Raw genomic sequence first — 110,462 nt, 5'->3', positions numbered from 1 at the left:
ATCGAACATGCCGCTCACGCGGGAGGGGTCCTTGCCGAGGTCGGCGCGGTTGTCATCGTTCGGGGTCACGCGTCCAGTCTAGGTGCGGGGCCTGGGCGCGAGCCCCAGAGCCTCCAGCCGATCCAGCCAGGCGTCGGCCGTCGCGTCGTCGAACGGAGCGACCTGCGCGCGCACCCGGTGCTCGAGGTCGAGGGCGAGGTCTTCGAGCTGCGCCCGTACATCGGCGGGATAGCCGAACCGCACGCTGTGCTCCGCCCACTCGTCGCGATCATCGACCCAGGTGCCGCGCTCCCCCACGACCCGCACGACGTCGAGATCCATGTCGATCCCCGTCGCGAGCAGCGGGTCGTCGGACCACCGCACATCCCAGCCGAGATCGATGTACACGCGCATTCCCCGGGGATGCTCGCGGTTCACCGTGAGCGCGAAGTCCGTGCGCCGCGGGACCAGGGTCACGTTCGGCGTCTCGGCGATGAACGACGCGCCGGGACGGGCACTCGGCCAGCCCGTGGGCTGACCGATCCAGTCGCCCCAGTCGTCGGCGCCCAGGTACACGCACTCGTGACGCCAGTGCGGAGAGCCGTCCCACTTGCGCCACTGGAAGATCATCTCGGCGCCGGGGGACGGACGGGCATCGCTCATGTGCTCAGCGTAAGCCGAGGGGCGGGGCTCCGGGGCGACGGGCGGAACTAGGCTGGGAGGGTGAGCAGCAGGCTTGTCGTGCGGACCCGAGAGATCGACCCGATCGAAGACCCCCTCGCCTACGCCGACCCCGCCCGACCGCTCGCCTGGCTGCGACGCGGTGACGGCATCGTCGCCGTCGGCGACGACATCGTGCAGACCATCACGGTCAGCGCGGGCACGGGCCGCCCTCGCGCGGCCGCGATCGCCGACGCCTGGCGCGAGCTCAGCGCCGAGGCCGACATCGACGACCCGCTCTCCCTCCCCGGCACCGGGCTCGTGGCGTTCGGGGCGCTCGCCTTCGACGAGGACTCCGTCGCCGACAGCGTGCTCGCCATCCCGGCCCTCGTGGTCGGACGCCACCGGGGCCGCACGTGGCTCACCAGCATCCGCTCCTCCGACGACGATCGGCCACGGGATGCCGCGACCCGGCCGTACGGCCCGCACTGGGCGGGCACCGTCGGGCCCGGAGCGCAGACTCCGCAGGGCTACCAGGACTCGGTGCGGCGCGCGCTCACACGCATCGCCGACGGCGAGCTGAGCAAGGTCGTGCTCGCCCGTGACCTCACCGGCAGCATCCCGGCCGGCTCCGATCTGCGCCGTCTCGTACGGGCCCTGTCGACCGGCTACCCCGATACCTGGGCGTTCGCGGTCGACGGTCTGATCGGCGCGAGCCCCGAGACGCTCGTCACCGTGCAGCAGCGCACCGTGACCGCGCGGGTGCTGGCCGGAACGATCGGACGCGGGGCGGATGCCGACGCCGACACCGCGGCATCCGCTCATCTGGCGTCCAGCACGAAGGATCTCGACGAACATCAGTACGCGGTCCAGAGCGTGCTCGCGTCGCTGCGCCCGCACACGCGGGCGCTCGCGGCGAGCGAGCAGCCGTTCCTGCTGAAGCTGCCGAACCTCTTCCACCTCGCGACCGACGTCGAGGGGGAACTGGCCGAGGGCGGGTCGTCGCTCGATCTCGTCGGCGCTCTGCATCCGACGGCGGCCGTCGCCGGCACTCCCACTCCCGTCGCCATCGAGGCGATCCGCGAGCTGGAGCCCTTCGACCGCGGACGCTACGCGGGTCCGGTCGGCTGGGTCGACGCCCACGGCAACGGCGAGTGGGCGATCGCGCTGCGCTGCGCGCAGTTCACGACCCGTGACGAGGGCATCGCCGTCACGGCGTACGCCGGCGCCGGGATCGTCGCGGGCTCGGATCCGGAGTCCGAGCTGCTGGAGACCCGGGTGAAGTTCCGCCCGCTGGTCGACGCACTGGCCTGAGCGGCGCGTTTCGTCTCGTCGCTGCGCTCCTCGCTCAACGACCCGGACAGGGTTGCGGCGCTCCTCGCTCGACGACCCGGACAGGGGCGCTGCGCTCCTCGCTCGACGACCCGGACAGGGGCGCTGCGCTCCTCACTCGACGACCCGGACAGGGGCGCGGCGAGGGATCAGCTGGCGGCGAGGCGCTTCTTCTCGGCCTCGACGTCGAAATCGGCGGCCGGCCACTGCGGATCGATCTGCTGCAGCGCGTCGAGCAGCAGCTCCTGCACGGCGAGGCGCGCGTACCACTTGTGATCCGCCGGGATCACGTGCCAGGGCGCAGCCTCGGTGGAGGTGCGGTCGAACACCGCCTGGTACGCCTCCATGTACTGCGGCCACAGCATCCGTTCGTCCACGTCGCCGGGGTTGTACTTCCAGTGCTTGTCCGGACGCTCGAGGCGCTCCATGAGGCGCGCCTTCTGCTCGTCCGGCGAGATGTGCAGCATGACCTTCACGATGCGGGTTCCCGATGCGGCGACCCGCGCCTCGAACTCGTTGATGGCGCCGTAGCGCCGCTCGATCTCGTCGGCCGGCGCGAGCTGCCGCACGCGACCGATCAGCACGTCCTCGTAGTGCGACCGGTCGAACACCCCGATGAAACCCGGCTCAGGCAGTCGACGCTCGACGCGCCACAGGAAGTCGTGGGAGAGTTCCTCGGGCGTCGGCGCCTTGAACGCCGTCAGCGCGACGCCCTGCGGGTCGACCCCGCCGACGACGTGGCGCACGATGCCACCCTTGCCCGCGGAGTCCATGGCCTGCAGGATCAGCAGCACCGAATCGCTCGCGACCCCGACGCGACTCTCGGCGAACAGGCGCTCCTGCAGACCGTTCAGCTCGTCGAGCCCCGCCGCGAGGTCGCGCGTGCCGTCGGACTTGCGACCGTGGTACCCCGGCGTGCTCGACGGGTCGACGTCGGCGAGGCGGAAGCCGTCGCCCACCTGCAGGGTGCGGGACCAGGAGTGCGCGTTCATGTGCTCATCCTGCCACCGCCCGTCGACACCGCGCGGGACACGGGCCTCGACTCCGGGCGGGATCGCCGGTCGGGACTCAGGCCGACGGGGCCCGGTCACCGGCTCAGAGGCACCTCGATCAGCTGGCGCCCTCCCGCGGGCGTCGTGAGCGCCTGGTCGAGCGCGGCGCGCGTCGTGATGCGCTGATACTCCCAGCCGTAGGCGCGCGCGAGGTGCTCGAGGCGCACGGTGTGCGGCGTGTAGAACGCCCGGTCGAGCGCAGCGCGACCCGCCGTACCGGCGACCTCGAGGCCGTCGAAGATCGTGCCGCCCCCGTCGTTCCCGACGATGACCTGCAGCCGCGGCTCGCTCTCGTCGGGCGGGAGGAGGAGGGAGCCGACGTCGTGCAGGAAGGCGAGGTCGCCGAGCAGCACCCGCGTGACGCCCGGCGCTCCCCCGGCCTGACTCGCGAGCGCGACGCCCACCGCGGTCGCGATCGTGCCGTCGATGCCGGCCAGGCCGCGGTTCGCGTGCACGGGCACCTTCTTGCCCCCGAGCACCGCGTCAGCCACGCGCACCAGGCGGGAGGAGCCGAAGACCAGCCGGTCGTGCGGCCAGGTCGCGCGCCACACGGCGTCGACGAGCAGCTCGCGGTCGAGCGGTCGGCGGACGGCGGCCAGCTCGGCCTGCATCGCCTCACGACGGGCCGACGGATCGGCCGAGGAAAGCCCGCTCTGGTCGGGTGCGCTCTCGCTGAGGTCGACGACGTGCGAGGCGGAGGCCGTGAGCCATGCGCCGAGCCACTCGCGGTCGCTCTCTCCCGCGGCCACGGACACCGCTGCGACCGAGGTCGTACGGCCGTTGAGGTCGAGCTCCTCGCCGCCGCGGCGCACCGCGACGACCTCGACCTCGGGGCGCGACAGCAGTCGGGCGACCTCGCGGCTGAGCGTCGGATGCCCGAGCACGACCACGCGTTCGACCCTGCCGCCGAGCTCGGGATCGCCGAGGAGGGTGCGGTAGCCGTGCACGAGGTGGCGGCCGAAGCGCGCTCCGCTGACGATCTCGGCGATGAGCGGCCAGGATCCGGCGTGGGCGATCTCCTCGGCATCCGGCCCGGCGTCCGCGCCGGCGATCACGACCGTGCGCGGACCGCGCTCGACGACGAACGCGTCGCCCACGGCGCGCGGCGGCGCGTCGCCCTGCACCAGCGGAAGCACGGGGAGCTCGCCGGACAGCGGCTCGCGCGAGGGGAGGTTGAGGTGCACGGGGCCGGCGACTCCGGGAAGACCGCGCGGGGCGTCGCCGCCCATCGCCGCAGAGATGGCGCGCGCCCCGAGACCCGTCCAATCGCCGTCACCCGGCACGGGCGCGTCGATCTCGCCGCGCACCCACGGGGAGAACATGCCGGGCTGGATCGTCGCCTGGTTCGCGCCGACTCCGCGCAGCTCGGGCGGACGATCGGCGGTCAGCAGCAGCAGCGGGACTCCGGAGTGGAACGCCTCGAGAGCCGAGGGGAGCAGGTTCGCGACAGCCGTGCCCGACGTGCAGATCACCGCGGCGGGGACGCCGGCCTCCCTCGCCAGTCCCAGTGCCGTGAACCCGGCGACGCGCTCGTCGATCCGCACGTGCACGCGCAGCGCGCCCTCGTCAGCCGCTCGCACCGCGGCGAGCGCCAGCGCCTGCGATCGGGAACCGGGCGAGAGCACGACCTCGCGGACGCCGTGGCCGACGAGTTCCGCGATGAGGGATGCCGCGGCATCCATCGCCGGCGATGACGTCACGGACGCGGGTCCGGGGCGGCGCCGTCGTCGGTCTCGTCCTCGAGGCGCGCGAGCTCCTCTTCCAGACGGCGGATGCGCGCATCCTGCTCGCTCTTGCTGATGCTGCGGAGGAACTGCGGGTCGTCGTCGGGCGCGACCGTGCGGATGGTGCCCTTGTCGTTCGCGCGGCGACGGCCGATCGTGAACCAGAGGATGCCGCCGATGACCGGGATGAGCACGACGATCGCGATCCAGGCGGCCTTGGGCACGCCCCGGTGCCGCGTCGACGGCTGCACGGCGCAGTCGACGATGCTGTACACCCAGAACACGGCGGCCAGGAAGCCGCCTACGATCAACAGTCTCGCCACGTCTCCAGTCTAGGCGCGCGGGAAGCCGACGGCTCTGGGCGCAGGGTCTCGGACAGCACCGAGGCCGGATCGTTAGACGATGAGAGGCCGCGGTCAGCGCTGGGCGAGCACCTCGGCCATCCGGTCGACGGCCTGCTCGATGATCGGGCGGGACGTCGCGAAGACGAACCGCAGGAAACCGACTCCGGCTGCCCCGGTCGCCGACCCGTCGGTGAGGGCCACGCCCGCCTGCTCGCGGAAGAAGTCGGCCGGGGTCGGCCCCAGGTCGAGGGCCCTGGCGTCGAGCCAGCCGATGTAGGTGCCCTCGGGAGCGCGATACGCGATCTCGGGGATGCGCGCGGCGAGCGCCTCGCCGAGGAAGCGGCGGTTGTCGTCGAGATACTGCACGACGTCGGCGAGCCAGGCCCGGTCGTCGCGGTAGGCGGCGGTGTTCGCGATCACTCCGAGGTTGCTCGCGCCGTGGGACTCCATGGGTCCGATCGGCTCCCAGATCGCACGATCGGCGTCGTTGGTGAGGATCAGCTGGGCGGTCTTCAGGCCGGGGAGGTTCCAGGCCTTCGACGCCGAGGTCGCGGTCACGGTGTGCCCTGCGGTGACCGGCGAGACCGAAGCGTACGGCGTGTGCGCTCCCGGCGCGTACACGAGCGGCGCATGGATCTCGTCGGAGAACACGCGCCCGCCGTGGCGCGCGACGACGTCGCCGACCGCCACGAGCTCGTCGCGGTCGAACACGCGGCCCACCGGGTTGTACGGGTTGCAGAGCACCAGCAGATCGGCGCCGGCACGGAACGCCGCGTCGATGCCGTCGAGGTCGAGCGTGTACCGCCCCTCGGTCACGATCATCGGCACCTGGATGACCTCGCGCCCCGCGGCGATCGGCACCGTGAGGAAGGGCATGTAGGCGGGCGTGGGCACGATGACGGGAGCGCCGGGGCGCGAGAAGTGCTCCATCGCCAGCTTCAGACCCTGGATCACGTCGGCGATCGGATGGATGTCGGATGCCGGGACGACCCAGCCGTAGACGTCGCGCATCCATTCGGCTGCCGCCTGCGACATCTCGTCGGACACCGACGACGGCAGGTACCCGAAGAGGCCCTGGTCGACCGCGGCGTGCACGGCCCGGGAGATGCCGGGGGCGACCCCGAAGTCCATCTCCGCGACGAAGGCGCCCACCGCGTCGGGGAACGTCGACCACTTGAGGCCGCCGATCCGTCGGAGGTGCTCGACGTCGATGGCGTCGAAGGATGCGGCGAGGGTCATACGGGCTCCTTGTCAGGGATCGGAGGGGTGCCTCCATCTTCCCGCGTGCCGCGGACACCGGGCGCGGGGAGATCGTCAGCCGAGGTCGATCCGCACGATCCGGTCGTCGCCGTCGCGGGGACTCCCCCGGCCGTCGGTGTTGTTCGTGACGACCCAGACGCCGCCGTCCGGCGCCGCGACGACGTCCCTCAGCCGGCCCAGCTCCCCCTGCAGCAGCTCCGTGCTCGTGCCGAGATCGTCGAGCGGCACGACCCGCAGCCGCTCCCCGCGGAGGTTCGCGACGACCAGGTCGGCGCCGATGACGGCGATGCCGCTCGGACTCGCGGCATCCGGCTCCCACTGCTGCACCGGGTCGATGAAGTCGTCGTTCCCGGCGATGCCCTCGGCCTCGGGCCACCCGTAGTTGCCGCCCGGTTCGATGACGTTCAGCTCATCCCACGTGTCCTGCCCGAACTCGCTCGCGTACATCGTGCCGTCGGCATCCCACGCGATGCCCTGCGGATTGCGGTGGCCGAGGCTCCATACCGGCGAGCCGTCGACCGGATTGTCGTCCGGCACGTCGCCCTCGGGTGTGAGCCGGAGGATCTTCCCCGACAGGGCGTCCGGATCCTGCGCGCTGTCGCGGTCGCCGGCGTCGCCGGCGGTGACGTACAGCATCCCGTCCGGTCCGAAGGCGATGCGCCCGCCGTTGTGGGTGCGCGCGGCGGGGATGCCGTCGATCACCGTCGTCGCCGGTCCGAGCGCGAGGGCGCCGGCGTCGCCGCGGATCTCGCGCCGCTCCACGCGGTTCTCACCCTCCGCGGTGAAGAAGGTGAACAGCTCGCCCTCGTGCACGGCCAGTCCGAGGAGGCCGCCCTCGCCGCCCGGCACCACTCCCTCGATCGTGCCGACCTCGCGGGGTCCCTCGTCGCCGAGCTCCAGGACCCGTGCACTGTCGCGCTCGCTCACCAGCGCGACGCCCTCGTGGAACGCGACGGACCAGGGAGCGTCGAGCCCCTCGGCGACGGAGCCGGCGGCGGCCGGCGACGCCGGACGAGGGGCTGCCGAGCATGCGGCCAACAGGAGAGCGGATGCCGTCGCCACCCCGGCGAGCGCACGACGTCGCGCGGGGCCGAGCGCGAGGCGAGGCGTGCGGGCTCCGGGGGTCATGCCTCCATCCAACGCGGCGGCGGCTCCGGGGACAAGGGCCGGGGTCACGGGACCGGCATCGCCCTCCCGTGACCGCTCCCCCGTCGCTACGCTGAGCGCATGACCGAGGCGCGCAGCACCCCGCATCCCGTTCTGTCCGTCGTGCGCCGCATCCCCGCGACGCTGACGATGGTGGTGCTGATCCTCGCGGTGGGGGTCGTGTCGCAGGGGCTGTGGCGCCCGTTCGAGGACTCCCCGCTGTTCGGAACCGTCGCCTACGGCCTGCCCCACCTCGCCGAGGGCAAGTGGTGGACGCCGCTCACCGGCACGTTCTTCGTCAATGAGCCGTGGGTGTACGTGTTCACGATCGCCGGCTTCTGGGGCATGGCGTACCTGGAGTACGTGCGCGGCAGTCGAGTCGCGCTCGCCTACTACTGGATCGGCCAGCTCTTCGCGATCCTCGCCACCGCCCTGCTGCTGTTCGTGCTCGCGCAGTTCCCGTGGGCGTGGGCGAGCACGCAGGCGCAGGCCCTCGACGTCGGCGCGTCCGGCGGCACGATGGCCTGCATCGCCGCGGCGGTGGGCCGGTTCCGCCCGCCGTGGCGAGTGCGCGGCTGGCTCATCCTGCTCGGCTTCGTGTTCATCGCGATGCTGTTCTGGGGCAAGGTCGCCGACCTCGAGCATCTGCTGGCCGTGCTGCTCATCCTCGCGGTCGACCGTTCGCTGCGGGTGGCTCGGACGACGGTGCGCGAACAGCGGCTCATCGCGGTCGTCGCGATCCTCGTGCTCGGCGCGGTCGAGATCATCACGACGCTCATCGCGACCGACGGCCCGTTCGGGCCCACCGAGCCGGTGTCCGGAGGGTTCATCGACCTCGCGATCGACCTCGTCGTGATCCTCGTGCTCGTGAACGGGCTGCGTCGCGGGCGCCGCTACGCGTGGGTGCTCGCGATCCTGCTCGGGCTCTTCAACGTGCTGATCGCCGCGCTCGTGCTCACCCTCATCACGGTGTTCAGCCAGGCCCAGGTGGACTTCCGGTGGGACGGCGAGACCGAGCTCGCGCTCGCGAACGGCTTCCTGTGGATCATCATGCTCGCCTACCTCGTCGGCGTCCGTCGGGCGTTCCGGGCCAAGCGGCGCTCGCTGCTCGGCATCCAGCCCGCGCCCACCGTCGACGACGTCAAGACCGCCCTGCGTGCGCACGGCGGCGGCACGCTGTCGTGGATGACGACATGGGAGGGCAACAGCTACGCCCGCCTCTCGGGCGGCGGCATCGTCGCGTATCAGCGACGGGCCGGAGTGGCGCTCGCCCTCGCCGACCCGATCGGCCCCGCCGAGGGCCGCGGCGAGGCGGTCGCCGACTTCGTCCGCACGGCCGAGCAGGCCGGACTCGTGCCCTGCTTCTTCAGCGCCGACGAAGCCACGCGCGACGCGGTCCCGGAGGGGTGGCGCAGCCTCGTCGTCGCCGACGACACGATCGTCGACCTGCCGGGGCTCGAGTTCACCGGCAAGCGCTGGAACGCGGTGCGCACCTCGCTGAACAGGGCGGGCCGCGAGGAGATGACCTTCCGGATGACGCGCCTCAAGTCGGAGTCGTGGGGCGTGCAGCAGCAGTTGCGCGCGATCTCCGAGGCCTGGGTCGGCGACAAGGACCTGCCGGAGATGCGCTTCACCCTCGGCACCCTGGAGGAGGCGGAGGATCCCGAGGTGCGGCTCGCCCTCGCCCTCGCGCCGAACGGCGACGTCGACGGATTCCTGTCGTGGCTGCCGGTCTACGGCGAAGGGGGCGTCGTGCGCGGCTGGACTCTCGATCTCATGCGGCGACGCGACGGCGGGTTCGGACCGGTCATGGAGTTCCTCATCGGCTCGTCGGCCAGGCAGTTCTCCGACGAGGGAGCGCAGATCATGTCGCTCTCCGGGGCACCGCTCGCCCACGACTACCCGCCGGACGCCGGCATGATCGCTGCGCTGAGCGACCGCCTCGCCGACGCGCTCGAACCCGTGTACGGCTTCGGGTCGCTGCACCGCTTCAAGCAGAAGTTCCACCCGCGCTACGAGACCATGTACCTGCTGTTCCGCGATGAGAGCGACCTCGCCGCGATCGGGCCAGCGCTCACCCGCGCGTTCCTCCCCGACGCCACCCTGCGGCAGTTCGCCGGTGCCGGGCTCGAGCTCGTGCGCGGAGGCGGGAAGGACTGACGGTGGGGGTGGACCCCCGTCGCAGATGTACGCGCGCGTCGCAGGTTCTCGGGGGCATCCTGCGACGCGGGTGCACAAGTGCGACGCGCGTCAGACGTCGCGCGGCCGACGTCGCATCTGCTTGACGTCCGTGCGGCGGTGCTTCGCGGTCAGGCGACGCTCCTTCGACCCCCGGCTGGGTTTCGTGGGGCGCCGCGGCGGAGCCGGAGGTCGGAGCGCGGAGGCGACGAGGGCCGCGAGACGCTCGCGCGCGGCATCCCTGTTGCGCAGCTGCGCGCGGTGCTCGGATGCCGCGATCGTCACGACTCCGCTGACGAGCCGCGATGCGAGCCGGTCGAGGAGACGTGCGCGCTGCTCGGGAGTGAGCACGGGGCTGCCCGCGACGTCCCAGCTGAGCTCGACCCGCGAGTCCGCCGTGTTCACGCCCTGACCCCCAGGCCCGGAGGAGCGGGAGAAGCGCCACGACAGCTCCGTCTCGGGGATCGTGAGCCCCGGCGAGACGCGGAGGCCGGGGCGGAGGGGTGCGGCCATGTCATCCATCTTCCCGCTCGCGGCTCGCTAGCGCCGCATCCGTCCGTCGTCAACCCGCTCGGCCGCCGAGGCGGGGCTCTCGTACCGTCGACCGCAACGACGACGAGTGAGGAGCAGGATGATGAGCACGGGCATCGAGGCGGAGGCACGACGGGCGATCGTGACGGCGGCGGACTCCGGGATCGGACGGGCGACGGCGGTCGCCCTGGCCGCGGCGGCGATCGACGTCGGCATCACCTGGCACTCCGACCAGGCGGGAGCCGAGGAGACGGCCGCCGAGGTTCGGGCTCACGGGGCGCGCGCGGTCGTGACGCAGCTGGACGTCTCCGACATCCCCGCGTGCGGCGATGTGATCGACGGACTGATCGCCGAGCTCGGGGGCGTCGACGTGTTCGTCAACAACGCCGGCACCGGTGCGAGCACGCGCTTCCTCGACCTGTCGCTCGAGGACTGGAACCGCGTCATCGACACCGACCTCACCGGCGCGTTCGTGTGCCTGCAGCGTGCGGCGAGGGCCATGGTCGCGGCCGGACACGGCGGGCGCCTGATCTCGGTGACGAGCGTGCACGAGCACCAGCCCATGGTCGGCGCCAGCGCGTACGACGCCGCCAAGCACGGACTCGGCGGACTCATGAAGAACCTCGCCCTGGAGCTGGGCTCCTCCGGCATCAGCGCGGTCAGCGTCGCGCCGGGCGAGATCGCGACGCCGATGACCGGGAACGAGGACGTGGATCCGCACACGGTCGACCGCCCTGGCATCCCGCTCGGGCGTCCGGGCGACGCGCGCGAGGTCGCCGCTCTCATCGCGTTCCTCGCCTCGCCGGAGGCCGCGTACATCTCGGGAGCGTCGATCGCGATCGACGGCGGGATGCTGCAGATGGGCCCGCAGGCGGGGGCGGCGATCACGGACCACAGCTGGCGGACCGTCTGACGCCTCCCCCGACCCGGCTGTTCAGCGCGCGGCGGGGCTGGGCTGCTCGACCGCCGCATCGACCGCCGCCTCGTCGGCCGGCTCGCCGCCGTCGCCGGGGGCGTGTTCCCGCTTCGCGGTGTTCGCGATGTGCGCACGGCCGACGACGATCGCCGCGACGATCATGAGGACGACGCCGAGCCAGTAGGGCGCGGCGTGGCTGACGGTCGTGTAGAGCGCGGCAGCGATGAGCGGCGCGACCGTGCTCATGGCGGCGTTGAGCGACTGGGTCGCTCCGCCGAGCCACCCCTGCTCGTCGTCGCCGACCGCGTTCGACATGGCGCCGTCCATCGCGGCCTGCGATGCCCCCTGGCCCGCCGCCAGCAGGAGGGCGCCGACGATGAACACCCAGGGCTGGGCGAGGACCGACGCGACGATCGCGAGTCCGGCGAGACCGATCATCTGCGCGACGATGCCGCTCACGATCACGCCCCTCTCGCCGATGCGCGGGAGCAGGATGCCGAGCAGCACGCCCTGGATCAGGATGTCGATGATGCCGACGCCTGCGGTGAGCAGACCGATCTGCGTCGGTCCCCACTGGATCGAGTCGAGTGCGAGGACGCTGAAGTTGTTCACGAAGAACCCGAACGGCAGGGCCAGCAGGCCGAAGCCGATCATGAGGGCGCGCAGCTCCTTCCGACCGAAGGCCTCTGCGAAGACCGCGAAGGGCTGCACGTCACGCGCGCGGATCGCGGGGATGCGGTTCTCGGGCTTCAGGCTCTCCGGAAGGAGGAACAGGCTGAGGATCGCGATCACGAGCGACACCGCCGCCGTGAGGAACACGGGCAGCTGCAGGCTCACCGCGGCGAGGAGCCCGCCGATGGCCGGGCCGAGCATCATGCCGATGCCCGAGAGCGCGCCGAGCAGTCCGAACCGCTGCGCCCTCTTCTCGGGCGGCGTGATGTCGGCGAGGTAGGCGAAGAGCGCCGGCATGTCGCCGGCCGTGAGGCCCTGGATGACGCGGGCGAGCACGAGCACCCAGATCGCGCCGCCGATACCGAACAGCGCCATCGAGAAGGCGGCTCCGAACGCGGCGGCGATGATGATCGGGCGGCGGCCGAACCGGTCGGAGAGGCGGCCGAGGAACGGGGCGACGAGGAACGCGCACAGGCCGTTGATGGCCTCGAGCACTCCGACCCAGAGGGCGAGGTCGTGCTCGTGGGTGACGTACTGCAGCACGACGAACGGCAGCACGGGGAGGACGACGGTCATGCCGATCACGGTGAGCATCGTCAGCACGACGAGCATGATCCAGGCGCGCGTTCCGCCGCGCGCAGACGAGTTGGGTGAAGTCACTCCGTAACTGTATCAATACCAGTTTTGGTGTCAAGCCAGTTTTGTATCGTCTTCGCGATAGGCTGTCGACATGACGACTGCCGAGCCGGTGGGCCGCCGCGAACGCAAGAAGGCCGCCACCCGCAAGAACATCTCCGACGTGGCGACGATGATGTTCCTGGAGCGCGGATTCGACAACGTCAGCATCCGGGAGGTGGCCGACGCGGCCGACGTCTCCCCCACGACCGTCTTCGCGCACTTCCCGCAGAAGGAGGCGCTCGTCTTCGACGAGGACGACGAGCAGCGCGATCGCCTCGTCGCTGCCGTGCGCGACCGGACGGACGGTGTGACTATCAGCCGAGCCATCCATGACTTCTACCGGGGCGAGATCGGCGTGAACCTCGACGAGCACGGCGAGGACGTCGCGCGCACCTTCATGCGCTTCCTCAACGAGACCCCCGCGCTGCGCGACTACGCGGCGAAGATGTGGCTGCGCCACGAGGATGCTCTCGCCGAGGCCATCGCCGACGAGCTCAGCCTCGACGCACCCACCGCCGAGCTGCGCGTCTTCGCCCGTTTCGTGCTGCAGATGCAACTGCTCGTCACCGACAGCGACGACCAGCTCGCGACACTCGAAGCCGGCTTCGCCGTGCTCGAGGGCGGGTGGGATCCGATCGAGCAACGGCTCGCGCAGCGGTCCTGAGGAAGTGGACGCGACGGCGGGAGTCGAACCCGCAACGCCGTCAGATATGAGCTGAGGCCCGGGACCGCCCGGATCGCCGCGATGGGGTCGACGTTACCCGGCGGTGGCGGGGCGCACCAGGATCATTCCCCGGATTTACCCCTCGTGTCGCCCCGTGACGGCACGCGACGTTCTGCGACGCCGCGCGACCTCCGACGACGTCGGCGGGTTCGGTGTACCGTCACGACCATGGCCGCCTCTCCCGCTCCTCCGACGACCGGCCAGAAGACGCACAGGTACCTGCGGCTGTCGCTCGTGCTCGTCGTCGCCGCACTGCTGATCGCCGTGTCGCTGCAGAGCGTCGTCGCGATCTGGCATCCGTTCCAGTTCGGCTGGCACCCGCTCCCGTCGATCAGTCACGCGTTCTACACGCCGATGCGCGACGTCTTCGCAGGATCGCTGATCGCGGTCTCCGTGGCCCTGCTCGCACTGTCCGGGCGGAACCGCGCGACGACCCTGCTCGACGTGTGCGCGGTGTTCGCGCCGCTCATCGCGATCGTGCCCACGGGGATCGGATACTCCGGCGCACCGGGCCAGACGCCCTGCGGTGGCTCGGCCGACTGCATCCCGGCCGAGGCCTTGGAGTCGGCGAAGGCGGGGATCGCGGTGTATGCGATCGTCGTCGTCGTGACGGTGATCGTGATGGCGGTGGTCCGGGCGCGCACGCGCACGCCGAACGGTTCGGCGGTGCTCGTCTCGGTGATCGCGGCGGCGACGGCATCCGTCGTCTGGGCTCTCGCGTTCGTCCCGTCGGTGAACGAGCTCTTCCCGTTCAACTTCTGGCCGGTGCACAGCATCCACTTCGTCGTCACGCTCGTGTTCTTCGGCGTGTTCACCGCTGTGCCCCTGCTCTACGCGGGTGGGCCGCTGGAACCGGGCGAGACCCCGCCCACGCCGCGACAGCGCTCGATCTACCGCTGGATCGCCGGGCTCCTGATCGTCGACCTGCTGTTCCTCGCCGCGGCCGTGCTGTTCCGGCAGGTGTTCGGCGAGACGCCGGCCGTGCTGATCGGCGAGGTCGTGGCGCTGCTGCTGTTCGCGTGGTTCTGGCTCATGCAGACGATCCAGCGGTGGAACGACGCGAACCCGCCGTCGATCGTCGCACCGCGTCGCTGACTCCCGGGCGGCGCCGGGTCAGCGCCGGATCGAGTCGTGGAAGGGATTCGGTTCGAGGGTGAAGTCGGTCGTCGCGTCGGCCCAGGTGCCGCCGTCCGATGTCACTCGTCCGCGGCGCACCCGACCGAGAGCCGCCGTCGCGGGCACCCCGATCGCCAACGCGGCAGCACCGCTGAGTGTGCGGTCGTGCCGCCCGAGCACGCTCGCGCGATGCCATGCTTCGTGCAGCGCTCCCCCGCGCGGCGCCGGCACGGTGCGGGCCGGCAGGCGGCCCGCACGCCGCCTCGCGACGAGCTCCTCGACCCGGCTCCACCAGGTCGACTCTGCCGGGGGGTGGAAGTAGTTGTCGCGCAACCACGCGGGGAGCGGATGCCGGAACCTGCCCGCGACGACCTCGCCGCGTCCGCCGAGCAGACCGCTGCCGACGAACACCGTGTTGAGGAGGGTCTTGCTCACCCCGAACGAGTCGAGGGCGATGACGGGGATGCCGAGCGCGACCGCCTCGACGGCCGCGGTCGAGCTCACGGTCACGAGACCGGCTGCGGTCGACAGGGCTGCGCCCATCGAGTCGTACGACACCACGAGGTTGTCGGGCCTGCGGTCGGGCAGCAGGTCGAGATAGGGGTCGCGTTCGACGTGCGTCTCGGACTCGCCGGGCCGCGAGCGCAGCTTCACGACCACGCGACGGTCGGGGTCGGCTTCGGCGGCTCGCACGAGGGTCGCGGTGATCTCGGCGCGCTCCTCGCGGGCGGTCGGCACGAGCGCCTGCGCCGCGAAGACGATGTCGGTGGCCGGCTCGCGCTTGGCGCGGGGTTCGTGTGCACTCGGCCGCTCCGCGAGCAGGGTGGTCCCCGGCCGCGCCGTGCCGGCGGCGAGCGCCCGTGCCCGGTCGAGCGCCAGCATCCGAGATCGGGGCTGTGCGAAGGGCAGCGTCGCGAGCGCCGTCGGCACGTCGACTCCGATGAGCCGCCCGAGCTCGGCGAACGCGCGCTCCTCGCGGTGGGAGTGCACGACGAGCAGGTCGGCGTGACGGCGGTAGTCGAGCGCACCGCGCTGCGCCGGGATCGCCATCCCGGGAAGCCCTGCCACCACCACGGGCCGGCGGGTGAGCCGATCGATCACGCGGCCGAGGAGCCGGACGAACGGCCCGCGGCCCGCCAGCAGCACCACGTCGGGGCGCTGCCCCTCGAGCCACGCCTGCACGGCGGCGAAACCGAGGCGTGTGACGTCGCGCTCCTGCATCCCGGTGCCCGCCAGGGCCGTGCGCTGCTGCGCGACGCTGGCGGTGAGCGGTGTGCGCACGATGAGGAGATGGCGACGGATGCCGTCCACACCGCCGAGCAGCGACGCCGCCCACTTCACGAAGGAGTCGGCGTCGGCGATCGCGACGACGCGGAGAGAGTCCCCGCCCCTACCCGCGGCTGCGCTCATGCCGGGATGCGGCGGAGCTTGGCCATGGGAGCGCGCTCGCTGTCGAACACGCGCTTGACGCCGTCGCCGAGGGCCTTCTCGATCACGCGGATGTCGCGCACGAGGTGCTCCAGCCCGGTGGGCTCGAGGGATGCCGCGTGGTCGGAGCCCCACATCGTGCGGTCGAGCGTGATGTGCCTCTCGACGGCGACGGCGCCGAGCGCGACGGCGGCGAGCGAGATCTGCAGCCCGCGCTCGTGGCCCGAATAGCCCACCGGCACGCCGGCGTAGCGATCGCGCAGCGTCGAGATCATGCGGAGGTTGGCCTCTTCGGGCTCCAGCGGGTACGTCGACGTGGCGTGCAGCAGAACGACCCGGTCGGTGCCGAGGGTGTCGAGCGCGCGGTCGATCTGCTCCATGGTCGACATGCCCGTGGAGAGGATGATCGGCTTGCCGGTCTCGCGCAGCGCGACGAGCAGCTCGGTGTCGGTGAGGCTCGCTGACGCGACCTTGTGGGCGACCACGTTCAGGTCTTCGAGGAACTCCACGCTCGGCACGTCCCACGGCGAGGCGAACCAGTCGAGACCGAGCATCGTCGCGTGGTCGCCGATCTCGACGTACTCGGCACGACCGAACTCGATGCGGTGCCGGTACTCGAAGTAGGTCATGGTGCCCCACGGCGTCTCGCGCATCACGTCGCGCATGTGCTCGGGCGTCGAGATCTCGGGGGTGCGCTTCTGGAACTTCACCGCGTCGGCACCCGCCTTCGCCGCCACGTCGATCAGCCGCTTCGCGATGTCGACGTCGCCGTTGTGGTTGAGGCCGATCTCGGCGATGACGTAGGCGGGACGACCGCCTCCGATGACGTGCGATCCGATGCTGACAGTCATGGTTCCTCCGGTCGTCGAATGGCCTTCCCTCCTGAGTACGCGCCGGGGGTGAACACCGCGCGACAGGAGGGTTACCGGCTCCCGTCAGGCGGGCAACACCCGTTCGACGAGCTCGCGCACGGCGCCGCGACCGCCCCGCCGCGTCAGCACGACCCGCGCCTCGGCCCGCACGCGCGGGTGCGCGTCGGCGACCGCGATGGGCCACCCGACGATGCGCATCGCCGGCAGGTCGTTGACGTCGTTCCCGAGGTAGGCGATCTCGTCGAGGTCGATCGCGTTCTCCTCCGCCCACCCGCGCAGCGCCGACTCCTTGTCGTCGATGCCGTGCAGCACGGGCACCCTGAGCTTCTCGGCCCTGGCACGCACGACCGCATTGACCTCGGTGGAGAGGATGAGCATCGGGACGCCGGCCGCGCGCAGCAGCGACACCCCCATCCCGTCCTCGCGGCTCACGCGTACCCGCTCGACCCCGTCGGCGTCGACGCTCGCGGTGTCGTCGGTGTGCACGCCGTCGAAGTCGGTGACGACTGCGCGCACGGGGATGCGCTCCGGCGTCCCGTGCAGTGGGGCGAGCGCCCTGGCGATCTCGAGCTGATGCCGGTCGTCGATCTCGATCGCCGACCACTCGGGCACCTCGGCGATGCGGATGCGTCCGAAGAACCGGTGCTGCGCTTCGCGGAATCCGTCCGCGCGGAAGACGTAGAACGCGCCCGTCTCGAGGTAGTGGGGGTCGCGGTCCTGCCTCCGCGGACGGTGGCCCGCCTCGTGGTTGAGCGCGACCGCGGCGTCGTCACCCGTGCGTCCCCAGAGGAAGCCGTAGGTCTCGAAGGCCGAGAACACGCTGTCGGCACGGTCCTCGCGCACCTCGCGCACGGCCTCGGCGAGCGCCGCCGAGGGGATGAAGGGCGATGTCGCCTGCAGGAAGGCGACGACGTCGACCGGCTCCCCGACGGCCTCGATCTCGTCGAGTGCGTGCAGGATCGCGCTCTCGGATGAGGCGGTGTCGCCCGAGAGCTCGTCGGGTCTCCGCACCACGAGCGCGCCCGCGGCAGCGGCTACCGCCGCGATCTCTGCGTCGTCGGTCGTGACCGCGACGAGGTCGATCCCGTCGGCGGCGAGCGCCGACCGCACCGCGCGTGCGATGAGCGGCACTCCGCCCACGCGCTGCACGTTCTTGCGGGGCACGCCCTTCGACCCGCCTCGGGCGGGGATGATCGCGACCGTGCGGGTTGCCGTCGGGGAGTCCATCGTCATCGTCCTCTCAGGGCGCGCCACGCCCGTCTGATGCGGCGTCGCGCGCCGAGCGCGGTGAGCCGCAGCTCCTCCACGCGCCCGATCCCGCCGGCGGGGCGCAGCGCGCGGTCGGTCAGGGTCGGCGCCGGAGCCCCCGGCAGCCGCAGCTCGGCGAGTCGCTGCGGCGAGAAGTAACGGTCGCGGTCGGCGGGCCGGATGCTGCGCAGCAACGCCTCTGCGCGCGGACGCAGATGCGCGGCCACGATCGGCTGCATCGCATAGCCCACGGCATCGATCAGCAGCTGCAGCTGCGCGGGCTCCCGGTAGGCCGAGTCGTGGCGCGTGAGCACGTCGACGATGGTCGCCGGGATGCGGTTGCTGTTCTCGAACGGGGTGAGGCGGCGCAGCACGGCGTCCGTGCCAACCGCGTCGATGTCGCGGTCGAAGAGGGCGCGCACGGTGGGCAGGGCCGTCGAGAAGCCGGCGATCACGGCCTGCGCGTCGAGCCGCTCCGCGAGCACCTCGGCCGAGAGCGGGCCGCGGTACTCGACGAGGTCGAGCCCGTGGAGCCCGGCTCGTTCGCGCAGCGCGTCGGTCACGCGCGGCGGCGCCGAGGGGTGCGGTTTGAAGACGATGCGCTGCGCGTGCCGGTTCGCGGCGAGGTCGATCATGTCGCGCTGCAGCGCGACCTCCTCGCTGTCGGACACGAGGCCGAGGGCGGCGAGATACTGGCCGAGCACGAGCACGACCGGTCCGTCGCCGAGCGGCGGGTCCTCCCCCGGGGACGCCTCGAGCAGCGCCTGCCGGAACAGCGCGGGCGGCACGGGCACGAGCTCCGCGCCAGGAGAGCCGACGAGAGGCGTGACTCCCTCCACGACGTCGGCGTGCACGACGCGGCCGATCCGCGCTGCGATCGTGTGCGGGAGCCTGATCCGCATCGGCGAGTAGGTCATGAGCCCGTCGCCCACGATCGTGATCCTCGCCCGGGGGAACAGACTCATGAGGGTCAGCGCCGGGGCGACCTGCGGGCTCTGCACGAAGAGCTCCAGATCGTCGCCGAGATCCCACGCCCGCGTGATCAGCCGCTCGAGCACGACGAGATCGGCCGGCTCGGGGGCCCACGAACTCGGGTGCAGCGGCCCCAACAGCGCGTCGAGGTCCTCGACCCGGTCGAAGCGGGTGCGCAGACGCGCGAGCGACGGGTCGGCCCCGATGCCGACGGTGGTCTCCGGCACGCGCGACGACACGAACGGCACGAGGACGCGGTCGCCGCCGTCACCGAGCAGCCCGCCGTCGATCGCTGCCGCCGCCGTCGCGAGCGCGTACGCGCTGTGCAGCGCGAAGAGCTGGGTCATGCCGTGCGCTCCACCGCCCGCAGCAGCGGTGCGAGGACGCGGCGCCGCGGCCCGTCGAGACGGGCGAGCACGGCCTCGGTCTCGCCGGACGGGAGACGACCCAGCAGATCGCGGATGCCGGAGCGCATCTCCGCACGCAGCGCCGGCGTCATCCGCCGCGCCCGCACGAGGTGGCGGGAGCTGAGCGCGAGCACCGTCCACACCGCCTTCGGCAGGAAGCGGTCGGCCTCGGCATCCGCCTCGACGATGTCGATCACCTCGCGCATCGCCGCGACGAAGTCGAGCTGTCGACGATCGCGCACCTGGGTGAGCGAGGTCGAGACGCCCCGGCGGTAGAGCAGCGCCGGGGCGTCGACGACCGCGAACGATCTCGCCGACAGGTGCAGCCGCCAGATCCACGGGCGGTCCTCGGCGGTGAAAAGGCCGGGCGTGAAACCGGCGATGCCCTCGTCGAGCACGCGGCGGTGCAGCATCCCCGCCCACGCGAACGGGTAGTCGACCATGGTGGGTTCGTCTTCGGGGAGGATCGCGTCGCGCGGCGACACCACACGCTCACGCCACGGATGCGGCGCCCGCACGAGAGCCCGCGCGCCGTCCCGGACAGTCACGTGGTCGGTGCGCACGAAGTCGCAGTCGAGATCCCGCAGACGGCGGGAGAGCACATCGAGGCGGCGCGGCTGCATCCAGTCGTCGCCGTCGAGAAAGCAGAACGCCTCCCCCTCGACCTCCGCGAGACCCTGGTTGCGCGCGCTCGCCAGGCCGCGGGGGCGCGGGTTGAAGATCACCGTGGCGTGCGGCAGCCGTTCCGCGTAGGTGCGCATGATCGCGCCGGTATCGTCGCGGGAACCGTCGTCGATCGCCACGAGCTGCAGAGCCGCCGGGTCGTCGAACTGCCGGGTCAGCGTCTCGAGCGTGGTGCCGATGAACGCTCCCGCGTCTTTCGCGGGCAGGATGACGGTGACGAGCGGTGTGCGCACGGAGCTCCCGGTGGTGGACGGTCCCGGCATGGTCGCAGGCGCTCGTTGCCGGGCGGCGACGCCCAGGTGAACGGGCGGTGACCTCGTGCGACGCGCCCTGACGCATTCGCGCCCGAGGGAGGGATCGACGACGATGGGAGGATGCTCTGGCCGTTCGGAACCACCTGGCGCCCCGTGCGGCAGAAGCGTCGCGACGCGGTCGACCTGCACTGGCTGACCGCCCGCTCGTGGACCAGACGCTGGTACCCGCAGGGCATCGATCTCGGCGTGTGGCACGGACGGCGCACTCTCGCGGTCAGCTGGTTCCGCCAGCGCCTCGACGGGCATCACCTCGCTTCCCGCGTCGCCCTGGTCGATCTCGACCGCTCCCGTCACCTCGACGTGCTGCTCGCGGTCGAGGAGGACGGCGAGCTGCAGCCGGCGCCCATCCACGCCGGAGGGCTGGCGTGGTTCGACGACCGGTTGTTCGTCGCCGCCACCCGCGACGGCATCTGGGAGTTCGACCTCTCGCGGGTCCGCCGGGTGCGCGGCGCCCTCGCTCGACGCCTGGCCGGGTCGACACGGCGCGGTCCGCGCGTCACCGCTCTGGTCGCGGTGCGCACCCGCGTACACCCGGTCGCGCTGCGGTGCTCGTACATCGGCCGCGTGTTCGACGCCGACGGGGCGCCGCTGCCGCGCGTGCTGATCGGCGAGTACCGGAAGGATGACGACGGCCGGATCGGCGAGTTCGCGCTCCCCGACTCCGGCGAGGGACGCTTCACCGAGATCGAGCGCACAGCCCACGGCATCCCGCGCATGCAGGGCGCCGTGCGCTGGGGCGAGCGACACTTCGTGTCGCAGTCCGACCTGCTCCGCCCCGGCGCCCTCTGGACCGGCCGGCGCGACGCCCTCGAGCGCAGCCCCGTCCCGCTGCCGGTCGGGTGCGAGGACCTCGCCCTCGACCTCGACGCCGGCTACCTGTGGACGCTCGGCGAGCACCCGTGGCGACGCGTCGTGCGCGGCATCCCGCTCTCCTCACTCGGCCTCTGAGGCCGCACTGCCGCCGGTCGCTCTCAGCCGGCTGATCGGCACCCGAACGTAGACTGTCCTGGTGAAGAAGCCTGCACCCCTCCTCGTCTACACCGTGCTGCGGCTGCTGGCGTTCCTCGTCCCGCTCGCCGTGATGTGGTTCTTCTTCCCGATCTTCCGCGAGTTCTGGTGGCTCGCCGCGATCTTCGCCGCGCTCATCGGGGCCAGCATCTCGATGATCTTCCTGCGCGCGCCGCTGTCGGACGCGTCTGCACGCATCCACGAGCGCCGCGAGGGACGCCCGGTGGCCGGGCAGGCCGATGCCGACGTCGAGGATGCCGCGATCGACGCTCGGACCGACGACACCGACCGCGCCTGACGCCGCGCCCCCGGATCGGCCTCAGCCGGCGAAGGCCCAGAACAGCGCGCCCGCGTAGAGCAGCGCCGTCAGCGACGTGAGCGCGAGAGCGATAACGAGCTCCTTCGGCTGCCGGTACGTCCACACGATGAGGATCGCCGGGAGCCCCGCGAGGAGAGCGAGCAGGCCGATCCACGCGATCGGGTACAGCAGTGCGAGGAAGATCAGGATGCCGAAGGGCGCCAGCACGAACAGCGTGAACAGCACCTGGGTGGGGCGACGGCCGATCAGCACGGTGAGCGTGCGCTTGCCGACCACGCGGTCCTGATCGATGTCGCGGAGGTTGTTCGCGAGCAGCACCGCGCAGGCGAAGAGTCCGGCGGCGATGGCTCCGAGCCAGGCCTGCTGCGGCAGCTCGAACACCTGCACCCAGGTCGTGCCGAGGGTCGCCACCAGACCGAAGAACACGAAGACGAAGACCTCGCCGAGACCGAAGTAGCCGTAGGGGCGCTTGCCGCCGGTGTAGAACCAGGCGGCGACGATGCACGCGGCGCCGACCGCCAGCATCCACCACTGCTCCGTGCGGATCACGATCGCGACGCCGACGGCCGCGGCGAGCGCGAAGAAGACGAGGCCGATGATCAGCACGGTGCGAGGCTTCACGCGGCCGGAGGCCGTGAGGCGGGCGGGTCCGACGCGCACGGCGTCGGTGCCGCGGATGCCGTCGCTGTAGTCGTTCGTGAAGTTCACGCCGATCTGCAGCAGCACGGCGACCGCGAGGCAGGCGAGGGCGATGACCCAGTGGAACTCCGGCCCGGTGCTGCGGGCGGCACCGGTGCCGATCACGACCGGGGCGATCGCCAGCGGAAGGGTGCGCAGCCGCGCCGCGCCGATCCAGTCGCGCGCGGTGATGGGGCCGGCCTCGACGATCGGCTTCTTCGCGGGGTTGCCGCTCGTTCCGGACCGGGTCTTCTTCTTGCGCTGGGAGGATGCTGCCACGGAGGGAATCCTACTGGCCGCGGCTTTCCCGCCCTCTCACGGATTCGGGTTCGAGTCCTTGCCGTCGAGCCACAGCGTGTCGCTCTTGTCGGCGTGCGCTCCGCCCGTGCCGACGTGCTTGTCGCTGATCTTCGGTCCCTTGAGGATGACGTGCACCATGGCCTGGGCGTGCCCATGGCCGAGGGAGTACTCCTCTTTCAGCCAGTTCAGGACGACGGTGGACTTCGTCGTCTCGTCGAACCCCTTCTCCCGCGCGAGTTCGATGAACTGACGAGGGGTGAGGCCGGTCTGGGCCTCGACCTTGTCGAGATAGGCCTGGAATGACATGCGTGCTCCTGAGCGTCGGTTGCGGTCACAGTACCGCGCCGCGACAGCCGCGCACTATCCCGCCGCGACCGTGACGATCGGCCGGTGCTCGTAGTAGGTCTGCAGCACCACGGTCGTGCGGGTGTTGACGTTCGCGGCGAGGCGGATGTCGCGTACGAGCTCCTCCAGGTCGCGCGGAGTCGCCACGCGCACGAACAGCATGTAGCTGGCGTCGCCCGCGATGGAGTGGCAGGCCTCGATCGCCGTGAGGTGTTCGAGCAGCTCCGGAGCGTCGTCGGGCTGGGCTGGGTCGAGCGGCGTGATCTCGATGAACGCCGACAGCGGAGCACCGACCTGCTCCGGATCGAGCACGGCGCGGTATCCGGTGATGACGCCGCGGGTCTCGAGGCGGCGGAGCCGGGACTGGACGGCGGACACCGACAGGCCCACCGTCTCCGACAGCTGGGCGAGCGTCGCGCGCCCGTCTCGAGAGATCTCGGCCAGGATCGCGCGATCGACAGAATCATCCATAGATGTAAGATTATCGTCAGGATTCCGTAATGACCGGAATTTTTCCGCCTGTTGCCCCGATCGGAGGTTCCATGTCCACTCCTACCCTGAACTCTCAGGCCATCGTCGGCGAGCCAGAGGTCGTGGAGGACGCGTCGACCGCCGAGCAGTCCGCCGCCTGGGCGCAGCTCAAGGAGGCGGCCATCGCGATCCGCGAGATGCAGGTGAAGGACGGCTCGATCCCGGATGCCGCGCACCACGCCGCCGCCCGCGACCTCGTCTCCGCGATCACCGCCGCCATCCGCGCGCTGGCTCCGGCCTTCCCGCACGACGCCGAGTACCTCGCGGCCTCCGTCGTCGACTTCGAGCGCTGGTCCGCCTCTGACTTCGGCACCCCCGACTTCCTGGACTCGCTGAACGCGTTCCAGCCGCAGCAGCACCGCGTCGACGGCATCCGTCATCTCGTCGTCTTCCCGATGTACACGCAGAACGGCTCGAGCGAGCGGCTCGTCGAGGCGCTCATCGTCGAGACCATCTGGCCGGAGTTCATCGCCGCCCTCGAAGCAGGCGATTACGGCAACAAGCTGTTCGTCTCGCTGCGTCTGGTCGACTTCACCCCGGGATACGACACGAACTCGGCCGTGCTGTTCCCCGAGACCGTCGCGATGCGGGAGATCCCCTCGTTCACCTGGGGTGCGATCTTCCAGGACCGCGAGGCGGCCCGGTACCGCCGCGTCACGCGTGCCGCCGCCGAGATCACGAAGCTCGACCTGCCCGAGCGCGCTGCCGCGATGCTCGACGACCAGGCCCTCACCGAGCGCGCGTTCGTGATGTGGGACATCATCCACGACCGCACCCACATGCGCGGCGACCTGCCGTTCGATCCGTTCATGATCAAGCAGCGCATGCCGTTCTTCCTGTACTCGCTCGAAGAGCTGCGGTGCGACCTGACCGCGTTCCGCGAGTCGGTGAAGATCCAGCGCAGCCTGTCGGCGCGGGTGGACGCGGGCGACGAGGTCACCGCCGCCGAGCGGGAGATGCTCGAGCACGCCGACCTCGTGCAGTACGCGGTGATCTTCGACCGGATCTTCCGCTTCGCGATCACGGGATCGCGAGTGCGCAACTACGACGGCCTCGGCGGGCAGCTGCTGTTCGCGTGGCTGCACCAGCGCGGCGTTCTGCACTGGACCGACACGGCCCTCGCGTTCGACTGGGATGCCGTGCCCGACGCGGTCGTCGCCCTCGGCGACGCGATCGACGAGCTGTACTGGCGGTCGATCGACCGCCCGAAGACCGCGCACTGGCTCGCGGCCTACGACCTCGTGCGTTCGGTGCTCACCCCGAACCCGGCGTCGCAGTGGGCGCGTGGACTGCCGGACGAGATCCTGGCCGGCGCGCCCAAGGGCTACACGGATGCCGTGCTCGACGACGAGTTCCCGCTGTCGATGTTCTTCGAGGCCCTCGACAAGAAGATGAAGCCCGTCATCGAGTCGACGGTCGGCATCCGCGGCGCCGACGTCTGAGTCGGAGTCCTCTGTCGGGAATCGGCGCGCTTTCTGCGGCCGAACGCAGGTTCTGCGGCCATCTCGTCCCAGGATGGCCGCAGAACCTGCTCATCACCGCCGAAATCGACCGTCCGCGAAGGGAATCACATGAGCGTCGATGGCCGCACCATCGTCCTGGCCGGAGCCACGAGTGCGTCGGGCCTCGCGGTGGCGACGTCGCTCGTCGCAGCGGGTGCCCGCGTGATCGCGACCGGTCGATCGGATGACCGGCTCGCGCCGCTGCGGGAGCGGGGCGCCGAGACCGTGGTCGCGGACGCCACGTCCCTGACGGAGATGAGCGGACTCGCGTCGGGCCTGGAGGCCGTCGACGGTGTGATCCCGCTCGTGGGCGGCTGGCGCGGGGGCGGCGGCCTGGCCGGGCAGTCGGACGAGGATCTGCACGCGCTCCTGCCCGCTTTCGAGGCGGTGCGGGCCACGAGTCGCGCGTTCGACGGGCTGCTGAGGGAGTCGGATGCCGGCCGCTTCGCGCTCGTGTCGTCGACGGCCGTGGCCCGCCCGCTCGCCGGGGGAGCGAACTATGTCGCGGTCAAGGCCGCGAGTGAAGCCTGGGGACGCGCGGTGGCGCAGGGGTTCACGAAGGCGGCGCGCGATGCCGGGGGGCCTCTGCGCGCCGCCTCCGTGATCTTCCGGGCGAAGGCGCTGGATGCGGACGCGCTGGCGCCGGCCGTGACCGCCCTGTGGGATGCCGAGGCCGACGCCCTGAACGACCGGATCATCGAGCTCTGAGCCGCCGCACCCCGCCGCACCTCGCCTCACCCCGCCGCACCCCGCCGCACCCCGCCGCACCCGGGGATGATGTCGCGGTGCCGTCGCCGTCAGAACTCGCGGCGCATGACGACGCGGCGCGTGGTGGGATGGCTCACCTCGACGAAGCCCGCCGCCGTGAACGCCCCGACCGATCCGACGTTCATCTCACCCCAAGACACGGTCGACCCGCCCGTGAGCATCGGGTATCCCTCGATCACTGAGGCTCCCCGTTCGCGTGCGTGCTCGACAGCCGCGGCGACGAGGGGGTGCGTGAGGCCGCGACCGCGGAATCCGGGTCGGACGATCAGGCAGACCACCGCCCACACCCGCTCATCGCCTGCGTCTTCGTCGCGCCCCTTCCACGGCACCGACGAGCCGCGCAGTCGCCCGTAGACGCTGCGCCGGTCGACCGCGCACCAGGCGACCGGCTCGGCATCGAGATAGGCGATGAGGCCGATGGTCTCGGTCGCGCGCGGGTCGTCGCAGTGCGCTTCGCTGCGCAGCAGGTCTCGGCGCTCCTCGACCGGCATATGCCACCAGTCGCCGTCGCCCAGCCGCTGCCGTTCGCACTGGCAGCGACCGGCGGTGCCGGTGAGGATCGTCTGCAGGTCATCCCAGCGCGCCTCGTTCGCCGGCACGATCCGAAGGCCGGGGAAGGGCTCCGGTGCCTTGCCGTCCCCGTGTTCCCTCAGCTCAGTCCGCGCCACGGTCCCGCTCCGGAGGGACCGCGTCCTCGGCCGAGGCGCGCCCTCCCCGCGCTGACACGGGGTCGACGAGGGCTCCGGTCTCGGCCAAGCCACCGGCATCGGCCAAGTCACCGGCACCCGTAAAGCCACCGGCATCCGTCGAGCCACCGGCATCCATCGACGCCCGGGCATCCGTGGCGTCCCCGTCCGTCGTCGTCTCCCCCGCATCAGCGTCGTGGCTCGCATCGCCCTGGGGATCCTGCTCCGGAGCGTTCGCATAGAGGTCGGTCAGCCTGCGGTACGACTTCGTGAGGAAGGCGAGGCCGCCCACGACGACCATGATCAGTCCGGCGAAGAGACAGATCAGGGCGATGCCGCGTGCGTCGCCTTCTCCCAGCAGCCACCCCCACTGGCGCTGACCGGCGGACGAGTCCATATACGGGATGATCAGGAACTCCGCGATCGGGGCGATGAGGAACGCCGTGATCGGCGCTGCCGCCGCCTCCATGGCCGCCGCGACCCCGAACACGCGCCCCTGTCGGTCGTACCTGACCACCTTCTGGATCACCGTCTGCTCGGCCGCCTCTGCAGGCGGGACGAGAGCCATGTACACCCACATGCCCAGCACGTACAGCGGCCACCACTCGCGCAGCATGAAGAGCGAGCCCAGCAGCCCCATCGCGATGACCACGAGCAGCAGCGTGCGCATGGGTTTCGCGCCGAGACCGAACTTCGCCACCAGCGCCCCGCCGATGATGAAGCCCGTCGACGAGAACGCGAGCGCGAAGCCCCACATCTGCGCGTCGAACAGCGTGAGCCCGTACGGGTCCATGAGCGCCATGTAGACGCCGCCGATGAGGTTGTTGAAGGTCGAGAAGACGATCAACGCGAAGAGCCCGGGGGCGAGCCTGATCGCCGCCACGCTGCCGCGGAAGTCGAGCGCGCTCGGCGCGTTCGGATCGGGCTGGGGCGCCCCCTCGGGGATGCGGATGAACAGCAGATGCACGAAGGTCAGAACCATGGCCACGATCGCGATGCCGAGGGTCCACCCCATGCCGAGGAATCCGATCGAGAGCCCGGAGAACACGCTCGTGACGAGGAAGGCCAGGCCCTGCACCGTGCCGACGAGCCCGTTGGCGTTGGCCCGCCGCTCCTCCGGCACCAGCAGCGTCACGGTCGTGGACAGCGCGATGTTGCGCAGTTGCTCGATCACGCCGCCGAAGAGGATCACGAGCGAGAACATCCAGAACCACGGCCCGCCGAGGTCGAGCAGGGCGGACTCCGGCTGCCAGACGTAGAGCACGCCGGCGACCAGGAACGCCGCGGCGGAGATCACGCTCGACAGCAGCATGACCGTGTGCTTGCGGTGCCGGTCGACGATGGTGCCGAAGATCATCGCGAAGAACGCGATGAACAGCATGTACGCACCGCCGATGATGCCCGTGGCCAGCACCGACTGGGTCTCGATGTAGACCCAGAACGTGAGCGCGAACCAGAGGAAGCTCGTCGTCACGTTGGCGATGAGCGTGTCGACGAGAACGTTCGCGAAGGCCCGCTGGGCGGCTGTGCGTTCCATGGCTCCGAGGGTAGGACTACCCTCCGACATTGGGTAGGGGCATCTGCGGCGCCGATTAGGCTTGACCGGTGAGCATTCAGCATGATCCCGCGATCCGCGGCTTCGCCAGCGACAACTACTCCGGCGTCCACCCCGAGGTCCTCGCGGCCATCGCGGAGGCCAACGGCGGGCACCAGATCGCCTACGGCGAGGACGCCTACACCGAGCGTCTGCAGGAGGTCTTCCGCTCCCACTTCGGCGAGGGCGTCGAGGCCTTCCCCGTCTTCAACGGCACCGGGGCCAACGTCACAGCGCTGCAGTCGATGCTGCCGCGCTGGGGCGCCGTGATCGCGGCATCCTCCGCCCACATCAACGTCGACGAGGGCGGTGCTCCCGAGCGCATCGGCGGGTTCAAGATCCTCGCCGTGCCCACCGACGACGGCAAGCTCACCCCCGAGCTCGTCGACCGCGAGGCCTGGGGCTGGGGCGACGAGCACCGCGCGCAGCCGCTCGTGGTGTCGATCACGCAGTCGACCGAGCTGGGCACCCTGTACACGGTCGACGAGATCCGCGCCCTGGCCGACCACGCCCACGAGCGGGGAATGACGCTGCACCTCGACGGCGCCCGCATCTCGAACGCCGCGGCCGCGCTCGACCTGCCGTTGCGCGCCTTCACCCGCGACGCGGGAGTCGACGTGCTGAGCTTCGGCGGCACGAAGAACGGCGCCATGCTCGGCGAGGCCATCGTGGTGCTGAACCCCGAGGCGTCGACCGGACTCACGTACTCGCGCAAGTTCAACATGCAGCTGTCGTCGAAGATGCGCTTCGTGTCGGCACAGCTGATCGCGCTGCTCGACGGCGACCTGTGGCTGCGCAACGCCCGGCACGCGAACGCGATGGCGCAGCGCCTGCGCGGCTCCATCGAGGCGGGCATCGCCGACGGATCGATCGCCGGCGTGGCCTTCACGCAGCCGACCCAGGCGAACGGCGTCTTCGCGGCCCTGCCCGACGGCATCGCGGACAGCCTGCGGGAGAGCTTCCGCTTCTACGACTGGGATGCCGCGCGCAACGAGGTCCGATGGATGTGCGGCTTCGACACCGAGGAGGCCGACGTCGACGCGTTCGTCGCCGAGCTCGCGCGTCTCACCACCGCCTGAGCGCGGCGCAGGAGCGCGGCGCGGGTCGGGGCGGACCGGTCAGCGCAGCAGGCCGAGGTTCGCGAGCGCCTGGCGGATGAGGGTGCCGCGGCCGCCCTCCATCTCGGCGGCGACGGCGTCGGAGCCCGCCGCCTCGGGCGAGAACCAGGTCACTTCGAGCGCATCCTGACGCGGCTCGCACGTGCCCGTCACCGGCACGACGAAGGCGAGCGAGACCGCGTGCTGGCGGTCGTCGTGATAGGCGCTCACGCCGGGGATCGGGAAGTACTCGGCGACCGTGAACGGCAGCGGCTGCGGCGGCAGCAGCGGGAAGGCCATGGGTCCGAGATCGTTCTCGACGTGACGGAACAGCGCGTCCCGGATCGTCTCGCCGAACCGCACCCGACCGGAGACTATCGTGCGGGTGATCTCGCCGAGCGGAGTGGACCGGAGCAGGATGCCGATCTCGGTGACCTGACCCGATCCGTCGGTGCGTACGGGGATGGCCTCGACGTAGAGCATGGGCAGGCGACGGCGCGCCTCCTCCAGCTCGAACTCGCTCAGCCACCCGGGGTTCGCGTCGGGCGCCGGGGGCTTCGCGTCGCCGAACCCGCCGATGCCGTCGTTGGGTTCTGGTTCGGGATCAGGTGTGCGGACGGCCATGTGTCCTTTCTACCAGCCGCCTCCACGGGCGGACAGTGACGACCGGCATGCAGCCGCCCGCGCCGACGTCGGACCCCGCTGGCAGGATGGAGGGGTGAGCGAGGAACTGAGGCTCGACGGCGCACTCACGCGCTGGTCGACGGGCGAGAGAACGGATGCGCCGCTGCTCGTGCTGCTGCACGGCTACGGCGCCGACGAGCACGACCTCTTCGGGCTGGTGCCGTATCTGCCCGAAGGCATCGCCGTGGCATCCGTCGCCGCCCCGCTGGCGCCGCCGTGGCCGATGCCCGGCCGCTCCTGGTACCCGATCGAGGGTCTCGACGGCCGCAGTTCGACCGCTGTCACCGCGGCCGCGCAGGCGTTCCTGCACTGGCTCGGGTCGGAGCGGAAGGATGCCGCATCCGTCGCCCTCCTGGGCTTCTCGCAGGGCGCCGCCGTCGCTCTGCAGGCGCTGCGTCTCGCGCCCGAGAAGGTCGACGCCGTGGTGGCGCTGAGCGGTTACGCCGCCCCGGGCGAGCTGCCTCGCGACGTCGAGCTCGCCGAGCTCCGGCCGCCGGTGTTCTGGGGGCGGGGGACGAACGACGACGTCGTCCCCGCCGCCCTCGTCGCGCACACGGCCGAGTGGCTGCCCGCGCACTCCGAGCTGTCGGGGCGCGTGTACACGGGGCTCACGCACAGCATCTCGGAGGACGAGCTCGGCGACGTGCGCACCTTCCTCGACAAGTGGGTCGACCGCACACGGACAGCGGGCGCTTAGCGCGGGGTCGGATCCTCGCTTTCCGTCCGATCGTCGGCGTCGCCGACCGGATCGTCGGCCGGCGCCCTCCGGCGCCCCCAGGGCGCCTGGCCGATCGCGACCGAGAGCGACAGGCCGATGATCACGCCGATGCTGATCCCGAGGATCCAGTTGTCGAGGGAGACGCCGAGTGCGACCCCGATGCCCATGCCGACCGCGAGACCGGCGCCGAGGCCGAGTCGGGTGCGCATCTCCTGAGGACTGGGTTCGCGATCTGCCATGCCTCCACGGTACGGACCTCGCTGACATCCGGCATCCCCCGTCCGAAGGACGCCGGTCGGGCCGGTGCGACACGCCCGGGGTTGCGCCGTCGCGACACGCCCGGGTATCGTCGGGGAGTCCTGTCCGCCGTGTCTGGAAGTCCTTTGATCTGAATCGTCGCCTCCGCGCTCTCTCATCCGCGCGCTGACCCGACGATCGCCGACTCCACGGCCGACCATCGCCCTCCGTCGTTCCGACGGACGCCGCTCCTCGCGGTCTCCCCTCGGGGATCCCGTTCCGGGAGCAGGGCGACCCGGTGTCAGTGCACCCCGCACTCGACAGGAGACCCCATGACCACCCCCACCCTTCACGCATCCGTCACGCTCGACCGCGTGACCTTCACCTGGCCCGACGGCTCGACGGCGCTCGACTCCGTGTCGGGCTCCTTCGGATCGGGCCGCACCGGCCTCGTCGGCCGCAACGGCGCAGGCAAGTCCACACTGCTGCGGCTGATGGCCGGAGAGCTCGAACCGACGTCCGGGACCATCTCGACGACAGGCGAGGTCGCGTACCTGCCGCAGCAGCTCACCCTCGACGTCGACCGCCGCGTAGCCGATCTGCTGGGCGTCGCGGAAGCACTCGACGCGGTGCGCGCGATCAGCGCCGGCGACGTCGACCAGGCCCGTTTCGATGCGGTCGGCGACGACTGGGACATCGAGGCGCGCGCCGAGGTGGCTCTCGCCGATGCAGGACTCGCGCCCGAGTTCCTCGACCGACGCGTCGGGGAGCTGTCCGGAGGGGAGGCCGTGCTCGTCGCGATCGCCGGCATCCGTCTGCGTCGAGCGCCGATCACGCTGCTCGACGAGCCGACCAACAACCTCGACCGGGAGGCGAGGACGAGGCTCGCCGCGATGGTGCGCGCCTGGAAGGGCACGCTCATCGTCGTGAGCCACGACCTGTCGCTGCTCGAGCTCATGGACGACACGGCCGAGCTCTACGCGCAGACGCTCAGCGTGTTCGGCGGACCGTACTCCGAGTGGCGCGCCTGGTTGGACGCCGAGCAGGAGGCCGCGCGGCAGGCCGAGGCGACCGCGAAGCAGGAGTTCCGCAAGGAGAAGCGCCAGCGCATCGAGGCGGAGGTCAAGCTCGCGCACCGTGCTCGCACCGCCAAGAAGGCGGAGATCGAGAAGCGGGTGCCGAAGATCATCGCGCACGGTCGGCGGATGGCCGCCGAGGTGTCGGCCGGTCGACTTCGCACCGAGGTCGGTGCGAAGGAGGAAGCGGCCAGGGCATCGCTCGACGAGGCGGGGCGGCGCATCCGCTCCGACGCGTCGATGAAGATCGAGCTGCCGGATCCGCAGGTGTCGCGCACCCGCCGCATCGTCGAGATCGGCGACGGCGAGCGCTCCTGGGTCGTGCAGGGCCCGGAACGGGTCGCGGTGATCGGACGGAACGGCGCCGGCAAGACGACGTTGCTCGAGGATCTCGTGCACCACCGCGTGCGGGAGCCGCTGACGGCACTACCGCTGACGGATCGCGTCGGGTACCTGCCGCAGCGGGTCGACGGGCTCGACGAGACGCGGTCGGTGTTCGAGAACATCGCGGATGCCGCACCGCACGTTCCCGAGAAGGAGCTGCGCAACCGACTGGCCCGGTTTCTGATCCGCGGAGCGACGGCCGACCGTGCGGTGGCCGCGCTGTCGGGCGGCGAACGGTTCCGCGTCGCGCTCGCGAAGCTGCTGCTCTGCGACCCCGCCCCGCACCTCGTGCTGCTCGACGAGCCGACGAACAACCTCGACATCGACACCGTCGACCAGCTCGTCGAGGCCCTGAAGGCGTACCGGGGCGCGGTGCTCGTCGTGAGTCACGACGACGCGTTCCTCGCACGGCTGGACCTCGACCTCACGCTCGAGATCACCGGGGACGGGATGCTGCAGCAGGTCGAGTGACGCGGAGCGCGACGCCCGCGCTCAGGCCCGCCGGCTCCGCATCGCCTTCGTGTGGGCGAGCGCGGGGTCGGCGGCGCGGAGCGCATACTCCTCGGACTCGCGCGCCACGAGGGCGACGCGCCCCTCCGCGTCGTGGTCGATGCCCCAGCCGTAGCGCTTGCCCAGGGGAGAGGAGCGCAGGCACGGCTGCCCCTTCGCGAAGAAGGCCTCCCGCGCGGCCTCGTCGTCGGGGTCGATGCCCTGTCGCAGCGCATGGGTGGCGAAGATCACGTCGTCGGACGTGCGCCCGTACGGCTTCTCGGTGATCAGCCGATAGTGCAGCGCGGCGATCGTGGGCTTGTCGCCCGCGGGCGGCTCCTGCGCATGGTCCGTCGGGCAGTCCTCGGCGACCTCGATGAACGTGGAGCGGTAATCGGTGGTGTGCGACGCCATGCCTACAGCATGCTCCGGGGGTCGGACAATCCGGAAGCCGATGTCGGTGGCCCGGGTGATGATGGAGAGATGAGCGACGCTTCGACGGGCTCAGCACACGACGTGCTCGACCGCTTCACCCCCGCGACCCAGGACTGGTTCCGCGGGGCGTTCAGCGCGCCCACCCCCGCGCAGGCGGGAGCGTGGGAGGCCATCTCGGCCGGCAAGCACGCCCTCGTCGTCGCTCCGACCGGTTCGGGCAAGACGCTGTCGGCGTTCCTCTGGGCGATCGACAGCGTGTTCCGCGAGCGCATCGCGACGGAGGCGGCGCAGCCCCGGGGCCCGCAGCCGCAGGGCACGAAGCCGCAGGGCACGGCAGGGAAGAAGAAGGCGCCGAGGGATGCCGAGGCGTCGCGCACCCGCATCCTCTACATCTCCCCGCTGAAGGCGCTCGGCGTCGACGTCGAGCGCAACCTGAGGTCGCCGCTCATCGGGATCGGGCAGTCCGCCAGGCGGCTGAACATGTCCGCCCCCGCGGTGACGGTGGGCGTGCGGTCCGGCGACACCACGTCGAGCGACCGCCGCAAGCTCGTCGCCGATCCGCCCGACATCCTCATCACGACACCCGAGTCGCTGTACCTCATGCTCACGAGTCGGGCGGGCGAGACGCTGCGCGACGTGCACACGGTGATCATCGACGAGGTGCACGCGGTCGCCGCGACGAAGCGCGGCGCCCACCTCGCCGTGAGCCTCGAACGACTCGACGCGCTCCGCCAGACCCACGGCCACGACGAACCCGCCCAGCGCATCGGGCTCTCGGCGACGGTGCGGCCGATCGACGAGGTCGCGCGGTTCCTCGGCGGCGCGGCACCGGTCGAGATCGTGGCTCCCCCGGCGTCGAAGACCTTCGAGCTCGGCGTGGTCGTCCCCATGGACGACATGACGAACCCGCCTCCGCCGCCCGGCGCCGCCGCGTCCGCCGACGACGACGGCTCGGCCGAGTACACCGAGGTCACGGGGTCGATCTGGCCGCACGTCGAAGAGGCGATCGTCGACCGCATCCTGCAGAACAGCTCGACGATCGTGTTCGCCAACTCGCGGCGCCTCGCCGAGCGTCTGACGGGTCGGCTGAACGAGATCTACTCCGAGCGCATCGGCGTCCCCCTCCCCGAGGCGACCGTCCCGGCGGGCATGATGGCGCAGGCCGGTGCCACCGCGGGCGCCGACCCCGTGCTCGCCAAGGCCCACCACGGCTCCGTCTCGAAGGAGCAGCGCGCCCAGGTCGAAGAGGAGCTGAAATCCGGTGTGCTGCGCTGCGTCGTCGCCACGAGCAGCCTCGAGCTCGGCATCGACATGGGCGCGGTCGACCTCGTCATCCAGGTCGAGGCCCCGCCGTCCGCGGCCTCCGGCCTGCAGCGCGTCGGCCGAGCCGGCCACCAGGTCGGCGAGATCAGCCGCGCGGCCCTCTTCCCCAAGCACCGCGGCGACGTGCTGCACACCGCGATCGTCACGGAGCGGATGCTGGCGGGCAAGATCGAGGCCATCCAGGTGCCGCGCAACCCGCTCGACATCCTCGCGCAGCAGACCGTCGCGGCGAGCGCGCTCGGCGCCATCAGCGTCGAGGAGTGGTTCGAGACCGTCCGGCGCTCCGCCCCGTTCCAATCGCTGCCCCGGTCGGCGTACGAGGCGACGCTCGACCTGCTCGCCGGGCGCTTCCCCTCCGACGAGTTCGCCGAGCTGCGGCCGCGACTCGTGTGGGACCGCGACGCGGGAACGCTCACCGGTCGACCGGGCGCGCAGCGCATCGCCGTCACGAGCGGTGGCACGATCCCCGACCGCGGACTCTTCGGGGTCTTCGTCGCGGGCGAGAGCACCGGCGCACGTGTCGGCGAGCTCGACGAGGAGATGGTCTACGAGTCCCGCGTCGGGGACGTGTTCACCCTCGGCACCACCAGCTGGCGGATCGCCGAGATCACGCACGACCGCGTCAACGTGATCCCCGCCTACGGGCAGCCGGGCAAGGTGCCGTTCTGGCACGGCGACGGCATCGGCCGCCCGTTCGAGCTCGGCGAGGCGCTCGGCAGGTTCTCGCGCGAAGTGTCGTCGGCGAGCCCCGAGAAGGCCGCCCAGCGACTGATCGACGCCGGCCTCGACGAGCAGGCCCGCGCCAACCTCATGGCGCATCTCACCGAGCAGCGCGAGGCGACCGGTACGCTCCCCACCGACCGCACGCTCACGGTCGAGCGCGGTCACGACGAGGTCGGCGACTGGCGCGTCATCCTGCACTCGCCGTACGGCATGAAGGTGCACGCGCCGTGGGCGCTCGCGATCAACGCCCGCGTCCGCGAGCGCCTGGGGGTCGAGGGGTCGGCGGTCGCGAGCGACGACGGCATCATCGTCCGGCTTCCCGACGCCGAGTCAGAGCCGCCGGGTGCCGAGCTGTTCGTGTTCGACCCCGACGAGCTCGAACAGCTCGTCACGCAGGAGGTCGGCGGCTCCGCGCTGTTCGCCTCCCGTTTCCGCGAGTGCGCGGCGCGCGCGCTGCTCATGCCCCGCACGAACCCCAACCGCCGCACGCCGCTGTGGCAGCAGCGGCAGCGGTCGGCCCAGCTGCTCGAGGTGGCACGCCGGCATCCGACCTTCCCGGTCATCCTCGAGACCCTCCGCGAGGTGCTGCAGGACGTCTACGACCTGCCCTCGCTGCGCCGTCTCGCCACCTCGATCGCCGACCGCAGCATCCGTCTCGTCGAGACCCAGCCCGGCCAGCCCTCCCCCTACGCCCGCGACCTGCTGTTCGGCTACGTCGGCGCGTTCATGTACGAGGGCGACTCGCCGCTCGCCGAACGCCGCGCCGCCGCACTGTCGGTCGACCCGGCGCTGCTCGGCGAACTGCTGGGCACGGTCGAGCTGCGCGAACTGCTCGACCCCGCCGTCATCGCGCAGTTCGAACGCGAAGCGCAGCGCCTCGACCCCGAGCGTCGCGTGCGCGGCCTCGAGGGCGTCGCCGACCTGCTGCGGATGCTCGGACCGATGGATGCCGATGAGGTGGCCCTCCGTCTCGAACCCGCGACGGAGACAGCGACCGCGACAGCAGAGACTGCCCCCGCCGCCCCTGCGACGCGGGAGCCCGCGCACGCGACGCGGGAGGAGGCCGCCGCGCACCTCGATGCCCTCGTCGCCGCGCGACGCGCGATCCCCGTGACCATCGCCGGCGCGACCCGCATCGCGGGGATCGAAGACGCCGGCAGACTGCGCGACGCGCTCGGCGCGGCGCTGCCCACCGGCATCCCCGTCGCCTTCCTCGAACCGCTCGCCGACCCGCTCGGCGACCTCGTCGCCCGGTACGCCCGCACCCATGGCCCCTTCACGACGGACGCCCTCGCCGCCCGCCTCGGCATCGGAGCCGCGGTCGCCCGGCACACCCTGCAGCGGCTCGAGCACGCCGGACGTCTGACGAGCGGCTACTTCCTGCCGGAGGCGTCCGGCACCGGCACCGAGATGGAGTGGTGCGACACCGAGGTGCTGCGGCGGCTGCGCATGCGCTCGCTCGCCGCGATCCGCGGCAGCGTCGAACCGGTCTCCCCCGAGGCGTACGCGCGCTTCCTCCCGGACTGGCAGCACCTCAACCGCCCTGCGGAGGGCCTCGACGGGGTGCTCACGGTGATCGAGCAGTTCGCCGGAGTGCCGGTGCCCGCGAGCGCCTGGGAGTCCCTCGTGCTCCCCTCCCGGGTGCGCGACTACTCCCCCGCCCTGCTCGACGAGCTCACTGCGGCGGGCGAGGTGATCTGGTCGGGCCACGGCACCCTCCCGGGTCGCGACGGGTGGGTGTCGCTGCACCCCGCCGACCTCGCGCCGTTCACGCTCCCCGAGCCCGACGACGAGATCGCCGCGGATTCCCTCGAAGCTCGGGTGCTCGACGCCCTCAGCGCGGGAGGCGCGTACTTCGCCTCGCAGCTCCGCGACATGGCGGGGGCCGAGAACGAGCAGTCCGTGCTCGAAGCCCTCTGGTCGCTCACCTGGTCGGGGCGGGTCACCAACGACACGTTCGCTCCCATCCGGTCGCTGCTCGCCGGCGGCTCGCAGGCCCACCGGGTGACGCGCCGCGCCCCGCGCACCCGCGCGTACCGGGGCATGTCTCTCGCCCGCTCGACGCCGCGACCGGCATCGAGCGGCGGGCGCTGGTCGCTCCTGCCGACGATCGAGACGGATGCCGCGCGCCGCGCGACCGTCACCGCGGGGCTCCTGCTCGACCGCTACGGCGTCGTGACGAGGGGCGCCGTGCAGAGCGAGGGCGTTCCCGGCGGTTTCGCCCAGACCTACCGGGTGCTGGCGGGATTCGAGGAGGCCGGTCACTGCCGCCGAGGGTACGTGATCGAGAAGCTCGGCGCCGCCCAGTTCGCGGCCTCCGCGACCGTCGACCGGCTCCGCACCTTCGCCGGCCTCGCCGACCCGCCGCCTCTCACCGCGTCGACCCTCGCGGCGACCGACCCGGCGAACCCGTACGGCGCCGCGCTCGGCTGGCCCAAGCGGGCCGACGTGTCGCACCGACCGGGTCGCAAGGCCGGCGGCCTCGTCGTTCTCGTCGACGGCTCGCTCGTGCTGTACCTCGAGCGCGGCGGCAAGACGGTCCTGTCGTTCAGCGACGACCCCGACGTGCTGCGCGCTGCCGCCGCCGACCTGGCCGCGACATCGCGCGCCCGCCGCCTCGACACCCTCACGGTCGAGAAGGTCGACGGAGACGGCGTCTACGGCACGGCGCTCGCCACCGCCCTGCAGGAGGCGGGCTTCGTCGCCACCCCGCGCGGTTACTCGCTGCGCAAGGCGATCTGAGCCGCCCTCAGCCAGGTCGCCGCGTCAGCGACGTGCCCTGCAGCGACGCCTGCACCTGGAACGACATGACGTCGGGGAGGTATCGGTCGTCCCCGGTCTCGATCGCCCGGCCGTCGGCCGCATAGCTCACCCGTCGCACCCGCAGCAGCGGACTCGACCGCCGCACGTCGAGCAGCCGTGCGTCCTCGCTGGGCGCGGCGATCGCGTCTATCGAATGCTCTCCGTGCACCATGCGCACACCGTGCTGCGACTCCAGGGCGCCGACGACAGAGGGCTCGTCCGCGGGCAGCGCCTCGATCAGGGGCGCGATCCACGGCGGATACGCCGTGCGCTCCAGCATCACGACGCGCCCGTTCAGGGTCCGCAGCCGCACGACCTCCAGCACCTCGGTCTGGCCGTTCCCGCCGCCGTGCCCGCGCAGCGTGCGCAACTCCGTGGGCGTCGCAGGACGGCGCTGCTGTGCCACGACCCGTCCGCCCGGTTCCATGCCCCTGCTGCGCGCCCACTGCGCGAACGACCGCACTTCCGAGAACCTCTGGCTCAGGGCGGCCGTGCGCACCAGCCACCCCGATCCGCGGCGCGGTGCGATCGCACCCTGCCGCGCCATGAGCACGAGCGCGTTGCGCACCGTGCCGCGCGACACCGCGAAGGTCTCGGCGAGCTGGGCCTCCGCGGGCAGCATGCCGGTGGCGTCGAAGTCGCCGTCGGCGATCCGGATCGTCAGGTCGCGGGCGATCTCGCGGTACCGGTGCACGGCTCGCTCCCCTCTCGCGTCGCCGGGCTCGGGTTCCAGCGCATCAGGCGTCAGCGTAACCCCGCGTTCGCACTCCGCCCCGCGGCTCAGGGCCGAGACGTGCACACGTGCACGCACCTGTTCGGAGGGTTTCCCTCTCCGTCTCCCTGCCGTTCACCCGCCGTTCGCCGGAGCGCCCCGGCGCGGCCTCCTCCTCGCGAGCGGATGGAGTCGGCGGTCCGGTCGGGATCGACGCGACCGGAGGAGGATGATGTCGGGCGAGCACTCTGCCGGATGGGCCGTGCTGAGCGACATGGACGGCACGCTCCTCGACACCGAGAGCACCTGGCTCCGTGTGGTCGAGCGGTTCGTGCACGATCACCTGCCGTCGGGACGCGAGAGAGCGGATGCCGAGGACCTCGTCGCGGCATCCGAAGGGCTCGACCTCGTCCGCACCGCCGCGCTGCTGCGCGATCGGCTGGACCTGCGGTCCGACGTCGACGCCGTCGCGCACGCGCTCGACCGCCGAGCACTGGCGGCCTACGGAGACGAGGTCTCCTGGCTCCCCGGCGCACGGCGGCTGCTGGCGGAGCTCGCGGCGGCCGGCATCGCGCTGGCGCTCGTGACCTCGTCGCCGCGGCACTGGGTGGAGCATTTCGCGCAGCAGGTCGACCTGTCGCCCTTCCGTGCGTCGATCACCGCCGACGACACCCCGCGCACGAAGCCCGCACCCGACCCCTACCTGCTCGGCGCGAGCGCCCTGGGGATGCCGCCGGAGCGCTGTCTCGTGCTCGAGGACTCGGCGGTGGGCGCCGCGGCCGCCGTCGCCGCCGGCTGCCCGACGCTCGTCGTCGGAGATCTCGACCGCGTCGTGCCGCCGGGGGTGCACCGTGCGGCATCCCTCGCGGAGGTCGGCGTGACGACCCTGCTCGCGATCGTGGGAACGCCCGTCTCCTAGGCTGGACGCATGATCCGCGAGTTCGGTGAAGGCGTCCGCATGCTCTTCCGCGGCTTCGGCACGTGGCGGCGGCGCCCCGGACTCATGGCGCTCGGCCTCGTGCCGGCCGTCATCGCGGGCGTACTGCTGCTCGCGGCGCTGATCCCTCTCGCGTTCTCGCTGTGGACGATCGCCGACTGGGCCACACCCTTCGCCGACGGATGGGCCGAGCCGTGGCGCGACCTGTTCCGCGGGGTCGTCGGCATCGTGCTGTTCGCGGCCGCTCTCGCCCTCGCCGGTGCGGTGTTCAGCGCGCTGGCGCTCGCGATCGGCGACCCGTTCTACCAGCGCATCTGGCGCGCGGTCGAGACCGACCTCGGCGACCCGCCCGCGTCCGACGGCGGCGGGTTCTGGTCGGCGCTGGGCGAGGGCATCCGCCTGGTCCTGCTCGGCGTGCTCGTCGCGATCGTGGTGCTGCTGCTCGGCCTCATCCCGCTCGTCGGCGGCATCCTCGGGCCGGTCTTCGGCGTGCTGCTGTCGGGGCGCGTGCTGGCTCGCGAGCTCACCGGGCGAGCCTTCGACGCCCGCGACCTCTCCCCCGCCGATCGAGCCGCGCTGTTCCGGGGCAGCCGCGCCAGGGTCCTCGGGTTCGGCGCGGCCACCCAGCTGTGCTTCCTCGTGCCCGGCGGCGCGGTCGCGGTCATGCCGGCGGCCGTGGCCGGGGCGACGGTGCTCGCGCGCAGCCTGCTCGAGCGCACGCCGATCGCGGCGGCCGCGCACCCGCCGGCACCTCACCCCCCGACACCTCACCCGCCGACACCTCACCCCTCGACACCTCACCCGCCGACCGGGAGCGCCTGATGCCCGAGGGCGACACCGTCTTCCGCACGGCCCGCCGTCTCGAGGAGGCCATCGTCGGCGCCGAGGTGACGCGCTTCGACCTGCGGGTCCCGCGCTTCGCGACGGTGGACCTGACCGGGCAGCCCGTCGTGGCCTCGGTCGCCCGCGGCAAGCACCTGCTGCTGCGCATCGGCGAGACCACCCTGCATTCGCATCTGCGCATGGACGGCGCCTGGCTGGTCTACCGGCAGGGCGAGAAGTGGCGGCATCCGGCGTTCAAGGTGCGCGCGATCGTGGGCACCGCCGAGCGCGACGCGGTCGGCATCGACCTCGCCGAGATCGAGGTCGTGCCGACGCGCGACGAGGAGGAGCTCGTCGGCTACCTCGGTCCGGATCCGCTCGGCGCGGACTGGGATGCCGTGGAGGCCGCGCGCCGCGTGAGCGCCGACGTCCGCAGCATCCACGTCGCCCTGCTCGACCAGCGCAATGTCGCGGGATTCGGCAACGAATACGCGGCTGAACTGCTGTTCCTGCGCGGCGTGCTGCCGACGACGCCGGCCCCCGAGGTCGACGTGCCCGCGCTGCTCGCGCTGGGTGTGCGCACGATCAGGGCGAACCGCGACCGCCGCCACCGCACCTTCACGGGCGTCGATCGGCCGGGTCAGGGCACGTGGGTGTACGGGCGCGCCGGCCGCCCGTGTCGACGATGCGGCACGCCGATCAGGAAGGGCGAGCTCGGCGCCGATCCCACCCGCGAGCGCATCACGTTCTGGTGCCCCATCTGTCAGCGATGATGTCAAGCCCCCATCCATTCCGGGGAATGAATCCGAACATCCTGTGGTTGTTGATATATCCGGAGGTCTCCGGAACACGGGAGGAACAGTGGGCAAGAACTACGTCGACATCGAGAACGACCAGGGAGCGACGCTGCGATACCGCAAGCACGCGAACGGTCGGGGTCTCGTCGCGCACGGCGCGAAGGTCCATCCGAAGGCGCACATCGAAGCGGGCGCCTACATCGAACCCGGTGCCCGAGTGGGCGCGGGGGCGACCATCGCCCGCGGCGCATGGATCGAACCGGATGCCGTGATCGGCGAGGGTGCGCACATCGAGGCGCACGCGCACATCGGAGAGGGCGCGGCCGTGGGCGACCACGCGCACATCGGCGTCCGCACCGAGATCGGAGCCGGAGCACGCATCGTCCGCGGTGCTCGCATCGGCGACGACGAGACGGTGGCCGCGGGGCTGACCATCGCGACGAACCCGAAGGGGCTCTGGCTCGCCGCCTGAGCGGGTCACCTTCTGCGGCCTTGGCGAGCTTTCGCGGCCTCACCGCGCGAGCGTGGCCGCAGAAGTCACTCCGTACCGCAGAGCTCCCCGCCGCGGCGACGAGCGCGGCGCGGGTACCCTGGAGCGCATGGGCACCCAGGGACGACGACCGCCGCGCGGCTCCGGCAAGGGCACGCCCGCACGACGGAACAAGGCCGCCCCCGCACAGCGCTTCCCTCCGCCCAAGCCCCCACGCAAGACCGCGAAGGTGGTCTTCGACGCGGCGGGCGAGGCTCCGGAAGAGCCGCGCACGTTCCGCCTCGGCGCGGTGCCGGGAGCCACCCCCGGCAAATGGATCGACGCGTGGAAGCAGCGGATGCCGCACGTGCCGCTCGAGCTCGTGCCGATCGCGGTCGCCGAGCAGCGCGCGGCTCTCGACGCCCTGGACGCGGCGATCGTGCGCCTGCCCCTCGCGGATGATCGTCTGCACGTGATCCCGCTCTACGAGGAGACTCCGGTCGTCGTCGCGGCCGTCGACTCGCACCTGCAGGCCGCCGACGAGCTGACGCTGGCTGACCTGGCCGGCGAGGTCGTGATCCCGCTCTCCGACGACGCCCTCGGACCGATCGACGTGCCAGGCGCCGTCGCGCCGCGCTTCTCCGCGGTGACGACCGCCGACGCGATCGCCACGGCCGCCACCGGCACGGGCGTCGTGATCGTGCCGATGTCTCTCGCGCGCCTGCACCACCGCAAGGACGTCGACCACCGTCCGCTCGTCGACGGTCCGACCTCGCCGGTGGCGCTCGCATGGGTGCGCGACCGCACCACCGACGACGTCGACATGTTCATCGGCATCGTGCGGGGCCGCACGGCGAACTCCTCCCGGTGACGGCCGCGTCGGGCCGCGCCCACACCGATCGTTAGACTCGCGTGGTGGTCTCGCTTCTCTATGTCTGCGTGCGCCCCGAGCTCGGGGCAGCGGATGCCGAGCACGCCTCGTTCCGGCGGGCGCTCGGCGTCGACGTGGTCGACCGCCTCGACCTCCTCGCGGATCGCCTCGACACCGTCGATCTGAGCCGGTACCGCGGCGTCGTCGTCGGCGGTTCGCCGTTCAACGTGACCGACGCGACCAAGTCGAGCGGACAGCTGCGGGTCGAGGCCGACCTCGAGACCCTGGCGCGGCAGGCGATCGACGGGAGCATCGCGGCGTTCTTCACGTGCTTCAGCATCGGGGTCGTGACGAGGATGCTGGGCGGCGAGGTCACGACGTCGACGCCCGAGGCGGCGAGCGCGACCGTGATCCGCACGACCGTCGCGGGTGACTCCGATCCGGTGTTCGGGCCCAGCGCTCCTGCGCTCACGGTGTTCACGGCGCACAAGGAGAGCGCGGTCGCGCTGCCCGCCGGTGCCGTGCTGCTCGCCACGAATGAGGCGTGCCCGGTGCAGGCCTACCGCGTCGGGTCGCACCTCTACACGGCGCAGTTCCACCCCGAGCCCACACCCCGTGACTTCGCCGACCGCATGACGTTCTACCGCACGACCGGATACTTCGACCCCGAGGAGTTCGACATCGTGCAGCGCCAGGTGCTCGCGGCATCCGTCACCGAGGGTGCGGCGCTGCTGCGGCGCTTCGCGGAGACGTTCGCGGACTGACGCGACCCGCCCCTGGTCGTCGAGCGAGCGCAGCGAGACGATACGCAGTGACCGCGGTCAGCCGCGGAGGAGCTCGATGCGCTCGCGGAGATATGCCTGCAGCGGCATCCACCCTCCGGCGCTGCTCCAGTGCACGGACGCCACCCCGTCGACGACGGCGAGCGGACCGGATGCCCCGCCGGCGTCCACCGCCTCCACGTCGATCACCGACCACCCGACGTGCGCGACCTCGCCCTCGGCGAATCCGCCGCGCAGCGCCTCGGCGCGTCTCTCGGCCCGCTCGCGAGCCGACTCGGCCGTATAGCCGCGGCGCCCGGGGTCGGCGGCACGCAGCACCTCGGCCGTCGCGAGCGTGAGCGTGTCGGTGAGCAGCAGCACGCCCAGGTGCCAGGCATCACCGATCCGCACGATGCGCCGACCGCGCCAGCGCGAGACGCGCTCCTCGCCCAAGCCCTCGCGCGGAGCGCCGACGAGCGCGGCTCGCGCCTCGGCGAGCAGCTGCGATGCGGGCGGCGCGACCTCGTCCATCCCTCCAGGGTAGGGCCGCGATTCGCCCGGGGACCCGCAGGCACGGCAGAATCGATGCACACCCCGAGGAGTCCCCATGCCCCAGCCCGACACCGCCCGCCTGCTCATCGCCTGCGACGACCAGCCCGGCATCGTCGCCGCCGTCGCCGGCGTGCTCTCCCGGCACGGCGCGAACATCATCTCGCTCGATCAGCACTCGACCGACTCCGAGGGCGGACGCTTCTTCCAGCGGACCGTGATCCACCTGCCGGGTCTCTCCGCCGCCCGCACGGCCCTCGAAGCGGATCTCGCCGAGGTCGCCGAGCGCTTCGGCATGGAGTGGTCGCTGCACGACACGGCGCGCCGCAAGCGCGTCGCGATCTTCGTCTCGAAGTACGACCACTGCCTCATGGAGCTGCTGTGGCGCACGCAGCGCGGCCAGCTCGACATCGACATCACCATGGTCGTCTCGAACCACCCCGACCTCGCCGAGGCGGTGCGCTCGTTCGGCGTGCCGTTCGTGCACATCCCCTCGGGCGACAAGCAGGTCATGGAGGAGCGTCAGCTGGAGCTGCTGCGCGGCAACGTCGACCTCGTGGTCCTCGCCCGCTACATGCAGATCCTCACCGACGACTTCATCGAGCGACTCGAGGCGCCGGTGATCAACATCCACCACTCGTTCCTGCCGGCCTTCATCGGCGCGAACCCGTACGCACGGGCCAAGGAGCGCGGCGTCAAGCTCATCGGCGCGACCGCGCACTACGCGACGGCAGACCTCGACGAGGGGCCGATCATCGAGCAGGACGTCACGCGCGTCACGCACTCCGAGTCCGCGGCCGAACTGCAGCGTCGCGGCGCCGACGTCGAGCGCCTGGTGCTCGCCAGGGCCGTGCAGTGGCACGCCGAGGACCGCGTGATCGTGCACGGCCGCTCGACCGTCATCCTCTAGCCGTCGCGCGCTGTCACGAAGACGCGGCTGCGCGTTCGATCACGTCGATCGCGAGGCCCCGCGACGCCGCGAGCAGCCGCCGGTCGTTGGTCCAGAGCTCTGTGCAACCCGCCAACTGCGCCGCGGCGAGGTGCACGGCGTCCGGGGTCTTGATGCCGAAGTCCGCCCGGAGCTCCGCCGCACGAACGAAGACCGCCTCGTCGAGCGGGATGCTCTGGAGATGGTCGAAGAGCGCCAGGTACCGGTCGCGCACCTCGAGGTTCCGCTCTCGGAGGGGCAGGACGAGGCACTCCTGCAGCGCGAGCGGGCTCGACGCCACCGTCTCCTCGGTGTCTCCGAGCAGGCGGCGGATGCCGTCGCCACGGGGCCCCGCGTCCTCGAGCGCGAAGATCAGGATGCAGGAGTCGAGGTAGATCATTCCCAGGCGTCCCGGCTTTCGGCGATCTGCGCGTCGATGTCTCGGGAGAGGCGCGAGAGCCGCGGCGGGAGGGGCGCGGAGTCGATCCACTCCACGAGCAGTCGTCCGCTCTGGACGACGTCGACGGGACCGATCGGCACGATGCGGGCCACGGGAGTCCCGCGTCGGGTGATGACGACGTCTTCGCCGCTCTCCGATTCCGCGATCAGCCGCGACAGGTTGTTCCTGGCGTCCAGAACGTTGTGGGTCGACATGTGCGCATTCTAGCCAGGTACCTAGCCAGACGTGTCTCCGTCGGCGTGCGGCACTCCGGCGAGCAGTTCAGCGAAGGCCTCCGACGCCGTGCGCGACTGCGCGAGCGATGCGGCCTGGCCCATCCACAGCGACTGCAGCTCGCCGAGCCCCTGCTCGTTGGCGACCGCGCGGAACCGGCCCGTCAGCCAGTTCTGCATCGGGAACGGCGCGATCATGCCGCCCGCCTCGATCGCGCGCACGGCACGGTTGCGCGCTCCGCGGGCGAGGCGGCCGCTCATCGCCCTCGTGAGCACCGTTCCCTCGGCCGCAGTGGCCCGGATCGCGTCGCGATGCGGGTCCGTGGTCGCCGATTCCGCGGTCGCGAGGAACGCCGTGCCGACCTGCACGCCCGAGGCGCCGAGGGCGAACGCCGCGGCGACCCCTCGACGATCGGCGATGCCGCCCGCCGCGATCACGGGGACCTGCACCGCGTCGACCACCTGCGGCACGAGCGCGATCGTGCCGACCAGCGACTCCTCGGCGGGTTTCAGGAACGACACCCGGTGACCTCCGGCCTCGAGGCCCGTGGCGACCACGGCATCCACTCCCGCATCGGCGAGCGCGACCGCCTCGGCGACCGTGGTCGCGGTGCCGACGACGCGGATGCCGCGGCGTCGCGCCTCGTCGATCATCTCGCCCGACGGCACCCCGAACACGACGCTGAGCACGGGCGGCGCGGCGTCCCAGATCGCGTCGAGCTGCTCGTCGAGCGGCGGCAGGTAGCGCTCCGGACGGGCGGGCACGTCGAGCCCCACGGCCTCGAAGAACGGCTGCAGCGCCTGCGCGAAGACCGTGTGCTGCGGGTTCGGCAGGGCCTCGTCTCCGGTGGGCAGCCAGATGTTCACCGCGAAGGGGCGCGCGGTCGCCTCGCGCAGCTGCGCCACCGTCTTCCGGATGCGGTCGCCGTCGAAGCCGTAGAGGCCGAAGCCGCCGAGGCCGCCCGCTTCGCTCACCGCGGCGGTCAGCGCCACCGAGGAGAGCCCACCGAACGGACCGAGGACGATCGGATGCTCGATCCCGAACAGGGCACGCAGATCACTCATGCTCCGAGGCTACGCCCGCAGCGGACGGACGGCTCGCGCCCGGCATCCGTCCGATCACCGATGCTACGCTCGCCCTGAGGGAGGCGCGCATGAGCGAGTGGTTCAGCCAGATGCTGTCGTTCGTCGCGTCCGCGCTCGGACTCATCGCCGTCCCGGATGCCGCTGCGCTCGGGCTCGCGATCGCCGTGATCGCGCTCACCACCCTCACGATCGCCGTCGCGCTGAGCGTCGCCCCGCCGACGCCGCGCACCGCCCCGCACCCGCTGCGGGCCATCGATGTGTCGACCCTGCTCGGGCAGAGCGATCCGGATGCCGCGGGGCATCCGCGTCCGCGTGCGCCGGGAGTCGCCGCCGCCGCGTAGTCCGTCTCACGTACGGGACCGCGCGGCTTCCGCCGACCCCTCCCGACACACGAACGGACTTCCATGGACATCTTCGCCTTCCCTCCCCTCGCCGCCCTGCTCGACGCCGCCTACGGCGCGCTGGCCGGCCTCGCCACCCTCGTCGAACCCGTCGCCGGTGCATCCGCCGCCGCGCTCGCGGTCGTGCTCGTCACCCTGCTCGTGCGCGCCCTGCTCATCCCGGTCGGGGTGTCGCAGGCGAAGGCCGAGCAGGTCAGGGCGCGGCTGGCCCCTCGTCTGCGCGACCTGCAGAAGCGCCACAAGAAGAACCCCGAACGGCTGCAGAAGGAGATGATGGAGCTCTATCGCTCCGAGAACACCTCGCCGTTCGCCGGCATGCTGCCGGTGCTCGCGCAGGCGCCCGTCGTCGGCCTGATCTACACGCTGTTCCTGCGTCCGGAGATCGCCGGGCATCCGAACGACCTCCTCACGCACGACCTCTTCGGCGCGCCGCTGGGCACGAGCCTCGTGTCGGCGGTCTTCGGAGGCACGGCGACGCTCGAGACGTTCCTCGTGTTCGGCGTGCTGCTCGCGATCATCGTCGCGGTCGCCGAGGTCTCACGGCGCGTCTTCCGCCCGGTGCCGGTCGAGGGCGCGGAGGAATCCCCGCTGAACTCCCCGGCTATGATGCGCGTTGCCGGTGCGCTGCATTACCTCACGGCGGTGTTCGCGGCGTTCGTACCGCTCGCCGCGGCGCTCTACCTCACGGTCACCGTGGCGTGGACGCTCGTGCAGCGGATGCTGCTGCGTCGCCGCTATCCGCTGCCCGTGCCCGTCGCAGCCCGCTGACGGCGTCGACCCGCCCCGGTCAGCCCGGGAGCGGGTCGTCGCTCAGCAGGCCCATGAGGATGGCATCGACCCATTCGTCGTCCCAGCGCAGCGCGTGCCGTGCGCGACCCTCGACGCGGAAGCCGATCTTCTCGTACGACCTCTGCGCGCCGCCATTGAAGCTGTAGACCTCGAGCGAGATCCGGTGCAGGCCGACCACAGCGAAGGCCCACTCGACGACGGCGCGCCCGGCTTCGGTGCCGTACCCCTGCCCCCGGTGCTCCGGCGCTGCGAGCGCGATGCGATAGTTCATCGCCAGGTCGTCGACTTCGAGGTCGTTCAGCACGACCTCTCCCAGGAAGGCGCCGTCCGACGCTCGGATGATCGCGAAGTCGGCGCGGTCATCCGCACCGGGCAGACGGTCGAGGTGAGCGCGGACCTGCTCATCCGTGAACGACTCTCGCGTGCCGGTGAGGCGCATCGCTTCGCTATCGCCGAGCGAGGTCAGTACGTCGTCGAGGTGCTGCGGCCCGAGCTGTTCGAGACGCAGACGCGGAGTGCGCAGGGTCGGCTGTTCGCGGAGGCGTCGTTCGATCATCACGGTCCATCGTGACACGACGCGACACCATCAGCCGTTCTCAGTCCGGCAGCGGGATGGGGGCCGTGAAGGGGCCGTCCTCGTCGCGACGCCGCTGACGCCGGACGCCCAGGGTGGTGCCGACGCTGGCGAGCACCACCAGGGCGACGGCCAGCATCCGCAGGGGCGTCGCCGACTGCCCCAGCACGAGCCAGCCGGCGAGGGTCGCGAACGCGGGCTCCAGGCTCAGCAGCACACCGAACACGCGCTGCGGCAGTCGGCGCAGCGCCGCGAGCTCGAAGCTGTACGGGATGACCGACGACAGCACGGCCGTGAGCGCGGCGAGCAGCAGGAGGTTCACATCGCCGGCCACCGTGACGGCGGCGGGGACCCCGACGGGGATGAGGAGGACCGCCGCGACGACGAGCCCCATCGCGAGACCGCCGCTGCCGGGGATCACGGCCCCTACCCTGGCGCTCATGCGGATGTACATGATCCAGAACCCCGCTGCCACGAGCACGAACAGGACGCCGAGGGGGTCGAGGGGCTCGGCTCCGACCAGGCCGTCGACGGCGAGCAGCGCCATGCCGATCAGGGCGACCCCGACCCAGGCGGCGTCGGCGAGCCGTCTGGTGAGGATCGCGGCCAGCACGAGCGGGCCGAGGAACTCGATCGCGACGGCCGGACCGAGCGGGATGCGGTCGATCGCCGCATAGAAGAACGCGTTCATGGCGGCGAGCGAGAACCCGAAGAGGACGGCGGCCGTCCACTGACTGCGCGTCCACCGACGCGGCCGCGGACGCACGATCACGACGAGCAGCAGCGCGGCGATCGCGACGCGCATCGACGTGACACCCCAGGGGCCGAGCACGGGGAAGAGCTGGGCGGCGACCGCGGCGCCGAAGGGCAGAGACAGGCACGACCCGATGACGAGGGCCACGCCGACCAGGGGGCGGGACGACGCTGACTGCTGCACCACCCAAGCCTAGGGCTCGGATGCCGCGGGCGATCGCCGGGAAGCGAGCCCCCGGGGTGGTCGGGAAGAGACCCGGGCCACGGCGCCGTCCACCGTGGCCCGGGCGCCTGGGTCAGAGGTGCTTGCCTCCGGTGACGGGGAGCACGGCTCCCGACGTGTACGACGCGTCGCCCGATGCGAGGTACACGTAGGCGCCGGCGAGCTCGGCCGGCTGACCCGCGCGGCCGAGCGGGGTGTCGTCGCCGAACGTGTTGAGGCGCTCCTCGTCCCACCCCGTCGCCGGGATGAGCGGCGTCCATATCGGGCCAGGCGCGACGGCGTTGACACGGATTCCGCGTTCACCCGCCTCCTCGGCGAGCGCCTTCACGAACGCGACCTGCGCGGCCTTCGTCATGGCGTAGTCGATGAGACCGGGAGACGGCTGGTACGCCTGCACGGAGGCCGTGACGATGATGCTCGATCCCGGCGCGAGGTCGGGGTAGGCGGCGCGCGCGGTGTACAGCATCCCGATCAGGTTCGTGTCGAACACGCGCCGCATGCGCTCGGTGCTGAGGCTGTCGAAGCTCTCGATGTCGTGCTGGTACGCGGCGTTGAGCACGAGGATGTCGAGGCCGCCGAGAGCGCTCCTGGTGCGGTCGACGATCTCAGTCGCGAACGCCTCGTCGCGCACGTCGCCGGCGAGGCTCAGCCCCTGGCGTCCTTCCGCTCGCACGAGCGCGAGGGTGTCGTCGGCATCCTGCTGCTCCTCGGGCATGTGCACGATCGCGACGTCGGCGCCCTCTCGCGCGTAGGCGATGGCGACCGCGCGGCCGATGCCCGAATCGCCACCCGTGATGAGCGCGCGCCGACCGCCGAGGCGGCCGTGACCGATGTAGGTGTCCTCACCGTGGTCGGGGTCGGGGCGGGTGTGCTCGGTGAGTCCGGGCTGATCCTGCTCCTGCCCGGGGAATCCTTCTTCGCGGTGCTCGCTGCGGGGGTCGGTGGTGTTCTCGGCCATGGCGCTGTCGCTCCTCTCGATGGGTGTCCATCGAGACTCTCGGCCGAGACCTGCAGGGGGCAGGGGGTTGACAACGCCCGCCCGCGCCATGGATCACGCGACGCGGCTCACACGACGCCGGTCACACGGGAGGCGCGGCGGCGACCTCTCCCGTCGAACCGGGCGTCCCGGGGCCGTCCTGCGGCTCGGGGACGAGGTAGAGGCCACCCGGCGAGTTCGCGGTGAAAGCCAGCGCCTCGATCCACGCGCGGTTGATCGTCGGCTGGCGGCTGCCGAAGTACTTGAAGACGAGGGAGCTGCCCGGCTGCATCCACACGGTCGTGCGTCCGCCGCCGACGCTCGCGTCCTCGCGCCAGCTGAACGGGAACGGCTCGGCCCGACGGAGCTTCGCCGTGATCACGAGCTGCAGGTGCGTGAGCGCCCGGTCCTCGATCTCGCTCTTGACGCTGCCTTCGTAGATGAACTTTCCCATCCCGCCCTCTCCTGTCCGCATGGCACGGTCTCTCCCCACGATACGCCTGTCGCCCGGGGGCGTTCCGGCGTACCGTGCCGGTATGGGACTGATCTATTACGACGGCACCGACAACCCGATCCACATCGAGGACCGTGCCCTGGCTCATCTCAAGGTCGTGATCGCCACGAAGCTCCGCCGCAACGAGAGCTTCACGCTCAGCTGGGCGCACCCCGAGGGGCAGCCTCCGGGGCGCACCACGATCTGGCTGCATCCGTCGATCCCGTTGCGCTTCGTGTTCGACCACCCCGAGCCGGTCGACCTGCGCGCGGACTGGATCACGGCGATGGCGAACTCCGCGAACAGCAGCGGGGGCATCACGCTCCTGGGCGAGGATCTGGTACCCGCGGCAGAGCTCACGGCCGCGGGTGGAGCGGCGGGAGACCACGCCGACGGAAGTCAACCCCCTGACAGCGACGGGCGCACCGCGTAGGGTCGAATTCTCGACCCGAGGAGGCCAAGACCATGAACGCACGGCACATCGACGACCGCTCCGACGAGGGCTACGCGCCCACCACCACGCACGCCGAGTTCGGCGCGGGGAATCCTCGCCTCCGCGTGACCCGCGACGACGAGCGGTCGGAGTTCGCGCTGGAGTCCGACGTCGTACGCATCGGCTCGGCCGCCGACGCCGACCTGCGCCTCGCCGACGCCGACCCCGTGCACGCCACCATCACCCACGACGACCGTGACGAGTACGTGCTCGAGCTGCACGGCGAGGGCGAGATGAACTCGAACCCGGATGCCGACGCGACCCACCCCGGCGAGCGCAGCCAGACCCTGCGCACCGGCGCCCGCTTCACGGTCGGCCCGTGGACCCTGGTGTACGCGCGAGACGAGTTCGCCGATCACGGGCGCCCCTACGGCGGACGCCTCGGCGGGGAGTACTCCGACCAGCCGCTGCAGCCGCCGCGCCCCGACTACTCCGACGAGGCGACCATCGAGTCCGAGGCCCCGACGCACGAGGACTCCGCCGACCAGGTCTGAGCGGGCACACCGACGGGCGCCCGCTCACTCCGACTCCGTGGAGGAGGCCTGATCCGGCTCGCCGACCGGCTTCGATTCGGCCGAACCGCGCTGGCGGAGGTAGATCGAGAAGGCGACCATGGTGCCGACCGCGAGGAACTCCGACTGCCAGTTCTGCAGCGTGCGGTCCCAGAAGTCCGATGAGACGACGTAGTCGAGCCAGGTGACCGAGGGCGCGCCGTGCATGGCGTTCTCGGAGTTCATCACGACGGTCCCCGCGAGCGACTGCGCGAACCATGAGAGCACGAAGACGGCTCCCATGACGATGAGCAGAGAGTTGCCGTAGAGCACGGTGCGGAGACCGCCCAGGCTGGCCCACCTCGGCGAGTCGGGACGGGCGTGATCGCCGACGAGCTGGTCGGCATCGCTTCCCGGCCCCTCGTCGCCCGGACGCTTCGACTCCGGCGAACCGCGCTGGACCAGCCAGATCGTCGCGGCGATGAAGAGGAAGAACTGCAGGAACTCGGACTGCCAGTTCTCGGCGACGTCGACGAGGAAGTCCGATGAGGTGACGAACTCGACGAACCCGATGCGGGGCATCCCGTGGTCGGTCAGTTCCCCGTCATTGCGCAGATAGCCGGCGACCGACTGCCCGAGCAGGGCGAGCAGGAAGAGGGCCAGGAAGAACAGGCTCAGTCCGTTGTCGCGGATCGCTCTGCGCATGGTCATCGTCCTCCCAGCGGGGTGACGATCATCACCGTCAATCCCCCTGCGATCAGCCCTGCCCAGGTCCAGAACATCGCTCGCATACCGGCCGACTGCCGGGTCCGGGCATCCGCATCGTCAGAACTCATGGTCGCCTCCGTTCATCCTGTCGTCACGATCGGCTGCGGGACGGACCTCCGGGAGGGCCTTGACGAACGCCCCGGTCGTTGTCAATCCCCACTCGCCCGCCCGGACGGCGCCTCTAACGTCGGGATCACGCCTCGAGAGCATCAGCGCCCGGGGCGCGATCGACCGAGGAGGAGCAGGACCATGACCACTGTGCGAGACTTCACGACACCCGAGGCCCGTGTCACCGGGGCCCGCCGCACCGAGGGCTTCGCGCGGTGAGCGCGGTCGACGAGGCGCTGCAGCGACTGGGCGAGCTCGCCGCCGAACGAGGACTCCGCGTCGCGGTGGTCGAATCCCTCACCTCCGGGCGCCTGGCCAGCACGGTCGGCGCTGCGGAAGGGGCCGGAGACTGGTTCGCGGGCGGAGTCGTCGCGTACCTCACCGACGTCAAGGAGCGGGTGCTGGGCCTGACTCCCGGCACCGATCCCGTCTCGGCGACCTGCGCGGAGCAGCTCGCCGACGGCGCGAGACAGCTGTTCGACGCCGATCTCAGCATCTCGACGACGGGCGTCGGCGGACCGGGGCCCGACGGCGGACACCCGGCCGGCACCGTCTATCTCGGCTGGGCGACGCCGGACGGCATCGGACACCGGATGCTGGCGCTCACCGGCGAGCCGGAGGAAATCCTCGACGAGACGGTCGAGACCGCCGTGCGTCTGCTCGCCTTCCACGCCGAGGGTCTTCGCGCCGCCGGACCACGCCGCGGGGTCGCCGTTGAGTGAGCCGTGTCAGCGCCCGGGGACGAGGCCGATGCGCAGCGGCGCCCCGGGACCTGATGCCGCGGCGAGCGCCTCGTCGACTCCGGTGAGCGGACGCACCTCGCCCACGGCATCCGCGAACGGATAGGCGCGCCCACGTCCGGCGAGGAAGGCGACGGCCTCGACGAGGTCGTCGCCGGTGTAGTTGTGCACCCCGGCGACGGTCACGAGCCGGCGGACGATGCTCTCGGCGTCGAACGGCACGGGGTCGGCGGGGAAGACGCTGCCGACCAGCACGACCGTGCCTCCCGTCGCGACTCCGGCGAGCGCGTCGGCGACGGCATGCCCCGACGCCTCGATCACGATCTCGGGCTCACCCTCCAGCCGCGTGGCGCCGAAGCGTGCGGCGAGCGCTCGACGCGCAGGGTTCGGATCGAGCACCTCGACGACGGCTCCCTGCTCGACCGCGATCGCCGCCGCGGTCAGTCCGACGAGACCCGCGCCGTGGATGCGCACCGCCGCGCCGTCGAGGTCATGGTCGCGGGCGGCCCTCGCCACCGCCGCCCAGGCGGTCGCCGTGGCGCACGATGCGGGCGCGAGCACCGACGCCGGCAGCGACTCCGGCGCACGGACGATCGCCGTGCCGCCGCGCACCTGCACGTGGCTCGCGAAGGCGCCGGTGAGATCGCCGTGCACGCCGACGCGGTCGTGACCGTACTTGGTGAGCGTGCGGCACTTCTGCGTGAGGCCGCGCGCGCAGCGGTCGCACGAGCCGCACGAGACGGTCACCGACCACACGACGCGGTCGCCGATGCGCAGCGGGGCCCCGTCGACCGTGGTCGCACCGGAGTCGCCGGTCGCGATCACGCGGCCGACGCTCTCGTGCCCGAGCACGAGCGGCACCGGCGCGGAACGGCGCCCCTGCACGGTGTGCACGTCGGAGCCGCAGATCGTCGAGAGCTCGACGGCGACGAGCACGTCGTCGTCGCCGAGGGCCACACCGGGCACGGCGATGGTCTCGTGCGGGTGCCCCTCGCCGATCCAGACCATGGCCGTGGCGGCAGGTCGGAGCGCGACGTCGCGGCGATGGCCGGGAGGACGGATCAGCAGCGTGCCCATGTCGTCCCCCTCACGGGGTGGCGGTGACGGCGCCGAGGAGACCGTGCTCGGCGAGCGATCCGCGCAGAGCCGTGACGTCGGACAGCACGGCATCCGCCCCGGCGGCGGTCAGCGCCCGCACGTCGTGGGCACCGGTGAGCACGCCGGCGACGAAGCCCGCGCCGGCTCGGCGTCCGGACTGGACGTCGCTGACCGTGTCGCCCGCGACGGCGACGGCGGCGACCGAGGAGGTCCCCGTGCGCAGCAGGGCCGTGAGCACGAGGTCGGGCGCGGGACGCCCCCTGCCCGCGTCCACCGGGGAGAGAGCGAGGTCGACCAGTCCGCGCCAGCCGAGACCGTCGATCAGCGCGTCGCGGGTGACGGGCGCGAAGCCGGTCGTCAGCGCGACCGCCAGGCCGGAATCCTTGAGGCCCTGGATCGCATCGGCCGCGCCCGCGATCGGGGTGACGCCCTGCTCGGCAACGATCTCGGCGTACGCCCCCTCGAACGAGGCGGTCGCGCGGTGGGCGGCTGCCACGTCGCCGCCGGCGAGATGGGTGAAGACGTCGATCTTCGACTGACCCATGGTGTCGCGCACATATGCGAGAGCGTCGTCCCACGGCATCCGATCGGCGACGCCGGTGCGCTCGGCCGCGCGCTGGAACGCGCTCTCGACGACGCCGTCGTCGCGCACGGTGGTGCCGGCCATGTCGAGCACGACGAGTTCGACGGGCACGGCCTCGGGTGTCGGGGATCCGAACGGAGCGGTCATGGTGTTCCTTCCATCGCTGGTGCCCACCCGAAGGCGGCGGTGAGATTCTCTTCGGCGAGCCCCAGCCCCGTCGTCATGCCGATCCCCGTCGTCGCGGCGAGCACGAGCACCCCCTCGGTGCTCGTGTCGACGAGGAAGTCGCCCGGTGCCTTCGCGTAGACCCCCTGCCACCGCTCGAGCACGCGGGGAGCCGGCATCTCGAACAGCTCCTCCGCCTCGGCCAGGAAGGCGGTGAACGCCGCCTCCGGCTGGAAGGGAGCCGGCGCGGTGGCCGTGGCGTGCGAGTCGCCGAGGATGAGCGTGCCGTCCGGCAGCTGCGTGTACATCTGGTTGAGGTCGAGGGCGGCGAGCTCGGGGCGCTCGGAGTGCAGACGCTCGCGCAGCACGGCCGCGGCCGGCCCCTCGGCGAAGCGCCCGTACCGGACCAGCGACCAGCCCGTCAGCAGCGGTGCGACGAGCGGGCGGTCGAGATCGACGGCCGCGCGCATCATGTCGAGGGCGCAGCGTTCGACGCCGTGGCTCTCGGCGACCTCGGGGAGCAGCTGGTCGATGTCGTGATTGGCGGCGACCACGATCGCGTCCGCCGCGATCGCGCCCCGCGTCGTCCTGACCTCGCCGGCCGACAGGCCGGTCGCCGCCGTGCGGAAGCGGAAGTCCACTCCCGACGCGGCGAGGTGGCGCACGATCGCCGGAGCGGCCGCCCGCGGGTCGGTCTGCAGGTCCGTCTCGATGTGCGCACCGCCGACGAGACCCCCGGCTCGGAGCGGGGCGAGCCGACGCAGCTCGTCGGCATCCAGCATCCGGATGCCGCCATCCTCCGCCGCGTTCTCGAGCACCGCCATCTCGTCGCTGTGCCGTGCGGCGACGAGCGTGCCCGACTCCTGCAGCCAGAAACCGGCGTCACGGGCGAGGCGCAGCCAGAGCTCGCGCGATGCGTCGGCATAGCGGCGGGCCTCTCCGGACTGCGCGCCGATGCAGAGGTGGCCGAAGTTGCGGATCGTCGCGCCGACCGGGGCGTCGCTGCGGTCGACGACGATCACGCGGAGTCCACGCCGGACCGCGGCGTACGCGGCGCCGAGACCGACGATGCCCGAGCCGATCACGACCAGGTCGGCCGTGTCGTGAGCGCCGGTCATCGGAACACCTTCCGCATCCACATCGCGAGCCCTTCGACGACGAGCACCGTGACGAGGATCATGAGCACGATGGCCGTGACGGTCTCGTAGCGCGACCCCTGACTCGCGTTAAGCAGGTAGTAGCCCACTCCCCCGCCGCCGACGATGCCGAGGATGGTCGCCGCACGGATGTTCGTGTCGAGCATGTAGAAGCTGTGCCCGATCAGAGCCTGCATCCCCTGCGGGACGGTCGCCGAGGCATAGGTCTGCAGTCGCGTGGCTCCGACGGCGAGCAGCGCCCGCTCTGGTCCGCCGTCGACCTCCTCGAACGAGTCGGCGATGAGCTTGCCGAGCAGCCCGATGCCTCCGATCGCGAGGGCGATCACACCGGCCTGGGCACCGAGCCCCGTGATGACGACGAGCACGATCGCGAGGATGAGCTCGGGGATGCCGCGGATGCCGACCAGCAGCAGACGAGCCGCACCGCGGATGCCGGAGCTCGGCGCCACGTTGCGCGCGGCGAGAGAGCCGAGCAGCAGCGACGGGAGGAGTGTGAGCACGGTCGCCGCGAGCGCGATCGCCACGGTGTCGCGCATCGCGAGGAGCATGGCGGATGCGTCGTAGCTGCCGAAGGACGGCGGCCAGAACCTCGCGGCGACGTCGGGCAGCTTCGCCCAGAACGTGAAGAGGTCCATCCAGGTGATCTGACTGACCACGACGCTGCCGACGATGACGAGCACCGCGACGACCATGCCGGCGGTGTTGCGTGCGCGCTCGGCGGTCCACGGTCGGCGCACTGCGGTCTGCGGCGAGGCGGCCCACGCCGGTCGTGCGGGGACGGGCGCCACGGCATCCGCATCCCGCAGCCACGGGTGGATGATGCGGTCGATCCATGAGCGGGTGTGCTTCCGGTTGCCGAGCATCGCGCCGCGCACCATGCTCGACACGATCTCCATGACGATGCAGAGCACGAAGATCACGAGCGCGATGCCGAGACCCTTGCCGTAATTGAGGGCCTTGAACGCGTAGGACATCTCGAGTCCCAGACCCGCGACGCCCACGTAGCCGAGCACGACGCTGCCCCGCAGGTTGATGTCGTTGCGGTGCAGCACGGTGGCGACCCAGCTCGGGAGGACCTGCGGCAGGATGCCGGCGGCGAACTCCTGCATCCGCGATCCGCCGGCCGCGCGGATCGCGAGGCGCGGCCCCTCGTCGATCTGCTCGATCGCATCGGCGAACATCTTCGAGATCATGCCGATCGAGTGGATGCCGATGGCGAGGATGCCCGGGAGCGTGCCGAGCGAGAACATGAGCACGAACGCCATCGCCAGCACCACGTCGGGCAGAGCGCGGGTGAGCACGCCCACGAAGCGCGCGGCGGCGCGCCACCCTGTACCCGGGGTCGTGTTGGAGGCCGCCAGGTAGGCGATCGGCACCGACAGCACAGCGGCGAGCAGCGTTCCGACGAGCACGAGGCCGACCGTGAGGGCGATGAGCCAGACGAGGTCGCCGAACTCCGGGAACGACAGACTGCCGACGCGGGCCATGAAGTTCTCGGCGTTGCCCCAGCTCTGCACCATCGCGGGGATCGAGATGCCCACCTCGTTCACCGCGAGGATGCCGAGCACGACCAGTGCGATCAGGGTGAGGCCGGCCGCGATGCGCTCGGGCGAGACGGGGCGGCGCGGGGCGCGGTCGGCGATGCCTCGGTTCCCGGCACCGCTCGGGGTGTTCGAACCCTCCCGCGTCGCTGAGCCTGCCGACGGACCGACGATCGTCATGGCGTCGTCACCCTCTCCGCGGACGTGAGCGCCGCATCCGCGAGCTCGTCCTGCACAGCGCGCAGCTCGGCGGTGGTCGTCGCGACCCTGCCGTAGATCTCCATGACCTCCGCCTTCGTGAGCGCGGTGGTCGGGGTGTCGAGCACGATCTCGCCGTGCCGCAGGCCGACGATGCGGTCGGCCCACGAGATCGCCAGGTCGACCTGGTGCAGGCTGCAGACGACGGTGAGGCCCTCGTCTGCGGCGATCTGGCGGATCAGCGCCATGACCTGCTCGCTGGACTCAGGATCGAGCGAGGCGACGGGCTCGTCTGCAAGCAGGATGTCGGGCTTCTGCATGAGCGCCCGAGCGATCGCGACGCGCTGCTGCTGTCCGCCCGAGAGCGTGTCGCTGCGCTGGTAGGCGCGGTCGAGCAGTCCCACGCGGTCGAGGTGCTCGAGCGCGCGCAGCTTCGATGCCCTCGAATACCCCCACAGCCCGAGCCGCGGGCCGCGCACCGTCGAGAGCGAGCCGGTGAGCACGTTCTCGAGCACGGTGAGCGAGGGCACGAGCTCGAACTGCTGGAAGATGAACCCGACGCGGCGGCGTAGTGCGCGCAGCGCTGCGCCGCTGAGCGAGGGGACCGCTGCGCCCAGCACCTCGACCGTCCCCGAGGTGGGGATCTCGAGGCCGTCGAGGTGGCGGAGCAGGGTCGACTTGCCCGAACCCGACAGGCCGAGCAGCACGACGATCTCGCCGCGCGCGACCTGCAGCGAGGCGCCGCGCAGAGCCGTGGTCGAGCCGAAGGTCTTGGTCACGCCGTCGAGGCGGATCAGGGCATCGGATGCCGTGTTCATGGCTGTTCTCCTGGTCGGGTCGTCATGATCGTCGAGCGAGCGAAGCGCTTGGTCGTTGAGCGAGCGAAGCGAGACGAAACGCGCCGGAGTCGACGCGTTCCGCCTCGTTCAGGCCGGGTCAGGCCTGGCACTGCTCCGCTTCGGTCTCGGTGCAGATGTCGCGGATGAGGTCGTAGTACGCGTCGTCGACCGGCTTGGTGGCGTAGAAGACGCTGCGGAACGAGTCGGTGTCCGCTCCGTCGATCCCGGCGGCGATGATGTCGTCGATGGTGATCTCGCCGAGTCCGTCGATGAGCTTCTGGGAGACGTCGTCGGGCAGCGTCGAGGAGTAGACGAGCGGAGCGCCGGGGACCATGGTCTCGTCGATGACCTTCACGGCATCCGACTTCTCGACCTCGGAGTCCTCCGCGAAGCCGACCTCGCACTCGACGCCCTCGCCGACCTTCTGCACGCTCACGTCGTGCTTGCCCGCGAAGACGGGCGTGATGTCGGTCTTCGGGTCGATGCCCGCCTCGAGCAGGTTGTACGAGGGGAACAGGTACCCCGAGGTCGACGACGGGTCCACGAAGCAGACCTTCTTGCCCGAGAAGTCCTCGATGCTCGAGATGTCGCTGTCGGCGGGGACGATGGCCTGCGAGTAGTAGCCCGGCTCCTGCCCCTCCTCGGTCACGATGGACGAGATCGGGGTGAGCTTCGCGCCGTTGTTCGTGGCGGTGACGTAGGTGAAGCCCGAGAACGATGCGACGTCGACCTTGCCGGCGACGGCCGCTTCGATCAGCGCGGCGTAGTCGGTCGACTCGTGGTATTCGACGGTCTTGCCGGTGATCTCGGCGATGTAGTCCATGAGGGGCTGGTAGTTCGTCTCGGTGTCGACCGAGTCGGGCACGACGCCGAAGACGAGCGTGTTCTCGTCGACCGCGAAACCGCTGCCCGCCTGCGCGGAGTCGGCGTCGGTTCCGGTCGCCTCGGCGGCGCCGGAACACCCGGCGAGGCCGAGCGCGAGGACCGCCGCACCGGCGAGAACGGAGAGAGCGCGAAGCTTCATGAGGACCTTTCAGAGGTGGGAGGGGAGTGATCCACGAGCAACTCTGACAGGGCGGATGCAGAGGTATGTACCTAACTCGGAAGAGTTCAGAGGTCGTTCACCGAGCATTTCCCCGGATGAACTCCCGCGGAACAGCACATCAGTGCGCGGTCTGGCCAAGTAGTATGCCTATGTGGCCGAAGCTGTGTACACCCAGATCGCCGATGAGCTGAGGGAGCAGATCGCCTCCGGCGCCCTCCGCCCCGGAGACGACGTGCCGACCGAGGCAGAGCTCGCCGAGAGGTGGCGCACGTCTCGCGGACCGATCCGCAACGCGCTGGCCCGCCTGCGCACCGAGGGGCTGATCGAGACCGGCCGCGGACGACCGGCGCGCGTGGTCGCCGTGAAGGCCAATCAGGCGGTCGACGTGTCGGTGCCGTTCACGCGCTGGGCGCGCGACCTGGGCGTGACGCCCGGGGCGGAGACGCAGGAGCTCAGTCTCCGGCGCGCGGGTGAGCGCGCCGAGCTGCTCGGCGTCGCGCCCGACGACACGATCGTCAGCGTCGTACGACTGAGGCTGCTGGATGGACGTCCGACCATGCTCGAGCGTCTCTTCTATACGGAGGTCCCGGGTCGACGCCTGTTCGAGGTCGACACCGACGAGGTCTCGATCACGGAGTATCTGGCGTCGATCGGGCATCCCATCGTCGGCTTGGAGCACCAGATCGACGCGGTGGCGGCCGATGCTCAGGATGCTGCGCTGCTGCGCGTCGCGCAGGGAACGCCGATCCTGCGGCTCAGCCGGATCTCGCGGGACGCCGACGGGCGGATCTTCGAAGCGTCGGAAGACAGGTATCTGAGCGAAGTCGTGCGTTTCACCGTGGCTGCGTCCGGCATCTCGACCGATGGGCATTACATGCGCGCGGTCGGCGGCTGACGCGGGAGTTCCGGGGCGACGGGCTTCTCGTTAAGAAGCTGATCGCGAGCGCGATGGGGATCAGATTCCAAGGATCGCGCTCGCGATCACAGCGCTGGGGATGCGCTATTTCTGGGGTATTACCAAGGTAAGCGGCCGGATGCACCATGGAACACCGTCGAACGTCGAGATCTTGCTTAGACTTTCGTCTAGTTCTCAGACGGAGTTGTTCCGAGGGAGCGGCTCGTTCCTGCGACTCTATCTGGTGCGCGGCGGATTCGGTGGAGCCGGTGCGGGCTCCTCCGATGCGCGCACGGCCTGACGCGCGATCGGCAGGCGCGCGGCGACGACCCATCGGCCGTCGACCTCGCCCGCGTCGAATTCGCCGCTGGCGCCGAGGACCCGCTCTGCCATGCGTCCGATCCCCGTGCGGCTCGATGAGAGCTCGCGGCGAGGGGTGGCCGAGAGGGGGCTGCTGATGGTGAGCGCGGCGGACTCGTCTGTGACGTCGAGGAGGATCTCGATCTCGCCCTGGCCCGCGTACTTGAGCGCGTTGGTGGCGGACTCGCGCATGATGCGCGCGAAGATGATCTCCGCTGCGCGCGGGATGCGTTCGTCTGCGGGGTCTCCGCCGAGGCGCACGGAGTGACCGGCGGATTCCAGTTCCTCTTTCGCCTCGGTGATCGAGGCCGCGAGGTCGCCCGCGGGCATGCCCGACGAGCGCGGTCCGTCGTCTGCGAGGTCGATGACGAAGCGGAGGTCGGTCATCGCCTTGCGTGCGGCGATGCGGATCGCCTCCTGGGACGACTCGCTCGCCTTGTCGTCGTCGAGCATCTGCACATGCAAAGACACCACCGTGAGGTGGTGCGCGATGCTGTCGTGGAGCTCGCCGGCGATCCAACGCCGCTCGGCGAGCACTGCTTGACGTTCTTGTTCGGCCTTCTCGGCCAGTTCGATCTCGAGCTTGCGCCCTCGGGCGAAAGCCAGGCGCAGTGCGTAACCGACCGCGCCGGAGACGGCAGCCCCGATGAGGAAGATGCCGACGGTGATGTTGGCCGGGCCTTCTGAATCCGCCGACACGACGATCGCGGTCGCAACGAGGAAGAGCCCGGCATAGGAGAAGATCAGGGCGTTCCACCCCAGACGCATGATCAGACCCGCCGCGAAGGCGGCGGCGGTCAAGACCTGGGACTCACTGCCCGTGAGGAACGAGAGCGCGAACACGAGTGCGAGCGCGCATGTCGCATAGAGAGGCGACCAGAGATACAAGGCGAGCGACAGTGTCGTGGCTACTCCGATTGCGGCGACGAACGGGTCCACCCCCGGAGGGACGAAGTACCCGATCACATCGACGGTCAGGATCGTCACGAGGATCGCGAGAACGAAGAAGCGTTCTACCGCGATCAGCTTCTCACCCCGTCCGAGTCGTATCGCGCGTGTTCCGCGCTCCCTTCTCGGACGATAAGCCATGCTTCAGTATCTCCTATTCGCCAGGTAGATTAGCGAGTAAAGCCAAAGAACTTACCAACACCCTGCCAGAAAGTCATAGTTGTTCACCTCCAAAGTTGGTCTTTTGTGAAGTCGTGAACTCATCTTCTCGGGGTTCGAAACGGCGCACATCTGTCTTTCGGCTAGAGCTCGCTAGCCAAACGTCTAGTTCTTCGCTCTGCGGCGCGCCGCAGGTAGGCTCTCTTCATGCCGGAAATCCGCGTTGTGATCGTCGATGACGACCCCCTGGTGCGCTCTGCGCTCTCCCACTTCGTGTCGCGCGACCCCGAGATCACTGTGATCGCCGAGGCCGAGACCGGCGTCGAAGGCATTGCGACGGTGGAACGGGAGAAACCGGACGTCGTGATGATGGACGTCCAGATGCCGGAGATGGACGGAATCGAGGCGACGTCTGTGATCGCGGAGCGCTGGCCGGAGGTGCGGGTGCTGGCCGTGACGACGCTCGATGGCAGTGACACCGTTCTGCCGATGCTGAGTGCGGGGGCGTCCGGGTACATGCTGAAGGATTCGAGTGCGGCCAGCATCGTCGCTGCGGTGCGCGAGGTGTACAGCGGTGCCAGTTCGCTGTCGCCGCGGATCGCGTCGCTTCTGATCAAGCACGTGCGCGATACGGAGCCGGCGCGCGGCGACGGCACGCTCGAGGAGTTGACGGAGCGCGAGCGCGAGGTGCTGGAGCGGCTGGCACAGGGCATGTCGAATGCGGAGATCGCGCGCTCGCTGATCGTGTCTGAGGGCACGGTGAAGGCGCATCTGGGCCGCATCATGTCGAAGTGGCACGTGCGCGATCGCGTGCAGATCCTCGTGACCGCCGCTCAGGCGGGTCTCGTCGAGTTCCGCTGAGGCCGCGCGGGGTGGCTGGGTTCCATCACGTCGAACTGTGGGTCGCTGATCTGGCAGAGGCTCGCGCCGAGTGGGGATGGCTGCTGGAGCGCGTGGGCTTCGAGCGCGTGAGCTCGTGGCCCGAGGGCGAGTCGTGGGAGGCGGGTAGCGCATATCTGACGCTGACCACGTCTCCGAATCTGTCCGGTGCGCAGCATGACCGTCGGGCACCGGGCGTGAATCATGTCGCGTTCTCGGTCGACGACGGGTCCGAGGTCGATGCGGTCATGGTCGATGCGTCCGCGCACGGATGGCGTCCGCTGTACCAGGATCGCTATCCGCATGCGGGCGGCCCCGACCACTACGCCGGCTGGCTGGAGAACAGCGCCGGGTTCAAGGCCGAGATCGTTGCGACGAGGGCGACTCACGGCGACGGCTGATCGCGGTCGGTGCTCCTCCGACAGTCGCGGTCGCAGTCACGGCCGCAGCCACGCTCGCAGTCACGCTCGCGGTCCCGCTCGCGCCGCGGGTCACCGGTCGTGTCACGTCGAGGTGGCGTCGATGACGTCGGGGGCTGTCCTTCACCCCGTGCGTGGCCACCCGTCATCGACGCCGGTGAGGCTTCGGCCGGTCCTGATCGAGAGCGGTTGCGGCGTGGGCGCCTGGGGCTGGGTCTGGGTCTGGGGTTGGGGCTGGGTCTGGGTCTGGGCAGCGCGAGGCTCCCTACCGATCCGTTCCCTCTTGAGTGATCTCGTGGTGTGGGTGGGTGTGTGCCAGTGGTGGGTGGGGTCCCACCAGGCGGGTCCGCGGACTTGGGGGACGCCGCCGTTCATGCGGATCTCCCACCCGGACGTGGCCAGGGAGCGGTGGTGCCACCAGCACAACGGGACCCCGTTGTCGGTGGAGGTCGGCCCACCGCGGGCGTGTTCGGTGACGTGGTGGATCTCGCACCACGCCGCCGGGACATGACAGCCGGGGATGAGGCACTCGGAGTCGCGGGCGATGATCGCCCGCCGTTGATGCACGGTGAACACCCGGTCCGTGACCGTGATCCCCACGATCCTCCCCTGATCGATCAGCACCCGCTGGATCACCCCGGAGCAGGCCGTGTGCACGGCCGCGGTGGTGGGGATCGTCGCGTCCGACCCGGGAAGCCGCGCCCGCCCGGTGTGCGCGGCGAGGTCTGTCGCATCGACCGTGACGACCAGGGTCGGTGCGGCGCCGCCCAGGGAGGGCATGTCCTGGTGTCGGGCCGCGATCCCCACCGCTGCCGCGAACGCATCATGACGTTTCTGGGTAGGCGTGCGGGGGTCGATCACCGCCCGAGGATCCGCATTCCACCCCTCCACCGGGACGGGAACGCGATCGGGTCCGGCAGGCTCGTCCCTGGCGGACTCGACCCCGGCGGGATCGACCGCAGCGGGATCGACGGCGGCGGGATCGACGGCGATGTCACGCCCGACACCGGAAGAGGTGTTGCCGTCCTCACCCGGGGAGGGTGCGAAGCGGACGCCGGTCGGGTGGGGTGGGCCGTCGACCTTCGGGTTGAGCATGGCATCCAGCACCGCCTGGAGTTGTGCGGCCGCGTCTGGGAGGAGGTGCCCGGTGATCCGATGCAGACCCTGGTGCAGGCGCCCGATCGTCAGGCCGCGGCGCTGCAACGCCTGCTGGTCATCGGGGTCGGGGCCGTCAGGGTCCAACACCAGCGCGATCTGTTGCGCCACCCGCCCCAGATCCTCCGGCATCACCCCCGGGCCCCGGGCCGGTTCCCCCGACGCCCCTGAGCTCTCGACGCCCTCGTCCTCGCCCTCGCCCTCGCCCTCGCCCTCGCCCTCGCCCTCGCCCTCGAGGTCACCATCGTCGTCCTCGGCGGTCAGACCGCGGGCAGTGTCGGCGAGGAACGCATCCGCCGCCAACCGCTCCTCCGCCCCGATCCGGTCACGGATCCGCTCCACCGGGCCCGTCGCCGCCAACACCCCCGCCACCCCGATCACCCCGTCCCGCAGCGCCTCCCGCACCGCAGGCCACCGAGCCGGCAACCACTCCCCCGACACCAGACTCGACTCCCGCCGCACCAGACCCGCCGCCTTCACCACCCGCCCCGCACCGGCCCCGTCCACCAGCAGCGTGCGCTGCACCAACTCCTGCGCCGAGCGGCATCCCGCCCCGTGGGCGAGATCGACCGGGTTCGTCGACCCCAGAGTCTCCACCACCACCGCGTCCACCCGCCGCAACACCGCACCCGCAGCCTGCAACACCCGCACCCGATCCGCGTCGGACAACCCCGCGAGGGTGTTGTCGGACAGCACCGCATCCAGGTCGGACACGACCTGAGCGAGTGTCTCGGCGGGATGGGTCATACGGACAGTCAACCCGCGACCACCGACATTCACACGGGGAAACCACGCAAAAACGAGCCCGGTCAGAAGGGTATTCCAGAACTCTGGAACGCTACTGGAAAGGCCCAGAACGAGGCACAGAACCCGACCGGCACGTCACCGCGTTTCGTCTCGCTCCGCTCGCTCAACGACCACGACCGGAACGTCACCGCGTTTCGTCTCGCTCCGCTCGCTCAACGACCAGACGGGGTACGTTTCGTCTCGCTCCGCTCGCTCAACGACCCGGGGAGGGGGCACATCCGCCCGCTCAACGACCAACACGAGAACGTCTCGTCTCGCTCCGCCCGCTCAACGACCTGCGGTGGAAGCGTCTCGCCCCGGCGCGGGGAGGGTCATGAAGACGTCGATCTTGTCTGCGGCGTCCTGCACGAAACCGTGCCGCTCGTAGAGCCGCCGCGCGGGACTCCCCTGCAGCACGTTCAACCGGAACGGTCCGGCGGCCGGGCTCTCCGCGAGCAGCGTCGACAGCACGGAGCCGCCGATCCCCCTCCCCTGCAGCGACGGATCCAGGTAGAAGTGCTCGATCCAGGTCTCGGTGCGCTCGGGCCGGACCGCGACGAGTCCGGCATCCGCTCCGTCGACGACGATGACGCGCGTGAGCTCCGGCGCGTACGCATCGAGGAACCGGCTCCGCACCCGCACCGCATCGAAGCGCCCCAGCCGTTCGAGATCGGGCCGCATCACGACAGCGCGCAGCTCGGCCATCCACCCTGCATCCGACGGACGAGCCGCCCGGAACTCCCACACCACCACAACCCCATTCACACAGCGAACGGGGTCGAATCTACAGTGCCAGCATCACGATCCCCGCGGCGACGACGGCCGACGCGGCGATGCGCCACCCGGGCCTGCTCTCCTTCAGCGCGAAGACACCGAAGAGACTCACGAGCACGACGCTCACCTCGCGCAGCGGCGCGACGAGCGCGACCGGTGCGATCTGGATCGCGGTGAGCACGAGGATGTACGACAGCGGGGAGAGGATGCTGAACGCGATGATCCTGCGCCACTGGGTGCGCCACAGCATCCGCACGGCCGCCCAGCGGCGCCGCACTCCGAGCGAGTAGAAGGGGATCTCGAGCAGCGTCGTCCCGACCATGAACGCGACGGGTGAGAGGTTCCAGGTGCGGACGGCGTTGGCGTCCCAGATCGTGTACGCGGCGATGGCGACCCCGGTGAGGAGTCCGAAGACGATCCCGAGGTCGATCCCCCGCCCGCGCCGGGTCGCGCGACCGCGGTCGACGAGCCCGATCGCGACGACTCCCACGATGATCGCGACGACGCCCACGAGTGCGACGATCGACGGCCGCTCGCCGAGCAGAAGCACCGCGACGATCACCGACAGGAACGGCCCCGTGCCGCGCGCCGTCGCGTAGACGGTCGAGAGGTTGCCCTCGCGGTAGCCGCGCTGCAGCACGGCCATGTAGACGACGTGCAGCACGCCGGATACGCCGACCCCGAGGGCGAACGCGAGGAGGTCGTCGGTGCCGATGCCGCCGGTGAACGGGATCGCACCGGCCCAGACGACCGTGCTGCCGACGGCACCCCACCACAGGAACGGCGTCCCCGCGCGACTGACGCCGTGCGCGATGACGTTCCACGCGGCGTGCGAGACCGCTGCGGCGATGACGAGGACGAAGGCGAGTGTCGACACGGGAGACCCTTCCATCCGCCGCGGGCGCGACGAACAGGGTCCTCCGGGCTTTTGTCCTGTCAGATGACGGCGGCCCTGCGGAGGGCTGCCGTGGCGCCGCTCGGACCAGTCGGGGCGACGGCGATCCGAGGATCTCCGCCGCGCCCCGGAACCCTAGGCGCTATCGAGACCACCGTACCCCGCGAACGTGGCCGGCAGGTGAACGGGATGCCGTCGGCATCCCGTTCACCTCCACCTCACTCCGCGATCTCGCGGCGCCGCACCCGCGCGACGAGGAGCGCGAGCAGGCCCACCGCGAGCAGGGCGAGCGCCCAGCCGAGCCCGGTGATCACGCCACCGGTGGTGGCGAGCGCCGTCACGTCGACGGTCGCGGTCGCCGCCGCGGTGACGATGATCGTCCCGGCGGCGCCGCTCACGGTGGCGACGTTCACGACCGTCCCGTTCGCGACGTCCGCAGCGGTGAGCGTGTACGAGACGGGCCCGCACGACGCCGTCGCGCCGGGAGCGAGGGTCGGGATGCCGCAGTCCAGCGCCCCTCCGAGCTTCGGGTCGTCGATCACGACGTCCGTCAGCGTCCTCGCGCCGGTGTTGATCACGACGAACCGGAAGGCGATCGTGTCGCCGGCGTCGATGCGGCCGGAGCCGTTCGCGTCGACGTAGTCGCCGCCGGTCTTCTCGAGCGCGATCGCCGGCTGCACGACGAGCGGCGTCACGACGGTGTCCTCGGCCGTCGGGGGCTGTCCGCCGGTCCCTGTACCCGTGGCGGTCGCGGTGTTGACGATCTCGCCCGAGTCGATCTCGGCCTGGGTCAGCACGGCGGCCGGACCCTGGCACACGGTCGACTCGCTGGGAGCCAGCTCGGTCGCAGCGCACACGACGTCGCCGCCGAGGCGCGGATCGGAGACCGCGACGCCGGTCAGCGTCGTCGTGCCGGTGTTCGTGACGGTGAACGTGTAGGCGATGGTGTCGCCGGCATCCGTCCGTCCGTTCCCGTTGGCGTCGACGACCGCGGCGGCCGACTTCAGCAGTGTCAGCAGGTCCGTGCCGATGACGGTGACGTCAGCCGTGGCGTCGTCGTCGGCTGGCCCGGCGACCGACTGACCCGTCACCGTCGCGGTGTTGCGAACGGTTCCGGCGTCGATGTCGGCCTGCGTCAGCAGGTAGTCGACGGGACCGCAGTCGACCGACGTCTGCGGTGCGAGCGCGAGGCCGTCGAGCGCCGCGCAGTCCACGGCTCCCCCGAGCAGCGGGTCGTCGAGCACGAGGTCGGTGAGCAGGGTGGTTCCCGTGTTCCGGATCGTGAACGAGTACGCGACGGTGTCGCCGGCGCCGATCATGCCGTCGCCGTTCACGTCGACGGGCTGCGCAGGGGTCTTCGTGAGCTCGACGGCCGGTGTGCCGGCGAACACGACCTCGGCCGCTGCGGTGTCGCCCACCGGACCGAGCGGGCTCGTTCCGGAGGTCGTCGCGGTGTTGGGGCGGCGCCCGTCCTCGATGTCCTGCTGCGTGAGCTCGTACGTGTACGGCCCGCAGTCCGCCGATCCTCCGACGCCGAGCAGCGGGATGGTGCACAGCGCCCCTGCGCCGAGCAGCGGGTCCGCCACCGTGACGTCGGTGAGCGTCGTCGTGCCGGTGTTCCGCACCGTGAACGTGTACGACACCGTGTCGCCCGCGCCGATCGCGCCGTCGGCATCCGCGTCCTGCACCTGTCCTGGCGTCTTGACGAGCTCGATGCCCGCGGTGCGGTCGATGTCGGCCGACGCGGATGCCGTGTCCGACACCGTGCCGTCGGGGGCGTCAGCCGTCACCGTGGCGGTGTTGCGCACGACGCCTCCGTCGATGTCGTCCTGCGTGAGCACGTAATCGACCGGTGCGCACTGCACCGACTGGCCGGGCGCGAGCGCCGTGCCGTCGAGCGCTGCGCAGACGACCGTGCCGCCGAGCATCGGGTCGGTGATGACCGCGTTCTGCAGCGTCGTGGTGCCGGTGTTCGTGACCGTGAACGTGTACGCGATGGTGTCGCCGGCCGTGACCTGCCCCGCTCCGTCGACGTCGATCACGGTGCTGGGCGTCTTCGTCAGCACGATGCTGTTGACGGCGGGCACCACGACGTCGGCGGAGGCGTCGTCTGTCGCCTGTCCTCGCGGCGATTCCGCGACGACGGAGGCGTCGTTGTGCACGTCGCCCGCGTCGAGGTCGGCCTGGGTCAGCGTGTAGACGACGGGTCCGCATGCGGCCGACGCCCCGGGGGCCAGGGGTGCGGCGAGCGTCGGGCAGTCGAGCGCGCCCGCACCGAGCAGCGGGTCGGAGATGGCGGCACTGGTGAGCGTGACGTCGCCGGTGTTGCGCACCGTGAAGGTGTACGACACCGTGTCACCCGCGCCGATCCGGCCGTCTCCCGTGGCGTCGACGGGAGCCGCGACGTTCTTGACGAGCTCGACGCGCGGGGTGCCGGCGATGGGCACCTCGACGGTCGAGGTGTTGTCCGAGGGGTCGGGGTCGGGGGTGGTCGAGGTGACCGTCGCCGTGTTCGCGAGGGTCGTTCCGGGCGCTGCGGGGTCGACGACTCCGCTCACGGTGGCCGTGAACGTCGCCCCCACGGCGAGCGTGCCGACCGCGCAGCTCAGCGTTCCCGACGTGATCGAGCACCCTGCGGTGGGCGTCGTGGCGTTCAGCAGCGCGGCGGGCAGCGGGTCGGAGACCGCGACGGCGGATGCCGGGCTCGGTCCGTTGTTCGTCACCACGATCGTGTACGTGATCGGCCCGTTCGACGGCGCAGGGTTCACGGAGCTCGTCTTCACGATCGCGAGATCGGCCGACGGCGTCACCTCGACGGTCGACGTGCCCGTGTTGTCCGACGGATCGGGGTCGGGCGTCGGCGAGGTCGCGGTGGCGGTGTTCGTGTGGGTGCCGACGACCGTGGCCGTCGCCGTGACGGTGAGCGTGGCCGACTCCCCGGGCAGCAGCGTGCCGACCGTCCACTGGTGGTCGGTGGGAGCCCAGGTGCCCTGCGACGGCGTCGCCGCGGTCACGGCGAGTCCGGGCGGAGCGAGCTCGGAGACCACGACACCCGCGGCGGCCGACGGCCCGGCGTTGCTCACGGTGATGATGAACGACGCGGTGCCGCCGAGCGGCACGCTCGGGGTGGTGGTCGTCTTCACGACGCTCACGTCGGCACTCGGGGTGAGCGCGACGTCGACCGTGGAGGAGTTGTTGCCCGTGTCGGGGTCGGGGGTCGACGAGGTCGTGGTCGCCGTGTTCCGGATCGTCCCGGTCGCGGTCGCGCTCCACGTGCCGTTCACGGTGACCGTGACGGACGCGTCGGGCGCGAGGTCGCCGAGCTCGCACGACACGGTGCCGGCGGCGATGACGCAGCCGGCATCCGCGACCGTCGCCCCGAGGAGCTCGGCGGGCAGCGTGTCGGAGAGCGTGGCGCCGCGGGCGACCGACGGGCCGCCGTTCGTGACGACGAGGGTGTACGCGAACGCCCCGCCGGGGACGCCCGTCGCCGGCGCGGACTTCACGATCGCCAGGTCGGCGCTCTGCACGACCTCGACCTCGGCGGAATCGGAGTTGTTCGCCGGGTTCGGGTCATCGGCCGGGGACGCGATGGATGCCGTGTTGATCACCGATCCGACGGGGGCGTCGGCGGCGACGACGGTGTTGACGACGACCGTGGTCGGCCCGCCGACGGGGAGCAGGTCCCAGACGCAGCGCACGTCCGTCGCCGTGAAGGTGCAGCTCGCGCCGGCCGGCGCCTGCACGCCGGTGACCGTGAACCCGGTCGGGACGGTGTCGACCAGTGCGGCGTTGACGGCATCCGACGTGCCGAGGTTGCTGACGGCGAGCGAGAAGTCGACCGTGCCGCCCGCGGCGACCTGGGCGGCCGACGCCGTCTTCACGACCGCGAGGTCGGCGATGATCTCGGGCTGGAAGCTCGTGGTGTCGACGTTGTTGCTCGGGTCGGGGTCGGGGGTGCTGCTCGTGACGGCGACGGAGTTCTGCACGACCGCGGTCGCTCCGGCCGCGATCTGCACGACCACGGTGGTCACCACGGTCGCGCCCGGCGCGAGCGTGCCGAGGGCGCAGTCGAGGATGCCGTCGGCCACCGCGCAGGTGCCCTGCGGCGTCGACACGCTGACGAACGTCGTCTCGGGGTCGAGCGGGTCGCTCAACCGCACGTCGCGGGCCTCCGACGGTCCGGCGTTCTGCGTGGTGAGCGTGTAGGTGACGTTCTGGCCGGCCGCCGGGGCGGCGGGCGAGTGGGTCTTCGTCACCGAGACGTCGGCGAGGGCGGTGCTGGTCCCCGATGCGGTCGCGGTGTTGTTGGCGGCGACGGGGTCGAAGCGCGACCCAGACACGGTGGCCGTGTTCGTGAGCGCGGCGCCGGGCGTGAACGACGGCGAGACCGTGCCTGTCACGGTGATCGTGGCGCTGGCGCCGACGGCCAGGTCGGGCAGCGCGCACGACACGGTGCCCGTGACGGTGCAGGTGCCGGAGCTCGGGGTCGCCTGCACGCCCGTGAGGCCGGCGGGGATCGCGTCGGTCACCGTGACGCCGGTGCCTGTCTGCGGACCGTTGTTCGTGACGCCGATCGTGAAGGTCGCGGGTCGGCCGGCCACGAGCGGCGCAGTGTCGAGGGTCTTGGTGATCGCGAGGTCGGCCGCGGGGTTCACCGGGGTGACGGCCTCCTGGGTGACCGAGGTGCGGTCGATGTTCGTGACGGGTTCGCGGAACGCGACGCGCGCTTCGTTGACGATCGTGGTCGCCGCGGCATCCGCTCTGACCTTGGCGTCGAACGTGTACGAGGTCGCGGTGCCGGCGCTGATCGATCCGCCGGCGGTGGCCGTTCCTCCCTCACCGAGCCGCACGCGCACGGTGCGCGAGCCCGAGGCGTACTCGCCGCGGTCGTCGCCGGTGGCGTCGGTGAGCGCACCGGCTCCGGCTCCGCTCACGATGCGGAGGGAGCCCGGGACGAAGTCGATGCCCGCGGGGAGGACGTCGGTCGAGATCGACTGCAGCGCCGGGTTGCCGCCATCGTTGCGGGTGGTGACGGTGTAGCGCAGGGTGTCGCCGACCTCGGCGGTGGTGCCGCCGCGGGTGAGGTTCGCGACGGTCTTCGTCGAGATGAGGCACGGCCCGGTGCCGAAGGCGATGTCGTCGAGCAGGTTGCCGACCGACTGGTTGCCGGTGGCGGTGCTGACGGCCTGGAATCCGAACCGGGTGGTGGTCTGGCCTGCGGGCACGGTGTACGAGCCGGTGTGGGTGCCCCACGCGGCGGTGCCGTCGGCCAGCGGGCCGCTCACGTTCACGAGCGTGCCGCCTGGCACGCCGATCATGACCCGCATGGTGTCGGTGCCTTCACGGCCGCGGTGCTTGAGCGACCAGTAGAGCGTCTGCCCCGGCGTGGTCGCGACGTCCTGGTAGAGCATGCTCGCCTGGGTGGCGTTGAGCTCCGCGAACTGCGAGCCCTGAGCGGCGGGGTACGCCCGCGGGTTGCCCGGGGAGCGCCAGATCTCGATCTGGTTGTCCGTGGCCGTGGTGAGCCACCCCGGCACGAGATTCTCGTTGACGATCGACACGCCTGCGGTGAACGCCGGCTGTTCGAAGCTGCCGTTCGCGAGCGACAGCGATCCGGCGCACTGCGTCGGATCCTGTGCGGCCGACGCAGGCAGCGGCGCGACCGTCTCGGTGACGACCGTCAGCCCCGCTGCGAGCAGCAGTGCCGCCGTGGCCCCCGCAATGGCACGACGAATGTACGAGTGAGCGTGTGCAGACACAGCTGTCCCCTGTTTCCCCCGGAGTCTCCCCGCGCCGTTCGTAACGACGCAACTCCCTTGCCAAGGGACGATAGCTGAGTGCGGGCTGTACGTCCAATATCAGAATGCTGGAACACCGGATGCGGCGAGCGCGGCGCCATCGGGAACGACCGCCGCCCGCCTGCGCCCCGCGCCCCTCCGATTACGATCGAAGGACGCCATCAGGAAGGTCGACCATGCCCGTCACCCCCGACGCCCTCGCCCACGCCGACGACCTCGCCGACTTCGTCGCCGCGTCCCCGTCGAGCTACCACGCCGCCGCCGAGACGGCCCGTCGCCTCGAAGACGCCGGGTTCGAGCGACTGCACGAGGAGGAGGCGTGGGAGATCCGCCCCGGCGGGCGGTACGTCGTCGTCCGCGACGGCGCGACGATCGGGTGGACGGTGCCGGAGGACGCAACGGCGACGACACCGAACCACGTCTTCGGAGCCCACACCGACTCCCCCGGGTTCAAGCTCAAGCCCCAGCCGACCACGGGCGGCCGCGGCTGGCTGCAGGCCGCCGTCGAGGTCTACGGCGGCCCGCTGCTGAACTCCTGGCTCGACCGCGAGCTCACCCTCGCGGGACGCCTCGCGCTCGCCGACGGACGCGTCGTGCTGGCCGACACCGGAGCGCTGCTGCGTCTGCCCCAGCTCGCCGTGCACCTCGACCGCGGGGTCAACAACAACGGCCTCGCGCTCGACAAGCAGGCCGAGACGCAGCCCGTCTGGGGCATCGGCGACGTCGCCGAGGCCGACATCCTCGCCGAGCTCGCCGGATCGGCCGGCCTCTCGGCATCCGACATCCGCGGCTACGACGTCGTCATCGCCGACTCGGCGCGCGGCGCGGTGTTCGGCAAAGACGACGCGTTCTTCGCCTCGGGCCGCCTCGACGACCTCGCGTCCGTGCACGCGGGGGTCGTCGCGCTCGCGCAGGCCGGCGTCGCCGCCTCCGGACCCATCGCCGTGCTCGCCGCGTTCGACCACGAGGAGCTCGGCTCGAACTCGCGCTCCGGTGCGGCCGGACCGTTCCTCGAAGACATCCTCGGCCGCGTGTACGACGCCCTCGGCGCCGACTCCTCGCAGCGCCGTCAGGCCTTCGCCTCGTCATGGTGCCTGTCGAGCGACGTGGGCCACTCGGTGCACCCGAACTATGCGCAGAAGCACGACCCCGTGGTGCAGCCCGTGCTCGGCTCCGGCCCGATCCTCAAGATCAACGCCAACCAGCGCTACGCGACGGATGCCGTCGGCTCCGCCGCCTGGCGCGACTGGTGCGACGCCGCCGACGTCGCGACCCAGGAGTTCGTGTCGAACAACAACGTGCCCTGCGGGTCGACGATCGGACCCATCACGGCGACCCGCCTCGGCATCCGCACCGTCGACGTCGGCATCCCGATCCTGTCGATGCACTCCGCCCGCGAGCTCGCCGGCGTCTCCGACCTGCATGACCTGACGCGCGTCGCCGGAGCGTTCTTCGCCGGCTGATCGTCACGCTCTGCCCCACCGCCCTGCTGCGGTGCCATCATGAGCAGATGACGCAGATCCAGCCGGTGGAGACCCGCGGCGCCCTCATCGAGCGCGCGGGCATCGAGATCATCCCCGAGTCCGACCGCACCGCGAAGCCCCGCGACCTGTTCTGGCCGTGGTTCGCGGCCAACGTGTCGGTGTTCGGCATGTCGTACGGGTCGTTCGTGCTCGGCTTCGGCATCTCGTTCTGGCAGGCGACGCTCGTGTCGGTGGTCGGCATCGTCGTGTCGTTCCTGCTGTGCGGACTCATCGCGATCGCCGGCAAGCGCGGCTCCGCGCCGACCATGGTGCTGTCGCGCGCGGCCTTCGGCGTGCAGGGGCAGAAGATCCCCGGCATCGTGTCGTGGCTGACCTCGATCGGCTGGGAGACGTTCCTCGCCATCATGGCGGTGCTCGCCACCGCCACCGTCATCTCGCAACTGGGCGGCGACGGCGACAGCATCGCCTTGAAGATCATCGCGACCGTGATCGTCGCGGCGCTCATCGTCGCGGCATCCGTGCTCGGGTACCACACGATCATGCGGCTGCAGTCGGTGCTCACGTGGATCACCGGCATCGTGACGGTGCTGTACGTGATCCTCGCCGCGCCCACCATCGACCTCGCGGCCGTGCTGGCGCGCCCCGACGGCGGGATCGGCCAGGTGATCGGCGCGCTCGTGATGGTGATGACCGGATTCGGACTCGGGTGGATCAACATCGCCGCTGACTGGTCTCGCTACCAGAAGCGCACGGCCTCCGACGGGGCGATCGTCGCGTGGAACACGATCGGCGGATCGGTCGCCCCCGTCATCCTCGTCGTGTTCGGTCTGCTGCTCGGCGGCTCGGACGACGACCTCCTGAACGCGATCGCGGGCGACCCGATCGGCGCGCTCGCCACGATCCTCCCCGTGTGGGTGCTCGTGCCCTTCCTGCTGACGGCCGTCCTGGCGCTCGTCTCCGGTGCCGTGCTCGGCATCTACTCGTCCGGCCTGACGCTGCTGAGCCTCGGCATCCGCATCCCGCGCCCGTCGGCGGCCGCGATCGACGGCGTCATCCTGACTCTCGGCACGATCTACGTCGTGTTCGTCGCGACCGACTTCCTCGGTCCGTTCCAGAGCTTCCTCATCACGCTCGGCGTGCCGCTCGCCTCGTGGGCCGGCATTCTCATCGCCGACATCCTCCGCCGTCGGGCAGACTACGACGAAGCGGCGCTGTTCGACAGCCGCGGACGCTACGGCGCCTGGGACTGGACGTCGATCGGCACCCTGGTCGTCGCCAGCGTGATCGGCTGGGGCTTCGTCGTGAACTCGTTCGCGGATGCCGCGCCGTGGAACAACTGGCAGGGGTATCTGCTGTTCCTCATCGGCGGCCGCGACGGCGAGTGGGCCTACGCGAACCTCGGCGTCTTCTTCGCGCTCGTGCTGTCGTTCGCGGTCACGTGGTTCGCGCGCGCCGGGAGGATCCGCCGCCAGGAGCAGACGGCGTGAGCGCGACGACAGGCTCGGGGACCCCGTCCTGGCTCGTCGTGATCGACCCGCAGACGATCTTCGCCTCCCCCGACTCGGCCTGGGGATCGCCGTTCTTCGGCGACGCGATCGGGCGCATCCGCGAGCTCGCCGCGTCGTTCGGCGAGAACGTGATCGTCACCCGATGGATGCCGACGGGCGACCGCGACACGGCCTGGGGCGACTACTTCGCCGAGTGGCCTTTCGCGGACCGACCGGCGAGCGACCCGCTGTTCGACCTCGTGCCCCAGGCGCGGGACCTGTCGCCGCATCCGACCGTCGACCTGCCGACGTTCGGCAAGTGGGGAGACGCCATCGAGGCCGTGGTCGGGCGAGGCGCGCACGTCGTGCTCGCCGGGGTGTCGACCGACTGCTGCGTGATCTCGACCGCCCTCGCCGCAGCGGATGCCGGCGCCCGCGTGACCATCGCCGCCGACGCGTGCGCCGGATCGACGGCCGAGAACCACGCCGCCGCCCTGCACGTCATGGGTCTGTATCCGCCCCAGCTGACGGTCCGCGACACGGCCTCGGTGCTCGCCGACCGCTGACGCGGGTCCCGCGCGGCGCCAGGCGGCCGCGCGCACGGCCTTCGCGATGTCGGCCGGGGTGCCTCGCCAGGGCGCGCCGTGGCCGGGCAGGACCCAGGATGCCGGAACGGCGGCGAGCCGGTCGAGCGACGCCAGCGCGCGCTCCGGCTCATCGGTGAACGGCGCCGGCTGCGCCCCGTCGCGTCCGGTCAGCACGTGACGCGTCGTCAACGCGTCGCCGACGAACACCGCGTCGACGGCCGGCACGTGGACCGCAACGCTGCCCGGCGAGTGCCCCGGCATCCCGATGATCACGGGCGCTCCTGGGAGCTCCAGCACGTCGCCGTCGGCGACCTCCACCACCTCGGTCACGGGCGGCGTGCGCAGCGCGCGCTGGCGGATGCCGTACGCGAGGAATCCGAGCATCGGTCCGAGGCGCGACGGGCCCATCGCGGTCTTGGGCTTCTCGCCCGTGCGGACGCGATGCGCGTCGGCGGCGTGGACGTGGATCGGCACCCCCGCTTCGCGGCGCAGCCGCTCGGCGAACCCGATGTGGTCGCTGTCGCCGTGGGTCAGCACGACGCCGCGGACGTCGGCCAGAGGTCGGCCGATCTCCGCGAGCTCGCGCTGCAGGTCGCGCCAGTGCCCCGGCATCCCGGCGTCGACGAGAGTGATGCCCTCCGGCAGGTCGATCAGGTAGGAGGCGACGATGTCGTTGCCCAGGCGGTGCAGGTGCGGTGCGAGCTTCATGGCGGTCCCTTCGGTTGCGATGGCTACGTTACGTAGCTATCATAGCTACTGTCAATAGCCATGGCTCGCAACGACAGGAGAACCGGATGCCGACCCCCGAGCGCACCACCACCGAGGCCGTCGTGCAGGCGGGCTGCGCCCTGCTCGAGGAGAGCGGCCCCGCCGGCGTCACGATGCAGGCCGTCGCCGCTCGCGTCGGCGTGCGCGCCCCCTCGCTCTACAAACGCGTGCGCGACCGCGAAGCCCTGCTGCAGGCGGTCGCGACGGAGGCGGCTGACGACCTCGCCGCCCGGCTCGCGTCGAGCCACGACGATCTGACCGCGTTGGCGGCCGTGTACCGCCGATTCGCCCACGACCGACCGGAGGCGTTCCGCCTGCTGTTCACCCCGGTCGCTCCGGAGGACGCCCTGCACCGCGCGTCGGCGCCGGTGCTCCGCGCCTGCGAGTCACTGGTGGGAGCCGAGCACGCGCTCGACGCCGCACGCCTCTTCACCGCCTGGGCGACGGGCTTCCTGCAGATGGAGCTCGCCGGGTCGTTCCGCCTCGGCGGCGACGTCGACCGGGCGTTCGCCTACGGGCTGCAGGGCATCGTGCGCGGACTCGGCGGCCGCCCCGCCTGACGACCCGACAGGTGCGGCAGCAACCGGAATACTGCAACACTGTTGCGCGGAGAGGGGATCCCCATGACCGCGAGCGCGCCCACCGACGAGAGTGCACCGACCGAGACGACCGGGCGGCGCCCCCGCCGCCCCTGGCACCGCACGAAGATCGCGCTGCTGATCATCGTCGCCGTGGTCGTGATCGCCGCCGTCGTCAGTGCCCTCACGCCGTGGCCCTCGGCGATGCTCATCCGTTCGGTGTTCGAGAAGGGCGGCGATGAGACGGCCGCCGAGATGGACAGGCACGTGCCGGACACCGACCTCACCGAGACACTCGACGTGTCGTACGGAGACGCGGGCGCCGACACCACGATGGACGTCTTCGCTCCGGCATCCGCCACCGGGACTCTCCCCACGATCGTGTGGATCCACGGCGGCGCGTGGATCTCGGGCGAGAAGGAGAACGTCGACCCGTACCTGCGGATTCTCGCGGGCGAGGGCTACACGACGATCGGCGTGAACTACACGATCGGACCCGAGGGCGTGTACCCGCTCGCCGTGCACCAGCTCAACGAGGCGCTCGCATACATCGACGAGCACGCCGACGAGCTCGGCGTCGACGCCGACCAGATCGTGCTCGCCGGCGACTCAGCCGGCGGACAGCTGGCCAGCCAGATGGCCACGCTCATCACGAGCCCCGACTACGCCGACATCATGGACATCGAGCCGGCCCTCCAGCCGTCGCAGGTCGCGGCGACCATCCTCAACTGCGGTGTGTACGACCTCGCGGCGCTCGCGCAGCTCGACGGCATCCCCGGCTGGGGTTTCAAGTCGGCGATGTGGGCGTACTCGGGCACCAAGACCTGGGCCGAGGACTCCACGGGTGCCACGATGTCGACCATCGACTGGGTCACGGCCGACTTCCCCGCCACCTACATCTCGGGCGGCAACGGCGACGGCCTCACCTGGCTGCAGTCGATCCCGATGGCGAAGCGCCTCGACGAGCTCGGCGTCGACGTGACGACGCTCTTCTGGCCCGCGCCGCACGAACCGGCCCTGCCGCACGAGTACCAGTTCCACCTCGACCTGCCCGACGCCCAGACGGCGCTGCAGCAGACGCTCGACTTCCTCGCCGCGCACACGACCCGCTGAGGCCATCCTCCCCCGCGAGCCACCCCTCTTCGACCGAACCACCCCCCTTGCGAGAGGTCGCAAGGGGGCTGCTCGAGCACGAGGGGGTGGCTCGGCATCAGGAGTCAGCGCATCGGCATCGCGAGTCAGCGCATCGTGTCGAGGATGCCGACGAGGTCGTCGAAGGTCGTGAGCGGGTTGAGGATGGCGAACCGGGTGTTGGGTCGCCCCCGGTGCGAGCTCGGCACGACGAAGGCGCGCTGCGAGTCGAGCAGCGCGGCGGACCAGCGGTCGTAGTCGGCACGCTCCCATCCCTCGCGCTCGAACACCACGACCGACAGCTGCGGATCGCGCACGAGACGGAGCTCGGGCCGCGCGGCGATCTCGTCTGCGATGCGTCGCGTGAGCGCGATCGTCGCACCGACCGCCTCGCGGTACGCCTCGACGCCGTACGTCGCGAGCGAGAACCACAGCGGCAGCCCGCGCGGACGCCGGGTGAGCTGGATCGAGTAGTCCGAGGGGCTGTAGTCGTCGCCCTCGGTGAGCGTGTCGAGGTACTCGGCGTGCTGCGTGTGCGCGCGGCGCCCCGCCTCGGGGTCGCGGTAGATCAGCGCACAGCAGTCGAACGGCGCGAAGAGCCACTTGTGCGGGTCGACGATCACCGAGTCGGCGCGCTCGACCCCCGCGAAGATCGACCGCGCCTCGGGCGCGAGCATCGCGGTGAGCCCGTAGGCGCCATCGATGTGCAGCCAGAAGTCGAACTCGTCCTTGAGCGCGGCGATGCCCGCGATGTCGTCGACGATCCCGAAGTTCGTCGAGCCCGCCGTGGCCACGACGGCGCAGATCTCGTCGCCGTGCTCGCGGAGCGCCTCGCGCACGGCATCCGCTCGTAGCACCCCGTCCGGGCCGGCCGGCACGAGCAGCACCTCGGCGTCCATGACCTTCGCGGCCGAGGTGTTCGAGGAGTGCGCCTCGACGCTGCACACGATCTTCCAGCGTGCGGGCGGCTCGACGCCGCGCTCCGCCAGTCGCGCCCGCGCCGCTTCCCGGGCAGCGACGAGCGCAGACAGGTTGCCGATCGTGCCGCCCTGCACGAAGACGCCGCCGGCCGTGGCCGGCAGACCGAACTCGGCGGCGAGGAACGACAGCACCTCGTTCTCGGCGTGCACCGCCCCCGCGCCCTCGAGCCAGCTGCCCCCGTAGAGTCCGGATGCCGACACCACGAGGTCGAACGCGATCGCCGCCATCGTCGGGGCCGTCGGGATGAACGACAGGTACGAGGGGTGGCTCGTGGTGAGGCACGCCGGGGCGAGGATGTGCTCGAACACGCTCAGCGCCCGCTGCGCGCCGAGACCCCCGTCGGTGATGGTCCTGCCGACGAGGCGGTTCAGCTCCGCCGGGGTCTGCGGCTTGTCGAGCGGCACGTCGGCGGCCAGCATCCGTCGTCGGGAGTAGTCGAGCACGGCATCGACGATCGCCGTCGACTCCGCGGATGCCGCGTGCATGCGTTCTGCGCCCATGGGGTTCTTCCTACCTGTCTGTCGAGGTCTGTGCGACGGGCGACACGGCGTCCGCCGGGATGTCGAGCACGGCCGCGAGCGTGCGACGCGCGAGCGCCGCCCTGTCGCGGGGAGCCCACTTGACGAGCGAGTGCGCGCTCATTCCGTCGACCATGGCGAGCAGCATCCACGCCGCCGAGCCCGGGTCGACCGTGGAGTGCGGGTCGTCGGCGATCGCGCGGGCGATGAGGTCTTCCAGCGCGCTCTGCCACAGGTCCATCTCCGCGCGCACCCTGGCGCCGAGTGCCTCGTTGCGGGCGCCGAGCGCCCACGACTGCACCCACACGACGGCGACGTCGTCGCGGTGCTCGTCGAGCAGGGTCTCGATGAGCTGCAGGAGGTTCGCCCGCAGGTCGGCGTCGGGGTCGTACGACGCGATGACCTCGTCGCGCTCGGCCGAGACGATCGCGGTGAAGACCTCGGCGACGAACGACTCCATGACCGGGCGGTAGTGGGCCACGAGGGCGGGCGTCACGCCGACGCGGGCGGCGATCGCGCGGATCGTCAGCGCCTCCAGTCCGCTCTCGGCCGCGAGCGCGACGGCGGCGTCGACGATGGAGCGTTCGCGCTCCTCCGGGGGCAGCCGGCGTGGGGAGGGGGCTCTTGACGTGGTGTTCACCAGGGGTTACCGTAGCACTCGTTGATCGCATGTTCAATAGCGCGGATGCGAGACGATCGACAGCGAGGAGAGCACCCATGGCCTGGCACATGCCCGCCGAGACCGCACCCCACGAGCGCACCTGGATGGCGTTCCCCGCCGAGGGTCCGACGCTCGGCGACACCGCGGCCGAGCGCGAGGAGGGCTACGGCACCTGGACCGCCGTCGCCCACGCGGTCGCCGAGTTCGAGCCCGTCACGATGGTCGTCGACCCCGCGGAGATCGCCAGAGCACGGCGCATGCTGAGCCGCGACATCGACATCGTGGAGGCACCGGTCGACGAGTTCTGGATGCGGGACTCCGGCCCCACGTTCGTGATCGACGACGAGCGCCCGGGCGTCCTCGGCGCCGTGGACTGGATCTTCAACGGATGGGGCGCCCCCGAGTGGGCGCAGTGGCGCAAGGCCGCCCAGCACGCCCGCGTCGTCGCCGGCGCCGTGGGAGCCGAGCTCGTCAGCTCGACGCTCGTCAACGAGGGCGGCGGCATCCACGTCGACGGCGAGGGCACCGTGCTGCTCACCGACACCGTGCACCTCGACCCCCGCCGCAACCCGTATGCCGACAGGCAGCGGGTCGAGGCGGAGATGGCTCGCACCCTCGGCGCCACGAAGGCGGTCTGGCTGCCCCGGGGCCTCACCCGCGACTACGACGACTTCGGCACGAACGGACACGTCGACATCGTCGCGACGATCGTCTCCCCCGGGCGCCTGCTGCTGCACGACCAGCGCGACCCCGACCACCCCGACCACGCGGTCACCCGCGAGCTGCGGTCGCACCTCGCCGAGCAGACGGATGCCGCGGGCTGCCGCTTCGAGATCATCGGTCTGCCCGCTCCGCGCACGCTGCGCGACGAGGAGGGCTTCGTCGACTGGAGCTACGTCAACCACCTCGTCACGAACGACGGCGTCGTGGCGTGCGGCTTCGGGGACGCGGCGGCGGATGCCGCAGCGCGCGAGATCCTCGCCGACGCCTACCCCGGGCGTCGCGTCGTCACGGTCGACGCGCGTGCGCTCTTCGATCGAGGCGGCGGCATCCACTGCATCACGCAGCAGCAGCCCCGCACCCCCGGTCGCTGAGCGAGCGCACAGCACCCCACCCCCGGTCGCTGAGCGAGCGCACAGCACCCCACCCCCGGTCGCTGAGCGAGCGCACAGCACCCCACCCGGGTCGTTGAGCGAGGAGCGCAGCGACGAGACGAAACGCCCCATCGAAGGTAGACCGATGATCGAAGTCCACGAAGCCTCCATCGCCGAGCTCCGCCACGCGCTCGAGAGCGGAGCCGTCACGGCGGTCGAGCTCGTCGACGCCTACCTCGCGCGCATCGACGCGTACGACGGGCCCGATACCGCGACGGCGCTGAACGCCGTGGTCGTCCGCAACCCGGAGGCGCACGCCGAGGCCGAGGCCTCCGACGCCCGGCGGGCGCGCGGCGAGACGCGCGGCCCGCTCGACGGCATCCCGTACACCGCGAAGGACAGCTACCTCGTGCGCGGTCTCACCGCGGCATCCGGCAGTCCGGCGTTCGCCGAGCTCGTGGCGCAGCGCGACGCGTTCACGATCGCGCGGCTGCGCGCGGGCGGCGCGATCTGCCTCGGTCTGACGAACATGCCACCGATGGCGAACGGCGGCATGCAGCGCGGCGTCTACGGCCGTGCCGAGAGCCCCTACAACGCCGACTTCCTCACGGCGCCGTTCGCGTCCGGCTCGTCGAACGGGTCGGGCACGGCGACCGCCGCGAGCTTCGCGGCCTTCGGCCTCGGCGAGGAGACCTGGTCGAGCGGGCGGGGACCCGCCACCAACAACGCCCTGTGCGCGTACACGCCTTCGCGGGGCGTGATCTCGACCCGCGGCAACTGGCCGCTCGTGCCGACCATGGACGTGGTCGTCCCGCACACCCGCACGATGGCCGACCTGCTCGAGGTCCTCGACGTGATCGTCGCCGACGACGTCGAGACCCGCGGCGACTTCTGGCGCACCCAGCCGTGGATCCCGCTTCCCGCCGCATCGGTCGTGCGGCCAGAGTCGTATCCGGCTCTCGCGGACGCGGCGTCGCTCGACGGCGTGCGCATCGGCATCCCCCGCCTGTACATCAACGCGGATGCGGATGCCGGCACGGCTCCCTCCCCCGGTATCGGCGGTCCCACGGGCCAGCGGATCGACACCCGTGCATCGGTGATCGCCCGGTGGGAGGCCGCGCGGCGCGACCTCGAAGCCGCCGGAGCCACGGTCGTGGAGGTCGACTTCCCCGTCGTGTCGAACTACGAGGGCGATCGCCCCGGCGCCCCGACGATCGCGACGAGGGGGCTCGTGTCTGCGGAGTACCTGCGCCGCGAGATCGTCGACCTGTCGGCGTGGGCGTGGGAGGACTTCCTGCAGGCGAACGGCGACCCCCGGCTGTCGACGCTCGCCGCCGTCGATGGGGCGACGATCTTCCCGCACCCCGAGGGCGCCCTGCCCGACCGCTACACAGGATTCGACGACGACATCGCCGAGTACCCGGACTGGGTGCGCGACCACCCCGGCACAGGCATCGCCGATATGCCGGAGCTGCCCGAGGGACTGCGCGGTCTGGAGGAGACCCGCCGCATCGACCTCGAGGAGTGGATGGACGAGTTGGGGCTCGACGCCGTCGTGTTCCCCGCTGTCGCCGACGTCGGGCCCGCCGACATGGACGTGAACGAGGCGTCGGCGGATCTCGGCTGGCGCAACGGCACCTGGATCGCGAACGGCAACCTCACGGTGCGCCACCTCGGCATCCCGACGGTCACGGTGCCGATGGGGCTCATGCACGACATCGGGATGCCGATCGGGCTGACGTTCGCCGGACGCGCCTACGACGACTCGGCGCTGCTGCGGCTCGCGACGGCGTTCGAGGCGGTCGGCGCCGCCGGGGACCGTCGCACTCCCCCGCCGCGGACACCGGCTCTGTAGCGGCCAGCCCGGCGGGCGTCCAGGTCAGTGCGTCCAGGTGTGCACGGGCTCGCCGGACTGCATCCGCTCGATGTAGTCCGCGAGCATGCCGTGCAGCGCGTCGGTGCGTGACGCGCCGGACCGCTCGCGAGCCGCCACGTTCTCGCGCTGCCAGACGGCACCGTTGCGGCCGGTGAGGCACCGCTGCTCGATGATGCCGAGGTACCGGTCGCGGACGTCCGGATCGACGCCGAACGCGTCCAATCCTTCGGCCGCGGCCGGGAGCAGCCGCCGCAGCACGAGCTCGCGCGGGCTGATCCAGCCGACCTCCGGCCAGTACAACCGCGATTCGAGGCCGCCGCGCGCGGCTTCCCGCAGGTTCTCGGCGGCGGCGTCGAAGGTCATCTGCGTCCAGATGGGGCGGTCGGCTTCAGCCGTGCTCCGCACGAGTCCGTAGTAGAACGCGGCATCCGCCATGACGTCGACGACGGTCGGGCCGCCGGGCAGCACCCGGTTCTCGAGGCGCAAGTGCGCGGTCCCGTCGCCGGCGTCGTAGATCGGACGGTTCCAGCGGTAGACCGTGCCGTTGTGCATGCGGAGTTCGGACAGCTCGGGGGCTCGCCCCTCGTCGAGCGCCTCGAACGGGTCCTCGTCGGAGCACACGGGCAGCAGGGCCGAGAAGTAGGTCGAGTTCTCCTCGAACAGGTCGAAGATCGACGTGATCCAGCGCTCTCCGAACCACACGCGCGGCCGCACGCCCTGGTTCTTGAGCTCCTGCGGACGGATGTCTGTGGCCTGCTCGAACATCGGGATCCGGGTCTCGTGCCAGAGCGCCTTGCCCGCAAAGAACGGGGAGTTCGCGGCGAGCGCCACCTGCGGGCCGGCGATCGCCTGCGCCGCGTTCCAGTACGAGGCGAACGAGTCGGGGGCGACCTGGAGGTGCAGCTGCACGGACGTGCACGCAGCTTCGGGCAGGATCGTGTCGCACACCATCGCGAGTTGGTCGGCGGGGTGGTCGTCGCCCAGCGCGACACCGTCGATCTGCAGCTCGATGTCCTCTCCGCGCGCCGCGAGGATCTGCTGCCCGAGCAGGCTGTAGCGCGGATCTGCCGAGAACCAGCGCTCCGTGAAGTGCGTCTCGTCGAGCGTCGGGAGCATCCCGATCATCGCCAGGCCGCTGCCGGTCGATCGCGCCCGCTGGTCCGCGACGTCGAGCGCACCGCGCAAGACGTCTTCCAGCTCTCGGAGATGGCCGCGTCCGATGGGCCGGGGCGCCACGTTGATCTCGACGTTGAAGCGTGCGAGCTCCGTCTGGAATGCCGGGGACGCGATCGCCTCGAGCACGGCCTCGTTGCTCCGGGCGGGAGCCCCGTGCTCATCGACCAGGTTCAGCTCGATCTCCATCCCGAGCTGGGAGTCCGGCGCATCGACGGTGGCGAACCGCCCGTCCGCGAGCATGGACGCCAGCGCGTCGAGGCACCGCTCGGTCTTCGCGCGGAACTGCGTGCGGTCCTGGCGCGTGAAAGTCCGCGCTTCGATGCTGTCGCCCATGTGTTCGACGGTATCGATCGGGAGTCTGCACGTCGAGGAAGGACACCCATATCTCGGCGGTCCCCGCGTTTCGTCTCGGCGCTGCGCTCCTCGCTCAACGAGCCGTGGGGGCCCGATCGCTGAACGCGCGGAACGAGACGAGACTCGGGGCCCGGCCGTTCGCCAGAAACACGCGACGCGGTTCCGTCCCTAGAGCTCCACCGCGCGGACCATCGCGCCGAACCGCGCCGTATCGACGTCGAGCAGCCGCGTGACGCCGTCGAGCGGCATCCCGTCCGGCGCGACGAGCGCCGCACCGGGCAGCCCCGCACGCAGCACGGGTTCCCATCCCGGCCGCAGCAGGTCGTCCGCCGCACCGAGGCGGCCCAGCAGCACCCACGGCACCTCGCCGTCGAGCCCCGACCGCGTCGCCGCCGCCACGACGACACCCGCGATGTGCGCCCCGGCTTCCCGCCAGATGCCCGTCGCGACCTCGTCGCCCTCGCGCGCGACCTCGGCGACGTCCTTGGCGAACGACGCGACGACGGCGACCGGATGCTCGTCAGCGGCGAGCACGGCGGGGAACTCCGCCACCGCTCCGAACCGCGATTCCAGCCGTGCGAGCAGCGCGCGCGACGCCGGAGCACGCCCGTCCGCCGCACTGATCGCCGCGATGAGCCCTCGGCGACCGATCCACCATCCCGCGCCGTCGTCGCCGATCATGCCGCCGACCCCGTCGACCCGTGCGGCACCTCGCGGTCCGAGACCGAGGCCGACCATGCCGGTGCCCGCCGCGACGACGACCCCGTGCGCATCCCCTCTCGCACCGAGGTAGGCGGTGACCGCGTCGTCCGCGACGATCGTGCGCCGCACACCGTGGTCGCGATGCAGCCGGTGCGCCATGCCGTCGACCGCCGGCACCCGCCCGTACAGCCCGGTGCTCCCCACCGTCACCGCATCGATCCTGTCCAGACCCCGCACGCCGGCCGCGTCGTCCACGATCTCCGGGATCACGGCGAGCAGATCGCCGCCGTAGGCGAAGCCCCGCACCTCATGCTCGCCCGCGCTCGCCCCCGCAGCGCCGAGCACCCGGATGCGCGCCTGCGTCTGCCCGATGTCGATCGCGAGCCCCACCATGTCCGCGCCCTCCCCGTCGGTCATCACACCGCGGTGATCGCGTCGACGAACCACGACGTGATCGTGGCGGGGTGCGTGATGGCTGTGCCGACGACGACCGAGTAGGCACCGGCATCCAGCGCGGCTTTGGCTTCCGCCGGTGTCCTGATCCGCCCCTCCGCGAGCACGGGCACGGTGAGCCGCGAGGCCAGGATCTCGACGAGCTCGAGGTCTGGCCCGTCCGACACGGGACGTTCTCCCGTGTATCCCGACAGCGTCGTGCCGACGACGTCGGCGCCGGCGTCCTCTGCGGCGAGCGCGTCGTCGACGCTGCCCGCGTCGGCCATGATCATCAGTCCGGTCTCGTCGCGGAACCGGCGGATCGTCTCGGCGAGCGTCAGCCCGTCCGGGCGCGGTCGCCGCGTGCCGTCGATCGCGACGATGTCCGCCCCGGCCTCCGCCACCGCGAGCGCGTGCTCGAGCGTCGGGGTGATGAAGACGCCGTCCGCTCCGACCTTCCACAGACCGATCTGCGGTACGGTGACGGCCTCGGCGATCGCGCGGATGTCGTCGAGCCCCTGCGCGCGGATCCCCACCGCGCCGCCGGTCACCGCCGACTGCGCGATGCGGGCCATGGACTCCGGGTGGCGCAGCGGCTCCCCCGGATATGCCTGACACGACACGACGAGACCGCCGCGCAGGGCGCGGAACCGGGCGGGCAGGGCGATGTCGGTGTGCGCCGAGGTCATTTGTCGTCCCTCGTGACGGCGAGCTGGAAGGTGTAGCGGTCGCTGCGGTAGATCGTGCGGGCGAACTCGATCAGCTGCCCGCGTCGCGACGAGCTCACCCGGGTCACGGCGAGCGCGGCCTCGGCTGCGGGTACCTCCAGCAGCTGGCTCTCCTGATCGGTCAGGGTGATCGCCTTGATCTCCTGCTCGGCGCGGAAGACGTCGTGCCCGGCCTCGCGCAGCTGCTCGTAGAGCGAGGCGCCGAGGTTCAGCGACTCGATCGCGAGCACCGACACGGGCACGTACACGTCCTCGATCGCGATCGGCACGTCGTCGGCGAGACGCAGTCGGCGGATGTGCGTCACCTCGGCGCCGGCGGCGAGGCCGAGTGCTGCGGCGACGGCATCCGGAGCATCCACCCGAGCGAGCTCGAGCACCCGCGACGAGGGAACAGAGCCGCGGCTGATCATGTCCTCCGTGAACGACGTGAGCTTCGGCGTCTTCGAGAAGATGTCGGCGGAGCCGACGTACGTCCCCGAGCCGTGCACGTTGTAGACCCGTCCCTCGTCGACGAGGGTCGCGATCGCCTTCCGCACCGTCATCCGGCTCACGCCGTGGATCGCCATGAGCTCGCGCTCCGAGGCGAGGGCGTCGTGCGGTGACATCGACTGCGCGATCGATTCGCGGATGCTGGCTGCGACCTCTTCGTACTTGTGCGGCATCGTCCGTCCCTCCTGAACTGCCCGGTTCATCCCTTGACCGCGCCCGACGACAGCCCACTCACAAGGTATCGCTGGGCGAACACCGCGAAGAGCAGCGGCGGCAGCGTCGACAGCACGGATGCCGCCGAGATGTCGCCCCAGCGGATGCCGGTGCTGGTGATGAAGTTCGCCGCTCCCAGCGTCACCGGCGTGGCGTTCGACGTCGAGAGCACGAGCGCGAACAGGTAGTCGTTCCAGCTGAAGATGAAGACGAGCACCGAGACGGCGACGACGGTCGGCGCGAGCAGCGGCATGACGACCGATCCGAGCGTGCGGTAGATGTTGGCTCCGTCGACGGCCGCGGCCTCCTCGATCTCCTGCGGGATGTCGCCGAGGGCGGAGGAGAGCAGGATGATCGCGAGCGGCAGGTTGAGGAACGCGTTCGCCGCGATGAGTCCCTGGATGGTGTCCTGCAGCCCCAGCGACGAGAACAGCAGGAAGAACGGCACGACGAAGAAGATCGCCGGCAGCAGACGGAGGCCGGAGGCACTGCTGATGATCCACCGACCGCCGAACCCGAGGCGCACGATCGCATAGGTCGCGGGGATGGCGATCACGAGCACGACCACGACCGTGCCGACCGCGATCAGCGCCGAGTTCACGAAGAAGCGCGGGAAGTCGTAGCCCGAGGCGTAGAGCACGTTCGCGTAGTGGTCGAGCGTGGGCGAGGCGGGCAGCGCGAGCGGGTTCTTCGCGATCTCGCCGTCGGGCTTGAAGCTCACCAGCGCCGCGTTCAGCAGCGGCACGTTGACGATCAGCGCGACGATCGCGGCGAGCGCGGTGAAGAGCCAGCGGCGGCCCGACTTCAGCGGGCGGGGGTCGGATGCCGCGGAGCGTGCGCGGCCCTTCGCGGGGCGGACGAGCGTCTCGGTGGTCATCGCTTCCCCTCCATTCCGGTCGAGGTGATGCGTCGCACGATGAACGGCACGAACGGCAGCAGGCAGACGAGCACGACGAGCGCGGCGGCGGCCGCCTTGCCGAAGTCGCCCGCCTCGAACGCCGTCTTGTAGATGTAGATGCTGAGCGTCGTGGTGGTGGTGCCCGGTCCGCCGGCGGTCAGCACGTAGATGACGTCGAAGGTGCGGATCGCGTCGATGGCGCGGAGGAAGAACGCGGCGAAGAGCACCGGCTTCAGCACCGGCACGACGATCGAGAAGAGGGAGCGGAAGTAACCGGCCCCGTCCATCGCGGATGCTTCGAGGAGCTCCTTCGGCAGCGACTGCAGCCCCGCGTAGATGATGAGGAAGGTGAACGGCGTCCACTGCAGCACGTCGAGGACGACGAGGAGCGGCACGACAGAGTCCGGTGAGAACAGGGAGACGCTGAGCCCGACGCTCTCGAGCAGGGTGGGCAACGCGCCGATGTCGCCGTTCAGCAGCAGCCGGAACATGACGCCCAGCAGGGCGGGCGCGATCATGATCGGCAGCAGCAGCAGCGTGAAGAAGAGCTTCTTGCCGGGGAAGGCGCGGTTCATCAGCAGCGCGAGTGCGAAGCCGAGGACCATCTCGATCGCGACGACGAGCGCGGAGAACCCGACGGTGAACCCGGCGGCCTTGGCGAACCCGTCGCTGCGGAACAACGAGATGAAGTTGTCGATGCCGTTCAGCTCGTTCGACTGATCGAGCAGCGTGCTGCTCTGGAACGCGGTGAGCGCTCCCGTGGCCAGGGGGTAGATGACGAAGACCGCTGCGAACAGGATCAGCGGCAGGCTGAGCACGGTCGCGGCGACGGTGCGCTTGCGGCGCTCCGCGCTGATCGTCCTCGCGCGTTCGGCGGTGTGACTCATGGCACTTCGACCTTCCTCGAGGTGTCGTGGTGTCCGGGGCGGGCGCCGTGCGCCCGCCCCGGAGGCATCAGCGGTCGAGCAGCTCCTGCAGGTTGGCGTTGGCCGTCTCGAGCGCCTCGTCGACGTCGGTCTGGCCGACCCACGCCCCGCTGAGGTCCTCGGCGAGCTTGCTGTACGCCTGGAACGTCTGCGGGAACACGGGCTCGGAGAATCCGTACTCGGAGATGCTGTCGGAGACCTGAGCGAACGCGGGGTTCAGCGACGCCTGCGCCTCCAGCACCTCGGGCATCGCGGGGATGCCGCCGGCCTCGGCGTACTGCGTCATCGCATCGGTCGTCGCGAGGAACGAGAGGAACTTCTTCGCGGCATCCTTGTTCTCGCTGTACTTGTTCAGCGAGACAGCGAGCGCGTGCACGTGCGTCTGCCCGCCGGGGACCGGCGCGATCGCGATCTTGCCCGCCACGTCCGGCGACTGCTCGGGGTCGTTGAGCTGCGCGAACGCCGCCGACCACTGGATCGCGAACGCGGTGTCGCCGGACTGCAGCGCGGCCTGCGTCTCGGGGAACTCGGCCTGGGCACTGTCGGGCGACGTCCACTTGTTCTCGTAGATGTCGGCGTACAGCTGCACGGCCTTCTTCGCGGCGTCGCTCGTGAGGGCGGCCTTGCCGTCCTCCTCCCAGTTGCCGCCGTAGCCCCAGAGCACGTCGTTCCAGATCATCGTGTTGTAGAGCAGGTTCTTCGCCTGGAGGATCGTGCCGTACTCCGTGGGCGACGCCGGGTTCGTGCTCTGCGAGAAGTAGGCGGCGGCGACCTTGAAGTCGTCGAGGTCCCACTCGGTCGGGTCCTTCGGGGCGCGCTTCTCACCGAGCACGGTCTCGCTGATCTTCTCGTACTCGGCCTGCGCGGCCGGGTCGGCGAGCAGGGCGTCGGTGAGGTCCTTGCGGTACAGCAGGAAGTGGTTGCTGACGTCGAGCGGCAGCGCGTAGAGCTCGTCCTCGTAGGTGAGACCCTCGGCCGCGACCGGGAAGTACGCGGAGGTGTCGATGTCGGTGAGGGGGTCGAGCGACGGCGCGAACTGTCCGATGTTGTACGACGCCGTGAAGTAGATGTCGACGTCGGAGGACTTCGACGCCATGAGCGCCGTCTCCTTGGAGAAGGTGTCCTGTCGCGACAGCAGGGTCAGCTCGACCTCGATGCCGTCGTCCTTGCCCTGGCCGGCGTTGTAGGCGTCGACGACCTCGGCCATCGCATCGCCCTCCGGGCCGGGCCAGGCGACCAGCTTCACGGTGCCCTCTCCCGATCCGTCGGAGCCGCCGGAGCCGCTCGTGCCGGTGGAGCATCCTGCCAGCAGCGCCGCTGACAGGACCATGGCACCCAGGGTGAGTGTTCTCGTCCTTCGCATCTTTCCTCCAAGTGGTACGGTCCAGTTCACGAACGACTATGACACCGTATCTGCCGACATGCCCGAAACGTAACCTGTTTGAAACAATTGGTACGGTCCAGTTTGCAAGGGCACCGTTCATATCTCACCTCTGTGACGCTCGGCACGAAAGTGATATGTTCGTGCCATGAGCACCGAGAACGAGCGCGCACTCGAAGAGGGCATTGTGACCGACCTGTCCGGGCGTATGACCTACGGGTCGTACCTGTCGCTCGACCAGCTGCTCACCGCGCAGCATCCGGTCAGCGTCCCCGAGCACCACGACGAGATGCTGTTCATCATCCAGCACCAGACCACCGAGCTCTGGCTCAAGCAGCTCCTGCACGAGCTGTCCTCCGCGCGCGAACTGCTCGCCCGCGACGACCTGCGCGAGGCCCTCAAGCGCATCGCGCGCATCAAGCGGATCCAGGACGTCATCACGCAGCAGTGGTCGGTGCTCGCGACACTCACCCCGACCGAGTACGCGCAGTTCCGCGGCGCGCTCGGCAACTCGTCCGGCTTCCAGTCGGTGCAGTACCGCGCCGTCGAGTTCGCGCTCGGCAACAAGAACGAGAAGATGCTCAGCGTGTTCTCCGACCACCCCGCCCACCGCGCGCTGCTCGAAGCCGAATGGGAGAAGCCCACGCTGTACGACGAGTTCCTGCGCTTCGCCGCCCGCCGCGGACTGCCGGTGCCCGCCGAGATCCTCGACCGCGACGTGCGCCTGCCGTACCGCGAGACCCCCGAGCTCGTCCCGGCGATCCGCGCGATCTACCAGGACCCGGGCACCCACTGGGACCTCTACGAGGCGTGCGAAGACCTCGTCGACCTCGAGGACAACTTCCAGTTCTGGCGCTTCCGCCACCTCAAGACCGTGGCCCGCACGATCGGCATGAAGACGGGGACCGGCGGGTCCAGCGGCGTGGGCTTCCTGCAGCGCGCGCTCGACCTCACCTTCTTCCCCGAGCTCTACACCGTGCGCACCGAGATCGGCGGCTGATGAGGGCCGCCGCGTTCTTCGACGGCGAGGGATGGCGCGAGGGCGTCGTCGCCCTCGCCGGCGAGCGGATGCTGCTACGCGGCGAGCCCGCGGCATCCGACCTCCCCCGCCTCGACGGCGTGATCGTCGGCGGGTTCACCGACCACCACGTGCACCTGCAGCTCGTCGAGCACGAGCGGCTCGCCGGCTCGCGGCTCGGGCGGGTCGTCGACCTCGGGGCGAACCCCGGGGTCGTCGCGTCGTACGCGCGCGCAGCGCGTGTCGGCCCGCTCCGCTCGCGGGGCGACCGGGATGGCGACGGACCCCGGTCGTCGAGCGAGGAGCGCAGCGACGAGACGGAACGCGCCACCCGCATCGAGTACGCGGGCGCGTTCCTGACGCCGGTCGGCGGCTACCCGTCCGACCGCTCCTGGGCGCCGCCCGGTTCGTTCCGCGAGATCGCCGACGCCGAGCAGGCCTCCGCAGTCGTGGCCGAGATGGCGGATGCCGGGGCGACCCGCATCAAGGTCGCGAGCAACAGCACGGCCGGTCCTGTCTTCTCCGACGAGTCGTTCCGCACCATCGTCGATGCGGCGAGCGCACGCGGCCTGCCGGTCGTCGCGCACGCCGAAGGTGTCGGCGAGGCGCAGCGGGTCGCCCGCCTGGGCGTCGACGCCCTCGCGCACGCGCCCTTCTCAGAACGACTCACCGACGACGAGATCGCCGAGCAGGCGGCATCCGTGTCGTGGATCTCGACGCTCGCGATCCACGGCGACCTGCGGGCGATCCCCGTCGACAACGTGCGCCGGTTCCGCGCCGCAGGCGGCACCGTGCTGTACGGCACCGACATGGGCAACGGCCCGACGCCGGTCGATGTGAACGCCCTCGAGGTCGCGGCGCTGCGCGAGGCGGGGATCGACGGCATCCCGCTCCTGCGCGCCCTCGCCCCCGTGGATCCCCGCGACCCGGCCTCCGTGCTGCTGGTCCTGCCGCATCCGGACGCCGACCCGACCCTCGCCCGCCCTCTGACCACCGCCGATCTGGAGGCCTGACATGACCCAGCCCGACACCCCCGACACCGCAGCCGACGCCGTCGACACCTCCGCCGACGAGACGCTGCGCGAGCTCGCCGCCGCCCTCGACGCCTCCGACCCGCTCGGCGCGCACCTGGACGCGTTCGCCGATGCGCCGGGGGTGCACGCGTACCTCGACGGCAACTCGCTCGGCCGCCCGCTGCGCGACGTGCCGGAACGCCTCGCGGCATTCGCGCGCGACGATTGGGGCACGCGGCTGATCCGCTCGTGGGACGAGCAGTGGATGGCACTCCCGCTGGAGCTCGGCGACCGCATCGGCGCGATCGCCCTCGGCGCCGAGCCCGGTCAGACGGTCGTCGCCGACTCGACGAGCGTGCTCATCTACAAGCTGCTGCGGGCGGCCGTCGCGCACGACCCGGCCCGCACCGAGATCGTGATGGAGCGGGGCAACTTCCCCACCGACCGCTTCCTCGTCGAGGGCGTGGCGGCCGAGACCGGAACGATGATCCGCTGGATCGACCCCGATCCCGTTCACGGCGTGCAGGTCGCCGACGTCGTCGCGGCGATCTCCGACCGCACGGCCGTCGTGTCGCTCAGCCACGTCGACTACCGCTCCGGCGCGCTGGCCGACATGCCGGCGATCACCGCGGCCGCGCACGAGGCCGGCGCGCTGATGATGTGGGACCTGTGCCACTCGGCGGGCGTCGTGCCCATGCAGCTCGACGCGTGGGGCGTCGACCTCGCGGTCGGCTGCACCTACAAGTACCTCAACGGCGGGCCCGGCTCCCCGGCATTCGCCTACCTGCGCCATTCGCTGCAGGGCGTGCTGCGGCAGCCGATCCAGGGGTGGTGGAGCGCGGCCGACATCTTCGCGATGGGCCCCGAGTACGTGCCGGCCTCCGACATCCGCCAGCTGCTGAGCGGCACCCCGCCGGTGACGTCGATGCTCGCGATGCAGGGGATGCTGGACCTCATCGAGCACGCGACGATCGACGCCGTGCGCGAGAAGTCGCAGGCGCTCACCGACCTCGCGGTGCGCGCCTACGACGAGGTGCTCGCGCCGCTCGGCGTGCGGCTGCTCAGCCCGCGCGACGCCGCGGCGCGCGGCGGACACGTCACGATCGGCCACCCCGACTTCCGCGCCGTGACGCAGCGGCTCTGGGCCGACGGGATCATCCCCGACTTCCGGTTCCCCGACGGCATCCGTCTCGGACTCTCTCCGCTCAGCACGTCGTACGCCGAGACGGTCCGCGGCGTGCTCGCTGTTCGCGACGCTCTGGACGCGCGTGACTGACACGGGTGCCGCGGCGGTGCTCGACGACATCGACGCCCGCCCCGGCAGCACCGCGTCGCTGCTGCGAACGCTGATCGGCCTGTACCTGCGCCCGCTGGGCGGGTGGATCTCGACGGCCGATCTCGTCGCGCTGGCGGTCGACCTCGGCATCCCCGCCGCGCAGGCGCGCACCGGGATCACGCGCCTCAAGCAGAAGGGCCTCCTGCTCGCCGAGCGTCGCGACGCGCCGGGCTACCGCCTCGACCCGGGTGCCGTCGCGATGCTCGAACGCGGAGACCGACGCATCTTCGAGATGCGCGAGATGACGGACGCCGATGCGTGGTGCCTCGTGTCGTTCTCGATCCCGGAGAGCGCGAGGAGCGTGCGGCATCAGCTGCGTCGCCGTCTGCAGTGGATCGGCGCCGGCGCGGTCTCCGCCGCGCTGCTGATCTGTCCGGGCCACCTGCAGGGCGAGGTCGAGGAGACCGTCGCCGGGCTCGGTGCACGGGACTGGGTCACGCTCTTCCGCGGCGCGCACCCGGTCGTCGAGGGATCGGTCGCCGACGCCGCCGCCCGCTGGTGGGACCTCGCCGCGCTCCGCGCCGAGCACCTCGCCTTCCAGCGATCGCTCGAGACGCTGCCCTCCGCGCCGTTCGCGGCGTACGTGCACCTGCTCGACCGGTGGCGGGTGCTCCCCTACGTCGATCCGGGCCTGCCGCCGGCGATGCTCCCCGCTGACTGGCCGGGTCGACGCAGCGTCGACGAGTTCGCGCGGCTCTCCGCGGAACTCGACGACGCCGCCCACGCGCACGTGCGCGCCGTCGTCGCTGCATCCTGACCCGGCCGGAGGCGCACCGGGCGCGCGCCTCAGGCCTCGCTCAGCCGGCGACCGCGCTGACGAACGCCTGTACGTGCTCCTGGAGCTTCATAATCCGCATCTCGCGCGCGAGCTCGCGGTCGTACCCCTGGTACGCGAGCGGCGGCAGCACGCGCACGTTCTTCGAGCAGCCGAACTCGGCGCACGTCAGGTTCCCGATCGTGTCGCCCTTGCGTCCGGCCGGCCCGGCCTTGCGGGCGGTGTAGAGCTGCACGTCGTTGCGGAGCGTCACGTCCTCGCACCACGAGCACTGGGCTCGCGCGAGCACGCGCTGCTCGGCGCGCTGCAGGACGACGCCGGTGACGACGTCGTCGATCCACACCACGACGTACGAGCGGCGCGGCAGCTTGGGGTCGGTCCACCCGAGGTAGTCGAGCTTGTCGAAGTCGATCTCGTCGAAGCCGGGCGGCAGCGAGATGTCGGAGACCTCTTTGCGGGTGGCGTTGATGAAGGAGGCGCGCAGGGCGCGCTCGTCGATGGGACGCATGAGAGTGTGTGTGCTTTCAGAACAGGCCGCCGACGGCGGCTGGGGGTCGGAAGAGAGGACCGGCAGGATGCCGGGTACGACGCGACACCGGCGACGGGATGTTCCGCCTCCGGCCGATCGTCAGCCTCTGCCCGCGGCGCGAGATGCGCCTGCGGCTCCGCTCCGCGCCCGCACCGGCATCCCGGGAGCGCTCATCGACAACAGCACCCGGCGAGTATACGCCTGTTTGTTTCGCCTCGTGTCGGTGCGGGTTCACTCCGGCCGATGCCGCGCCTACGCTGGCCGGAACGCCCACCCGACCGCATCCTGAAGGAGCCAGCCGTGTCCACGCCGCAGAACCGCCTCTCACCCTCGACGGTGCGTGAGCGTTCGGCGTGCATGTGCCACCGCGGTGACGCCTGCTCCTCGCATGCACCCGGTCACGCGCTGCACCTCATCCAGGCCAGGCTCGCATCGGCGACGCCCTCGGAGTGGGTCGACGCGATCGTCGAGCACGCGGACCCGCGCACCGGCGAGGTCGTGGTGCGCACGCTCGACGGCGTCGCGCACGCGCTCTGGAACGCGGCGGGTGCCGCGCTCGAGGCTCCGGCCGGCACGCCCGTCGCCCTGCACGAGCGCTACGGGGTGCTCGCCGTCGGGCGCATCCAGTTCAACGTCGCGCGCGACTGAGGCGCTTCCGTCTCGTCGCTGCGCTCCTCGCTCGACGATCCGCGTCAGGCGGGGACCATCATGTCGCGCACGGCCATGCAGGCGTCCATGCACGCCTGGCAGGCCTGGGCGCACATGCGGCAGACGTCGCTGTGCGCCGCGTGCTCCATGCACTCGTCCATGCAGGTCTGACACATGGCGATGCACGCGTCGAGCATGGCCATCATCGACGCGGGGGTCATGCCCTGCATCCGCATCAGGGAGCGCATCATCGTGTTGCACATGTCCGCGCAGTTCATGCAGGCAGGTGCGCAGTCCATGAGCTGCGTCGAGCACACCGTGCACGCCTGCTCGCACGCCGAGCACGCGTCCATGCATGCCTGCAGCACCGACATGTCCATCGCCGCCAGGTCCATGGTCGTCGCCTCGGGGGCCGAGGTCATGTTCGTCCGCCAGGCGTCCATCATCGTCGAGTCCATCGCGCACCGCTTCCGTCGTCGGCCTCAGCCGGGTGTGAGAGCGGGCAGGACCACCCGCCTGTGGCCCACAGTAGCCCCGGATCCCGTGCGCGTCGACCGTCGGATCGTGCTGTCATGCGCGGGGTCCGTTGTCAATCCCGTGGTCGGTTCGCAGGCCCCGTGCGAGGGTGGCAGTCCCGTTGATCGGACGATGAAAGGACGCATCATGAGTGCAGACAACGACATCAAGAACAACGCCGAGAAGCTGGGCGGGAAGGTCAAGGAGGGCGTCGGCAAGCTGACCGATAACGAGCGCCTCAAGGCCGAGGGCCTGGCCGACCAGACGAAGGCCTCGGCCAAGCAGGCCGGCGAGAACGTCAAGGATGCCGCGCAGAAGGCGGGCGAGAGCATCCGCGACGGCTTCAAGGAATAAGCCCTCACACAGCAGTGAGGCCCGCCGAAGCGGGCCTCACTGGGTGACGGGTCAGCGCGTGCGGTTACCCGAGATGGATCGGATCAACCAGGCGATCACGGCGATGGCCAGCAGGACCAGACCCACCCACAGGAGGAACTGGAGCGACTGCACCAGTCCGCCGGTGATGGCCAGGATGACGGCGATCACGATGACGATGATCAGAAGGATATTCATCGGTCTTCCCTTCTCCGGGGCGCAGGGCACGCCCGTCTCGATGGCTTCACGGTAGACCCGGACGAACGCCCCGCACGAGGGGCTTGACGCAGAGCAGTGCGACGTGAGTGAGGAGAACGACATGCCAGGACGCAGGAACAGCTCCCTGAAGGATCCGGAGCTCTACGAGGAGCTCCGCGACGAGGGAGCGTCGAAGGAGAAGGCCGCGCGCATCTCGAACGCGGCAGCCAAGGAGGGCCGCAGCGCCGTCGGCCGCCGCGGCGGCGAGCACGGCGACTACGAGGACTGGACTGTCCCCGAGCTGCGGAAGCGCGCGAAGGAACTCGGCCTCACCGGGTACAGCGGCAAGCGGAAGGCCGAGTTGATCTCGGCGTTGCGCAACCACTAGGGCACGGTCGTGGCCAGGTTCGGCGTCGAGGAGGAGTTCTTCCTCCTCGACGAAGACACTCTCGTTCCCCTGACCATGAACCAGGGACTCCGCGACCGCCTGGTCGGTCAGCGCGCCGGCGGCGCGGTGACCCCGGAGTTCCTCACCTCTCAGCTCGAGACCGCCTCGTCTCCGCTCGAGACGACAGCGGATGCCGTCGGTCAGCTGCACGGCATGCGCACCGCGATGGCCTCGGAGGCCGCGCCCGACGGCGCGATCGTCGCCGCCACGGGCACTCCGTTCGTGTGGTCCGACGAGACGGTCGTCTCGCCCTCGCCGCACTACGACGAGGTCGCGGGCATCCTCGGCGGGCTGACCCGCACGCACGAGGTCAACGGCCTGCACGTGCACGTCGAGGTGCACGACGACGAGGAGCGCGTGCGGGCACTCAACCGCATCCGCGCCTGGATGCCGGCGCTCCTCGCGATCACCGGCAACTCGCCGTTCGCACACGGCCGACCCTCCGGCTTCGCGAGCTGGCGGTCGATCCTCACCCGGCGCCTGCCCACGGGGTGGACGCCGCCGCACGCGCACGACTACACCGACTACCGGGCGCGCGTCGACGGGCTGCTGGCGCTGCGCGGCATCACCGAGGCCTCGTCGATCGGCTGGACAGCCCGGCTGTCGGAGCGCTATCCGACCGTGGAGGTCCGCGTGTGCGACGCGCAGCTCGACGTCGACGACGCGACGCTGGCGGTGGCGCTGAGCCGCGCTCTCGTCGCGAGCGACGACCTCGACGACGGCCCCGAGATCACGCTCGACGCGATCGACGCCTCCCTGTGGACGGCCTCCCGCTTCGGCCAGGAGGCGAGGATCGTCGACCCGACCACGGGCGATGCCGCCCCGACGTGGGACGTGATCGAGCGGATGCTGTCGCGCACCGCGCCCGCGCTCGCCGCGCAGGGCGACGACGCCTTCGCGACCGCGCAGCTCGCCCGGGTGCGGGAGCAGGGCACCGGCGCGCAGCGTCAGCTCCGCGCCTTCGAGCAGCAGGGCCTCGTCGGGCTCCGCGATCTCTACCGGGCGACGACCGCCCGCGGGGGTGCCGAGCCGCAGTAGTGTCGGCCTGTGGCATCCTCGCGCTTCGCTCCCCTGCAGCGACTGGTGATCTCGGTCGCCGTGCTGGCCTCGTTCGTGACGTTCCTCGACGGCACCGTCGTCACCGTCGCGCTGCCCGCCATAAGCCGTGAGCTCGGCGGCGGCATCACCACGCAGCAGTGGGTCGTCGACGCGTACCTCATCACGCTCAGCGCGCTGATCCTGCTCGCGGGGTCGCTGTCGGACGCCTACGGCCGGGTGCTCGTGATGCGCGTGGGCCTGATCGCCTTCGGGGTGGCTTCGATCGCGGTCGCAGCAGCGCCGGATCCCCTCGTCCTGATCATCGCGCGCGCTGCCCAGGGCGCGGCGGGCGCCCTGCTGGTCCCGAGCTCGCTGGCGCTCATCACCGCAACCATGCGGTCCGACGTGCAGGCGCGGGCCATCGGCGTGTGGACGGCGTTCACGACCGGCGCGCAGCTGGTCGGCCCGCTGCTCGGCGGACTGTTCGTCGACTTCCTCTCCTGGCGGTTCGTCTTCCTCATCAACGTCCTGCCGATCGGCGTGACCCTGCTGCTGCTCGCCCGGCTGAAGCTGAACGAGAGACCGAGCGGCGTGCGGGTCGACTGGGTCAGCGGCATCCTCTGCGCGGTCGGCCTCGGCGCCGTCGTCTTCGCGCTCATCGAACAGCCCAACCTCGGCTGGGGCTCCCCCGCGATCTGGCTGCCCGGCGTGGTCGGCGCCGCACTGTTCGCCCTGTTCCTCGTGCGTCAGCAGCGCTCGGCGGCACCGCTCATGCCGCTGTCGCTGTTCCGTGTGCGGGACTTCGCGTGGGGAAACCTCGCGACGCTCTTCGTCTACGCCGCCCTGTCGCTCAACGGCTTCGTGATCGGCGTGTACCTGCAGCAGGGCGCCGGCCTCTCGGCGACCGCGGCCGGTCTCGCGAGCCTGCCGATGACGATCCTCATGATCCTGCTCAGCTCGCGCGCCGGCTCGTGGGCCGGCCGGTTCGGGCCCCGCATCTTCATGACGGTCGGTCCGCTGGTGATGGCTGCCGGCGCGGTCCTGCTGCTGCTCGTCGCCGAGGACTTCGACTACTGGTGGCAGGTGCTCCCGGCCATGATCGTGATGGGGCTCGGGCTGTCGCTGACCGTCGCACCACTGACCTCGGCGATCCTCGGCGCGATCGACGAGTCGCGCTCGGGCATCGCCTCGGCCGTGAACAACGCCGTCTCGCGGGTGGCCGGACTCCTCGTGGTCGCGATGCTCTCGACCATCATCGGCGGCACCCTCGACCTGGGCGGCTTCCACAACGCCACCTGGGTGACCGCGGCACTGCTCGTGCTCGGCGGGGTCGTGTCGTGGATCGGCATCCGCCGCAACCCCGCCGAGGAGGAGCCGGCTCCGGCCGCAGACGCCGCGGATCGTTGACGCTGTCGGCGGTCGGGCGCAGACTGGGGGCACGATCCCGCCGATCATCGGAGGCCAGCCGTGAGCACGCGCCAGAACGCCCTCCCGCCCGTCGTCGACGCCGCCACCTGGCGTCGCGAGCTCGCCGATCTCCGGGTGCGCGAGAAGGCCGCGACGCGCGAGCTCGACGCGATCGCCGCGCAGCGGCGCCGGCTGCCCATGGTCGAGCTGCCCGAGTACACGCTGGTGGGCGCCGAGGGCCCGGTGCGTCTGGCCGAGGTGGGAGGACTCCCCGGAGGGGTGGCCGCAGCATCCGACTTATGCACAGGGGATGGGGTCGAGGGAGATCGCCGAGCTGTACGGTGTGACTCGTGACTGACGCGACCGCCGTTCCCCGCCGCTCCTCCTCCGCCTCCTCGCCCTGGCAGCGCTTCTGGGAACGCGGCGGATGGTGGCGCGCGATCCTCGTCGCCGCGGTCTACATCGCCCTCTACATCGGGGCGTCGCAGCTCATCGGCGCGGTGTTCCGCGGCCAGTACGACGTCACGAACCCGTTCGGCGACCCGGCGAGCGTCGCGATCACGCTGCTGCTCCCGGTCGTGTTCGGCTCGGTCATCCTGCTCGCCTTCGCCGCCTCGGTGCGATGGCTCCCCGAGCTGTTCGGCCGCCAGCCGGGCCGAGGTCGCGGCTGGATGTGGATCGCGCCCGTGATCGTCGTGATCGCGGCGCTGCTGCGGGTCGGCGCGACCGACTGGAGCGCCTACTCGGTGAGCGTGATCCTCCTCACCTTCCTCACCGGGCTCTTCGTCGGCCTCTCGGAGGAGCTCCTGACCCGCGGCCTCGCCGTGAACCTGCTGCGCAAGGGCGGGTACTCGGAGCGCTGGGTCATGGTGCTCTCCTCGCTGATCTTCGCACTCCTGCACTCGACGAACCTCATCAGCGGGCAGCCGGTCGGCACCGTGCTGTTCACGATGGGCTTCACGTTCTTCTTCGGGGTCGCGATGTACCTGACGCTCCGCGCGACCGGCAGCCTCGTCTGGCCGATCCTGCTGCACGCGATCACCGATCCGACGACGTTCCTCGCGACGGGCGGCGTCGACAGCGGCTCCGGCACGGGCAGTCCGCTGCTCACGTTCGCGGGCCTGTCGGTGTACCTGTACGTGATCATCGCGATCGTCGCGGTGTTCCTCGTCAAGGGGCACCTCGACCGCACGGCCGACGACTCCGCGCTGCTGCGGTGAGGCGCGCGGCATCCGCTCTCCTCGCCGCAGCCGTCGTCGGCGTGGCGCTGGTCGGCTGCGCCGGCGAGCAGGTGGCGTCGGGCGAGCCGACCGCGTCGGGGGCCGGATCCGCTGACGTCGCGCTGCTCCCGGCGGGGGCGGTGCCCGACTACCAGCTCGGCGGCGCCTACGAGCCGGCCGACGGGGTGGGCATCGTGGGGCGCGACCGGTCGGCCGACCCAGCCGACGGCGTCTATTCGATCTGCTACGTGAACGGCTTCCAGACCCAGCCGGGCGAGCTCGACGACTGGGCGGGCGACCTGCTCCTCCAGGATGACGGCGAGCCCGTCTTCGACCCCGACTGGCCGGACGAGGCGCTCCTCGACACGTCGACGGCCGAGCGCCGCGACCGGATCGCCGCCGCGGTCGGCGCGTGGATCGACGGGTGCGCGGAGTCGGGCTTCGACGCCGTGGAGTTCGACAACCTCGACTCGTACACGCGCTCGGACGACGCGCTCACCCTCGACGACAACCTCGCGCTCGCGACGCTGCTCGTCGAGCGGGCGCACGCATCGGGTCTCGCGGCAGGGCAGAAGAACGCCGCCGAGGATGCCGCTGCGCTGCGCGACCGCGCCGGTTTCGACTTCGCGGTGGTCGAGGAGTGCGCGGCGTACGAGGAGTGCGGCGCCTACACGGCGGTGTACGACCACCAGGTGATCGACATCGAGTACACCGACGAGCTGCCCCGCCCGTTCGCCGAGATGTGCACCGACCCCGACTCGCCCGTGTCGATGGTGCTGCGCGACCGCGACCTGCAGCCGGCCGACGCCGACGGGCACGTGTTCGAGACCTGTCGCTGACGCCGACCACGCCCCGGCCCGTGGTCTGACTAGGCTGGCCCCGTGACGATCTCGGGGGAGCAGACGCGGGTCGGCGCCGTGCTGTCACGGTGGGGCCGCGCGCTGCGCGAGGTTCCCCGATGGGTGTGGGTGGTCGCGGCATCCGTCCTCCTCGTCGTCGTGATCGTGATCGTGACCGGAGGTCTGGCGCGCTCGACGACCGAGGCCGCCGAGGTCGGGGCGGGCGACGAGGTGCGCACCTCGACCTATGCGATCACCGTGCTCGACGTCGCGTTCGCCGACGCCGTCGAGTCCGAGTACCTCGAGGCGGAGCCCGGCGAGAAGCTGCTCGTGCTGACGGCGCGCATGGAGAACCTCGCCGACGCGCCGATCGGCGTCGGCACGACGGCCGACCTGCTCAAGGCGAATCTCGTGAACACCGCCGAGCCGCTGCTCGACCTGCACGGCGCAGACGCCACCGGCAGCGCGACGGTCTGGCGGGCCGACGGCTCCGCCGGCCAGGTCGTCCTGCAGCCCGGCGTCCCCGACGAGGTCACGATCGCCTGGCCGGTGCCCGCCAACGCCTTCGCCGACGGCGCCGTCGCCCTCGACGTGCACGAGGCCGAGGTCAGCCGCGGCACCGTCATCCTCTCGTCGCGCGTCGTGACGTGGCGACCCGACGGTCTCGTCGCCCGCGTGGTCGCCACCGCATCGGAGGACCGATGAGAAACCGCGCCCTCCCCTGGATCATCGGCGCCTGCCTCGTGGTCGGTGCCGGGGCGCTCGTCGCGCTCACACCCGACGACGACGCGCTCGTCGCCCCGATCGAGCGGCGCGGGGCGATGGACGAGACCGTATCGTCGCGGGCGCTCGTCGCCACGGCCGTCGAGGCGCGCTTCGCGCAGACGGTCGAGACCGACGACGGCTGGAGCGCCGAGGGGAACTGGCTCGTCGTGACCGTGACCGTCTCGGCGCCCGAAACCGAGATCGATGCGTCGATCCGACTCGCGACCCTCGCGATCGGCGACCGCGTGTTCCAGGCGAGCGAGCGCCCGACGGCGTCGCTGGTCGGCACGCCGCTGCGCGTCGGCATCGACACCGTCGGGATGCTGGCGTTCGAGCTCCCCGCCGACGTCGACTCCGGCACCGCCGAGCTGCGACTGACCCCCGACTACTACACCGCCGAGCTCGACGACCTCGTCGTGATCGCGCTCCCCCTCGACGGCATCGCCCGCGAGGACACCGTCGAGATCACCCGCTCCGGACTGGTGACGCCGTGATCCGGCTCCGTCGGCAGCGCGTCGCGCTCCTCGCGCTCGCCGTCGCGATCGTGGCCGTCGTGGGCGCCTACGTCTGGCTCGACGTGCTCCCCGCCATCCGCCCCGAGAGCCGCGTCGTGGAGGCGGAATCCAGCGCTGACGTGGCGGGTCAGACGCTGTCGCTGTCCGGCGCGGAATGGGGCGAGTTCGAGGCGCCGGAGGGCACGCGGTCGCTGAGCGTGCGGTTGACGTCGAGCGGCGGGCCGGAGGCCGGCTCCTGCACGATCAGCGTGACCGAGCCCGCGACCTCGCGCACCTGGCTGAGCTCGCGGGACGGACTCGACGTGCCCTACGACGAGGACGAGAGGTCATGCACCATCGAGGGGTCGTCGTACCGCATCCTCGCGGTGTTCCTGCTGCCGGACGACGCCGAGGGGCCGCTCCTCCTCGACGTCGAGGGCGGCGACGACGTGACCGCCCGGTTCCTCGTCGAACCCTGACGGGCGCGTGTCGAGTCCCGCCTGCGGGCGGCCGATGACCTCGTCGTAGGCGGTCGCGACGATCGCGACGCGGAGCGGTTCGGCGAAGGCCGCGACGGCGAGCGTCGCGAGCGGGAACGCCCCCGCCCAGAACGACGACTCGTGGCCGCCGATGAGCTGCAGCAGACCGCGCGTGCCCGACTGCTCCGCCAGAGCCCACAGCGCGTAGGCGAGCACGTACGCGCCGAACAGCAGCGGTCCACCGCGCCAGATCACGGCCACCGCCGCCCAGAGTCCCTCGAGCCGCATCACCAGCGTGCGGGCGATGCTCATCGCGGTGCCGCGCGCAGCACCCGAGCCCCAGCGCGAGAACCCGGGGGTCGAGTCGAACGTCGTGCCGAACACGACACCGGCGACCGTCAGCCACGCCGCGGGCACGATCACAGCGGCGATCACGATGCCCACGATCCAGGTCGCGGCCTCCCACACCGCCGCGACCGGCGCGAGGTTCACGGCGAACCAGTCGCCGAACACCTGCAGGCGGCTCACGACCTCGCGCTCGCCGAACCAGGCGAGCACGCCGCTCCACCACCGCGCCACGAGCGTGAAGAGCATGAAGGTCCACAGCACCTCGGCGTACACCGCGAACACCACGACCCCGCGCGGCAGTCGGTCGGCGAACCGCAGATAGACGATGCGGGCGGCGAGCGCGATCACGAGCACCGCCACGGGCAGCACGCCGACCCCGATGAGGCCGCCGCGGTCGCCCACCTGATCGAGCTGGTACCCGGAGTCGGCGAGCGCGATCGCACTGGCGATGCGGAAGAACTCGATCTGGTCCGCGTCGAGCATTCCCCACGCCGTGTAGAACGCGAAGAACGGCAGGATCGCGGCGAGGGTGGCCGAGGCGAACTCGCGGGCGCCGCCGGCATCCTCCCGCCTGCTGTGCGGCAGCGAAGGACGAACCGTCAGGTACATCGCCACGTACGAGACGAGGCGCGCGGCGACCGCGAGCGGAAGCAGCAGCAGACCGCCGAGGGTCGTGAGGCCGCCGACGACGCCCGCGAGCTCGATGAGCACGCGGTGCACGGCCTCGCCCCCGAGATACCAGGCCATGAGAGCGGGCCAGTGCCCGGCGAGGATGCGTCCGAACGTCCGCAGGGCCTGTCGCATGTGCCTACCGTAGCGGGGATGCGGCGCTAGCCTCGCCGACAGCGCCCGTCAACAGCATTGCGACCGCGAGAGAGACGGCGGGATCATGCCGCCATGAGAACGACACGAATCGGCGCGGCCACGGCGGCGCTGCTGCTCGCCGCCGGGCTCTCGGGGTGCGGGCTCACGATTCCCACCGACCCCGACGGCACCCTGGAGAACGTGCGCGGCGCGGAGCTGCGGGTGGGCTTCTCGCCCGACCCCGGACTGATCACCGACGACGGCGGCGGCGCCCCCGACGGCAGCCTGCCCGAGCTCGTGAGCGGCTTCGCCGACACGGTCGACGCCGACGTCGACTGGACGGAGGGCTCGGAGGAGACGCTGGTCGGGATGCTGGAGCGCGGCGACCTGGACCTCGTCGTCGGCGGCATGACCGACCGGAGCCCCTGGCTCGACAGAGCCGGCATCACGCGCGGATACCCCGGGATCGACGGCGCGGACGGGCGATCGATCGTGATGCTCGTGCCGCTCGGCGAGAACGGGTTCCTCAGCGCGCTCGAGACCTACCTCGACGAGGAGGTCGGATCGTGAGGGCCCTCGACCGCATCGGACGCACCGAGCTGCCCGAGGAGCAGCAGAAGGCGCTGCGCAGCGCGATCAGGTGGGAGTGGTTCACGATCGCGTACACCTCGGTGACGATCGCGGTGATCGCGCTGGTCGTGAGCGGCTCGCAGGCCATGCGCACGGCCTGGATCGAGGACATGCTGTCGCTCATCCCCCAGTTCGCGTTCCTCGTCGCGCTGCTCTTCGTGCGGCGGCGTCCGACCGTGAAGCATCCGTACGGACTGCACCGCGCGATGGGCGTCGGGCACCTCGTCGCCGGAGTCGCGCTGCTCGCCGTGGGTGCGAACCTCGCGATCGAGGCCGTGACCGGGCTGATCGCCGCCGAACATCCCACGATCGGCACCGTGAACCTCTGGGGTCACACCGTCTGGCTCGGATGGTTCATGGTCGCCGTCATGGCCGTGATCATCGTCGGCCCCGTGTTCTTCTACGGTCCGGCCAAGGCGCGACTCGCCCCCGTGCTGCACAACAAGCTGCTGTACGCCGACGCCGACATGGCCAAGGCCGACTGGCAGACGACCGTCGCGTCGATCGTCGGCGTGCTGGGAGTCGGTGCGGGCCTGTGGTGGCTCGACGGCGCCGCCGCCCTCTTCATCTCGCTCGGCATCGTGTGGGACGGGGTGAAGAACACCAAGACCGCCATCATCGACCTCATGGACCAGCGTGCCCGCACGTTCGACAGCGAGCATCCGCATCCCTTGGCCGGCGACATCCTCTCGACCATGCGCTCGCAGCCGTGGGTCGAGGAGGCGTCGGTGCGGATGCGGGATCAGGGGCAGGTCTTCCACATCGAGGCGTTCGTCGTGCCTCGGCGCTCGCGCGTGACGCTCGAGCAGACGGACGCCCTCGCCGCGCGGATCACCGACCTCGACTGGAAGGTGCAGGAGGTCGTGATCGTTCCGGTCGCCGAGTTGCCGGCGGGGACGGACGTGTCTGGGCGGGACTGAGCCCGATCACCGGCCAGGGGCGCGAGCAGAGAGGCGCCCGCCGCACGAGGAAAAGGGGGAATCCGTGCGGCGGGCGTCGAGACCGATCGCCGCGGGGGTGGCGACCGGTGCCGGGGCGTCTGGTCGGGGTCCGGTCAGACGCTGGTCTCGTCGGGGCTGGTCTCGTCGGGGCTGGTGTCGGAACTGCCGTCTGCAGCGCCCGTGGCGTCGGGGTCGCCCGCGACAGGGTCGTCGGAGAGCTGCTCGGGAGTCAACTCGTGCGGAACCATCGGCGTCTCGTCGTTCGACGAGTTCTCGGCATCCGAGGTGGAGGTCTGGTCGGACATGATGTCTCCGTTCGTCGAGTGTGTCCCCCGTCTGGTGACGGGTGGCGTCCAGCATCCGTGCTCCCCGGCGATCACGCCCGCCCCTTGACAACCGAGCGGGAGACCCAACGGGGAACCGCGCGAGGCGCGTCAGTGGAACGGGCAGCGACTGCCGGATGCCGTCGCCGACCGCACCAGTGCGCCGGACCGCGGCTTGGTGGGCAGGCGGCGCCGGTTCACGTCGAGGCCGGCGCCGAGGATGAGCAGGCGCGGGTCGCTCAGCGTCGCGATCGCCGCGGCGAGGCCGGAGATCGCGAGCTTCTCGCCCGGGCAGCGGTGGCCGGTCGGCACGTCGGCGCCGCCGTGCGGGACGAACGCGGCGAGCGACTCGTAGTCGTCGCCCACGTCGCGGAAGCGCTCCGGGTCGAAGCGGTCGGAGCGCGCCCAGAACCGGTCGTCGGTGTTGGTCCCGAGCAGGTCGAGCACGACCCGTCCGCCGGCGTCGACGTGCTGGCCGTCGATGTCGATGTCGGCGATCGCCCATCCGGGGAGCATGGGCACGAACGGCGCCGTGCGACGGATCTCCTGCGCGAACATGATCGACAGCGGACCGCCGACCAGTGCTCCGCGATCGGCCGTCTCGGCGGCGATGCGGTCTCGCCACTCGGGGCGGTCGTGCAGCTCCTTCGCGGCGAACGCGACGAACCGCGCGACCGCGATCATCGGACGGATGCTGTTCTGCAGCTCGACACCGGCCACCCGCGCCGGCAGCAGCTCGCCGTCGCGGTCGCGGTGGTGCGCCCACTCGTACAGGGCGGTTCCCGGCTCGGCACGCAGGGCGCCCGCGCGCACGGCATCGATGAGGCGGGCGGCATGCCGGTCGGACCACCACCGGTTCGCGACGGCGGCGAGGTACACCGGCGAGTACGGCGATCCGAAGCCGTCGACGATCTGCGCGAGACGAGCCGCCCAACGCGTCTTCGCCGCTCCGGAACCAGGAAGCCCGGCCCACCGCATGATCGCCCGCCCGAAGGCGCCGACCGCCGCGTCGTACGCGCTGCGCGTGCCGCCGTCGAGCCACGCCCGGCGCTCGGCATCCCACTCGCGTTCGAGGAGAGGCGCGAGGCGGGCGACCTGCTCGTCCTCGTACGCGACGTCGACGAACGTCGCCTTGCGGTGCCGGTGGTCGTCGCCGTCGAGGCTGTGCACGGACCCGTGGCCGAACAGCGATTCCTGTACGACCGCGGGCATCGCGCCGTGACGAGCGATGCGATCGGCGTCGTAGAACAGCTCGACGCCCTCGACGCCTCGCACGAACACCGCGTCGTCGCCGAGCAGACGCATCGGCGCCGATCGCGCTCCCGCTCGCACGCGCCGCCAGATGCGGGATCCGAAGCCGTAGCCGTGGGTGAGGAGGGCGGGAGCGTCGTCACGGGCGAGTTCGCCGACGCGGCGGACGGCCCGCACGGGGAGATCGATGAGTGCCATGCACCGACCCTCGCAGAGCGGTCGGGACGGTTCCAGGGGGAGGCGCGGGCGGCGGTGTTGTGCTAGTCGGGTGCTGCGCTGTGGTCTTCGGGGGCTGTGCTGTGCCGTTCGGTGCTGTGCTGTGCCGTTCGGGTGGTGTGCTGAGCTGTGCTCTTCGGGTGGTGTGCTGTGCTGTGCTGTGGTGTCTGGGGCATCGCGCGGCGCCCGTCAACCCCCTTGGGTGCGGTGCCCGTCTGCGCCGACCATGCACGGGACCGACGAGAGGTGGACGACATGGCGAAGAACGTACGCACCCTGGACTGCCGCCCAGACGACGTGTTCGGAGTGCTCGGCGACGGCTGGCTCTACCCCGGATGGGTGGTCGGCGCATCCCGCATGCGCGACGTCGACGAGACCTGGCCACAGCCGGGCGCCGAGCTGCACCACTCCGTGGGCGTCTGGCCCGCCCTGCTCGACGACACGACAGTCGTGGAGGAATGGGATCCGCCGCGGAAGATGGTCATGCGCGCCAAGGGGTGGCCCATCGGCGAGGCACGCGTCACGATCCGCGTGCGGACGTACGACGGCGGATGCATGGTGCGCATCGACGAGGAACCGGTGAACGGTCCGGCGACGCTGCTGCCCGGATTCCTCACCACTCCCCTGTTGCGGTGGCGCAACTCGGAGACCCTGCACCGGCTCGCCTACCTCGCCGAGGGGCGGGCGCGCTGAGGGTGCGCCCCGTCTCCCGAGGCGCACCCTCCCGGCATCCGCTTCTCGCGGCGCTCAGACCGTCGACGGGCGCAGCACGACCTTGATGCAGCCGTCCTCCTTGCGCTGGAACGTCTCATACAGGGCCGGTGCGTCCTCGAGCGGTGCACTGTGCGTCGTGAGGTCCATGACTCCGAGCGGGTCGCTGAGGTCCTCGACGAGAGGCAGCAGGTCGTCCGTCCAGCGTTTGACATTGCACTGCCCCATGCGCAGACTGATCTGCTTGTCGAACATCGTCTTCATCGGCATGATGTCGGCGTCGCCCGCGTAGACGCCACTCAGTGACACCGTCCCGCCTCGGCGCACCGCGTCGATCGAGGCGTGCAGCGCGGCGAGACGGTCGATGCCCGCCTTGTCCATCATCTGCTGCGCGAGGGCGTCCGGGAGCAGCCCGACGGCCTTCTGCACGATGCCCACGCCGGGGTTGCCGTGCGCTTCCATGCCGACGGCGTCGACGACGGCATCCGCTCCCCGTCCCTCCGTGAGATCGCGCAGCTCGGACACGACGTCGTCGGAGAGATCGAAGGTTTCGACGCCGTGACGGGATGCCATCTCGCGGCGCTCCGCCACGGGGTCCACCGCGAGAACGCGGTAGCCGCGGTGCACGCCGAT

111 protein-coding genes and 3 pseudogenes (2 of these 114 only partly in view) are annotated in these 110,462 nt (G+C 71.2%); 52 read left to right on the top strand and 62 right to left on the bottom strand.

What is annotated here, in order from left to right; all coding sequences use genetic code 11:
• On the bottom strand, positions 1-69 hold the 5' portion of the coding sequence (locus MRBLWO14_RS13160; RefSeq protein WP_341933609.1) for a class I SAM-dependent methyltransferase. 666 nt of this gene lie to the left of the window's left edge; the window shows 69 of its 735 coding nt (coding positions 1-69); its start codon is at positions 67-69; the stop codon falls past the left edge of the window.
• 9 nt (positions 70-78) lie between these two features.
• Positions 79-642, bottom strand: coding sequence for a hypothetical protein (locus tag MRBLWO14_RS13155; protein ID WP_341933608.1), 564 nt, complete (start codon positions 640-642; stop codon positions 79-81).
• 60 nt (positions 643-702) lie between these two features.
• Here MRBLWO14_RS13155 and MRBLWO14_RS13150 point away from each other — a divergent pair, with 60 nt between their 5' ends.
• The gene (locus MRBLWO14_RS13150) at positions 703-1,953 is read left to right on the top strand and encodes a chorismate-binding protein (RefSeq protein ID WP_341933607.1); all 1,251 of its coding nucleotides are present in this window, start codon (positions 703-705) and stop codon (positions 1,951-1,953) included.
• A gap of 167 nt (positions 1,954-2,120) precedes the next feature.
• Here MRBLWO14_RS13150 and MRBLWO14_RS13145 read toward each other — a convergent pair whose 3' ends face one another.
• From MRBLWO14_RS13145 to MRBLWO14_RS13125, 5 genes are all read right to left on the bottom strand, one after another.
• Positions 2,121-2,963, bottom strand: coding sequence for a polyphosphate kinase 2 family protein (locus MRBLWO14_RS13145; protein WP_341933606.1), 843 nt, complete (start codon positions 2,961-2,963; stop codon positions 2,121-2,123).
• Between the two features lie 95 nt (positions 2,964-3,058).
• The gene (gene menD, locus MRBLWO14_RS13140; protein WP_341936197.1) at positions 3,059-4,705 is read right to left on the bottom strand and encodes a 2-succinyl-5-enolpyruvyl-6-hydroxy-3-cyclohexene-1-carboxylic-acid synthase; all 1,647 of its coding nucleotides are present in this window, start codon (positions 4,703-4,705) and stop codon (positions 3,059-3,061) included.
• Positions 4,706-4,719: 14 nt separating this feature from the next.
• A complete protein-coding gene (locus MRBLWO14_RS13135) occupies positions 4,720-5,070 on the bottom strand; it encodes a PLDc N-terminal domain-containing protein (RefSeq protein WP_341933605.1) in 351 nt (116 codons plus the stop codon).
• Between the two features lie 93 nt (positions 5,071-5,163).
• The gene (locus MRBLWO14_RS13130) at positions 5,164-6,330 is read right to left on the bottom strand and encodes an aminotransferase class I/II-fold pyridoxal phosphate-dependent enzyme (protein ID WP_341933604.1); all 1,167 of its coding nucleotides are present in this window, start codon (positions 6,328-6,330) and stop codon (positions 5,164-5,166) included.
• A gap of 75 nt (positions 6,331-6,405) precedes the next feature.
• Complete coding sequence (locus tag MRBLWO14_RS13125) at positions 6,406-7,479, bottom strand: PQQ-dependent sugar dehydrogenase (protein ID WP_341933603.1); 1,074 nt, start codon at positions 7,477-7,479, stop codon at positions 6,406-6,408.
• Positions 7,480-7,578: 99 nt separating this feature from the next.
• Here MRBLWO14_RS13125 and MRBLWO14_RS13120 point away from each other — a divergent pair, with 99 nt between their 5' ends.
• Positions 7,579-9,657: a DUF2156 domain-containing protein gene (locus MRBLWO14_RS13120; protein ID WP_341933602.1), complete on the top strand. Its 2,079-nt coding sequence runs from the start codon at positions 7,579-7,581 to the stop codon at positions 9,655-9,657.
• 90 nt (positions 9,658-9,747) lie between these two features.
• On the opposite strand, the gene arfB is transcribed toward MRBLWO14_RS13120, so the two are convergent.
• Positions 9,748-10,188, bottom strand: coding sequence for an alternative ribosome rescue aminoacyl-tRNA hydrolase ArfB (gene arfB, locus MRBLWO14_RS13115; protein ID WP_341933601.1), 441 nt, complete (start codon positions 10,186-10,188; stop codon positions 9,748-9,750).
• A gap of 121 nt (positions 10,189-10,309) precedes the next feature.
• Here arfB and MRBLWO14_RS13110 point away from each other — a divergent pair, with 121 nt between their 5' ends.
• Complete coding sequence (locus tag MRBLWO14_RS13110; RefSeq protein WP_341933600.1) at positions 10,310-11,119, top strand: SDR family oxidoreductase; 810 nt, start codon at positions 10,310-10,312, stop codon at positions 11,117-11,119.
• Positions 11,120-11,140: 21 nt separating this feature from the next.
• Here MRBLWO14_RS13110 and MRBLWO14_RS13105 read toward each other — a convergent pair whose 3' ends face one another.
• Entirely contained in the window at positions 11,141-12,454 is a 1,314-nt protein-coding gene (locus MRBLWO14_RS13105) for an MFS transporter (RefSeq protein ID WP_341933599.1), read from the bottom strand.
• 70 nt (positions 12,455-12,524) lie between these two features.
• On the opposite strand from MRBLWO14_RS13105, the gene MRBLWO14_RS13100 reads away from it, so the two are divergent.
• Entirely contained in the window at positions 12,525-13,136 is a 612-nt protein-coding gene (locus MRBLWO14_RS13100; protein WP_341933598.1) for a TetR family transcriptional regulator, read from the top strand.
• 5 nt (positions 13,137-13,141) lie between these two features.
• Here MRBLWO14_RS13100 and MRBLWO14_RS13095 read toward each other — a convergent pair.
• Positions 13,142-13,217, bottom strand: a pseudogene (locus MRBLWO14_RS13095).
• Positions 13,218-13,364: 147 nt separating this feature from the next.
• On the opposite strand from MRBLWO14_RS13095, the gene MRBLWO14_RS13090 reads away from it, so the two are divergent.
• Positions 13,365-14,291: a hypothetical protein gene (locus MRBLWO14_RS13090; RefSeq protein WP_341933597.1), complete on the top strand. Its 927-nt coding sequence runs from the start codon at positions 13,365-13,367 to the stop codon at positions 14,289-14,291.
• Between the two features lie 18 nt (positions 14,292-14,309).
• Here MRBLWO14_RS13090 and MRBLWO14_RS13085 read toward each other — a convergent pair whose 3' ends face one another.
• The 5 genes from MRBLWO14_RS13085 to MRBLWO14_RS13065 form a co-directional block, all read right to left on the bottom strand.
• Positions 14,310-15,722 carry a DUF6716 putative glycosyltransferase gene (locus MRBLWO14_RS13085; protein ID WP_341933596.1) on the bottom strand — a complete coding sequence of 471 codons (1,413 nt, stop codon included), beginning with the start codon at positions 15,720-15,722 and terminating at the stop codon, positions 14,310-14,312.
• Positions 15,719-16,591, bottom strand: a complete 873-nt coding sequence (locus MRBLWO14_RS13080) for an N-acetylneuraminate synthase family protein (protein WP_341933595.1) — start codon at positions 16,589-16,591, stop codon at positions 15,719-15,721. The genes MRBLWO14_RS13085 and MRBLWO14_RS13080 overlap by 4 nt, the downstream gene beginning before the upstream one ends.
• Before the next feature lie 84 nt (positions 16,592-16,675).
• The gene (locus MRBLWO14_RS13075; protein WP_341933594.1) at positions 16,676-17,839 is read right to left on the bottom strand and encodes an acylneuraminate cytidylyltransferase; all 1,164 of its coding nucleotides are present in this window, start codon (positions 17,837-17,839) and stop codon (positions 16,676-16,678) included.
• Positions 17,840-17,841: 2 nt separating this feature from the next.
• The gene (locus MRBLWO14_RS13070) at positions 17,842-19,179 is read right to left on the bottom strand and encodes a polysialyltransferase family glycosyltransferase (protein WP_341933593.1); all 1,338 of its coding nucleotides are present in this window, start codon (positions 19,177-19,179) and stop codon (positions 17,842-17,844) included.
• Positions 19,176-20,186: a glycosyltransferase family 2 protein gene (locus MRBLWO14_RS13065; RefSeq protein ID WP_341933592.1), complete on the bottom strand. Its 1,011-nt coding sequence runs from the start codon at positions 20,184-20,186 to the stop codon at positions 19,176-19,178. The genes MRBLWO14_RS13070 and MRBLWO14_RS13065 overlap by 4 nt, the downstream gene beginning before the upstream one ends.
• Positions 20,187-20,297: 111 nt before the next feature.
• Between MRBLWO14_RS13065 and MRBLWO14_RS13060 the strand changes: the two genes are divergently transcribed.
• Together MRBLWO14_RS13060 and MRBLWO14_RS13055 are read left to right on the top strand one after the other, a co-directional pair.
• A complete protein-coding gene (locus MRBLWO14_RS13060) occupies positions 20,298-21,185 on the top strand; it encodes a hypothetical protein (protein ID WP_341933591.1) in 888 nt (295 codons plus the stop codon).
• 61 nt (positions 21,186-21,246) lie between these two features.
• Positions 21,247-21,543, top strand: coding sequence for a DUF4229 domain-containing protein (locus MRBLWO14_RS13055; protein WP_341933590.1), 297 nt, complete (start codon positions 21,247-21,249; stop codon positions 21,541-21,543).
• Positions 21,544-21,564: 21 nt separating this feature from the next.
• On the opposite strand, the gene MRBLWO14_RS13050 is transcribed toward MRBLWO14_RS13055, so the two are convergent.
• From MRBLWO14_RS13050 to MRBLWO14_RS13040, 3 genes are read right to left on the bottom strand one after another with little or no spacing between them, the layout of a single operon-like run.
• On the bottom strand, positions 21,565-22,521 hold the full coding sequence (locus MRBLWO14_RS13050) for a 1,4-dihydroxy-2-naphthoate polyprenyltransferase (protein WP_341933589.1): 957 nt from the start codon (positions 22,519-22,521) through the stop codon (positions 21,565-21,567).
• A 36-nt stretch (positions 22,522-22,557) separates the two neighbouring features.
• Entirely contained in the window at positions 22,558-22,848 is a 291-nt protein-coding gene (locus MRBLWO14_RS13045) for a DUF4287 domain-containing protein (protein ID WP_341933588.1), read from the bottom strand.
• Between the two features lie 54 nt (positions 22,849-22,902).
• Positions 22,903-23,358, bottom strand: a complete 456-nt coding sequence (locus MRBLWO14_RS13040; RefSeq protein WP_341933587.1) for an Lrp/AsnC family transcriptional regulator — start codon at positions 23,356-23,358, stop codon at positions 22,903-22,905.
• Between the two features lie 71 nt (positions 23,359-23,429).
• On the opposite strand from MRBLWO14_RS13040, the gene MRBLWO14_RS13035 reads away from it, so the two are divergent.
• A complete protein-coding gene (locus MRBLWO14_RS13035) occupies positions 23,430-24,860 on the top strand; it encodes a DUF6421 family protein (protein WP_341933586.1) in 1,431 nt (476 codons plus the stop codon).
• 129 nt (positions 24,861-24,989) lie between these two features.
• Positions 24,990-25,628 carry an SDR family NAD(P)-dependent oxidoreductase gene (locus tag MRBLWO14_RS13030; protein ID WP_341933585.1) on the top strand — a complete coding sequence of 213 codons (639 nt, stop codon included), beginning with the start codon at positions 24,990-24,992 and terminating at the stop codon, positions 25,626-25,628.
• An 89-nt stretch (positions 25,629-25,717) separates the two neighbouring features.
• Here the strand turns inward: MRBLWO14_RS13030 and MRBLWO14_RS13025 are convergent, their stop codons facing one another.
• On the bottom strand, positions 25,718-26,287 hold the full coding sequence (locus MRBLWO14_RS13025; RefSeq protein WP_341933584.1) for a GNAT family N-acetyltransferase: 570 nt from the start codon (positions 26,285-26,287) through the stop codon (positions 25,718-25,720).
• A gap of 55 nt (positions 26,288-26,342) precedes the next feature.
• Positions 26,343-27,911 carry an MFS transporter gene (locus MRBLWO14_RS13020; protein ID WP_341933583.1) on the bottom strand — a complete coding sequence of 523 codons (1,569 nt, stop codon included), beginning with the start codon at positions 27,909-27,911 and terminating at the stop codon, positions 26,343-26,345.
• Between the two features lie 68 nt (positions 27,912-27,979).
• Between MRBLWO14_RS13020 and MRBLWO14_RS13015 the strand changes: the two genes are divergently transcribed.
• The gene (locus MRBLWO14_RS13015; protein ID WP_341933582.1) at positions 27,980-29,047 is read left to right on the top strand and encodes a low specificity L-threonine aldolase; all 1,068 of its coding nucleotides are present in this window, start codon (positions 27,980-27,982) and stop codon (positions 29,045-29,047) included.
• 39 nt (positions 29,048-29,086) lie between these two features.
• Here the strand turns inward: MRBLWO14_RS13015 and MRBLWO14_RS13010 are convergent, their stop codons facing one another.
• Entirely contained in the window at positions 29,087-29,689 is a 603-nt protein-coding gene (locus MRBLWO14_RS13010; protein WP_341933581.1) for an NUDIX hydrolase family protein, read from the bottom strand.
• A gap of 94 nt (positions 29,690-29,783) precedes the next feature.
• On the opposite strand from MRBLWO14_RS13010, the gene MRBLWO14_RS13005 reads away from it, so the two are divergent.
• A complete protein-coding gene (locus tag MRBLWO14_RS13005) occupies positions 29,784-30,446 on the top strand; it encodes an alpha/beta fold hydrolase (RefSeq protein ID WP_341933580.1) in 663 nt (220 codons plus the stop codon).
• Here MRBLWO14_RS13005 and MRBLWO14_RS13000 read toward each other — a convergent pair.
• Complete coding sequence (locus MRBLWO14_RS13000; RefSeq protein ID WP_341933579.1) at positions 30,443-30,706, bottom strand: hypothetical protein; 264 nt, start codon at positions 30,704-30,706, stop codon at positions 30,443-30,445. The two genes, MRBLWO14_RS13005 and MRBLWO14_RS13000, sit on opposite strands and share 4 nt — an antisense overlap.
• Before the next feature lie 330 nt (positions 30,707-31,036).
• On the opposite strand from MRBLWO14_RS13000, the gene MRBLWO14_RS12995 reads away from it, so the two are divergent.
• Positions 31,037-32,635, top strand: coding sequence for an ABC-F family ATP-binding cassette domain-containing protein (locus tag MRBLWO14_RS12995; RefSeq protein WP_341933578.1), 1,599 nt, complete (start codon positions 31,037-31,039; stop codon positions 32,633-32,635).
• Positions 32,636-32,656: 21 nt separating this feature from the next.
• Here the strand turns inward: MRBLWO14_RS12995 and MRBLWO14_RS12990 are convergent, their stop codons facing one another.
• Positions 32,657-33,067: a DUF6157 family protein gene (locus MRBLWO14_RS12990; RefSeq protein WP_341933577.1), complete on the bottom strand. Its 411-nt coding sequence runs from the start codon at positions 33,065-33,067 to the stop codon at positions 32,657-32,659.
• A gap of 69 nt (positions 33,068-33,136) precedes the next feature.
• Here MRBLWO14_RS12990 and MRBLWO14_RS12985 point away from each other — a divergent pair, with 69 nt between their 5' ends.
• A complete protein-coding gene (locus MRBLWO14_RS12985) occupies positions 33,137-37,876 on the top strand; it encodes an ATP-dependent helicase (protein ID WP_341933576.1) in 4,740 nt (1,579 codons plus the stop codon).
• A gap of 7 nt (positions 37,877-37,883) precedes the next feature.
• On the opposite strand, the gene MRBLWO14_RS12980 is transcribed toward MRBLWO14_RS12985, so the two are convergent.
• Positions 37,884-38,630, bottom strand: coding sequence for a GntR family transcriptional regulator (locus tag MRBLWO14_RS12980; protein ID WP_341933575.1), 747 nt, complete (start codon positions 38,628-38,630; stop codon positions 37,884-37,886).
• 250 nt (positions 38,631-38,880) lie between these two features.
• Between MRBLWO14_RS12980 and MRBLWO14_RS12975 the strand changes: the two genes are divergently transcribed.
• From MRBLWO14_RS12975 to MRBLWO14_RS12950, 6 genes are all read left to right on the top strand, one after another.
• The gene (locus MRBLWO14_RS12975) at positions 38,881-39,567 is read left to right on the top strand and encodes an HAD family phosphatase (protein ID WP_341933574.1); all 687 of its coding nucleotides are present in this window, start codon (positions 38,881-38,883) and stop codon (positions 39,565-39,567) included.
• A gap of 9 nt (positions 39,568-39,576) precedes the next feature.
• The gene (locus tag MRBLWO14_RS12970; protein WP_341933573.1) at positions 39,577-40,407 is read left to right on the top strand and encodes an EI24 domain-containing protein; all 831 of its coding nucleotides are present in this window, start codon (positions 39,577-39,579) and stop codon (positions 40,405-40,407) included.
• Positions 40,407-41,180 carry a DNA-formamidopyrimidine glycosylase family protein gene (locus tag MRBLWO14_RS12965; protein ID WP_341933572.1) on the top strand — a complete coding sequence of 258 codons (774 nt, stop codon included), beginning with the start codon at positions 40,407-40,409 and terminating at the stop codon, positions 41,178-41,180. The genes MRBLWO14_RS12970 and MRBLWO14_RS12965 overlap by 1 nt, the downstream gene beginning before the upstream one ends.
• An 88-nt stretch (positions 41,181-41,268) precedes the next feature.
• Positions 41,269-41,676, top strand: coding sequence for a DapH/DapD/GlmU-related protein (locus MRBLWO14_RS12960; RefSeq protein ID WP_096715048.1), 408 nt, complete (start codon positions 41,269-41,271; stop codon positions 41,674-41,676).
• Between the two features lie 127 nt (positions 41,677-41,803).
• On the top strand, positions 41,804-42,544 hold the full coding sequence (locus tag MRBLWO14_RS12955; protein WP_341933571.1) for a LysR family transcriptional regulator substrate-binding protein: 741 nt from the start codon (positions 41,804-41,806) through the stop codon (positions 42,542-42,544).
• A 44-nt stretch (positions 42,545-42,588) separates the two neighbouring features.
• Positions 42,589-43,308, top strand: a complete 720-nt coding sequence (locus tag MRBLWO14_RS12950) for a GMP synthase (protein WP_341933570.1) — start codon at positions 42,589-42,591, stop codon at positions 43,306-43,308.
• Positions 43,309-43,365: 57 nt separating this feature from the next.
• Here MRBLWO14_RS12950 and MRBLWO14_RS12945 read toward each other — a convergent pair whose 3' ends face one another.
• Positions 43,366-43,836: a glutaminase gene (locus MRBLWO14_RS12945; RefSeq protein ID WP_341933569.1), complete on the bottom strand. Its 471-nt coding sequence runs from the start codon at positions 43,834-43,836 to the stop codon at positions 43,366-43,368.
• A 76-nt stretch (positions 43,837-43,912) separates the two neighbouring features.
• On the opposite strand from MRBLWO14_RS12945, the gene purU reads away from it, so the two are divergent.
• Positions 43,913-44,764, top strand: coding sequence for a formyltetrahydrofolate deformylase (purU, locus tag MRBLWO14_RS12940; protein WP_096715045.1), 852 nt, complete (start codon positions 43,913-43,915; stop codon positions 44,762-44,764).
• A 13-nt stretch (positions 44,765-44,777) separates the two neighbouring features.
• Here the strand turns inward: purU and MRBLWO14_RS12935 are convergent, their stop codons facing one another.
• From MRBLWO14_RS12935 to MRBLWO14_RS12925, 3 genes are read right to left on the bottom strand one after another with little or no spacing between them, the layout of a single operon-like run.
• Positions 44,778-45,182, bottom strand: coding sequence for a type II toxin-antitoxin system VapC family toxin (locus tag MRBLWO14_RS12935; RefSeq protein WP_341933568.1), 405 nt, complete (start codon positions 45,180-45,182; stop codon positions 44,778-44,780).
• The gene (locus MRBLWO14_RS12930) at positions 45,179-45,436 is read right to left on the bottom strand and encodes a type II toxin-antitoxin system prevent-host-death family antitoxin (RefSeq protein ID WP_341933567.1); all 258 of its coding nucleotides are present in this window, start codon (positions 45,434-45,436) and stop codon (positions 45,179-45,181) included. The genes MRBLWO14_RS12935 and MRBLWO14_RS12930 overlap by 4 nt, the downstream gene beginning before the upstream one ends.
• A gap of 21 nt (positions 45,437-45,457) precedes the next feature.
• Complete coding sequence (locus MRBLWO14_RS12925) at positions 45,458-46,519, bottom strand: nitronate monooxygenase (protein ID WP_341933566.1); 1,062 nt, start codon at positions 46,517-46,519, stop codon at positions 45,458-45,460.
• Positions 46,520-46,608: 89 nt separating this feature from the next.
• On the opposite strand from MRBLWO14_RS12925, the gene MRBLWO14_RS12920 reads away from it, so the two are divergent.
• Both MRBLWO14_RS12920 and yidC read left to right on the top strand, forming a co-directional pair.
• A complete protein-coding gene (locus MRBLWO14_RS12920) occupies positions 46,609-46,881 on the top strand; it encodes a DUF6412 domain-containing protein (protein ID WP_341933565.1) in 273 nt (90 codons plus the stop codon).
• A gap of 63 nt (positions 46,882-46,944) precedes the next feature.
• Positions 46,945-47,709, top strand: a complete 765-nt coding sequence (yidC, locus tag MRBLWO14_RS12915) for a membrane protein insertase YidC (RefSeq protein ID WP_341933564.1) — start codon at positions 46,945-46,947, stop codon at positions 47,707-47,709.
• A gap of 19 nt (positions 47,710-47,728) precedes the next feature.
• Here yidC and MRBLWO14_RS12910 read toward each other — a convergent pair whose 3' ends face one another.
• The 4 genes from MRBLWO14_RS12910 to MRBLWO14_RS12895 form a co-directional block, all read right to left on the bottom strand.
• On the bottom strand, positions 47,729-48,286 hold the full coding sequence (locus tag MRBLWO14_RS12910) for a GNAT family protein (RefSeq protein WP_341933563.1): 558 nt from the start codon (positions 48,284-48,286) through the stop codon (positions 47,729-47,731).
• A gap of 40 nt (positions 48,287-48,326) precedes the next feature.
• Positions 48,327-49,241, bottom strand: coding sequence for an EamA family transporter (locus MRBLWO14_RS12905; RefSeq protein ID WP_341933562.1), 915 nt, complete (start codon positions 49,239-49,241; stop codon positions 48,327-48,329).
• A 112-nt stretch (positions 49,242-49,353) separates the two neighbouring features.
• On the bottom strand, positions 49,354-50,238 hold the full coding sequence (locus MRBLWO14_RS12900) for an SDR family oxidoreductase (protein WP_341933561.1): 885 nt from the start codon (positions 50,236-50,238) through the stop codon (positions 49,354-49,356).
• Between the two features lie 121 nt (positions 50,239-50,359).
• The gene (locus MRBLWO14_RS12895) at positions 50,360-50,710 is read right to left on the bottom strand and encodes an ATP-dependent DNA ligase (RefSeq protein WP_341933560.1); all 351 of its coding nucleotides are present in this window, start codon (positions 50,708-50,710) and stop codon (positions 50,360-50,362) included.
• Positions 50,711-50,792: 82 nt separating this feature from the next.
• Between MRBLWO14_RS12895 and MRBLWO14_RS12890 the strand changes: the two genes are divergently transcribed.
• Entirely contained in the window at positions 50,793-51,182 is a 390-nt protein-coding gene (locus MRBLWO14_RS12890) for a hypothetical protein (protein ID WP_341933559.1), read from the top strand.
• A 32-nt stretch (positions 51,183-51,214) separates the two neighbouring features.
• A complete protein-coding gene (locus tag MRBLWO14_RS12885; protein ID WP_341933558.1) occupies positions 51,215-51,736 on the top strand; it encodes an FHA domain-containing protein in 522 nt (173 codons plus the stop codon).
• A 24-nt stretch (positions 51,737-51,760) separates the two neighbouring features.
• Here MRBLWO14_RS12885 and MRBLWO14_RS12880 read toward each other — a convergent pair whose 3' ends face one another.
• Both MRBLWO14_RS12880 and MRBLWO14_RS12875 read right to left on the bottom strand, forming a co-directional pair.
• Positions 51,761-52,438, bottom strand: coding sequence for a DUF6766 family protein (locus MRBLWO14_RS12880; RefSeq protein WP_341936196.1), 678 nt, complete (start codon positions 52,436-52,438; stop codon positions 51,761-51,763).
• Between the two features lie 2 nt (positions 52,439-52,440).
• The gene (locus MRBLWO14_RS12875; protein WP_341933557.1) at positions 52,441-52,569 is read right to left on the bottom strand and encodes a hypothetical protein; all 129 of its coding nucleotides are present in this window, start codon (positions 52,567-52,569) and stop codon (positions 52,441-52,443) included.
• A 255-nt stretch (positions 52,570-52,824) separates the two neighbouring features.
• Between MRBLWO14_RS12875 and MRBLWO14_RS12870 the strand changes: the two genes are divergently transcribed.
• Positions 52,825-53,331, top strand: coding sequence for a CinA family protein (locus MRBLWO14_RS12870; protein ID WP_341933556.1), 507 nt, complete (start codon positions 52,825-52,827; stop codon positions 53,329-53,331).
• 6 nt (positions 53,332-53,337) lie between these two features.
• Here MRBLWO14_RS12870 and MRBLWO14_RS12865 read toward each other — a convergent pair whose 3' ends face one another.
• The 6 genes from MRBLWO14_RS12865 to MRBLWO14_RS12840 form a co-directional block, all read right to left on the bottom strand.
• Entirely contained in the window at positions 53,338-54,426 is a 1,089-nt protein-coding gene (locus MRBLWO14_RS12865) for an alcohol dehydrogenase catalytic domain-containing protein (RefSeq protein ID WP_341933555.1), read from the bottom strand.
• Between the two features lie 10 nt (positions 54,427-54,436).
• The gene (locus tag MRBLWO14_RS12860) at positions 54,437-55,177 is read right to left on the bottom strand and encodes an HAD family hydrolase (protein ID WP_341933554.1); all 741 of its coding nucleotides are present in this window, start codon (positions 55,175-55,177) and stop codon (positions 54,437-54,439) included.
• The gene (locus tag MRBLWO14_RS12855) at positions 55,174-56,313 is read right to left on the bottom strand and encodes a TIGR03364 family FAD-dependent oxidoreductase (protein WP_341933553.1); all 1,140 of its coding nucleotides are present in this window, start codon (positions 56,311-56,313) and stop codon (positions 55,174-55,176) included. Before MRBLWO14_RS12855 ends, MRBLWO14_RS12860 begins: the two co-directional genes overlap by 4 nt.
• Complete coding sequence (locus tag MRBLWO14_RS12850) at positions 56,310-58,073, bottom strand: ABC transporter permease subunit (protein ID WP_341933552.1); 1,764 nt, start codon at positions 58,071-58,073, stop codon at positions 56,310-56,312. The genes MRBLWO14_RS12855 and MRBLWO14_RS12850 overlap by 4 nt, the downstream gene beginning before the upstream one ends.
• Positions 58,070-58,909 (bottom strand): phosphonate ABC transporter ATP-binding protein, encoded by an 840-nt coding sequence (phnC, locus tag MRBLWO14_RS12845; RefSeq protein WP_341933551.1) that lies wholly within the window; start codon positions 58,907-58,909, stop codon positions 58,070-58,072. Before phnC ends, MRBLWO14_RS12850 begins: the two co-directional genes overlap by 4 nt.
• Before the next feature lie 118 nt (positions 58,910-59,027).
• Positions 59,028-59,954 (bottom strand): phosphate/phosphite/phosphonate ABC transporter substrate-binding protein, encoded by a 927-nt coding sequence (locus MRBLWO14_RS12840; protein WP_341933550.1) that lies wholly within the window; start codon positions 59,952-59,954, stop codon positions 59,028-59,030.
• Between the two features lie 172 nt (positions 59,955-60,126).
• Here MRBLWO14_RS12840 and MRBLWO14_RS12835 point away from each other — a divergent pair, with 172 nt between their 5' ends.
• Complete coding sequence (locus MRBLWO14_RS12835; protein ID WP_341933549.1) at positions 60,127-60,870, top strand: GntR family transcriptional regulator; 744 nt, start codon at positions 60,127-60,129, stop codon at positions 60,868-60,870.
• Positions 60,871-61,107: 237 nt separating this feature from the next.
• Here MRBLWO14_RS12835 and MRBLWO14_RS12830 read toward each other — a convergent pair whose 3' ends face one another.
• On the bottom strand, positions 61,108-62,319 hold the full coding sequence (locus tag MRBLWO14_RS12830) for a histidine kinase (RefSeq protein WP_341933548.1): 1,212 nt from the start codon (positions 62,317-62,319) through the stop codon (positions 61,108-61,110).
• 225 nt (positions 62,320-62,544) lie between these two features.
• On the opposite strand from MRBLWO14_RS12830, the gene MRBLWO14_RS12825 reads away from it, so the two are divergent.
• Together MRBLWO14_RS12825 and MRBLWO14_RS12820 are read left to right on the top strand one after the other, a co-directional pair.
• Complete coding sequence (locus tag MRBLWO14_RS12825) at positions 62,545-63,198, top strand: response regulator transcription factor (protein WP_341933547.1); 654 nt, start codon at positions 62,545-62,547, stop codon at positions 63,196-63,198.
• Between the two features lie 11 nt (positions 63,199-63,209).
• Complete coding sequence (locus MRBLWO14_RS12820; protein WP_341933546.1) at positions 63,210-63,617, top strand: VOC family protein; 408 nt, start codon at positions 63,210-63,212, stop codon at positions 63,615-63,617.
• 141 nt (positions 63,618-63,758) lie between these two features.
• On the opposite strand, the gene MRBLWO14_RS12815 is transcribed toward MRBLWO14_RS12820, so the two are convergent.
• The 4 genes from MRBLWO14_RS12815 to MRBLWO14_RS12800 all read right to left on the bottom strand — a co-directional run bounded on the left by MRBLWO14_RS12815 (position 63,759) and on the right by MRBLWO14_RS12800 (position 73,007).
• Positions 63,759-65,537: a DUF222 domain-containing protein gene (locus MRBLWO14_RS12815; RefSeq protein ID WP_341933545.1), complete on the bottom strand. Its 1,779-nt coding sequence runs from the start codon at positions 65,535-65,537 to the stop codon at positions 63,759-63,761.
• A gap of 327 nt (positions 65,538-65,864) precedes the next feature.
• Positions 65,865-66,281: a GNAT family N-acetyltransferase gene (locus tag MRBLWO14_RS12810; RefSeq protein WP_341933544.1), complete on the bottom strand. Its 417-nt coding sequence runs from the start codon at positions 66,279-66,281 to the stop codon at positions 65,865-65,867.
• Positions 66,282-66,360: 79 nt separating this feature from the next.
• Entirely contained in the window at positions 66,361-67,227 is an 867-nt protein-coding gene (locus MRBLWO14_RS12805; protein WP_341933543.1) for an EamA family transporter, read from the bottom strand.
• 236 nt (positions 67,228-67,463) lie between these two features.
• Complete coding sequence (locus MRBLWO14_RS12800; protein WP_341933542.1) at positions 67,464-73,007, bottom strand: hypothetical protein; 5,544 nt, start codon at positions 73,005-73,007, stop codon at positions 67,464-67,466.
• A 215-nt stretch (positions 73,008-73,222) separates the two neighbouring features.
• On the opposite strand from MRBLWO14_RS12800, the gene MRBLWO14_RS12795 reads away from it, so the two are divergent.
• From MRBLWO14_RS12795 to MRBLWO14_RS12785, 3 genes are read left to right on the top strand one after another with little or no spacing between them, the layout of a single operon-like run.
• Complete coding sequence (locus tag MRBLWO14_RS12795; RefSeq protein ID WP_341933541.1) at positions 73,223-74,509, top strand: M18 family aminopeptidase; 1,287 nt, start codon at positions 73,223-73,225, stop codon at positions 74,507-74,509.
• Positions 74,510-74,556: 47 nt separating this feature from the next.
• Positions 74,557-76,017 (top strand): cytosine permease, encoded by a 1,461-nt coding sequence (locus MRBLWO14_RS12790; RefSeq protein WP_341933540.1) that lies wholly within the window; start codon positions 74,557-74,559, stop codon positions 76,015-76,017.
• On the top strand, positions 76,014-76,583 hold the full coding sequence (locus tag MRBLWO14_RS12785; protein WP_341933539.1) for an isochorismatase family protein: 570 nt from the start codon (positions 76,014-76,016) through the stop codon (positions 76,581-76,583). Before MRBLWO14_RS12790 ends, MRBLWO14_RS12785 begins: the two co-directional genes overlap by 4 nt.
• Before the next feature lie 138 nt (positions 76,584-76,721).
• On the opposite strand, the pseudogene MRBLWO14_RS12780 reads toward MRBLWO14_RS12785, so the two are convergent.
• Positions 76,722-77,312 (bottom strand): annotated as a pseudogene (locus tag MRBLWO14_RS12780) (MBL fold metallo-hydrolase); the annotation flags it as partial.
• Between the two features lie 86 nt (positions 77,313-77,398).
• Here MRBLWO14_RS12780 and MRBLWO14_RS12775 point away from each other — a divergent pair.
• Entirely contained in the window at positions 77,399-77,932 is a 534-nt protein-coding gene (locus MRBLWO14_RS12775) for a WHG domain-containing protein (RefSeq protein ID WP_341933538.1), read from the top strand.
• Positions 77,933-77,995: 63 nt separating this feature from the next.
• Positions 77,996-79,063: an alpha/beta hydrolase gene (locus MRBLWO14_RS12770; RefSeq protein ID WP_341933537.1), complete on the top strand. Its 1,068-nt coding sequence runs from the start codon at positions 77,996-77,998 to the stop codon at positions 79,061-79,063.
• 125 nt (positions 79,064-79,188) lie between these two features.
• Here the strand turns inward: MRBLWO14_RS12770 and MRBLWO14_RS12765 are convergent, their stop codons facing one another.
• On the bottom strand, positions 79,189-80,562 hold the full coding sequence (locus tag MRBLWO14_RS12765; protein ID WP_341933536.1) for an aminotransferase class V-fold PLP-dependent enzyme: 1,374 nt from the start codon (positions 80,560-80,562) through the stop codon (positions 79,189-79,191).
• A 10-nt stretch (positions 80,563-80,572) separates the two neighbouring features.
• Positions 80,573-81,220 (bottom strand): TetR/AcrR family transcriptional regulator, encoded by a 648-nt coding sequence (locus tag MRBLWO14_RS12760; RefSeq protein ID WP_341933535.1) that lies wholly within the window; start codon positions 81,218-81,220, stop codon positions 80,573-80,575.
• 77 nt (positions 81,221-81,297) lie between these two features.
• On the opposite strand from MRBLWO14_RS12760, the gene MRBLWO14_RS12755 reads away from it, so the two are divergent.
• Entirely contained in the window at positions 81,298-82,335 is a 1,038-nt protein-coding gene (locus MRBLWO14_RS12755) for an agmatine deiminase family protein (protein ID WP_341933534.1), read from the top strand.
• A gap of 145 nt (positions 82,336-82,480) precedes the next feature.
• Positions 82,481-84,190, top strand: a complete 1,710-nt coding sequence (locus MRBLWO14_RS12750; protein ID WP_341933533.1) for an amidase — start codon at positions 82,481-82,483, stop codon at positions 84,188-84,190.
• Positions 84,191-84,214: 24 nt separating this feature from the next.
• Here MRBLWO14_RS12750 and MRBLWO14_RS12745 read toward each other — a convergent pair whose 3' ends face one another.
• From MRBLWO14_RS12745 to MRBLWO14_RS12715, 7 genes are all read right to left on the bottom strand, one after another.
• A complete protein-coding gene (locus MRBLWO14_RS12745) occupies positions 84,215-85,720 on the bottom strand; it encodes a glutamate--cysteine ligase (protein ID WP_341933532.1) in 1,506 nt (501 codons plus the stop codon).
• A 189-nt stretch (positions 85,721-85,909) separates the two neighbouring features.
• Entirely contained in the window at positions 85,910-86,860 is a 951-nt protein-coding gene (locus tag MRBLWO14_RS12740; RefSeq protein WP_341933531.1) for a BadF/BadG/BcrA/BcrD ATPase family protein, read from the bottom strand.
• Positions 86,860-87,564 (bottom strand): N-acetylmannosamine-6-phosphate 2-epimerase, encoded by a 705-nt coding sequence (locus MRBLWO14_RS12735; protein ID WP_341933530.1) that lies wholly within the window; start codon positions 87,562-87,564, stop codon positions 86,860-86,862. The genes MRBLWO14_RS12740 and MRBLWO14_RS12735 overlap by 1 nt, the downstream gene beginning before the upstream one ends.
• Positions 87,561-88,265, bottom strand: a complete 705-nt coding sequence (locus tag MRBLWO14_RS12730) for a GntR family transcriptional regulator (RefSeq protein WP_341933529.1) — start codon at positions 88,263-88,265, stop codon at positions 87,561-87,563. Before MRBLWO14_RS12730 ends, MRBLWO14_RS12735 begins: the two co-directional genes overlap by 4 nt.
• Positions 88,266-88,291: 26 nt before the next feature.
• Positions 88,292-89,182: a carbohydrate ABC transporter permease gene (locus MRBLWO14_RS12725; RefSeq protein ID WP_341933528.1), complete on the bottom strand. Its 891-nt coding sequence runs from the start codon at positions 89,180-89,182 to the stop codon at positions 88,292-88,294.
• Positions 89,179-90,090 (bottom strand): sugar ABC transporter permease, encoded by a 912-nt coding sequence (locus MRBLWO14_RS12720; protein ID WP_341933527.1) that lies wholly within the window; start codon positions 90,088-90,090, stop codon positions 89,179-89,181. Before MRBLWO14_RS12720 ends, MRBLWO14_RS12725 begins: the two co-directional genes overlap by 4 nt.
• 67 nt (positions 90,091-90,157) lie before the next feature.
• The gene (locus tag MRBLWO14_RS12715; RefSeq protein WP_341933526.1) at positions 90,158-91,459 is read right to left on the bottom strand and encodes an extracellular solute-binding protein; all 1,302 of its coding nucleotides are present in this window, start codon (positions 91,457-91,459) and stop codon (positions 90,158-90,160) included.
• A gap of 199 nt (positions 91,460-91,658) precedes the next feature.
• Here MRBLWO14_RS12715 and MRBLWO14_RS12710 point away from each other — a divergent pair, with 199 nt between their 5' ends.
• Genes MRBLWO14_RS12710 through MRBLWO14_RS12695 form a run of 4 tightly spaced genes read left to right on the top strand, consistent with a single transcriptional unit; the run spans position 91,659 to position 95,634 of the window.
• Positions 91,659-92,510: a tryptophan 2,3-dioxygenase family protein gene (locus MRBLWO14_RS12710; RefSeq protein ID WP_341933525.1), complete on the top strand. Its 852-nt coding sequence runs from the start codon at positions 91,659-91,661 to the stop codon at positions 92,508-92,510.
• The gene (locus MRBLWO14_RS12705) at positions 92,510-93,541 is read left to right on the top strand and encodes a hydrolase (protein ID WP_341933524.1); all 1,032 of its coding nucleotides are present in this window, start codon (positions 92,510-92,512) and stop codon (positions 93,539-93,541) included. Before MRBLWO14_RS12710 ends, MRBLWO14_RS12705 begins: the two co-directional genes overlap by 1 nt.
• Before the next feature lies 1 nt (position 93,542).
• Positions 93,543-94,817 (top strand): aminotransferase class V-fold PLP-dependent enzyme, encoded by a 1,275-nt coding sequence (locus tag MRBLWO14_RS12700; RefSeq protein ID WP_341933523.1) that lies wholly within the window; start codon positions 93,543-93,545, stop codon positions 94,815-94,817.
• Entirely contained in the window at positions 94,810-95,634 is an 825-nt protein-coding gene (locus MRBLWO14_RS12695; protein WP_341933522.1) for a PaaX family transcriptional regulator C-terminal domain-containing protein, read from the top strand. The genes MRBLWO14_RS12700 and MRBLWO14_RS12695 overlap by 8 nt, the downstream gene beginning before the upstream one ends.
• A 40-nt stretch (positions 95,635-95,674) precedes the next feature.
• On the opposite strand, the gene MRBLWO14_RS12690 is transcribed toward MRBLWO14_RS12695, so the two are convergent.
• Positions 95,675-96,160, bottom strand: coding sequence for an FBP domain-containing protein (locus tag MRBLWO14_RS12690; RefSeq protein ID WP_341933521.1), 486 nt, complete (start codon positions 96,158-96,160; stop codon positions 95,675-95,677).
• Positions 96,161-96,481: 321 nt separating this feature from the next.
• Here MRBLWO14_RS12690 and MRBLWO14_RS12685 point away from each other — a divergent pair, with 321 nt between their 5' ends.
• A complete protein-coding gene (locus MRBLWO14_RS12685; RefSeq protein WP_341933520.1) occupies positions 96,482-96,829 on the top strand; it encodes a hypothetical protein in 348 nt (115 codons plus the stop codon).
• A 44-nt stretch (positions 96,830-96,873) separates the two neighbouring features.
• Here the strand turns inward: MRBLWO14_RS12685 and MRBLWO14_RS12680 are convergent, their stop codons facing one another.
• Entirely contained in the window at positions 96,874-97,251 is a 378-nt protein-coding gene (locus MRBLWO14_RS12680; RefSeq protein ID WP_341933519.1) for a hypothetical protein, read from the bottom strand.
• 241 nt (positions 97,252-97,492) lie between these two features.
• On the opposite strand from MRBLWO14_RS12680, the gene MRBLWO14_RS12675 reads away from it, so the two are divergent.
• Entirely contained in the window at positions 97,493-97,699 is a 207-nt protein-coding gene (locus tag MRBLWO14_RS12675; protein ID WP_341933518.1) for a CsbD family protein, read from the top strand.
• A gap of 51 nt (positions 97,700-97,750) precedes the next feature.
• On the opposite strand, the gene MRBLWO14_RS12670 is transcribed toward MRBLWO14_RS12675, so the two are convergent.
• Complete coding sequence (locus tag MRBLWO14_RS12670; RefSeq protein ID WP_179297663.1) at positions 97,751-97,915, bottom strand: hypothetical protein; 165 nt, start codon at positions 97,913-97,915, stop codon at positions 97,751-97,753.
• A gap of 121 nt (positions 97,916-98,036) precedes the next feature.
• On the opposite strand from MRBLWO14_RS12670, the gene MRBLWO14_RS12665 reads away from it, so the two are divergent.
• The 8 genes and pseudogenes from MRBLWO14_RS12665 to MRBLWO14_RS12630 all read left to right on the top strand — a co-directional run bounded on the left by MRBLWO14_RS12665 (position 98,037) and on the right by MRBLWO14_RS12630 (position 104,126).
• The gene (locus MRBLWO14_RS12665) at positions 98,037-98,303 is read left to right on the top strand and encodes a Rho termination factor N-terminal domain-containing protein (RefSeq protein WP_341933517.1); all 267 of its coding nucleotides are present in this window, start codon (positions 98,037-98,039) and stop codon (positions 98,301-98,303) included.
• 9 nt (positions 98,304-98,312) lie between these two features.
• A complete protein-coding gene (locus MRBLWO14_RS12660; RefSeq protein ID WP_341933516.1) occupies positions 98,313-99,401 on the top strand; it encodes a YbdK family carboxylate-amine ligase in 1,089 nt (362 codons plus the stop codon).
• Positions 99,402-99,410: 9 nt separating this feature from the next.
• Entirely contained in the window at positions 99,411-100,808 is a 1,398-nt protein-coding gene (locus MRBLWO14_RS12655; protein WP_341933515.1) for an MFS transporter, read from the top strand.
• Positions 100,809-100,868: 60 nt separating this feature from the next.
• A pseudogene (locus MRBLWO14_RS12650) lies at positions 100,869-101,069 on the top strand (DUF899 family protein); the annotation flags it as partial.
• 89 nt (positions 101,070-101,158) lie between these two features.
• The gene (locus MRBLWO14_RS12645) at positions 101,159-102,028 is read left to right on the top strand and encodes a CPBP family intramembrane glutamic endopeptidase (protein ID WP_341933514.1); all 870 of its coding nucleotides are present in this window, start codon (positions 101,159-101,161) and stop codon (positions 102,026-102,028) included.
• Entirely contained in the window at positions 102,025-102,867 is an 843-nt protein-coding gene (locus MRBLWO14_RS12640) for an endo alpha-1,4 polygalactosaminidase (RefSeq protein ID WP_341933513.1), read from the top strand. The genes MRBLWO14_RS12645 and MRBLWO14_RS12640 overlap by 4 nt, the downstream gene beginning before the upstream one ends.
• 42 nt (positions 102,868-102,909) lie before the next feature.
• Positions 102,910-103,572: a hypothetical protein gene (locus tag MRBLWO14_RS12635; protein WP_341933512.1), complete on the top strand. Its 663-nt coding sequence runs from the start codon at positions 102,910-102,912 to the stop codon at positions 103,570-103,572.
• A complete protein-coding gene (locus MRBLWO14_RS12630; RefSeq protein ID WP_341933511.1) occupies positions 103,569-104,126 on the top strand; it encodes a hypothetical protein in 558 nt (185 codons plus the stop codon). The genes MRBLWO14_RS12635 and MRBLWO14_RS12630 overlap by 4 nt, the downstream gene beginning before the upstream one ends.
• 347 nt (positions 104,127-104,473) lie before the next feature.
• Here the strand turns inward: MRBLWO14_RS12630 and MRBLWO14_RS12625 are convergent, their stop codons facing one another.
• Positions 104,474-105,757, bottom strand: coding sequence for a hypothetical protein (locus MRBLWO14_RS12625; protein ID WP_341933510.1), 1,284 nt, complete (start codon positions 105,755-105,757; stop codon positions 104,474-104,476).
• 93 nt (positions 105,758-105,850) lie between these two features.
• Here MRBLWO14_RS12625 and MRBLWO14_RS12620 point away from each other — a divergent pair, with 93 nt between their 5' ends.
• Both MRBLWO14_RS12620 and MRBLWO14_RS12615 read left to right on the top strand, forming a co-directional pair.
• A complete protein-coding gene (locus tag MRBLWO14_RS12620; protein ID WP_341933509.1) occupies positions 105,851-106,327 on the top strand; it encodes a hypothetical protein in 477 nt (158 codons plus the stop codon).
• Positions 106,324-107,307 (top strand): cation diffusion facilitator family transporter, encoded by a 984-nt coding sequence (locus MRBLWO14_RS12615; protein WP_341933508.1) that lies wholly within the window; start codon positions 106,324-106,326, stop codon positions 107,305-107,307. Before MRBLWO14_RS12620 ends, MRBLWO14_RS12615 begins: the two co-directional genes overlap by 4 nt.
• A gap of 134 nt (positions 107,308-107,441) precedes the next feature.
• On the opposite strand, the gene MRBLWO14_RS12610 is transcribed toward MRBLWO14_RS12615, so the two are convergent.
• Both MRBLWO14_RS12610 and MRBLWO14_RS12605 read right to left on the bottom strand, forming a co-directional pair.
• Positions 107,442-107,633, bottom strand: coding sequence for a hypothetical protein (locus tag MRBLWO14_RS12610; protein WP_341933507.1), 192 nt, complete (start codon positions 107,631-107,633; stop codon positions 107,442-107,444).
• 129 nt (positions 107,634-107,762) lie between these two features.
• Positions 107,763-109,100: a cytochrome P450 gene (locus MRBLWO14_RS12605; protein WP_341933506.1), complete on the bottom strand. Its 1,338-nt coding sequence runs from the start codon at positions 109,098-109,100 to the stop codon at positions 107,763-107,765.
• A 273-nt stretch (positions 109,101-109,373) separates the two neighbouring features.
• Between MRBLWO14_RS12605 and MRBLWO14_RS12600 the strand changes: the two genes are divergently transcribed.
• A complete protein-coding gene (locus MRBLWO14_RS12600; protein ID WP_341933505.1) occupies positions 109,374-109,811 on the top strand; it encodes an SRPBCC family protein in 438 nt (145 codons plus the stop codon).
• A 54-nt stretch (positions 109,812-109,865) separates the two neighbouring features.
• Here the strand turns inward: MRBLWO14_RS12600 and MRBLWO14_RS12595 are convergent, their stop codons facing one another.
• Positions 109,866-110,462 carry the 3' portion of an alcohol dehydrogenase catalytic domain-containing protein gene (locus MRBLWO14_RS12595; RefSeq protein ID WP_341933504.1) on the bottom strand. It continues 588 nt past the right edge of the window, so 597 of the gene's 1,185 nt are visible here — the last part of the coding sequence; its start codon lies beyond the right edge, outside the window; its stop codon occupies positions 109,866-109,868.

Origin of the sequence: Microbacterium sp. LWO14-1.2 (assembly GCF_038397715.1) — a bacterium.
Lineage (GTDB): Bacteria > Actinomycetota > Actinomycetes > Actinomycetales > Microbacteriaceae > Microbacterium.
The sequence above is the reverse complement of the archived record's forward strand: the minus strand, read 5'-3'. Positions and strand labels throughout refer to the sequence as shown.

Bases quoted from the DNA above. Each gene is read 5' to 3' on its own strand.
- MRBLWO14_RS13155 (WP_341933608.1), bottom strand. From the start codon at position 642: ATGAGCGATGCCCGTCCGTCCCCCGGCGCCGAGATGATCTTCCAGTGG.
- MRBLWO14_RS13145 (WP_341933606.1), bottom strand. From the start codon at position 2,963: ATGAACGCGCACTCCTGGTCCCGCACCCTGCAGGTGGGCGACGGCTTC.
- menD (WP_341936197.1), bottom strand. From the start codon at position 4,705: ATGGATGCCGCGGCATCCCTCATCGCGGAACTCGTCGGCCACGGCGTC.
- MRBLWO14_RS13130 (WP_341933604.1), bottom strand. From the start codon at position 6,330: ATGACCCTCGCCGCATCCTTCGACGCCATCGACGTCGAGCACCTCCGA.
- MRBLWO14_RS13125 (WP_341933603.1), bottom strand. From the start codon at position 7,479: ATGACCCCCGGAGCCCGCACGCCTCGCCTCGCGCTCGGCCCCGCGCGA.
- MRBLWO14_RS13120 (WP_341933602.1), top strand. From the start codon at position 7,579: ATGACCGAGGCGCGCAGCACCCCGCATCCCGTTCTGTCCGTCGTGCGC.
- arfB (WP_341933601.1), bottom strand. From the start codon at position 10,188: ATGGCCGCACCCCTCCGCCCCGGCCTCCGCGTCTCGCCGGGGCTCACG.
- MRBLWO14_RS13110 (WP_341933600.1), top strand. From the start codon at position 10,310: ATGAGCACGGGCATCGAGGCGGAGGCACGACGGGCGATCGTGACGGCG.
- MRBLWO14_RS13100 (WP_341933598.1), top strand. From the start codon at position 12,525: ATGACGACTGCCGAGCCGGTGGGCCGCCGCGAACGCAAGAAGGCCGCC.
- MRBLWO14_RS13090 (WP_341933597.1), top strand. From the start codon at position 13,365: ATGGCCGCCTCTCCCGCTCCTCCGACGACCGGCCAGAAGACGCACAGG.
- MRBLWO14_RS13085 (WP_341933596.1), bottom strand. From the start codon at position 15,722: ATGAGCGCAGCCGCGGGTAGGGGCGGGGACTCTCTCCGCGTCGTCGCG.
- MRBLWO14_RS13080 (WP_341933595.1), bottom strand. From the start codon at position 16,591: ATGACTGTCAGCATCGGATCGCACGTCATCGGAGGCGGTCGTCCCGCC.
- MRBLWO14_RS13075 (WP_341933594.1), bottom strand. From the start codon at position 17,839: ATGGACTCCCCGACGGCAACCCGCACGGTCGCGATCATCCCCGCCCGA.
- MRBLWO14_RS13070 (WP_341933593.1), bottom strand. From the start codon at position 19,179: ATGACCCAGCTCTTCGCGCTGCACAGCGCGTACGCGCTCGCGACGGCG.
- MRBLWO14_RS13065 (WP_341933592.1), bottom strand. From the start codon at position 20,186: ATGCCGGGACCGTCCACCACCGGGAGCTCCGTGCGCACACCGCTCGTC.
- MRBLWO14_RS13060 (WP_341933591.1), top strand. From the start codon at position 20,298: ATGCTCTGGCCGTTCGGAACCACCTGGCGCCCCGTGCGGCAGAAGCGT.
- MRBLWO14_RS13045 (WP_341933588.1), bottom strand. From the start codon at position 22,848: ATGTCATTCCAGGCCTATCTCGACAAGGTCGAGGCCCAGACCGGCCTC.
- MRBLWO14_RS13040 (WP_341933587.1), bottom strand. From the start codon at position 23,358: ATGGATGATTCTGTCGATCGCGCGATCCTGGCCGAGATCTCTCGAGAC.
- MRBLWO14_RS13035 (WP_341933586.1), top strand. From the start codon at position 23,430: ATGTCCACTCCTACCCTGAACTCTCAGGCCATCGTCGGCGAGCCAGAG.
- MRBLWO14_RS13030 (WP_341933585.1), top strand. From the start codon at position 24,990: ATGAGCGTCGATGGCCGCACCATCGTCCTGGCCGGAGCCACGAGTGCG.
- MRBLWO14_RS13020 (WP_341933583.1), bottom strand. From the start codon at position 27,911: ATGGAACGCACAGCCGCCCAGCGGGCCTTCGCGAACGTTCTCGTCGAC.
- MRBLWO14_RS13010 (WP_341933581.1), bottom strand. From the start codon at position 29,689: ATGGCCGTCCGCACACCTGATCCCGAACCAGAACCCAACGACGGCATC.
- MRBLWO14_RS13000 (WP_341933579.1), bottom strand. From the start codon at position 30,706: ATGGCAGATCGCGAACCCAGTCCTCAGGAGATGCGCACCCGACTCGGC.
- MRBLWO14_RS12995 (WP_341933578.1), top strand. From the start codon at position 31,037: ATGACCACCCCCACCCTTCACGCATCCGTCACGCTCGACCGCGTGACC.
- MRBLWO14_RS12990 (WP_341933577.1), bottom strand. From the start codon at position 33,067: ATGGCGTCGCACACCACCGATTACCGCTCCACGTTCATCGAGGTCGCC.
- MRBLWO14_RS12985 (WP_341933576.1), top strand. From the start codon at position 33,137: ATGAGCGACGCTTCGACGGGCTCAGCACACGACGTGCTCGACCGCTTC.
- MRBLWO14_RS12975 (WP_341933574.1), top strand. From the start codon at position 38,881: ATGTCGGGCGAGCACTCTGCCGGATGGGCCGTGCTGAGCGACATGGAC.
- MRBLWO14_RS12970 (WP_341933573.1), top strand. From the start codon at position 39,577: ATGATCCGCGAGTTCGGTGAAGGCGTCCGCATGCTCTTCCGCGGCTTC.
- MRBLWO14_RS12965 (WP_341933572.1), top strand. From the start codon at position 40,407: ATGCCCGAGGGCGACACCGTCTTCCGCACGGCCCGCCGTCTCGAGGAG.
- MRBLWO14_RS12955 (WP_341933571.1), top strand. From the start codon at position 41,804: ATGGGCACCCAGGGACGACGACCGCCGCGCGGCTCCGGCAAGGGCACG.
- MRBLWO14_RS12945 (WP_341933569.1), bottom strand. From the start codon at position 43,836: ATGGACGAGGTCGCGCCGCCCGCATCGCAGCTGCTCGCCGAGGCGCGA.
- purU (WP_096715045.1), top strand. From the start codon at position 43,913: ATGCCCCAGCCCGACACCGCCCGCCTGCTCATCGCCTGCGACGACCAG.
- MRBLWO14_RS12935 (WP_341933568.1), bottom strand. From the start codon at position 45,182: ATGATCTACCTCGACTCCTGCATCCTGATCTTCGCGCTCGAGGACGCG.
- MRBLWO14_RS12930 (WP_341933567.1), bottom strand. From the start codon at position 45,436: ATGTCGACCCACAACGTTCTGGACGCCAGGAACAACCTGTCGCGGCTG.
- MRBLWO14_RS12925 (WP_341933566.1), bottom strand. From the start codon at position 46,519: ATGAGTGATCTGCGTGCCCTGTTCGGGATCGAGCATCCGATCGTCCTC.
- MRBLWO14_RS12920 (WP_341933565.1), top strand. From the start codon at position 46,609: ATGAGCGAGTGGTTCAGCCAGATGCTGTCGTTCGTCGCGTCCGCGCTC.
- yidC (WP_341933564.1), top strand. From the start codon at position 46,945: ATGGACATCTTCGCCTTCCCTCCCCTCGCCGCCCTGCTCGACGCCGCC.
- MRBLWO14_RS12910 (WP_341933563.1), bottom strand. From the start codon at position 48,286: ATGATCGAACGACGCCTCCGCGAACAGCCGACCCTGCGCACTCCGCGT.
- MRBLWO14_RS12900 (WP_341933561.1), bottom strand. From the start codon at position 50,238: ATGGCCGAGAACACCACCGACCCCCGCAGCGAGCACCGCGAAGAAGGA.
- MRBLWO14_RS12895 (WP_341933560.1), bottom strand. From the start codon at position 50,710: ATGGGAAAGTTCATCTACGAAGGCAGCGTCAAGAGCGAGATCGAGGAC.
- MRBLWO14_RS12890 (WP_341933559.1), top strand. From the start codon at position 50,793: ATGGGACTGATCTATTACGACGGCACCGACAACCCGATCCACATCGAG.
- MRBLWO14_RS12885 (WP_341933558.1), top strand. From the start codon at position 51,215: ATGAACGCACGGCACATCGACGACCGCTCCGACGAGGGCTACGCGCCC.
- MRBLWO14_RS12880 (WP_341936196.1), bottom strand. From the start codon at position 52,438: ATGCGCAGAGCGATCCGCGACAACGGACTGAGCCTGTTCTTCCTGGCC.
- MRBLWO14_RS12875 (WP_341933557.1), bottom strand. From the start codon at position 52,569: ATGAGTTCTGACGATGCGGATGCCCGGACCCGGCAGTCGGCCGGTATG.
- MRBLWO14_RS12865 (WP_341933555.1), bottom strand. From the start codon at position 54,426: ATGGGCACGCTGCTGATCCGTCCTCCCGGCCATCGCCGCGACGTCGCG.
- MRBLWO14_RS12860 (WP_341933554.1), bottom strand. From the start codon at position 55,177: ATGACCGCTCCGTTCGGATCCCCGACACCCGAGGCCGTGCCCGTCGAA.
- MRBLWO14_RS12855 (WP_341933553.1), bottom strand. From the start codon at position 56,313: ATGACCGGCGCTCACGACACGGCCGACCTGGTCGTGATCGGCTCGGGC.
- MRBLWO14_RS12850 (WP_341933552.1), bottom strand. From the start codon at position 58,073: ATGACGATCGTCGGTCCGTCGGCAGGCTCAGCGACGCGGGAGGGTTCG.
- phnC (WP_341933551.1), bottom strand. From the start codon at position 58,909: ATGAACACGGCATCCGATGCCCTGATCCGCCTCGACGGCGTGACCAAG.
- MRBLWO14_RS12840 (WP_341933550.1), bottom strand. From the start codon at position 59,954: ATGAAGCTTCGCGCTCTCTCCGTTCTCGCCGGTGCGGCGGTCCTCGCG.
- MRBLWO14_RS12830 (WP_341933548.1), bottom strand. From the start codon at position 62,319: ATGGCTTATCGTCCGAGAAGGGAGCGCGGAACACGCGCGATACGACTC.
- MRBLWO14_RS12825 (WP_341933547.1), top strand. From the start codon at position 62,545: ATGCCGGAAATCCGCGTTGTGATCGTCGATGACGACCCCCTGGTGCGC.
- MRBLWO14_RS12815 (WP_341933545.1), bottom strand. From the start codon at position 65,537: ATGACCCATCCCGCCGAGACACTCGCTCAGGTCGTGTCCGACCTGGAT.
- MRBLWO14_RS12810 (WP_341933544.1), bottom strand. From the start codon at position 66,281: ATGGCCGAGCTGCGCGCTGTCGTGATGCGGCCCGATCTCGAACGGCTG.
- MRBLWO14_RS12795 (WP_341933541.1), top strand. From the start codon at position 73,223: ATGCCCGTCACCCCCGACGCCCTCGCCCACGCCGACGACCTCGCCGAC.
- MRBLWO14_RS12790 (WP_341933540.1), top strand. From the start codon at position 74,557: ATGACGCAGATCCAGCCGGTGGAGACCCGCGGCGCCCTCATCGAGCGC.
- MRBLWO14_RS12775 (WP_341933538.1), top strand. From the start codon at position 77,399: ATGCCGACCCCCGAGCGCACCACCACCGAGGCCGTCGTGCAGGCGGGC.
- MRBLWO14_RS12770 (WP_341933537.1), top strand. From the start codon at position 77,996: ATGACCGCGAGCGCGCCCACCGACGAGAGTGCACCGACCGAGACGACC.
- MRBLWO14_RS12765 (WP_341933536.1), bottom strand. From the start codon at position 80,562: ATGGGCGCAGAACGCATGCACGCGGCATCCGCGGAGTCGACGGCGATC.
- MRBLWO14_RS12755 (WP_341933534.1), top strand. From the start codon at position 81,298: ATGGCCTGGCACATGCCCGCCGAGACCGCACCCCACGAGCGCACCTGG.
- MRBLWO14_RS12750 (WP_341933533.1), top strand. From the start codon at position 82,481: ATGATCGAAGTCCACGAAGCCTCCATCGCCGAGCTCCGCCACGCGCTC.
- MRBLWO14_RS12745 (WP_341933532.1), bottom strand. From the start codon at position 85,720: ATGGGCGACAGCATCGAAGCGCGGACTTTCACGCGCCAGGACCGCACG.
- MRBLWO14_RS12740 (WP_341933531.1), bottom strand. From the start codon at position 86,860: ATGACCGACGGGGAGGGCGCGGACATGGTGGGGCTCGCGATCGACATC.
- MRBLWO14_RS12735 (WP_341933530.1), bottom strand. From the start codon at position 87,564: ATGACCTCGGCGCACACCGACATCGCCCTGCCCGCCCGGTTCCGCGCC.
- MRBLWO14_RS12730 (WP_341933529.1), bottom strand. From the start codon at position 88,265: ATGCCGCACAAGTACGAAGAGGTCGCAGCCAGCATCCGCGAATCGATC.
- MRBLWO14_RS12725 (WP_341933528.1), bottom strand. From the start codon at position 89,182: ATGACCACCGAGACGCTCGTCCGCCCCGCGAAGGGCCGCGCACGCTCC.
- MRBLWO14_RS12720 (WP_341933527.1), bottom strand. From the start codon at position 90,090: ATGAGTCACACCGCCGAACGCGCGAGGACGATCAGCGCGGAGCGCCGC.
- MRBLWO14_RS12715 (WP_341933526.1), bottom strand. From the start codon at position 91,459: ATGGTCCTGTCAGCGGCGCTGCTGGCAGGATGCTCCACCGGCACGAGC.
- MRBLWO14_RS12710 (WP_341933525.1), top strand. From the start codon at position 91,659: ATGAGCACCGAGAACGAGCGCGCACTCGAAGAGGGCATTGTGACCGAC.
- MRBLWO14_RS12705 (WP_341933524.1), top strand. From the start codon at position 92,510: ATGAGGGCCGCCGCGTTCTTCGACGGCGAGGGATGGCGCGAGGGCGTC.
- MRBLWO14_RS12700 (WP_341933523.1), top strand. From the start codon at position 93,543: ATGACCCAGCCCGACACCCCCGACACCGCAGCCGACGCCGTCGACACC.
- MRBLWO14_RS12690 (WP_341933521.1), bottom strand. From the start codon at position 96,160: ATGCGTCCCATCGACGAGCGCGCCCTGCGCGCCTCCTTCATCAACGCC.
- MRBLWO14_RS12680 (WP_341933519.1), bottom strand. From the start codon at position 97,251: ATGACCTCGGCCCCCGAGGCGACGACCATGGACCTGGCGGCGATGGAC.
- MRBLWO14_RS12675 (WP_341933518.1), top strand. From the start codon at position 97,493: ATGAGTGCAGACAACGACATCAAGAACAACGCCGAGAAGCTGGGCGGG.
- MRBLWO14_RS12670 (WP_179297663.1), bottom strand. From the start codon at position 97,915: ATGAATATCCTTCTGATCATCGTCATCGTGATCGCCGTCATCCTGGCC.
- MRBLWO14_RS12665 (WP_341933517.1), top strand. From the start codon at position 98,037: ATGCCAGGACGCAGGAACAGCTCCCTGAAGGATCCGGAGCTCTACGAG.
- MRBLWO14_RS12630 (WP_341933511.1), top strand. From the start codon at position 103,569: ATGAGAAACCGCGCCCTCCCCTGGATCATCGGCGCCTGCCTCGTGGTC.
- MRBLWO14_RS12625 (WP_341933510.1), bottom strand. From the start codon at position 105,757: ATGCGACAGGCCCTGCGGACGTTCGGACGCATCCTCGCCGGGCACTGG.
- MRBLWO14_RS12620 (WP_341933509.1), top strand. From the start codon at position 105,851: ATGAGAACGACACGAATCGGCGCGGCCACGGCGGCGCTGCTGCTCGCC.
- MRBLWO14_RS12610 (WP_341933507.1), bottom strand. From the start codon at position 107,633: ATGTCCGACCAGACCTCCACCTCGGATGCCGAGAACTCGTCGAACGAC.
- MRBLWO14_RS12605 (WP_341933506.1), bottom strand. From the start codon at position 109,100: ATGGCACTCATCGATCTCCCCGTGCGGGCCGTCCGCCGCGTCGGCGAA.
- MRBLWO14_RS12600 (WP_341933505.1), top strand. From the start codon at position 109,374: ATGGCGAAGAACGTACGCACCCTGGACTGCCGCCCAGACGACGTGTTC.